This is a genomic window from Erythrobacter sp. JB3-1 (assembly GCF_057364995.1).
In genome coordinates this window covers 1,669,222-1,783,343 of sequence record NZ_CP200289.1, presented here as the reverse complement: position 1 = coordinate 1,783,343, position 114,122 = coordinate 1,669,222, and the positions used below count along the sequence as shown (strand labels likewise).

The 114,122-nt window shown below is 58.4% G+C and carries 108 protein-coding genes, 1 tRNA gene and 1 riboswitch (2 of these 110 only partly in view); of the genes, 51 read left to right on the top strand and 58 right to left on the bottom strand.

Annotation, left to right across the window (positions count from 1 at the left end):
• The 14 genes from AC0V6M_RS08500 to AC0V6M_RS08435 form a co-directional block, all read left to right on the top strand.
• Positions 1-158: the 3' portion of a hypothetical protein gene (locus AC0V6M_RS08500; protein WP_486138385.1), read on the top strand. The gene continues 1,378 nt to the left of window position 1, outside the view; 158 of the gene's 1,536 nt are visible here — the last part of the coding sequence; its start codon lies beyond the left edge, outside the window; its stop codon occupies positions 156-158.
• Complete coding sequence (locus AC0V6M_RS08495; protein WP_486138384.1) at positions 158-580, top strand: GPW/gp25 family protein; 423 nt, start codon at positions 158-160, stop codon at positions 578-580. The genes AC0V6M_RS08500 and AC0V6M_RS08495 overlap by 1 nt, the downstream gene beginning before the upstream one ends.
• The gene (locus AC0V6M_RS08490) at positions 580-2,538 is read left to right on the top strand and encodes a baseplate J/gp47 family protein (protein WP_486138383.1); all 1,959 of its coding nucleotides are present in this window, start codon (positions 580-582) and stop codon (positions 2,536-2,538) included. The genes AC0V6M_RS08495 and AC0V6M_RS08490 overlap by 1 nt, the downstream gene beginning before the upstream one ends.
• On the top strand, positions 2,538-2,795 hold the full coding sequence (locus AC0V6M_RS08485; RefSeq protein WP_486138382.1) for a hypothetical protein: 258 nt from the start codon (positions 2,538-2,540) through the stop codon (positions 2,793-2,795). Before AC0V6M_RS08490 ends, AC0V6M_RS08485 begins: the two co-directional genes overlap by 1 nt.
• On the top strand, positions 2,795-5,518 hold the full coding sequence (locus tag AC0V6M_RS08480) for a phage tail protein (protein WP_486138381.1): 2,724 nt from the start codon (positions 2,795-2,797) through the stop codon (positions 5,516-5,518). The genes AC0V6M_RS08485 and AC0V6M_RS08480 overlap by 1 nt, the downstream gene beginning before the upstream one ends.
• 14 nt (positions 5,519-5,532) lie before the next feature.
• A complete protein-coding gene (locus AC0V6M_RS08475; RefSeq protein WP_486138380.1) occupies positions 5,533-5,871 on the top strand; it encodes a hypothetical protein in 339 nt (112 codons plus the stop codon).
• 269 nt (positions 5,872-6,140) lie between these two features.
• Entirely contained in the window at positions 6,141-7,016 is an 876-nt protein-coding gene (locus tag AC0V6M_RS08470) for a hypothetical protein (RefSeq protein WP_486138379.1), read from the top strand.
• Positions 7,017-7,027: 11 nt separating this feature from the next.
• A complete protein-coding gene (locus tag AC0V6M_RS08465; RefSeq protein ID WP_486138378.1) occupies positions 7,028-9,172 on the top strand; it encodes a hypothetical protein in 2,145 nt (714 codons plus the stop codon).
• Between the two features lies 1 nt (position 9,173).
• On the top strand, positions 9,174-10,793 hold the full coding sequence (locus tag AC0V6M_RS08460; RefSeq protein WP_486138377.1) for a hypothetical protein: 1,620 nt from the start codon (positions 9,174-9,176) through the stop codon (positions 10,791-10,793).
• Positions 10,751-13,732, top strand: a complete 2,982-nt coding sequence (locus tag AC0V6M_RS08455; protein ID WP_486138376.1) for a hypothetical protein — start codon at positions 10,751-10,753, stop codon at positions 13,730-13,732. The genes AC0V6M_RS08460 and AC0V6M_RS08455 overlap by 43 nt, the downstream gene beginning before the upstream one ends.
• Positions 13,733-13,941: 209 nt before the next feature.
• Positions 13,942-15,294, top strand: a complete 1,353-nt coding sequence (locus AC0V6M_RS08450; protein ID WP_486138375.1) for a hypothetical protein — start codon at positions 13,942-13,944, stop codon at positions 15,292-15,294.
• 50 nt (positions 15,295-15,344) lie between these two features.
• On the top strand, positions 15,345-17,156 hold the full coding sequence (locus AC0V6M_RS08445; RefSeq protein ID WP_486138374.1) for an ATP-binding protein: 1,812 nt from the start codon (positions 15,345-15,347) through the stop codon (positions 17,154-17,156).
• A 470-nt stretch (positions 17,157-17,626) separates the two neighbouring features.
• Positions 17,627-25,993 carry a deaminase domain-containing protein gene (locus tag AC0V6M_RS08440; protein ID WP_486138373.1) on the top strand — a complete coding sequence of 2,789 codons (8,367 nt, stop codon included), beginning with the start codon at positions 17,627-17,629 and terminating at the stop codon, positions 25,991-25,993.
• A gap of 19 nt (positions 25,994-26,012) precedes the next feature.
• The gene (locus tag AC0V6M_RS08435) at positions 26,013-27,005 is read left to right on the top strand and encodes an N-acetylmuramidase domain-containing protein (protein WP_486138372.1); all 993 of its coding nucleotides are present in this window, start codon (positions 26,013-26,015) and stop codon (positions 27,003-27,005) included.
• Between the two features lie 770 nt (positions 27,006-27,775).
• On the opposite strand, the gene AC0V6M_RS08430 is transcribed toward AC0V6M_RS08435, so the two are convergent.
• On the bottom strand, positions 27,776-28,414 hold the full coding sequence (locus AC0V6M_RS08430) for a TetR/AcrR family transcriptional regulator (protein ID WP_486138371.1): 639 nt from the start codon (positions 28,412-28,414) through the stop codon (positions 27,776-27,778).
• Positions 28,415-28,481: 67 nt separating this feature from the next.
• Here AC0V6M_RS08430 and AC0V6M_RS08425 point away from each other — a divergent pair, with 67 nt between their 5' ends.
• The 5 genes from AC0V6M_RS08425 (at position 28,482) to AC0V6M_RS08405 (ending at position 32,615) form a co-directional block, all read left to right on the top strand.
• On the top strand, positions 28,482-28,805 hold the full coding sequence (locus tag AC0V6M_RS08425) for a hypothetical protein (protein ID WP_486138370.1): 324 nt from the start codon (positions 28,482-28,484) through the stop codon (positions 28,803-28,805).
• On the top strand, positions 28,805-29,422 hold the full coding sequence (locus tag AC0V6M_RS08420; protein WP_486138369.1) for a phosphotransferase family protein: 618 nt from the start codon (positions 28,805-28,807) through the stop codon (positions 29,420-29,422). The genes AC0V6M_RS08425 and AC0V6M_RS08420 overlap by 1 nt, the downstream gene beginning before the upstream one ends.
• An 86-nt stretch (positions 29,423-29,508) precedes the next feature.
• The gene (locus AC0V6M_RS08415; protein WP_486139595.1) at positions 29,509-30,246 is read left to right on the top strand and encodes an SDR family NAD(P)-dependent oxidoreductase; all 738 of its coding nucleotides are present in this window, start codon (positions 29,509-29,511) and stop codon (positions 30,244-30,246) included.
• 49 nt (positions 30,247-30,295) lie between these two features.
• Positions 30,296-31,543 (top strand): acyl-CoA dehydrogenase family protein, encoded by a 1,248-nt coding sequence (locus tag AC0V6M_RS08410; protein ID WP_486138368.1) that lies wholly within the window; start codon positions 30,296-30,298, stop codon positions 31,541-31,543.
• Between the two features lie 52 nt (positions 31,544-31,595).
• Complete coding sequence (locus tag AC0V6M_RS08405; protein WP_486138367.1) at positions 31,596-32,615, top strand: NADPH:quinone oxidoreductase family protein; 1,020 nt, start codon at positions 31,596-31,598, stop codon at positions 32,613-32,615.
• Positions 32,616-32,736: 121 nt separating this feature from the next.
• Here the strand turns inward: AC0V6M_RS08405 and AC0V6M_RS08400 are convergent, their stop codons facing one another.
• The 11 genes from AC0V6M_RS08400 to AC0V6M_RS08350 form a co-directional block, all read right to left on the bottom strand.
• Complete coding sequence (locus tag AC0V6M_RS08400) at positions 32,737-34,017, bottom strand: DUF3526 domain-containing protein (protein ID WP_486138366.1); 1,281 nt, start codon at positions 34,015-34,017, stop codon at positions 32,737-32,739.
• Positions 34,017-35,453 (bottom strand): DUF3526 domain-containing protein, encoded by a 1,437-nt coding sequence (locus tag AC0V6M_RS08395; protein WP_486138365.1) that lies wholly within the window; start codon positions 35,451-35,453, stop codon positions 34,017-34,019. Before AC0V6M_RS08395 ends, AC0V6M_RS08400 begins: the two co-directional genes overlap by 1 nt.
• Positions 35,450-36,169: an ABC transporter ATP-binding protein gene (locus tag AC0V6M_RS08390; RefSeq protein ID WP_486138364.1), complete on the bottom strand. Its 720-nt coding sequence runs from the start codon at positions 36,167-36,169 to the stop codon at positions 35,450-35,452. The genes AC0V6M_RS08395 and AC0V6M_RS08390 overlap by 4 nt, the downstream gene beginning before the upstream one ends.
• An 18-nt stretch (positions 36,170-36,187) precedes the next feature.
• Positions 36,188-38,359, bottom strand: coding sequence for a TonB-dependent siderophore receptor (locus AC0V6M_RS08385; protein ID WP_486138363.1), 2,172 nt, complete (start codon positions 38,357-38,359; stop codon positions 36,188-36,190).
• An 18-nt stretch (positions 38,360-38,377) separates the two neighbouring features.
• A complete protein-coding gene (locus AC0V6M_RS08380; protein ID WP_486138362.1) occupies positions 38,378-38,734 on the bottom strand; it encodes a MerC domain-containing protein in 357 nt (118 codons plus the stop codon).
• A 1-nt stretch (position 38,735) separates the two neighbouring features.
• Positions 38,736-39,338, bottom strand: coding sequence for a DUF1826 domain-containing protein (locus AC0V6M_RS08375; RefSeq protein WP_486138361.1), 603 nt, complete (start codon positions 39,336-39,338; stop codon positions 38,736-38,738).
• 475 nt (positions 39,339-39,813) lie between these two features.
• The gene (locus AC0V6M_RS08370) at positions 39,814-40,035 is read right to left on the bottom strand and encodes a hypothetical protein (protein ID WP_486138360.1); all 222 of its coding nucleotides are present in this window, start codon (positions 40,033-40,035) and stop codon (positions 39,814-39,816) included.
• A gap of 98 nt (positions 40,036-40,133) precedes the next feature.
• Entirely contained in the window at positions 40,134-40,355 is a 222-nt protein-coding gene (locus AC0V6M_RS08365) for a hypothetical protein (protein WP_486138359.1), read from the bottom strand.
• Positions 40,356-40,363: 8 nt separating this feature from the next.
• Positions 40,364-40,711, bottom strand: a complete 348-nt coding sequence (locus AC0V6M_RS08360; RefSeq protein WP_486138358.1) for a DUF5681 domain-containing protein — start codon at positions 40,709-40,711, stop codon at positions 40,364-40,366.
• Positions 40,708-41,241: a DUF5681 domain-containing protein gene (locus AC0V6M_RS08355; protein ID WP_486138357.1), complete on the bottom strand. Its 534-nt coding sequence runs from the start codon at positions 41,239-41,241 to the stop codon at positions 40,708-40,710. Before AC0V6M_RS08355 ends, AC0V6M_RS08360 begins: the two co-directional genes overlap by 4 nt.
• Positions 41,238-42,053, bottom strand: a complete 816-nt coding sequence (locus tag AC0V6M_RS08350; protein ID WP_486138356.1) for a DNA-methyltransferase — start codon at positions 42,051-42,053, stop codon at positions 41,238-41,240. Before AC0V6M_RS08350 ends, AC0V6M_RS08355 begins: the two co-directional genes overlap by 4 nt.
• Between AC0V6M_RS08350 and AC0V6M_RS08345 the strand changes: the two genes are divergently transcribed.
• From AC0V6M_RS08345 to AC0V6M_RS08335, 3 genes are all read left to right on the top strand, one after another.
• Complete coding sequence (locus tag AC0V6M_RS08345) at positions 42,019-42,792, top strand: recombinase family protein (protein ID WP_486138355.1); 774 nt, start codon at positions 42,019-42,021, stop codon at positions 42,790-42,792. The genes AC0V6M_RS08350 and AC0V6M_RS08345 overlap by 35 nt on opposite strands.
• Positions 42,793-42,975 carry a hypothetical protein gene (locus tag AC0V6M_RS08340; RefSeq protein WP_486138354.1) on the top strand — a complete coding sequence of 61 codons (183 nt, stop codon included), beginning with the start codon at positions 42,793-42,795 and terminating at the stop codon, positions 42,973-42,975.
• Between the two features lie 195 nt (positions 42,976-43,170).
• Positions 43,171-43,626 carry a hypothetical protein gene (locus AC0V6M_RS08335; RefSeq protein WP_486138353.1) on the top strand — a complete coding sequence of 152 codons (456 nt, stop codon included), beginning with the start codon at positions 43,171-43,173 and terminating at the stop codon, positions 43,624-43,626.
• A 363-nt stretch (positions 43,627-43,989) separates the two neighbouring features.
• Here the strand turns inward: AC0V6M_RS08335 and AC0V6M_RS08330 are convergent.
• Positions 43,990-44,079 (bottom strand) — tRNA-Ser (locus AC0V6M_RS08330).
• An 82-nt stretch (positions 44,080-44,161) separates the two neighbouring features.
• Between AC0V6M_RS08330 and AC0V6M_RS08325 the strand changes: the two genes are divergently transcribed.
• Positions 44,162-45,220: a peptidylprolyl isomerase gene (locus tag AC0V6M_RS08325; protein ID WP_486138352.1), complete on the top strand. Its 1,059-nt coding sequence runs from the start codon at positions 44,162-44,164 to the stop codon at positions 45,218-45,220.
• Positions 45,217-45,564: a DUF1905 domain-containing protein gene (locus AC0V6M_RS08320; RefSeq protein ID WP_486138351.1), complete on the top strand. Its 348-nt coding sequence runs from the start codon at positions 45,217-45,219 to the stop codon at positions 45,562-45,564. The genes AC0V6M_RS08325 and AC0V6M_RS08320 overlap by 4 nt, the downstream gene beginning before the upstream one ends.
• A 39-nt stretch (positions 45,565-45,603) precedes the next feature.
• Here AC0V6M_RS08320 and AC0V6M_RS08315 read toward each other — a convergent pair whose 3' ends face one another.
• The 3 genes from AC0V6M_RS08315 to AC0V6M_RS08305 all read right to left on the bottom strand — a co-directional run bounded on the left by AC0V6M_RS08315 (position 45,604) and on the right by AC0V6M_RS08305 (position 51,582).
• Positions 45,604-47,403, bottom strand: a complete 1,800-nt coding sequence (locus AC0V6M_RS08315; protein ID WP_486138350.1) for a methyl-accepting chemotaxis protein — start codon at positions 47,401-47,403, stop codon at positions 45,604-45,606.
• Positions 47,404-47,510: 107 nt separating this feature from the next.
• Positions 47,511-49,364: a methyl-accepting chemotaxis protein gene (locus tag AC0V6M_RS08310; protein ID WP_486138349.1), complete on the bottom strand. Its 1,854-nt coding sequence runs from the start codon at positions 49,362-49,364 to the stop codon at positions 47,511-47,513.
• A 127-nt stretch (positions 49,365-49,491) separates the two neighbouring features.
• Positions 49,492-51,582, bottom strand: a complete 2,091-nt coding sequence (locus tag AC0V6M_RS08305; RefSeq protein ID WP_486138347.1) for a RelA/SpoT family protein — start codon at positions 51,580-51,582, stop codon at positions 49,492-49,494.
• Between the two features lie 317 nt (positions 51,583-51,899).
• Here AC0V6M_RS08305 and AC0V6M_RS08300 point away from each other — a divergent pair, with 317 nt between their 5' ends.
• Positions 51,900-53,306 (top strand): patatin-like phospholipase family protein, encoded by a 1,407-nt coding sequence (locus tag AC0V6M_RS08300; protein ID WP_486138346.1) that lies wholly within the window; start codon positions 51,900-51,902, stop codon positions 53,304-53,306.
• A gap of 15 nt (positions 53,307-53,321) precedes the next feature.
• Here AC0V6M_RS08300 and hemF read toward each other — a convergent pair whose 3' ends face one another.
• The gene (gene hemF, locus AC0V6M_RS08295) at positions 53,322-54,176 is read right to left on the bottom strand and encodes an oxygen-dependent coproporphyrinogen oxidase (RefSeq protein WP_486138345.1); all 855 of its coding nucleotides are present in this window, start codon (positions 54,174-54,176) and stop codon (positions 53,322-53,324) included.
• Positions 54,177-54,343: 167 nt separating this feature from the next.
• Between hemF and pdeM the strand changes: the two genes are divergently transcribed.
• From pdeM to AC0V6M_RS08280, 3 genes are all read left to right on the top strand, one after another.
• Positions 54,344-55,066, top strand: a complete 723-nt coding sequence (gene pdeM / locus AC0V6M_RS08290) for a ligase-associated DNA damage response endonuclease PdeM (RefSeq protein ID WP_486138344.1) — start codon at positions 54,344-54,346, stop codon at positions 55,064-55,066.
• Positions 55,067-55,164: 98 nt separating this feature from the next.
• Entirely contained in the window at positions 55,165-55,683 is a 519-nt protein-coding gene (gene infC, locus AC0V6M_RS08285) for a translation initiation factor IF-3 (protein ID WP_472643072.1), read from the top strand.
• Positions 55,684-55,880: 197 nt separating this feature from the next.
• Positions 55,881-57,404: an SLC13 family permease gene (locus tag AC0V6M_RS08280; RefSeq protein WP_486138343.1), complete on the top strand. Its 1,524-nt coding sequence runs from the start codon at positions 55,881-55,883 to the stop codon at positions 57,402-57,404.
• Positions 57,405-57,413: 9 nt separating this feature from the next.
• Here the strand turns inward: AC0V6M_RS08280 and AC0V6M_RS08275 are convergent, their stop codons facing one another.
• Positions 57,414-58,160 carry an imm11 family protein gene (locus AC0V6M_RS08275; RefSeq protein ID WP_486138342.1) on the bottom strand — a complete coding sequence of 249 codons (747 nt, stop codon included), beginning with the start codon at positions 58,158-58,160 and terminating at the stop codon, positions 57,414-57,416.
• 520 nt (positions 58,161-58,680) lie between these two features.
• Between AC0V6M_RS08275 and AC0V6M_RS08270 the strand changes: the two genes are divergently transcribed.
• Together AC0V6M_RS08270 and AC0V6M_RS08265 are read left to right on the top strand one after the other, a co-directional pair.
• Positions 58,681-60,030 carry a cystathionine gamma-synthase family protein gene (locus AC0V6M_RS08270; protein ID WP_486138341.1) on the top strand — a complete coding sequence of 450 codons (1,350 nt, stop codon included), beginning with the start codon at positions 58,681-58,683 and terminating at the stop codon, positions 60,028-60,030.
• A 13-nt stretch (positions 60,031-60,043) separates the two neighbouring features.
• Entirely contained in the window at positions 60,044-60,865 is an 822-nt protein-coding gene (locus AC0V6M_RS08265; RefSeq protein WP_486138340.1) for an SDR family NAD(P)-dependent oxidoreductase, read from the top strand.
• An 8-nt stretch (positions 60,866-60,873) separates the two neighbouring features.
• Here AC0V6M_RS08265 and AC0V6M_RS08260 read toward each other — a convergent pair whose 3' ends face one another.
• Both AC0V6M_RS08260 and AC0V6M_RS08255 read right to left on the bottom strand, forming a co-directional pair.
• On the bottom strand, positions 60,874-61,428 hold the full coding sequence (locus AC0V6M_RS08260) for a hypothetical protein (RefSeq protein ID WP_486138339.1): 555 nt from the start codon (positions 61,426-61,428) through the stop codon (positions 60,874-60,876).
• A 56-nt stretch (positions 61,429-61,484) separates the two neighbouring features.
• Positions 61,485-62,018: a J domain-containing protein gene (locus tag AC0V6M_RS08255; RefSeq protein ID WP_486138338.1), complete on the bottom strand. Its 534-nt coding sequence runs from the start codon at positions 62,016-62,018 to the stop codon at positions 61,485-61,487.
• 218 nt (positions 62,019-62,236) lie between these two features.
• Between AC0V6M_RS08255 and AC0V6M_RS08250 the strand changes: the two genes are divergently transcribed.
• Complete coding sequence (locus tag AC0V6M_RS08250) at positions 62,237-62,407, top strand: hypothetical protein (RefSeq protein WP_486138337.1); 171 nt, start codon at positions 62,237-62,239, stop codon at positions 62,405-62,407.
• Between the two features lie 52 nt (positions 62,408-62,459).
• On the opposite strand, the gene pal is transcribed toward AC0V6M_RS08250, so the two are convergent.
• From pal to hisB, 13 genes are all read right to left on the bottom strand, one after another.
• Positions 62,460-62,987: a peptidoglycan-associated lipoprotein Pal gene (pal, locus tag AC0V6M_RS08245; protein WP_486138336.1), complete on the bottom strand. Its 528-nt coding sequence runs from the start codon at positions 62,985-62,987 to the stop codon at positions 62,460-62,462.
• 60 nt (positions 62,988-63,047) lie between these two features.
• A complete protein-coding gene (tolB, locus tag AC0V6M_RS08240) occupies positions 63,048-64,454 on the bottom strand; it encodes a Tol-Pal system beta propeller repeat protein TolB (protein ID WP_486138335.1) in 1,407 nt (468 codons plus the stop codon).
• Positions 64,454-65,260 carry an energy transducer TonB gene (locus AC0V6M_RS08235; protein WP_486138334.1) on the bottom strand — a complete coding sequence of 269 codons (807 nt, stop codon included), beginning with the start codon at positions 65,258-65,260 and terminating at the stop codon, positions 64,454-64,456. The genes tolB and AC0V6M_RS08235 overlap by 1 nt, the downstream gene beginning before the upstream one ends.
• Positions 65,261-65,272: 12 nt before the next feature.
• Positions 65,273-65,716, bottom strand: a complete 444-nt coding sequence (locus AC0V6M_RS08230) for an ExbD/TolR family protein (protein WP_486138333.1) — start codon at positions 65,714-65,716, stop codon at positions 65,273-65,275.
• Between the two features lie 146 nt (positions 65,717-65,862).
• Positions 65,863-66,573 (bottom strand): protein TolQ, encoded by a 711-nt coding sequence (gene tolQ / locus AC0V6M_RS08225; protein ID WP_472643085.1) that lies wholly within the window; start codon positions 66,571-66,573, stop codon positions 65,863-65,865.
• The gene (locus AC0V6M_RS08220; protein ID WP_486138332.1) at positions 66,570-67,037 is read right to left on the bottom strand and encodes a YbgC/FadM family acyl-CoA thioesterase; all 468 of its coding nucleotides are present in this window, start codon (positions 67,035-67,037) and stop codon (positions 66,570-66,572) included. The genes tolQ and AC0V6M_RS08220 overlap by 4 nt, the downstream gene beginning before the upstream one ends.
• Positions 67,038-67,137: 100 nt before the next feature.
• A complete protein-coding gene (locus AC0V6M_RS08215) occupies positions 67,138-67,515 on the bottom strand; it encodes a histidine triad nucleotide-binding protein (protein WP_486139594.1) in 378 nt (125 codons plus the stop codon).
• Between the two features lie 4 nt (positions 67,516-67,519).
• The gene (locus AC0V6M_RS08210; RefSeq protein ID WP_486138331.1) at positions 67,520-67,840 is read right to left on the bottom strand and encodes a phosphoribosyl-ATP diphosphatase; all 321 of its coding nucleotides are present in this window, start codon (positions 67,838-67,840) and stop codon (positions 67,520-67,522) included.
• Positions 67,841-67,856: 16 nt separating this feature from the next.
• Entirely contained in the window at positions 67,857-68,639 is a 783-nt protein-coding gene (gene hisF, locus AC0V6M_RS08205) for an imidazole glycerol phosphate synthase subunit HisF (RefSeq protein ID WP_486138330.1), read from the bottom strand.
• On the bottom strand, positions 68,636-68,935 hold the full coding sequence (locus AC0V6M_RS08200; RefSeq protein ID WP_486138329.1) for a hypothetical protein: 300 nt from the start codon (positions 68,933-68,935) through the stop codon (positions 68,636-68,638). The genes hisF and AC0V6M_RS08200 overlap by 4 nt, the downstream gene beginning before the upstream one ends.
• Before the next feature lie 3 nt (positions 68,936-68,938).
• Entirely contained in the window at positions 68,939-69,667 is a 729-nt protein-coding gene (hisA, locus tag AC0V6M_RS08195; protein WP_486138328.1) for a 1-(5-phosphoribosyl)-5-[(5-phosphoribosylamino)methylideneamino]imidazole-4-carboxamide isomerase, read from the bottom strand.
• Positions 69,664-70,296, bottom strand: coding sequence for an imidazole glycerol phosphate synthase subunit HisH (gene hisH, locus AC0V6M_RS08190; RefSeq protein ID WP_486138327.1), 633 nt, complete (start codon positions 70,294-70,296; stop codon positions 69,664-69,666). Before hisH ends, hisA begins: the two co-directional genes overlap by 4 nt.
• 123 nt (positions 70,297-70,419) lie before the next feature.
• Positions 70,420-71,025 carry an imidazoleglycerol-phosphate dehydratase HisB gene (gene hisB, locus AC0V6M_RS08185; protein WP_486138326.1) on the bottom strand — a complete coding sequence of 202 codons (606 nt, stop codon included), beginning with the start codon at positions 71,023-71,025 and terminating at the stop codon, positions 70,420-70,422.
• A gap of 122 nt (positions 71,026-71,147) precedes the next feature.
• Between hisB and AC0V6M_RS08180 the strand changes: the two genes are divergently transcribed.
• The 3 genes from AC0V6M_RS08180 to gmk are packed head-to-tail and all read left to right on the top strand — an operon-like array spanning position 71,148 to position 72,837.
• Positions 71,148-71,651 carry an SspB family protein gene (locus AC0V6M_RS08180; protein WP_486138325.1) on the top strand — a complete coding sequence of 168 codons (504 nt, stop codon included), beginning with the start codon at positions 71,148-71,150 and terminating at the stop codon, positions 71,649-71,651.
• A 56-nt stretch (positions 71,652-71,707) separates the two neighbouring features.
• Complete coding sequence (locus tag AC0V6M_RS08175) at positions 71,708-72,151, top strand: hypothetical protein (RefSeq protein WP_486138324.1); 444 nt, start codon at positions 71,708-71,710, stop codon at positions 72,149-72,151.
• 26 nt (positions 72,152-72,177) lie between these two features.
• On the top strand, positions 72,178-72,837 hold the full coding sequence (gene gmk, locus AC0V6M_RS08170) for a guanylate kinase (RefSeq protein ID WP_486138323.1): 660 nt from the start codon (positions 72,178-72,180) through the stop codon (positions 72,835-72,837).
• Positions 72,838-72,870: 33 nt separating this feature from the next.
• Here gmk and AC0V6M_RS08165 read toward each other — a convergent pair whose 3' ends face one another.
• The 4 genes from AC0V6M_RS08165 to AC0V6M_RS08150 all read right to left on the bottom strand — a co-directional run bounded on the left by AC0V6M_RS08165 (position 72,871) and on the right by AC0V6M_RS08150 (position 76,836).
• Complete coding sequence (locus AC0V6M_RS08165; protein WP_486138322.1) at positions 72,871-73,515, bottom strand: hypothetical protein; 645 nt, start codon at positions 73,513-73,515, stop codon at positions 72,871-72,873.
• Positions 73,516-73,605: 90 nt separating this feature from the next.
• Positions 73,606-74,409, bottom strand: a complete 804-nt coding sequence (locus tag AC0V6M_RS08160) for an SDR family oxidoreductase (protein ID WP_486139593.1) — start codon at positions 74,407-74,409, stop codon at positions 73,606-73,608.
• Positions 74,410-74,435: 26 nt separating this feature from the next.
• Positions 74,436-75,575, bottom strand: coding sequence for an acyl-CoA dehydrogenase family protein (locus AC0V6M_RS08155; protein WP_486138321.1), 1,140 nt, complete (start codon positions 75,573-75,575; stop codon positions 74,436-74,438).
• Between the two features lie 82 nt (positions 75,576-75,657).
• On the bottom strand, positions 75,658-76,836 hold the full coding sequence (locus tag AC0V6M_RS08150; protein ID WP_486138320.1) for an acyl-CoA dehydrogenase family protein: 1,179 nt from the start codon (positions 76,834-76,836) through the stop codon (positions 75,658-75,660).
• Positions 76,837-77,051: 215 nt separating this feature from the next.
• Here AC0V6M_RS08150 and AC0V6M_RS08145 point away from each other — a divergent pair, with 215 nt between their 5' ends.
• The 4 genes from AC0V6M_RS08145 to AC0V6M_RS08130 all read left to right on the top strand — a co-directional run bounded on the left by AC0V6M_RS08145 (position 77,052) and on the right by AC0V6M_RS08130 (position 82,143).
• Positions 77,052-78,515: an MFS transporter gene (locus AC0V6M_RS08145; RefSeq protein ID WP_486138319.1), complete on the top strand. Its 1,464-nt coding sequence runs from the start codon at positions 77,052-77,054 to the stop codon at positions 78,513-78,515.
• 89 nt (positions 78,516-78,604) lie between these two features.
• Positions 78,605-79,939, top strand: coding sequence for an acyl-CoA dehydrogenase family protein (locus AC0V6M_RS08140; RefSeq protein WP_486138318.1), 1,335 nt, complete (start codon positions 78,605-78,607; stop codon positions 79,937-79,939).
• A gap of 27 nt (positions 79,940-79,966) precedes the next feature.
• Entirely contained in the window at positions 79,967-81,055 is a 1,089-nt protein-coding gene (locus tag AC0V6M_RS08135) for a Zn-dependent alcohol dehydrogenase (protein ID WP_486138317.1), read from the top strand.
• The gene (locus tag AC0V6M_RS08130) at positions 81,055-82,143 is read left to right on the top strand and encodes a phosphotransferase family protein (protein ID WP_486138316.1); all 1,089 of its coding nucleotides are present in this window, start codon (positions 81,055-81,057) and stop codon (positions 82,141-82,143) included. Before AC0V6M_RS08135 ends, AC0V6M_RS08130 begins: the two co-directional genes overlap by 1 nt.
• Positions 82,144-82,161: 18 nt before the next feature.
• Here the strand turns inward: AC0V6M_RS08130 and AC0V6M_RS08125 are convergent, their stop codons facing one another.
• Positions 82,162-84,552, bottom strand: a complete 2,391-nt coding sequence (locus tag AC0V6M_RS08125) for a S8 family peptidase (protein ID WP_486138315.1) — start codon at positions 84,550-84,552, stop codon at positions 82,162-82,164.
• 228 nt (positions 84,553-84,780) lie between these two features.
• On the opposite strand from AC0V6M_RS08125, the gene dapD reads away from it, so the two are divergent.
• Entirely contained in the window at positions 84,781-85,617 is an 837-nt protein-coding gene (gene dapD, locus AC0V6M_RS08120; protein WP_486138314.1) for a 2,3,4,5-tetrahydropyridine-2,6-dicarboxylate N-succinyltransferase, read from the top strand.
• Positions 85,618-85,704: 87 nt separating this feature from the next.
• Entirely contained in the window at positions 85,705-85,857 is a 153-nt protein-coding gene (locus AC0V6M_RS08115) for a hypothetical protein (RefSeq protein ID WP_486138313.1), read from the top strand.
• Positions 85,858-85,900: 43 nt separating this feature from the next.
• On the opposite strand, the gene AC0V6M_RS08110 is transcribed toward AC0V6M_RS08115, so the two are convergent.
• The gene (locus AC0V6M_RS08110; protein ID WP_486138312.1) at positions 85,901-87,190 is read right to left on the bottom strand and encodes a dipeptidase; all 1,290 of its coding nucleotides are present in this window, start codon (positions 87,188-87,190) and stop codon (positions 85,901-85,903) included.
• 166 nt (positions 87,191-87,356) lie between these two features.
• Between AC0V6M_RS08110 and AC0V6M_RS08105 the strand changes: the two genes are divergently transcribed.
• Positions 87,357-87,758: a DoxX family protein gene (locus AC0V6M_RS08105; protein ID WP_486138311.1), complete on the top strand. Its 402-nt coding sequence runs from the start codon at positions 87,357-87,359 to the stop codon at positions 87,756-87,758.
• Between the two features lie 29 nt (positions 87,759-87,787).
• On the opposite strand, the gene AC0V6M_RS08100 is transcribed toward AC0V6M_RS08105, so the two are convergent.
• Both AC0V6M_RS08100 and AC0V6M_RS08095 read right to left on the bottom strand, forming a co-directional pair.
• On the bottom strand, positions 87,788-88,039 hold the full coding sequence (locus AC0V6M_RS08100; protein ID WP_486138310.1) for an SWIB/MDM2 domain-containing protein: 252 nt from the start codon (positions 88,037-88,039) through the stop codon (positions 87,788-87,790).
• A 57-nt stretch (positions 88,040-88,096) separates the two neighbouring features.
• On the bottom strand, positions 88,097-88,687 hold the full coding sequence (locus AC0V6M_RS08095; RefSeq protein ID WP_486138309.1) for a YbhB/YbcL family Raf kinase inhibitor-like protein: 591 nt from the start codon (positions 88,685-88,687) through the stop codon (positions 88,097-88,099).
• 289 nt (positions 88,688-88,976) lie between these two features.
• On the opposite strand from AC0V6M_RS08095, the gene AC0V6M_RS08090 reads away from it, so the two are divergent.
• Positions 88,977-90,419, top strand: coding sequence for a S41 family peptidase (locus AC0V6M_RS08090; RefSeq protein ID WP_486138308.1), 1,443 nt, complete (start codon positions 88,977-88,979; stop codon positions 90,417-90,419).
• A 27-nt stretch (positions 90,420-90,446) separates the two neighbouring features.
• On the opposite strand, the gene AC0V6M_RS08085 is transcribed toward AC0V6M_RS08090, so the two are convergent.
• The 5 genes from AC0V6M_RS08085 to AC0V6M_RS08065 all read right to left on the bottom strand — a co-directional run bounded on the left by AC0V6M_RS08085 (position 90,447) and on the right by AC0V6M_RS08065 (position 93,817).
• A complete protein-coding gene (locus tag AC0V6M_RS08085) occupies positions 90,447-90,845 on the bottom strand; it encodes a response regulator (protein ID WP_486138306.1) in 399 nt (132 codons plus the stop codon).
• Positions 90,845-91,927, bottom strand: coding sequence for a PAS domain-containing protein (locus tag AC0V6M_RS08080; RefSeq protein WP_486138304.1), 1,083 nt, complete (start codon positions 91,925-91,927; stop codon positions 90,845-90,847). Before AC0V6M_RS08080 ends, AC0V6M_RS08085 begins: the two co-directional genes overlap by 1 nt.
• 275 nt (positions 91,928-92,202) lie before the next feature.
• Positions 92,203-92,637, bottom strand: coding sequence for a hypothetical protein (locus tag AC0V6M_RS08075; protein ID WP_486138303.1), 435 nt, complete (start codon positions 92,635-92,637; stop codon positions 92,203-92,205).
• A complete protein-coding gene (locus AC0V6M_RS08070; RefSeq protein WP_486138302.1) occupies positions 92,634-93,023 on the bottom strand; it encodes a COG3650 family protein in 390 nt (129 codons plus the stop codon). The genes AC0V6M_RS08075 and AC0V6M_RS08070 overlap by 4 nt, the downstream gene beginning before the upstream one ends.
• Positions 93,024-93,250: 227 nt before the next feature.
• Positions 93,251-93,817, bottom strand: a complete 567-nt coding sequence (locus AC0V6M_RS08065) for a fasciclin domain-containing protein (protein ID WP_486138301.1) — start codon at positions 93,815-93,817, stop codon at positions 93,251-93,253.
• Between the two features lie 211 nt (positions 93,818-94,028).
• Between AC0V6M_RS08065 and AC0V6M_RS08060 the strand changes: the two genes are divergently transcribed.
• Together AC0V6M_RS08060 and AC0V6M_RS08055 are read left to right on the top strand one after the other, a co-directional pair.
• Positions 94,029-95,249 carry an FAD-binding domain-containing protein gene (locus tag AC0V6M_RS08060; protein WP_486138300.1) on the top strand — a complete coding sequence of 407 codons (1,221 nt, stop codon included), beginning with the start codon at positions 94,029-94,031 and terminating at the stop codon, positions 95,247-95,249.
• Positions 95,250-95,371: 122 nt separating this feature from the next.
• Positions 95,372-96,574, top strand: a complete 1,203-nt coding sequence (locus AC0V6M_RS08055; protein ID WP_486138299.1) for a hypothetical protein — start codon at positions 95,372-95,374, stop codon at positions 96,572-96,574.
• A 65-nt stretch (positions 96,575-96,639) separates the two neighbouring features.
• Here AC0V6M_RS08055 and AC0V6M_RS08050 read toward each other — a convergent pair whose 3' ends face one another.
• The 3 genes from AC0V6M_RS08050 to AC0V6M_RS08040 all read right to left on the bottom strand — a co-directional run bounded on the left by AC0V6M_RS08050 (position 96,640) and on the right by AC0V6M_RS08040 (position 98,495).
• Entirely contained in the window at positions 96,640-96,858 is a 219-nt protein-coding gene (locus AC0V6M_RS08050; RefSeq protein ID WP_486138298.1) for a hypothetical protein, read from the bottom strand.
• A gap of 214 nt (positions 96,859-97,072) precedes the next feature.
• Entirely contained in the window at positions 97,073-97,999 is a 927-nt protein-coding gene (locus AC0V6M_RS08045) for a hypothetical protein (protein WP_486138297.1), read from the bottom strand.
• A 283-nt stretch (positions 98,000-98,282) separates the two neighbouring features.
• Entirely contained in the window at positions 98,283-98,495 is a 213-nt protein-coding gene (locus AC0V6M_RS08040) for a cold-shock protein (protein WP_472640701.1), read from the bottom strand.
• 534 nt (positions 98,496-99,029) lie between these two features.
• Between AC0V6M_RS08040 and AC0V6M_RS08035 the strand changes: the two genes are divergently transcribed.
• Positions 99,030-99,500, top strand: a complete 471-nt coding sequence (locus AC0V6M_RS08035) for a lipocalin family protein (RefSeq protein WP_486138295.1) — start codon at positions 99,030-99,032, stop codon at positions 99,498-99,500.
• 411 nt (positions 99,501-99,911) lie between these two features.
• Here the strand turns inward: AC0V6M_RS08035 and AC0V6M_RS08030 are convergent, their stop codons facing one another.
• Positions 99,912-100,274 (bottom strand): HPF/RaiA family ribosome-associated protein, encoded by a 363-nt coding sequence (locus AC0V6M_RS08030; protein ID WP_486138294.1) that lies wholly within the window; start codon positions 100,272-100,274, stop codon positions 99,912-99,914.
• A gap of 465 nt (positions 100,275-100,739) precedes the next feature.
• On the opposite strand from AC0V6M_RS08030, the gene AC0V6M_RS08025 reads away from it, so the two are divergent.
• The gene (locus AC0V6M_RS08025) at positions 100,740-101,312 is read left to right on the top strand and encodes a YaiI/YqxD family protein (protein ID WP_486138293.1); all 573 of its coding nucleotides are present in this window, start codon (positions 100,740-100,742) and stop codon (positions 101,310-101,312) included.
• A 114-nt stretch (positions 101,313-101,426) separates the two neighbouring features.
• On the top strand, positions 101,427-102,020 hold the full coding sequence (locus tag AC0V6M_RS08020) for a hypothetical protein (RefSeq protein WP_486138292.1): 594 nt from the start codon (positions 101,427-101,429) through the stop codon (positions 102,018-102,020).
• Between the two features lie 105 nt (positions 102,021-102,125).
• On the opposite strand, the gene AC0V6M_RS08015 is transcribed toward AC0V6M_RS08020, so the two are convergent.
• The 4 genes from AC0V6M_RS08015 to AC0V6M_RS08000 all read right to left on the bottom strand — a co-directional run bounded on the left by AC0V6M_RS08015 (position 102,126) and on the right by AC0V6M_RS08000 (position 106,290).
• Positions 102,126-102,980: a hypothetical protein gene (locus tag AC0V6M_RS08015; protein ID WP_486138291.1), complete on the bottom strand. Its 855-nt coding sequence runs from the start codon at positions 102,978-102,980 to the stop codon at positions 102,126-102,128.
• A 93-nt stretch (positions 102,981-103,073) separates the two neighbouring features.
• Complete coding sequence (locus AC0V6M_RS08010) at positions 103,074-103,562, bottom strand: RidA family protein (RefSeq protein WP_486138290.1); 489 nt, start codon at positions 103,560-103,562, stop codon at positions 103,074-103,076.
• A complete protein-coding gene (thiC, locus tag AC0V6M_RS08005) occupies positions 103,559-105,454 on the bottom strand; it encodes a phosphomethylpyrimidine synthase ThiC (RefSeq protein ID WP_486138289.1) in 1,896 nt (631 codons plus the stop codon). Before thiC ends, AC0V6M_RS08010 begins: the two co-directional genes overlap by 4 nt.
• 48 nt (positions 105,455-105,502) lie before the next feature.
• Positions 105,503-105,612: riboswitch (TPP riboswitch) on the bottom strand.
• A 78-nt stretch (positions 105,613-105,690) separates the two neighbouring features.
• Complete coding sequence (locus AC0V6M_RS08000; RefSeq protein WP_486138288.1) at positions 105,691-106,290, bottom strand: thiamine biosynthesis protein ThiC; 600 nt, start codon at positions 106,288-106,290, stop codon at positions 105,691-105,693.
• Positions 106,291-106,377: 87 nt separating this feature from the next.
• On the opposite strand from AC0V6M_RS08000, the gene AC0V6M_RS07995 reads away from it, so the two are divergent.
• The 3 genes from AC0V6M_RS07995 (at position 106,378) to AC0V6M_RS07985 (ending at position 109,785) form a co-directional block, all read left to right on the top strand.
• On the top strand, positions 106,378-107,076 hold the full coding sequence (locus tag AC0V6M_RS07995; RefSeq protein ID WP_486139592.1) for an SOS response-associated peptidase family protein: 699 nt from the start codon (positions 106,378-106,380) through the stop codon (positions 107,074-107,076).
• 152 nt (positions 107,077-107,228) lie between these two features.
• Positions 107,229-108,551, top strand: coding sequence for a DUF1036 domain-containing protein (locus AC0V6M_RS07990; protein ID WP_486138287.1), 1,323 nt, complete (start codon positions 107,229-107,231; stop codon positions 108,549-108,551).
• Between the two features lie 19 nt (positions 108,552-108,570).
• A complete protein-coding gene (locus AC0V6M_RS07985; RefSeq protein WP_486138286.1) occupies positions 108,571-109,785 on the top strand; it encodes an MliC family protein in 1,215 nt (404 codons plus the stop codon).
• Positions 109,786-109,930: 145 nt separating this feature from the next.
• Here AC0V6M_RS07985 and AC0V6M_RS07980 read toward each other — a convergent pair whose 3' ends face one another.
• Both AC0V6M_RS07980 and AC0V6M_RS07975 read right to left on the bottom strand, forming a co-directional pair.
• The gene (locus AC0V6M_RS07980) at positions 109,931-110,122 is read right to left on the bottom strand and encodes a hypothetical protein (protein WP_486138285.1); all 192 of its coding nucleotides are present in this window, start codon (positions 110,120-110,122) and stop codon (positions 109,931-109,933) included.
• Positions 110,122-110,811, bottom strand: a complete 690-nt coding sequence (locus AC0V6M_RS07975; protein ID WP_486138284.1) for an MBL fold metallo-hydrolase — start codon at positions 110,809-110,811, stop codon at positions 110,122-110,124. The genes AC0V6M_RS07980 and AC0V6M_RS07975 overlap by 1 nt, the downstream gene beginning before the upstream one ends.
• A 159-nt stretch (positions 110,812-110,970) precedes the next feature.
• On the opposite strand from AC0V6M_RS07975, the gene AC0V6M_RS07970 reads away from it, so the two are divergent.
• A complete protein-coding gene (locus AC0V6M_RS07970) occupies positions 110,971-112,089 on the top strand; it encodes an NAD(P)H-dependent flavin oxidoreductase (protein ID WP_486138283.1) in 1,119 nt (372 codons plus the stop codon).
• A 26-nt stretch (positions 112,090-112,115) separates the two neighbouring features.
• On the opposite strand, the gene AC0V6M_RS07965 is transcribed toward AC0V6M_RS07970, so the two are convergent.
• Both AC0V6M_RS07965 and AC0V6M_RS07960 read right to left on the bottom strand, forming a co-directional pair.
• Entirely contained in the window at positions 112,116-113,939 is a 1,824-nt protein-coding gene (locus AC0V6M_RS07965; protein WP_486138282.1) for a DUF885 domain-containing protein, read from the bottom strand.
• 115 nt (positions 113,940-114,054) lie between these two features.
• A protein-coding gene (locus AC0V6M_RS07960) for a metal-dependent hydrolase family protein (protein WP_486139591.1) crosses the window boundary here: on the bottom strand, positions 114,055-114,122 show its 3' end. Its footprint extends 1,213 nt past the window's final position; 68 of the gene's 1,281 nt are visible here — the last part of the coding sequence; its start codon lies off the right edge, out of view; its stop codon occupies positions 114,055-114,057.

Below are 114,122 nucleotides of genomic sequence, written 5' to 3'. Positions count from 1 at the left end.
AAACAGGCATTGGCTGGCTGTGCAGTTTCAGCCTGCCAATAATTACAATTTGCGCCTTCATCACGCTCAACATCTTTCTGCAATTGTTCAACTTTTTCTTCCGCTGGATGCTCTGGATCAAGGTCTGCATCCCGATCCCCAAAAAGGAGGGCGGATAATGTCAGGCCCCTTATTCACATCGCCATCCAACCGCCGGACAACGCCTCAGGTGGGCTGGCCGTTATTGCCAATGCCAAGTGCAGATGGGGCTCTCAAATGGCCGGGAGAGGCAGAATCCGTACGCCAATCGGTCGAGGTAATCCTGCGCACCGGGCCCGGCGAACTCTTAATGCGCGAGCGTTTCGGGGCTGGATTGCCGGCCATGCTCAATGCGCCCAACAACGTGGCAACGCGCAGCGCCATCGCACGCGCAATTTCAAATGCGCTCGCTGCGCATGAGCCGCGCCTGCGCATCGTGCAACTAGCAGTCGAGGAAACATCAGACCCTCGCCGTGTCGACATCGTACTTGCCTATCGCATCATATCGAGCGGAGCGCCTGCTCTGATCCGAGCATCAGTTGAACTGGGAGGGGATAGCTGATGCCGATAAAACCCCCAGCACTGGACGATCTCAATTTCGAGACACTGCAGGCAGACCTGCTCGCCCGGATCCCGGCTCACACGCCCGAATGGACTGCCCCGCGCGATGGCGATCCAGGTGTCACTTTACTTCAACTCTTTGCATGGCTTGGCGACAATCTCCTCTACCGGGCAAACCTCGTTCCCGAGCGTCAGCGGCTGGCCTTCCTCCGCCTGCTTGGCATGCAATTAAGGCCCGCTTTGCCTGCACGCGGGCTCATTCAACTTGCGTTCGAAAACCCTGCCCAGTTGGAGGCCGCTGCGCTGCCCATGCTGTCGCGGATCGACCAGCCGATTCCGTTCGAAACGCTAACTGAAACGCATGTCATGCCAGTTGAGGGACGCTGCTTCGTAAAGCGCCCTCCCTCGCCCGATGAACAAGGCCAATTGGCCGCGATAATGCCTGATTTACAAGATCTGTTCGCCACCGAAGGAAGCGTCGCAGGTTATGTCACCGCGCCAGTTTGCGATCCGTTGGACCCGAGTGGTACCGGCGCAGTCGATTTGGCCAGCGGGACGGTTGATGGCTGCCTTTGGATGGCGCTGTTAGCACCAGACCCCACTGAAGCGACAAGAGCCGCCGTGCAAGACGCCTTAGGCGGCGGCGCAGACAATACCGCAGCAGCCCTCAATCTTGGTATCGCACCGCAAATCGCCGTCCCGCAGTTTGGCGATGCTATTGGTGTGCGCGAGCCGCTGCCATTTCACTGGGAAATTTGTACGGGACGTGGAGCAGGTGATGAATATTTGCCGCTCGAAACCTTGGCCGACAGCAGCGCCGGCCTTACTCGAACCGGAGTCACTCGAATACTGCTTCCTGGCAAGGATGATATCGGCGCGCCGAGCGGCGATGTAGCAGACGATTATCGTTCCGGCGTTGGCGCACGCCCTCCTCGCGTTGAGGATCCAATGCTGGCCTCTCGCATTGTCACTTGGCTACGCCTTGTTCCGGAAACTCTGCGCGATGGCGGACGTCTTGCACTCGAATGGGCCGGTCCAAACGCGGTTGAGATTGAGCAGCGCCGTACATTCGGACGCCAATCCATTGGCCGTGGAACCGGTGCAAGCGGGCAGGCATTTGCGCTCGGCACAACGGCGATTGAACCGGCCACATTGCGTGTCGCAGTCGAAGAAAGCGGCGGCCTCGTCGAATATCGTCAGGTTTCAGACATTGCCACCGCACAGCCAGACCAGCGTGTCTACAGTCTCGACAGTGAGACCGGAACCATTGCTTTCGGCGATGGTGTGCACGGACGCGCGCCCAAAGCTGGCCATCAGATACAGGTTCTGGCGATGCGCGCAGGCGGCGGGACCAAGGGCAATTTGCCGCCAGGCTCCATCACCAAGATCGCCGCGCACACTGGAATGCCTCCTCTGAATGCGGTGCAGCCGCTTGCGCTGACTGGCGGGGCTGACGCCGAAACACTCGAACAAGCGGAAATGCGTATTCCAGCCTCTATCCGCCACCGTGAACGCGCGGTCACACGCAGCGATTTCCACGAGTTGGCAGCGACCGTGCCTGGCGTTCCGGTTGGCCGTGTCGAGGTGTTGGAGAAATTCCGTCCGCAAACCCGCGAGGAGAATATGCCTGGAGCGGTCTCTGTCATGCTGCTGCCCGCCAGTTCTGGGATGCGCGCGCCCTGCCCGCGCCCCGATCGCCCGATGCTGGAAACCCTTCACCGCTGGCTCGACGAACGCCGCCCGCTGGCCACGGAGCTCTATTCAATCGCGCCTGAATACATCGCAATTGGCGCAACTCTAGCGGTTGAGCTGTCCGATAACGATCGGCGCGAGGAGGTCCTCAAGGCTGTGACCGACACCTTGCATGCGGTTTTTGGCCGCTCGCGCCCGGCGGCCTCGACGGTGCTGGCTGGCGCGCCGGAGAAAGTGTTGAAACGCGCATTATTGAAGCCGCAATAATGCGCGTACCTGGGGTCCGCGCGGTCGCACCGCTGCGCCTGTTCCGCCGATCTGCGGAAGGCGCTTGGAGCGAAGTCACGCCCGATGCAGATGGCCGCGTGCGTATCGCTTTGCAACGCTGGCAATTGCCCGAGCTGGTCAGCGCCGGTGTCTCCGCAGGCACCATAGCCGCCGATAGTGTTCCCGCCATGAATGGCAACGACGCAGGCGTCGGCGGCGACCGAGTGCCCGTACCGTTTGTGCCGGAGAATTGCTGATGGACGTAAACAATGTCCCGTTCTGGCAATTCCGCACGGCCCGAGATTTCGGGTTGGAGGATACTGGCCATAATCCGCAGCACCTCGAATGGTGCGCCGGGCGTGAAGCCTTGGTTCTGGCAGATCTCGACGCAATTCCAGCACTTGACGAGGACGAAACCCGCGCACGCCAATTGGCCGCGGCCCCGTCATGCCTCGCAGATGCACATGGCGGCTTTGCCTGGTGGAACGAGGCCGAGAGACGAGTCTCTGCCAGTGGATTTGCACCAGGCATAGTTACCCTCAACCTCGGCAGTGCTGAACCTCCTGCCGCCATCCCTCCCGATGACCTGGCGCTGGGAGACGACGTCGTGCTTGTGCTGCGAGGCGGCCAAATCGCCATGCTCGACCTGCGCGATCGTTGGCCGGTGGAGACCATTGGCGCCGGCGACTTTGACGCCGGGCTCGCAGCCGCCGCAGACGGACATGCGCCTTGGTTGCTCGACATCAACACGCACCAATTGGCCCGTTTAGAAGGAACACCGTTGCCTTCAATAGCGCGCAGTCTGCGCAGGCCCGGGAGCTTTTCCGAGGATCGCACTCACGAAGACCCGCGGATCTTGATCCAGCCCAAATTGCTCGTGCCAGAAGCCCTTCGTCCGGTCGCGATGCGAATGAGCGCCGGCGGACAGCTCGCGATCCTTTGCTGGAACCCAGGCCAGGAGGCCGAATTTCTGCTACTAGAGCAAGGTCGCTTAGAACGCTCCCGACCGCTCGCAGGGATCCGCTTTCCCACCAGCTTCGCATGGGATGGAGAAGAGCAGCTTTGCCTGCTCGCAACGGACGGCACTCGAATGGCGGACCGGGCCTTCGCTTATGACCGTGCGCAATTGTTGGCCGGGGGCGAAGCGGCGCGCCCCAATGGCCGCTTCATTCCATTATTGGACGATGCAGGCCATGGTCTTGCCAACCATTCGGCACGCGGCGCTGTGCATATTGCAACCCACACCGACCCTGTGCCGCATCGCACCGCTCGCCGACTTGTAGCCTTGTCCCGCGCTTCGCGCAGCGCCGATGGTTCGGTGATGCTTGGCCCGATTGATGGACAGGTTTTCGACTGCTGTTGGCATCGCTTCTACGCGGAGGTCCGCATGCCAGAGGGATGCGGCATGCGTGTTTCGCTGCATGGCTCGAATAGAATTGACGCACCTACTGCGCCGATCAATGCCGAAAGCCGCAAGGAATGGGCGCTACACCTTGTCGGCTCAGCAAAGGCTTGGCCAGAGGATGCGTTATCCGAAAATGCGCCCCAATGGCCGCGAGCCGCCTGGTGTCATTCTGCGTCAGAAGTTCCAGGCCATAGCGGTTTTTTTCCTGACGAACGCGAGCCAGACCGCAGCGGAATGTTCGCATGCCTCGCACAAGACGGCCGCCGGGCCGTCCGCCGGGTGACTGGGCGCTATCTCTACATCCACCTCGAACTGACATCGAACGGGCGCGCCACGCCAGAACTCTACGCGCTGCGCGTTTATGGCAATCGCTTTAGCTATCCTGATCGATATCTGCCCGAACTGTATGGCGAGACATTGGTCGGCGAAGAAGCACGCGCCCTATCCCCTGCCACACCACCCGATTTTCTCGAGCGCTTTGTCCATCTGATGGAAGGACCGATGAGCGAGATCGAGGCGCGTGTGGCGAGCAGTTGGATTCATACCGATGCGGCCAGTGTGCCTAATGATGGGCTTGACTGGCTGGCATCTTGGACCGGCCATGATCTTTCAGGTGAGACAGACGTTCAGCGCAAACGGCAAAAACTGCTGGCCGCGCCACATTTGGCGCGGATGAACGGAACGGCTGCAGGGCTTGCCGCCACGCTTGAACTCGAAACAGGCGGGCAGCTCATAAATGGCGGGCTGGCAGACCCTGACCTGCCTGTTCCCCGCCCTGGCCAACTGGCCCATATCGCGATCGAGGGCGTCACTCAGCGTGCGCTCGTCCTCAAGGTTAGCGATCCGCGCAGCGGTGGGCAATGCACCGTCCTGACCGGTGGCGACGTCAGCGCAGGACGGATCGTTGCTGTGGAGGGTTTCCGTCTGCGCCGAACAATGGGTACAATTCTGGGCCGAACATTGGCCGCTCCGGACGATCCGCTCCTACCAGGCGATCCACCTTCCGGAAATTCGGTGGTCGGAGATAGTTTGATACTTGGCGAAAAAGACCGCGCAGCACTATTGGCGCACTTTGGGCCCGAAATCGCTACCAGCGAAGAAGACCGCGCCGACCTATCCGCCTTCTACGAGACTTTGGCTCATACCGTTTTGGTGATGGTGCGCAGAGAAGATGCGGGCGCAGTCCTACCGGATGACCGTATTCAGCAAGCCGCCAATGCCGCCGCTCCTGCTCATGTTCGAGTCGATATATTGCCAATGAGCGCGCCTTTTATCGCTGGCGTCGCCTCACTGGTAGGAATTGATAGCTTCCTTGGCGAAGCGTTTGAAACAGCGGCGATGACACTAGGCGATGATGGCAGCGCGGTAAGAGGCAGCGCGCTTGGTAGAACAGATCGCTTGATCGGCTCTGGGTCTCTCGACCGCCGAGGCGATATCCCATCTGGACCACCGCCCGTCGCCCGCGCCGATGGACCATCCACTGCCCATGCTGCCGGTGGCTTCGTCCTGGACGCTAGCCGTTCGCACAGCGGCCCTGGCCGCACACTCAATCGATTTATCTGGACCTGGAACTAAAAAGGAGAAGCACAATGGCACGATTTGCAAAGAACCAACCGGTCGAACAAGCCGGACCGGAGGTGAAAGTCGACTTCGCCCCAAATCAGAAGCTTCAAGTGGGCGCAAACCGTTTCGACCTGGTCGTAATCGACGATGCTGGTCAAGAAAGCGATCCGGCATCAATTGAGATCATCGTTCTGCACGATGAAAAGCCGACTGCGATGCTTGATGTGCTCGACCAACAAGGTGAGCGCATGCGGAAGCTAAGCATAAAAGAGGGGCAGAAATTCGCCCTGTCTGGCGAGCGAAGTTTCGACAAAGAACCCGGCAAGATCGTCAAGTACCGGTTTACCTGGGTCGATCAGGGCTAAACTAGTCGATGCCTCGCCTCGTCCGCAACAAACCAGTTGAACAAAGCTCTCCGCAACTCGCGGTGAGCAACAAGCTACCCGTCGGGAAGTACCGTTTCCAGCTGGTGGTAGTCGACAATGCCGGACAGGCAAGCATGCCGCAGGAGGTAACTGTGGTGGTTTTAAAGGCCCCCGATCCGGCGGTTGTCAGGAGGCTCGACCCTACTCGACTGCGCGACCCAATTATTCCGCCGATCCGGCGCTGACCTGCATTTTTGAAGGATGATGCCATGACCCAAGCCTGGCCCGACATTGCCGACCCGCTGGAAGCAACAGGTCAAGCCGAGCGCGTGCATTACGCCACTGGCTTAATGCTTGATGCAGAGGATTTTCGTGCTGAGCAAACCTATCACCGCTCGCGCCTTGCGCGTTTGGTGCAGGCATTGGTCGGTCACGGCACGCTAGCAGGCCTGGCCGTCAATTCGCCAGCAGCGGACGATGCCACACTCGAACTGAGCGTTGAACCTGGCGTTGCTGCAGACCGGCTTGGGCGGCTTGTCGAAATATCGCATTCTCAGTGTATCCGCCTCGCCCGCTGGTATGAACAGCAAGAGGACGCGCCGTTGCTCGCCGCAATGTCGATCGACCCGGACGATGCTAGTGCTCGCATCGTGACATGCGACGTATTCCTCGCTGCTCATGGCTGCGCGCGCGGTCACTCGCCTGCATTTTCTAGCGGAGCGCGAGATTCGATCGACGCGACTGTGCCATCACGGCTTGAAGAGCGCGGCGTACTGGATCTCGTGCTGCGACCGGAAGGCGGCGGCGATCCAATCCCGGCACCTGAAAACAGCTGGCCTGCCAACAATGCGACCCGGATGCGCAAACTCTCTGCCGTCCTTGGCAGTTGGCCCGATGCCGAGAGCACGGTGAGTGTCGATGGAAGCCTTCCTGCACTGAGAGAGCATGTCGGCGGGCAAGATACGAGCGCAGTCTTTCTCGCCCGCGTCGCCATTCCGGTCACTGCGCCCGGCAGCGGGGGAATCCGTCCTCGCTTGCGGCTGGACGCGCGTGTCCAAGTCGACAACTCGCTTCGTCCCTTTGTGTTTCTGCCGGGCAAATGGCTCGGTCATGAATTCCGGCCCGTTGCACCGATCCAACCCTAAGGAGAGCCACTATGGCTAGCCCCCACACTCGCTCCGCACTACCCGCTTCCGCCCGCGCTACGATCACCTTTGAGGAGCTGGCGAGCAAATATGAATTGCCCGATCGCGCGCAAGGTTGGGGCAGCTTGCCTTTTGACGAAACAGGCACATTGCAACTCGATGGAATGCGCAAACGCCCCCGCTATTTCGATGGCAAGTTTCTGACCGCAGCGGACCTGACCCGCGACCAAGACTATATCCGCCAGCGGCAGGATGACTTGGCCCGCGCTACGGGAACGGGCGTAGTTCATGGCCTTCACGTGCACGCAGATGGATCAGGCAGCGGCGACACTGTAGCGATCGAAGCAGGACATGGTGTGACGCCATCGGGCGCGATCGTATCGGTCATGGAAGAGCGTACAATCTCGCTCCTGGACATTGCGGGAAGTCGGCAATTGGACCAGGTTTTCGGCCTATCTGCCAGCCCCGCCACACCGGTAAGTGCACGGACTGGCCTATTCATGCTTGCCCTGCGCCCGGTGGAATTCACTGCCAATCCCACCGGGTCCTATCCCGACGTCGTATCTGGCGAACGCGGGAGCCAGCCGGGCGATATTATCGAAGCAACCGCGATCACGCTCATTGCATATGAAGGTGCAGGCAGCGCCGTTGATCTTACGAGCGCCCGCGCGCTTGCTGCCAGCGAAATCTTCGGCAAAGAACCAGGCGCAGTGCCTCAAGACGCGCTTTTGCTGGCGATGGTCGCGCTCGATCGCGGCAGCATTGTTTGGTGCGATCCAATGCTGGTGCGGCGCGAAACCGGGGCCGACAGTCCGCTCGCGCTTGGTCTTGGCGGGCGGCAACGCGCCGTGTCTGAGGCCTTTCTGCTGCAGTATCAGCAGCATCTCTCAGATATCATGTCGACCCGCGGGGAGCGCGGCGATAAGACATCGTTCGCCGCTGAGGACCATTTCAACCTTATCCCGCCTGCTGGGCCAATGCCGCTCGGCTCTATCCTGATTGGGACGGATTCCCTGGAGCAATCGTGGTTGCCGTCCGGTGTGCAAATGCAGGTCAGTTTTGTTCCTGAAGACGAGATCGGCGCAGTTATTGAGGATTCCCTCGGACTCGAGCCAATCGATTTGGCGCGCGGAAATCTAGAAGGGGTCGCTATCAGCGCGCTTGTGCCCCTGCCGCGCTACAAGCTTCACAGCCTTGCTCATTCACTGCGCAGCCTCAACATGCCCGTCATCTCTCCTGCGATATTCGGAGCCAGCAACAGCGCACTGACAATTCTCGGCAACCCTAGCAGGCTTAGCACTATCCGCCCCGGCTCGGTTCTGAGCAGCGGAGAAGCGGCTCAACTCAGCCTGTGGGAAGCTGCCCTGCAAGATGCAGCAACTTCTGTACCACGCGATCTCGCGGGGAATCCGGTGCTGTTCTACGCACGTCAGCGCACTGCGCCGCACGCCGCCACGCTTACCGGTCACTCGGTGCAATTGGTAACCGGCGAAACCGATCCAATTGTAGTGGATCCCACAGATGAAGAAAACGGACCGGCAACGCCCACCCCATCTCCAAATCCAACCCCGGCCCCGCAACCGATCCCACAGGGCGAGGAAGCTCGCGAGAAGATAGTTGATGAGAAGGCTGGCGAGTTCCAACTCAAAACGCGCCTTACTACCCTGCGCAAGGCAATGGTCTCTGGAGCCAATGCCGCTCTTACCGACCTCCTCGCACAAGAGGCGATACGCGATGTTCTGTTTACTAACCTCATCAAAGACCTCGAGGTCGTGAGCCCAATGATCGAAACCGAAGACGTGTACCTAAAAATCCTAAGCGCCCGCAGCAAACTTCTTGCAAACCAACTTAACGGCCGCCGAACGGAAAAGATGCTCACCAAATCAGATGTCGCTGTGGTGGGAGGCGACTACCGCCGCGAAAATCTTGGCGAGGGGCTAAGGTTGCTGGCCAAAACGTCAGACGAAAAACTGGTGACCGGCAAAGCAGGCGGATGGTTGGGAGACACGGCACTTGCCATCGAGGCCGATCGCATACTCGGCACTGGTAGCGACCAGCGCACGATTAACATCGCGAAGAAACTGGCAGAGATTATCGCCGCTCAAGACGCCGATGAGTTGCACGCAGCCATTGCCGAACTGGCTAAGGAGCGCTGACATGGGAGCACCCCGGAAATTTCCGACACCTTTGCTGCCCGGCGAGCATGCGCTTGCAACAGATCCCCCATTGGCCCGCGAAACCGGTGAGGACTGGAGGCGGCGGCCGCGAGCCTTCACAGGGCGCTCGTTAACGCATCATGCGCTTGAAACAGGACAAGTCTCGCAGGCAGGGATGCAGCGCCTGCGCGGGCAGGCAGTAAGTGCGGGCACATTGCAAGGGCTTGGCGTATCCCGTGTCCCTGGTACTGGCGGCCCAGATCCTTTGCGTCTCACAATCGCTACGGGAAGCGGGTTGGCGCGGTCAGGGGAGGATGTGAGGATCAGCGGCGGGACCGTGGATCTTGCGGCCATGCGCGTCATGGCTCCGCCCGAAGCCTTCGACACTGAGGAAAGCGATGAGGCTGAAAGTGAAAGCGATCCAGCCGAGGTTGAGGTAGCCTCAACTGGCCATATCCTCTCTCCGCCGCGCCCACGAGTGCTCGGCCCAGCCTTTAGCGAACTCGATTCTGAGAGCGGGCGTCCGACCCTCGCTGTACTCATTGCCCAGCCGGTAACAGTCGAAATGCCCGACCCGGGCGATCCGCATTGCCCAACAGACCTGCGCGATATTGGCTGGCTTGATCCGGCACATATCGATGGCACCCGCCTGGTACTTTACGCGTGGCCCGATGATGTCCGCGCGCTTGGCAGCGGTCCCGACTACCGCATTGAGCTCGACGGATCACGAGCCCGCAGCCGCATCGCGCAGAGGATATTTGCGCTCGAAGCGATGCAAGACCGCGAAGCTATGCACCCCTGGGAAGAAGCAGGTCTGCCACTCGCACTCGTGGCCTTCGATACAGAGGGGCACATCGCGTGGATTGATGCCGCTGCTGTTCAAAGGCGTGGCGGTCAACCTCCGCTTCGTTCTCACGTTCCAGGCACTCGGGAAAATCCAGTTCTAGCCGAGGCTCGCCTGGCACAATTTAGCGCGCATCTCGCGGAGCTTGGCGCTGAGGGTCTTGATGCAATCAGACGCGAGATCGCCGCGCTTCCGCCTGCTGGCGTCCTACCCGGTGAGTTCGTGGACGTGCTTGGGCGCAGCCAAACCTTGCTGCCCGATGGCTTCGATATCTCGCTGACGCCAGCGATGGCAGAAGAGATCGACAGGCTGGTTGCGGAAAGCGCAGGGCTCGCCCCAATAGCGCTTGACCAGCCCGAAAAGCTCGAGCTGCTCTTACCTGTCCCTGCACGCGAATATGACTCTCAATTGCTGGAAGTAGAAACGCTTGACCCACGTTTTTCTGCGACCCGCGCGCGCTTACTCTCGCAACGCGGCGATGCGCTCATCGCGCGCGAAGCGATGCGGCGCAGATTTGATGTACTGGGCCTTGCCGCGCGAGGCCTCCGCGGAAGCTGGCCCGGCGATGGAGCGACCGAGAGCGAGCTTGCGCCAGAAGAAAGCGCACATCTGCCGCATGACACAGCGCGCACCTTTCTCCTAACTGCTGATGGAACGGCCCCTGCATCGATCACTATTGCCGATGCCAGTCTGCCAGAGGTCAGCCAAGACTGCGCAATCTTTGTTTGGGTACAGTGGGACGGCGGCGAGCCCCCTCTCAGGCCGCGGTCACGCTGAAGGGCAAAGAGCAGGTATTCGCCGCCCACTGGGGCAAGGACGCAGGTTCACTTGGGGAGCAGCGCGGTGATGGCTTGAACTATCTGGGAGAGCTGCCTGAATTGAGTGAATGGCAGCGTCTCGAGTTTCCGATTGGTTCAATGCGCGATGACGATGGCGAGCTTTGGTTAGGCGAATATCTGGAAGAACTCACCGTAGCAATTGCTGGTGGGCAAGCTCGGCTGGGCGCAATCGGTGTACTCGATGCTTCTGGTAGTCTGACATATCTTTCAAATGGACTGCTAACATCCGGGATTTACAAGACGGATGGTAAGGCCGAACCGGCGAAAGCCAAACTGGCTACACACCCTGAATTCGGCACAGCAATTCGCGGGGACTTGCTTCAAAGCAGCGCGCTTTCGAGCTGGACGCATCGCTGGGGTCAAGACGCCATGCAAGCGACACGGGCGCTCGCCGCGGCGCAGGGGCTTGAGGCGACGGAGGCGGATCTCGATGCGCGGCTCAAGCGGACGAACGATTCCATTGATGTCGGGTTCGTACGCGCACGCGCCGATATTTACCGATTGCGCCAGTACATTCTAGGCCGCGATGATGCCTCGCGACTAGTCACCTCGCCTGCGCTCGCAGATCTAGCGGTTCGCGATGAAAGCGCCCGGGCGAGCGCAGATGATCTGGCCGATTTCCTGTCGCGCATGAAGGATGCCGAAGCCACGCAAGAAAAAGCGGTGACCCTCGCCGCTGCCTCAGGTGATCGCGGCGGCAGCAGCACTTCCTCGTCCGCACCAACAAGCTCAACGCGCACAGACTTCATCCACGTCATGCCCTTCGTTTCCGTGACGATGCCGCCTCTGATGATTTCCCAGCCAGCTAGCGAGGCAGCAAGATCGTCTACTATGGTCGTTAGCGAGACGAACATACCAGCGCGAGCGATCGAAAGTACGAATCCCGCCACGCCTTTCTTCGGAGCGATGGCCACCCACTTTGCGAGTGAAGCGTTGCTTAGTGGGAGCGCCATCACAAGCAGCCGTTCGCTGAACAGCAAGACGATAGGATCCACAAGATCCGTCCCACTTGGGAGCGCTGCAACATCCACCGCTAAGAAAGTCACAGTGAGCACCGCGACCGGCAGCGCGCGAGCCTTTGGTTCGAACATCGCTGCCACAAAACTGGGGCTGTTCAATCCAGGGATCAGCGCCGCAGATATTGTCGGACAAAAAGCCTTGCCTGGGATTGTCGAACGGACAGTCACCGTGGCGGAACGGATCAAGCAAAGCGCAGCCGCCAAGACCCATGAATATGCGCTCGCCGGAAAGCTGGCTGTAATCAACACGCTGACCCGGTTGATCGGCGGTGAAGATGCAAGCGACAACATCGGCCTAGGCATCGTCCTGGCCGATTTGCCCGCACCAGGCTTCGCATTGCGCGAGGCGGGCAGCAACGATCTCAGTGACCTCCAGCCTGCTACGCTCGCCGATATTGTCGAGGCACCTGCCGGAATGGAATGGATCGATGTCCACAATATCGAAATGTTGCAGGCCAATGGAGACGGGGACAGTGCCGGCGAGCAAGTCCACGAGATCGCCTACTTCAGTGCTGCCGTAGCCGCCATCGACGATGCCATCGCGCTGATGCGATTGGTCGAAGGACGCGTGGATCTGTTCGAGAAAGTTCTAGCCGATGTGCGCCGCACATTGACGCTCATCAGAGCGGATGGAGATAGGTTGGAAGCCGCGCTAGAGACGCAAGATGCCGATCTCGCCGAAATCCGCCATGACCTATCTGTAGCAGAAGCACTGGAAGCAGAAGAGCGCGCGCATGTCGCAGAAACGAATGCTCGCCGCGCTGCTACCATTGCCCGTCACTCCAACCAAATCGTATTCCGCCGCCCTCGGCTCGCACCGGTAGTCAATGCAGCCGCCAGCGCTGCAGCCTATCCAGCAAACCCACCCGACCCGGTCGTGACTTGCCTCGCGGACCATGCCGACCAGCCAGAGGAATTGCGCGAATATTGCGGGCTTTTCCACGATGCCCCTGTCGGATGGTTTCCCGAAGTGTCTCGCGAATTGGCCAGGCTCGACCGCATCACAGCGGCGCAAAAGGTGCTGACCCTTGCTGTGGCCCGCGCCGCGGCCCTCCCCATGCTAGCCCAAACGCAAAGGAGCCGTGGGAACAGAGCGCTGGCCGGAGTGCACGCAAGGCTAGCGGTCCAGCGCACCGCAATAGAGCGTATGCGCGCAAACACTGCTCAGCTTGATTTATCCCAGTTGGCCCGGTTCGATCTCGGCGGACTGCATCAGACGATCAGGCGATCCATCTCAATGGCAGACTTGCTAGACGGAGCGCGCGAACGCCCGGCCCTCGCCCGCCTGGTCAGCAGACAGCTAGAAAACATCAGCAACGTGGCCGCCTGCCTCCATGCCGCCTTTGCGGAAGTAGAACCGTCGCTACGCATGCGCTGGGCGCAGATATTCTCCGTGCATGACGAAGTCGTCCCTAATCTTGCGGCGCTAGGTGCACTGCCCGGCTGGCGCAGCGTACCTCTAGCGCTTCGACGTAAATTACAGGACCTTACTGACTGGCTATTCGCGCGCGTTGACACGGCAGACGACGAGGCAACGGAAGCTATCGACGGACTGGTCCGCATCGCTCTCTTATTGGCAGCCCATGCACCGGTTGATGAGCTTGTCCCGGCAAGTTTGGTCGAACCTGTTCCATTGCGTCCTGGTGGGCTTGTTCCGCTCCGCATCCCACCAGAGCAAGTATGGCTTGGCCAGACCGGTATGATCCGCGATTCCAGAGGCCAAGCTCTCGCGACGATCCGTGCCGAGACCATCACCTCCACGCATGTAGAAGCCCGCATAATACGTGATTTCGGCCTCGCCCGTGAAGTAACGCAGGCCATGCCTATCGCACTTGGCGGAATGCGAGTTGGCCGTTGAGCTCGCTTACAATCCGAAGGCTTCATCTTGCCACCAGGCGAGACCACCAATGGAGCGCAAGGGTCGCCTTAGAGAGAGCCCTTGAAAATCCGTCACTAACTGATGGACGTTTGGTGTTGGTTCGCCGCGGTCCTTCGCTTTCGCTAGCGTCTCAGCGCTCTGGACCGTTTAAAGCGACTGCTCATGAAACAGCACTCCGCGGCCAATTCATGAGCGAAATAGAGCCAGTCATCGCCCGCGCTATTCATGGCGGGCTTAAATCTGCGCACGATGCCGGCGCGGTCTGGTTCCGTGACCGCCGGGAAGCGCTGGCGTGCTACCTCGCACTGATCGCGTCTGGTAGGCGCGCGCGGGGTTGGTTCTGGGACGCGGCATTGCCCACTGGGTTCGACGCCGCACGCCCTTCTGCCGTGACACAGAAAATCGCGGAAGAAATACTACAGAGCGGCGAGGATGGCGTGCGTGCTGCTCGTGTTGTGCGCGAAGCCGCTCGCCGCGCACCGCTCACGAGGGTGCTCACTTTGCTGGGCGATAATATAGGCGGCTCAGTGCACCACATCCTAAACGCTATGCAGGGTGAAGATGCGCAGATTGCAGTTACTCGTCTGAGCGCCCCCGCACTCTCTCAAGGATCGACCAAGCCCGCTTCTAATGACCCGCTGCCGCTGACACAAGCCCTCGCCCGGCACCCTGAATTTGCTACGGTTCTCCAAGACATAAACCCTGTTAGAGAACCGGCTCGGCAAGCGCTCGCGCTAGCTGCTTTGCTGGCGCTGTATCGGCCCGACTTGGCAGTCTCCAAACCCGCACGCCAACGGGTTTGGGAGGCATGGCTAAACGAACACTCGGCGAGACAGAGTTCCTTACGCTCTCAAGAACCAGAAGATGAAGCAGGTGCGCGAGGCGTTCCATCGCTGGCACAGCAAGACCCAAATCAACGCAGCCATGCCTTAGAAGCAAAACAGACCACGAAAGCCGCCGCGCCCGTGACACCGCGAGAACTACAAACACCAACAACACGCGAGGACCAGTCAACTGATCGCATTACCCCTCAGCCAGATCATAGTGGAATAGGGATCTCCTTCGCTGGTGCGGGTCTTATGCTCGCGATACCGGCGCTCGTCCGGCTCGGCTTTCCCGAATGGCTGGCAAAGCACCCCGATCTTTTCCAGCAAGATACTGCTCGCCGCGTTATCCTTGATCTGTTCGAACGATACGCGCCGCTCGGCCTCACTAGCGCCACAGTTCTGCTCACAGGCGAGGAATCTCTTCCCTACGGCCCTCCTACCCATGCCGTCTACAGTGCTTGTCAGCTCTGGCGAAAAGGCCTTGATGGCTGGTTACGGCGCACTGCGACTTGCCGGTTGCACGATCTGGCGGCCCGCCATGGCTGGCTTCATTTGGGTGTCGAGCGTAACCGGGTCGCCTTCCCACTCGAGGCCATACACTTGGGCCAGCGCCGCAGAGCGCTCGACGCTGATCCCGGCTGGACGCCGTGGCTCGGTATCTCACTGCGATATGTTTTTAGCGCTCATCCCGAAAGCCTCGAAGGGCTAGCATGAACCGGCCACTTCCACCTTCCCCGCGAGGGCTCGGTGCGTTAGGAGAACGCTTGCTACGCAATGCTTTCGACCAGACAGCCGAGCATGATTTTAGCAAAGCCGGCGTGTGGCGCGCTATGGTCGCGCGCGCGCGGCTAGACCCTGCACCTGAGGACGCTGGGCTATTCGAGGCACAAAATGCGCTGGGGCTGAGCGATGCCGAGATCGTCGCGGCCGCGCTCGCTTGCCGGGTTGAGAGCGAGCCGCCCTTTGCGGGCACCGTCGCCTCACTCCAAGCGGCAGGGGCTCCGGGACGACTGACCTTCGGCATGATAGCCCATGCATTCGGGTTAGACCCAAAAGATCTGATCGACCTTGCCGGAGGACGCGCTGTACGTTCTGGCCTGCTTACATGCGGCATGGAAGACGTACCGCTTCCTGGCTGTAGTCTCTACATGTCGCCCCCAATAGCTGCGATCCTTCTGGGCCAAGCGGAAATGGCGGGCTCGCCAATGCCTTTGCGAGCACGAGAAATTGGCTTCCCCAACAGCGTGATAGCGGAGTTAAAGAGGCTCGCCGATTGGGCAATCAAAGGGGAAAGGCGCACTGTCCTGCTGCGCAGCGCGGATGAGAGCGAACTGCGTGCTGCCGCGTCTCAAATTGCTCATATGACCGGGCGCGAGCCCGTTTCCTGCACTCTAGAAGACCCACTGCCTGCTGCTTGGCTCGTGCTGGCCTCGGCTTTGCCCGTTTTCACGCTACCCACAAACGAAGATAAACACACCGTGCCCGCTAGGCAGCAATATGCAGGTCCAATTGTCCTCATTGCAGGGCCAGACACGCCTTATTCTGAGGCCAGTGAGGCAATCCGGGAATGGCAAGCGAGCACACCGGATGCAAGTGAGCGTGAAGAGCTTTGGCGCGCGCGCGGGCTCGCCAAAGATACTGCCCACCGCGCCGCGCATCGCTATCGTCAGGGTGCAGGCGCTATCGCCCTGATCGCTGACCGTATTGGGAACGACAGCGCGAGCGCGGACCTATCCGCCATTGCAGCGCAAGTTACCAATGGCAGTGATGCGCTCGATAGCCTCGCGCGTCGCAGCCCGGTGCGCCACATCGCAGAAGATGCGCTGGTTCTTCCTAAGGGCCTATCCGAGCAAATAGAGCGTCTGCGCCAGCGTATCCTTCGACGTGAAGAGCTGGCAACTGGTCTTGGACCTGCAATTTGCGCCCGTTATCGCCCCGGAGTGCGCGCTCTGATGACCGGGGAGTCGGGCACGGGCAAGACGCTCGCTGCGCACTGGCTCGCAGGCCGAATGGGCCTGCCGCTCTACCGCGCAGATATGGCCGCCCTAACCAGCAAGTGGATTGGAGAGACTGAAAAGAACCTGTCGCAATTGCTTGCGCTTGCTGAGACAACCGACTGCATCCTCTTTTTCGATGAGGCCGACGCCCTGTTTGGCGCGCGCACCGATGTCTCGGATGCCAATGATCGGCACGCGAATGCGCAGACCAATTTCCTGCTCCAGCGCATCGAAGACTTCGACGGCATAGCGATACTATCCACCAATAGCCGCGACCGATTTGATACTGCCTTCGTAAGACGCCTCGATGCAATCCTCGAGTTTCCACTGCCCGATGCTGCCGCGCGGGCTAAGCTGTGGCATGCCCATCTTGGGCCCGGCAATGCACTATCTGATGGGGCGATTGAGCGATTGGCCCAGTCGGTTGAGCTCGCTGGCGGGCATGTTCGAAATGCGGTGCTTGGCGCAGCGCTCCGATCCAGAGTAGCAGGTGAGCCGCTCGGGTTAGATCACATTGCTGCTGCACTGACCGAGGAATGCAACAAGCTGGGCCTGCCGCACCCAGCGGATATAGTCTGATGTCGCCGCCTCGCGGACGGGCATCGCGGCGCTCGCGTGGGTCCTCTTCCAGCCGGGCTGGATCAAACACATCTGCGCCAGCCTCGGGAGCCACAGGCACAATTGCGACCACTTCCCGTGCTGGGGCAACGACGCTCGATCCGGTGGACAACACGGCCGTGGCAATGGGTTTCCTATACGACCCGCTTGCTGACCCACGGGCCTCTGGGCAACCGGCATCGCCCGCTCCTGTATTGCCCAGAGGGCAAAGGTCGCAGCCTAGGCAAACGCGGCGGACGGACCAAGAAGCGCGCCTCGCTCCAATCCCGCTTCCAGAAACCGGGCCAAAGAGGCTGGATCGGGAACGCCTTCGCCTCTTCTTGTCCACGTCCAATCTTGCCGATCCCGCAGCTTTGCGACTGCCAAAGCGTCAGCAGCCCGCCGCCGACAGCGCATCAAGCCAAATCGCCCGTCAGGCATTTGATGACGCCATGGCACAATCATCTAGCGGGATGCGGTTTCTAGAAACACTTGAGTCTCAGACACTGCAGAGCAGGAGGCAAGAGGTCCGTTATGGTCAGGTCCTGCTCGATTCTACTTTGCGGCGCACCTTGTCAGAAATGGACAGCGACCTTGCGGCATCGCAGGTTCGGCTAAGCGATACAGCGACGCACCTGACGGGCGAAATCCATTCGATGGGTGCCTCCCTGCGAGCGGCCTTTTCGACACAAGCATCAATTGCCCGAGGGCGGATCGCGGCACGCGCCGCGGTCTATGCTGAAAGCGTCGATCCGGTCGTGCGCCGCCGTTCCGAACTGCTGGGAGATATGGGAAAAGCGCAGGAAGACCTATTCTTTGCGACTGAGGCGGCTCAGCAAAAGCTCGCGACCATCGACACTAACGCAGAGTTGGAAGCGAACCGAGAAAGTATCACGATCGGCGAACTCTCTACGTCAGTCGCCCAAATGGATGGCCCCGTCCGTAACGAAGCCCTCGGCGATGCGATGTCAGCCGCAGTTACCGAAACAATCCATGCGTTCATCCCAGCAAGGGCAGCCTACATTCAGGAGTTGCTGGCAGGCAATTTCAACATCACCAACCAAAAACTTGCGTCCGCATTTTCATGCATACCCTGCACGATTGACCGAGGGCTTTTGGGCGTCGCTTCCTATGTCCAACAGGTCAACACACTCGGCCCTGCTTCCATCGCTCGACTGCAAACGCAGGCAGAAAAAGCAGTTGAGCAAATGGTGGAGGGTTTGAGCGAGGCGGTGGCGGCCAACGCCCATGTCACCGAGAAGCGTATGGTCGACGATCACACGCCCCAACGTGAAGCCGTCATTGACCAAGCAGAAGCGAGTGAAAATGCGCTCGCCTCCCGAGGTGAGATGGCGCTGGAGGCCATGCTTGAACGGATCGGGCTGAAACGCGATGCATTGGCTCTTGCTGCGCAAGGTTTGCGCGACAGATTGGACGAAGCAGGGGCTGACCCGAACACAAGCGCAGACAGTTTCGAAGCGCAAGTGATATCGGCGGCGCAGGGCCTAACAGAACAGGTCGATAGCGTACTAGCCTCTGAGGAAGAGGCTGCCGCAGCAGGGCTTGACGCAGCGGGTGAACTTGCACGCGAAAGTGCGGCAGAAGCGCGGGAAGCCCTTTCCGATCGGGTGCTCGGCTTGCTAACTGCCCGCCGCAAAATCGCCGACAGCATGACACGTACGATGCGCGACAAGTTTCGCGAAACAGAGGCAAATTTGCATCCGATGGGAGATGGCTTCGGCAGGGTTGCTCAAGGCTGCCTGCCCGCGATGGAGGACGGCTTCAACCAAGCGCGTGATGAGATGCTGGCCTCAGCAAGCCAAGCCGAAATGAGTTTCACGCAGGCGATGCATAGCGTCGGATCGGGCGGAGGAGGAGCCGCTGGAGCAAACCCCGTGCAGGCGGGGGGTACAAGTGGCGGTTCAAGTGCGCCAATGATGAGCACCCCAGATGCGCCAATGTCGACAATGGCGGAGGTCGGATATGGCATGTCGCTGCCTGATGGCACGTCAGTCTATCTGACGGCCGATCAAATCGAAGTGCCTTCAGGTGACGGCGGGGGGCGCACCATGCCTGAGCCTGACACGTGCGTGAATTGTGATCGTTCTGGCTCTGGCGGTGACACCGAACAATCGACCGGGTCGGCAGAACCACTAACCAGCAGCCTTGATGCCCCCGATCCGGCCACATTATCCGAAGAACAGTTAACGCCGAGCCAGTTCATTGATCGCGCGAATGACATTGCTGAAGATCCGATGCAGCACAGCATAATGAAAGCGCTGGTTCGCAGCGCCAGCACCAATGTGCCGACTGGCATTAAGACAAAGGCGAGCGATCTGAAGAGCGCCTTCGACACATATGGTAGGACAGACCACAAACGCGCACTCGCGACAGTACGAGGATTAACCGCGCTGCAAGGGAATGCCTTCGTCGGTGAATATTATGACCTGGGTTACGGAAGCGGCAACATCTACCAGGACTTTGTCAATGCAACTAAGAGCTCGATTACATTTGGAGAAAGTCTAGCAGCAGGCTGGGACGTCATTACCGGCGACGCGGACAGAGTCCGCGAGATCGCTCGCGCTCCATTAAGGGAATTTCGCAATTCCATCGCCGGACGCAGCGGAGAAGCCGCTATTCAGCGCCTCCGCCGAGCAATGCTGGGAATTAACGATACAGCCGAGATCGAAGCTGTATTCACTGACCTCACAGCCTCCCAAATCGAAGACATCGCCAACAGCTCCCCGGCGATCATCGCTTCGCTGAAATCAGAGATGAGTTCAGAGCAGGCCACGCGCTTTCAAGAAATGCTGGATGGCCGCCAGCCTGAACGCATCGCGCGCGACATGCATACAAAGCTCGCCGAGCTGCATATGGCCTACAACTATGACGAGGAGCATGGCGAGCAGGTCCGCGATACAGTGCGAGACGCGCTGCGCCAATCCGAGCGGGGCGAGACAATTGCTGCTGGAGATATGCGCTACCGAGACGTGTTCGATCTGGAACTGCCAGAGATCGAGGCACGACGTCGGCAAGCAGCAAGCAACGAGATGGTGCAAGCGTTTGCTAACCGCCGCGGCGTGCGTTCCTCTTCACGCGAAATGCTGGGTGCCGATCTAGAAGACGCGCCCAGCGATGCCCATTCGGTGTTGTTCCGTTACGCCACCGCCGATGCCGAACGGTATCGCGGAGTGGCGCGAGGAAATATCGACCCCACGCGCCTGACATTCGACCGGAACCACAGGCGAACCATCGAACAGATGTTGGTTCACGGCGTGGATAGCAATCAGGCCAAAGCAGCCGAACTTTATTCAGAAACCATTCGCCCCGGCGACGAACCGCGCCTTCCCGTTCTCCAACGCATCTTACCACCCCCGGGTGGAGCCGCGATCGAAGGCAGCAATTATAACGAGCAGGCTCGCAGTGACGCAGCAGCAGCAGCCGAACGTGATCGAAGAGAAATCCTGCTGCTCTACGAGACCTACCGGGCAGACAGCGAGAGTGACACGCCGCTAACAAATGTTGAGACGATCGCAAACCGTCTTGGCACAGTGTTGCATGGGCGCTTTGACGGCAATGAACATGCTCAAAGTATGGTCTTGGAATGGGCACAACCGACTGAGGACCATGCTCTCACCACCATAGAATACGCCATCGAAGAAGGCGATATCGAGATCGCCCGCACTCAGCCGCAGCGGATGGACCGGGTAGAGATCGACCGCTTGCGTGCAGATTATGAAGAAAAGCACGGCGGCGGAGCAGAGGCGCTTGATCGCGCGCTTGGCGTCGGCCGGCATCGTTTTAACATGCTGGATTTCATTGGACCGCCGGTTCCCGGTACCAGCGGTTTCGACCCGGAAGCGGGTATGTTCGGACCGAACCCTTTCGCCGCCTTTACCGGTGACGAGGCAAACGAAATCGAGATGGCGCTTCACGGCGTTCCGCAAAACGAGTTCGAGCGCGGATATATCGCTCTACGCCACATGGAACAAACGTCTGATGAGGCGACGCCGCTTGGCATCATGTTCGCCCCGGTCGAGTATCTCCAGCTGCGCAGGGAGGCGAAGAACCTGCGCCGGATGATGGGGACTGGCGACCTAAAGCTAGACCATATGGGCCGCATTTTGGCGACCGATCCCGCCAGCGGCCAGCCCATAATTGCTGGCAATTTCAATGAGCAAGGCAATTTCGTTGCCGAGCATGGCGCAGATGTTGGTGGCTTCGCATCGACACTCAATATGGCGCGCACATATGCCCAAGACTACAAGGATGCGACAGACCGCGCTGCGACGTTCATTGCCACTGCAATCGTACTGACCGCCGCGATTGTCACCACGGCGCTGACTGGCGGAGCTGGCGCGTCATTTTGGATACCTGTGCTCGTAACGCTGGGTGCAGGCGTGCTGGCGATGGGGGCGACCGCAGCGATTAAAGGCAGCCGCTACAGCCGCGATCAAGTGCTTACCGATCTGGCAACGCATATCGTTTCTGCAGCGACCGCCGGCCTCGCATCAGCGGCCACAGCCGGAATGCGCGGTGTTATGGCGGGCGGCATGGCAGGCGGGAAGTCGGCTGTCGGGGCGCTCGCCACCAACATGCGAATTTCCGAGGAAGCGCTCGGCCTGGTCGCGCGCGGAATGCTGGCTGTCGACGATGTGCCTGCCTTTATGGCTCTGGGCGCATCTTTGGGCGACGACGCCGCGCGGGTTGGCCTTTCTAGCGCCGACAAGCTCGCCCGCCTCGCCTCAAGCGGCGCAGGCGGAGCCGACGACGTGATCGCGCTGGCATCGCGCGGTAGCGGCGTGGTGGATGATGTAGCGGGCGTGGCTGCGCGGGGAACGGGGGTCGCCGACGATGTCGCAAACATCGCCGCGCGAGGTGGCGGCCTGGCCGACGAAGCCGCCGCGGCCAGCGCGCACCTCGCAAATGCATCTGACGAAGCGATTTCAATCGCAGCGCGAGCCGCCGGGGTCAGCGACGATGCGATGCGCGAGATCATGCTCAAGCAGCCGCACTGGTTCCTTAATGCAATGGTCGGCGGAGTATCCTCTGCCGCAGGAAGTGCAACTGGTGCCGCCGTGGATCTTAAAAATCGTCGGAGAGAGGATTACTGGGAAAAGGTCGGTCTCGCCGCCTTGCGCGGCTTCATCGGCGGCTTTGTCGGCGGCGCAATTGGCGAAGGCGCGCAACGAGGCGTAGGGGGAATCCTCGGGAACTTAGGCCGAGGCGGCGACATTCTTGGCCGCACGCTTGGCGGCGGCTTAGGCGGTTCTGCGAGCAAAAGTGCAGAGATGCTGTTTGAAATGCACGCAGAGGATAAAAAGTACACCTCAGGCGCGTTTGCTCAAGAGGTCCTGCTAGCAGGATTGCAAGGCGCGCTTCAAAGTGCCGGCGAAGGTGTGGCAGATCACACGAGGCGGCGTCACTCTCGCAGCGATGCGGCTGAACACGCCTGGAATGAAGCGGGCGGCGTTCTTGGCGAACGCACAGAGCGGATGATTCCGCCCAGCCCCGCGAACGACAACGGGATGACTGCAAGCAGCTTAGGAGCTGGCGATGGTGAACTGGCCAGCGCTGCCAACCCGCTTCTCACAACAACTGGCGCAGACTTAGATGTCCATCTTGACCACGCGCTGTTCCGGCGCAGCCGCATTGATCCAGACCAACTAAGCCCTGCCGAACGTCAGCAAATCATGCGCTCACCGCCAGAAGTGCGCGAGGCGATACTCGCAGTTCCATTGCACCATTATGATCCGCGTCAGCGTCAACGCATCATACAGGCGGGAACCGACGCAGGCTGGGTCGCTCAATGGCATTACTTTGGGCATGACAGAGCGCCTGCCCAGCTTGGTGAAGCCTCTGCGCGTTCATGGCGAAGAGCTGTTCTGATTGAACGCGCTCGCGCGGCTATAGGCCTCCGCCCGCGCCAGATCGAAGCACAGATCGACCTCGACTTCGCAAAACTTCAAGAAATGGGCGAAATTCCTCCGGGCTCACGCTTTTTTGCCGCTGACCGCACCGATGAAACCGCGGCGAGACAAAATTACGAAGAGCTCCGCGCACAAGACTATGGCCGCGAAGTCATGCTGTTGGTCAACGAGTTTGCGTCTCCACCTGAATACATGGTCATGCAAGGCGCAGCGACCTTCGCCTGGAACCCGCCGCGTCCTTGGGCGACCAAACGCCACTCGCACCCCTTCCTGCATGGCGAAAGTGAGCGCGCTGGTTTCTTTCGTACAATAGCCAGCGGCACGACTGGCGACATTGCTGTCCTCAATGGAGCGATCAGATATCTGGAGGGGCATGGCAGAAGAGGAGTGTTCGAGGGATACATTGATATCGTCGTTGACGGTCGCACGACCGAGACACAAATTGGACGCCGCGACATCGACGGTCAGCTCCGTTACTACATGGAATTTACGCCACCGGGCGAGACCCATCCACGAAGTTTCACGTTCGACGATCCGGCACAATATGACGCTTGGATGAGAACAGCCGCAATAGGTGATGCTGGCAATTTAGACACGTTGAACATACTGCACGACCAATTGCGAGCTGAGCGGGCATCCGCGTCTCCGAACAGGATCAGGGAAGCGGCCATTGTCTCTACGCTGCATGGGCATGCTCGCGATATGCGGCTCCTTGATCAACCCGATGGCTTCCGCCGTTTGCAGCGTATCCTTAACGATGAAACTCTTGACCCCAACCACCGAGGGGTTCTGGCCGATACCGTATTAGGCGCATACCGCGCCGATCTCATTCGCGCTGGTGATCTGCGTCCCAACGAGCCGATTTTCCTGATGTTCGAGCACTCGACCTCGGCAACTGACAGAGTCGCGCTTGAAACAGGTAATCCAGCAACGCGCCAGCCTGGCCAAGCCCCCAAGGATGGTGCTCTAACATTTGCGCGCGACTTTGCATCCGCCCAAGCGCTGAGCCAAGGCACGGGCGATGTCATGGTTCCTCGCATGGTGCGCGGGCGCGATATTGCCCGACTGGTTGATCCATTCAGCTCCCCTCTGTCGCGCAATCAACAACAACTCTTACGCTATCGTTGGCGCCGTTTTCTGCGGGATCGCGAGACCTCGCTGCGTATGGTCGGGCGCACGGTACATGAACTTGAAGGAATGGACATGTTGGGGATGATCGCAAGCGGTGACCCGCTAGGCATTCCCGGATTTCGCGACGACGCAAATGCAATGTTAGCGCACTTTATTGGGGACATAATCGACGGAGATCCTGCAACCGTTGGATCAAGGCCGCGCGCTGATTTGGTCTTTGCTATGCTCGATGGACAGCAAACGGCTCAAGCGCACCTCTTGCCCTCGCTGGCCACGGCAAGCCCTACATCACATGGGATCACCCCAACCAATGGGTACGACCAGAACCATCTCAGTCAAATCATATCACCCGATGACAATAGCGACGGGGCGCGCGGCAATATCCATGCGGCCGAAGAACTCACTGCCAGTGAAACCATACCCACCTCAGCTTCAGCCGACTTAGGCCCTGATCAACTGCAGGAAACGGCGACAGCTCAGCGCGTGCTCAGGCAATTGCTATCTGGCCGCGATCAATTGGCACCGTCCGTTGAGCAGGTCGTTTCAGCCAAGAGCCAAAGTGAAAGAGCAGCCGCAATCATTGATCTCGAAGCCGCCTTACCTGCTCACATCTATGCAGCCGATGACCGCCAATCCTTTATGGATAGGTTTGATGAAATCGCCGCGCGATTGCCGGGCAGCCTTGAGAACACTAATGAAGACGGCGGCGGAAGGCCCGAACCTGATGTGCCTGTGCCTGATGCGGTATCTGAAACACACCGCGCAGCCCTAGCCGAAGCGACCCGAACAGCAGTTAAGCGCATGCGCGAGCACGATCCTCTGATCGGTGCCAGCCCCAGAGACAGGCGAGATCCGGCATTTCTTGCAGCAGCTCGGGACTCGATCGGTAGCTACGCGCAAGGCAAGGCACGCGAGTTTCTCTATCGACAACTCGAGAGAGCCGCAGGCCTTTTGGAAGAGGGTGGCTCGCTCGATCAGGCTCGCGACTTGCTCGACGGCGCGCATCGGTACTTTGGGGTGTCTGATGAAGTTGATGCACTCGTACGCCTCCCTCGCGATGCAACAGATGATCAAATTAGCGAGGCGATGCAGGCGCTCCACAACAAGCTGGCACTGCTTGAGGAAGCCGATGCCTTGCCGCAGCCCCAACGCCTACAAGATGAAAACGGCGGATTTACCTCAGATCAAGCTATATCGGACGCGCGTTTGCGTGTGGAGGCGCAACAAGCCGGCCACAATCGTTTCGGTGATAACGACGCAATTCCGATTTACAGCAAATTTGAAGGCATCGGCATGCCTCCGTCCATGCGTGATGGCATCGATGCGGCCTCAGGACAGTCGATTTGTGATTTCCTACGGACAGAACATGGTCTTGGGCTCGGGCGCAATATTGCCATCGCCTATTTCGAAGATGCCACTGGCAGCCAATTCCTGATGTCAAAAAGCGGGAAAAATGGAGTGCCTGAGAACATGGTCAGGAAGGACGGCAACGCCCTATTCCATGTGCATCCGAACCCAGCCATGCCAAACGATCACCATACAGAGCCCGTGATACTTGAGCGGCTGGCGGAAGGCATGGATCCGCAACAATCCGGTAGGCTGGCGCTCTATACCGAAAGACCTGCATGCGATTCCTGCCGGCACGTCTTCCTGCAATTCCACCAGATGTTTCCCAATGTCGAACTGATCGTGACTTACCGTGATGGGGCAGACCTTTCTTACACAAGCCACCCTCTCAACAGACTTCGCAACCGCTAGCAAAACAAGGATAGTAGCAATGGAATTTCAAGGAGATGCGACACCCTTTAGTGATGAGGCGATTGAGCAAGCAGCAAAAAACCTGCGCTGTCAGGTGGCGGCTGTACGAGCGGTTATCGATGTTGAAAGCCGCGGCGGTTTCCAACGCGACCGCCGGCCAAAGATCCTGTTCGAACGCCATTACTTCCACCGCCTGACCGGAGGCCGGTTCAGCGGTACCCACCCCGACATCAGTCATCCGAAATGGGGAGGCTATGGCAGATCCTCGGCCCAATACGAACGGCTGCACCGTGCCATCAACTTGGACCGTGATGCCGCCCTGCGTTCTGCCAGTTGGGGCGCGTTTCAAATCATGGGAGATAATTACAAGGTTTGCGGATTCTCCAATGTCGAGGATTTTGTCGCCGCTATGGTTGAAAGTGAGGACAGGCATCTCGATGCCTTCGTCAATTTCGTAAAGAAGAACCGGATCGATGATGAGCTGCGGAGGCTCGACTGGGCTGGGTTCGCACGGCGCTATAATGGACCAGCATATCGTAAGAACAAGTACGACACGAAGCTCGCCGCTGCCTTTGCCTTGCACTCCGCTGGTGGTCCCCGCATCGATGCGCCCCAACCAATCTTGCGCATGGGCGATAGGAATGATGCAGTTCGTGAGGTTCAGGCAATGCTAGGCCTAACCGTAGATGGCGACTTCGGACCGAATACTAAGGACGCCGTGATGAAGTTCCAACGCAAGCATGGCATGTATCGTGACGGCATAGTCGGGCCAAAGACCTGGGCCCAACTCTACGCGGATTTTGGGGCAGACGTCCGTCTTGACTTGAAGCGCGGTGACCAAGGCGCAGATGTTCTAGCGCTGCAGGAGCTTTTGGACATTGCTCAGGACGGAAAATTTGGACCCGGAACTGAACAAGCGGTCAAGGAATACCAAGCGGCAAAGAACCTTGAACCAAACGGTCTTGTAGATGATCCTGTCTGGGACGCGCTGTACGCCGATGCGCTGACATAAAGCGTCAAGCGATAAGGCTGCACGGGCCGGTTCCACTCAAGAACGCGCAACAGGGTTGAGCGGAAAGTGAGAGATCGAATGGCGGAGACGATGGTGGCAAGCACAACAACGTAAATGCTTGTAGAACCGAAGATACTCTAACCTCATGACAAGCTGCTCCCACGAATGCTTGGGTCTTGCAGGCGGTGTTCTCGGCCTCGGCAGCCTTTTACGTATTCGCACAGATCAGACTACATGCACGGACTCAGTATATCCCAATCTTGGGACGCAAAGCCCATATAGCGGTGACGCTTTTGTCCGGTGATTAGGCTTGCCGGGTCATTCGGCAGCTTTTTCTACCTGACGGGCTAAACTCTCGTTCCGAAAAAGCAGGAAAAAGCAGGAAAAGTTCAATCGTAAACAGTTCGCAGCCAATTGATATTTTATGCTTATATTACAACGCATTAAGGCATGATGAGTGGCGCACGGATCAGCGCAAACCCGCTCTACTCGTAGACGGGCTGATTCCGCCCAAAGAAGTTTTTCTAATAAAATCAGCATGATAAACCCATAATTTGCGAGGTAGGGCGGACTCATGTTTCCAACTGCGGTGGACGGCCAAGAAAGTGAGGAAAGACGGTGATGGGACAACTCCTTTTCGTGCAGATGGATCTTGAGCCAAGCTGGCAATTGAAGACGGTTAGAGCGAAGATTGCGAAACGTCCGGTTTGCTCATTGGAACTTATTACCAGCCATTCCACTGCCGACCCAATTTCAGCCGTTGACCCGGTTTACTCCATTTCCAACATACAGGTAATCGTGGCTGCGAAATGCGCTAGCGTTGATTTGTCGTTCCAAGTTGAGTGAGCACGACTTGTGTCATCCAGCCTTGTTTCACGCGCGCTAAGCACCCCGCCAAGATAGGATTCCAAGAAGATAAAGCGCTGGTTCTGCAAAGTGCGGCTCTTTAGCGGCATCAGCTTGCGTAGATGTTTCAGACAGCGCTGATACCCAGAGTTCCAGCGGCCCTCCAGAGCATCGTCAAACAGGTCGCGGTGCGACATAGTGAGCATGCGCAGAAAGCGATTGTATGTGTCGGTTTCGCCGGCTGCGGCCAAATTGACGGACGGATAGATCAGAATATCGACGATTTGAGAAATGCTTACCCTGCCGCTGCTGTCCGCCAACGCATCAAGTTGATCGTTTCGGCGGTCATCAATGATTTTCGCGCCATCTACGATCAATTCGCGGATCAGCGCTTCTTTCGAACCGAAGTGATACCCAACAGCCGCAGGATTTTTCTGGCCAGCGGCCGCGGCGATGTCGCGTACGGTAACGCCGTCGATGCCTCGATTGGCAAAGAGGCGCTGTGCCTCAACCTTGAGCCTCTCAACCGAAGGGCTGCGCGCTTTCGAAGACAGTTTGCTCATACCAGGGGCATATAAACCACAAGCAATTGTCACTTGCAATAATGCATATGATTAATACAAATGCATTATGCCGAATCAATCTAGCGAAAATGCGATACCGGTCGATCTAGAGGCTTTAACGGCTTGGATGGACGGTATTGGACTGGAAAGCGGACCGCTTGATAACCCGCAGCTTTTAGCGGGAGGGACACAGAACATCCTCCTTCGCTTTGACCGTGGCGGCCAAGAGTTTGTTCTGCGCAGACCGCCGCTCCATCTGCGCAAAAACTCCAATGACACGATGAAACGCGAGGCGCGGGTCTTGGAGGCGCTAGCCGGAACTGGGGTGCCGCATCCTGAATTCATCGCGGCTGCGATGATGAGGAGGCGCTTGGCGCCTGCTTCTATCTGATGGCCCCTGTTGAAGGTTTCAATCCTGCCAATGGGTTGCCGCAGCTACACGCCAGCGACCCAGAGATCCGCGAGCGCATGGGCTATTCCTACATCGAAGGAATGGCAGCGCTGGGGGCGGTTGACCTCAAAGCGGCGGGTTTAGAAGGGTTTCTAGAGCGGCAATCAAGCCGCTGGATGAAGCAGTTGGAAAGCTACGCAGCATTTGATGGATGGACTGGCTTTCAAGAGCTGCCCGATGTCGAGCGAATTGTCTCTTGGCTTGAGGACCATCTGCCGCAAGAATTCACGCCCGGCATTCTCCACGGCGATTGCCATTTGGCAAATACGATGTTTGCCCATGACGGTGCCGAACTTGCCGCCTTTGTCGATTGGGGATTGGCCACCATTGGCGATCCCTTAATCGACCTTGGGTGGGTCATGGCCACCTGGGCCGATGATCACACACCTGTCGTCGGCGAGATCGAACCCTGGGACGGTTTCCCAAACCTTGATGAACTCATCGCGCACTATGGCAAGCATTCGAACCGTAGCTTGGTACGGCGTGCTCGCCTGCTTCAAATTGGGTGCAATCCTAGAAGGCACCCATGCCCGCGCGAGCGCTGGCAAAGCGCCTAGAGAAACCGGCGATCGGCTGCATGCGATGACAATTTCACTGTTCGAGCGCGCGCACCGATTGATCGCGAAGAATTGAGAGAGATACGATTATGAGTGATCTGGACTTTTCGGGAAAACGCGTGCTGGTTGTTGGCGGTTCAAGCGGTATCGGGAATGGCATCGCCCATGGTTTCCGCGCGCGCGGGGCCGAGGTGCATGTTTGGGGCACGCGCGCAGAGGCAAGCGACTACTCGGCTGAGGAAGGCTCTGACTTGGAGGGCCTGCATTACGGACAAGTCAATGTGGCTGACTTCGACGAGTTGGATGCCTACGAACCGCCATTCGACGGTCTGGACGTGCTCGTCCAGTCTCAGGGCTTCGTCCGGTACAAGCAGGCCGAATATGAAAAGCCCGGCTGGGACGATGTGATGGATATCAACATCAACTCGGTCATGCACACAGCGACCAAATTCAAGCCCATGCTGAGCGAGGCCAAAGGCTCGATTGTGATCGTGAGTTCAATCTCTGGTTTGAACGCGAATATTGGCAACCCGGCCTATGCCGCCTCCAAAGCTGCTGCCATCAGCCTTACAAAAACGCTCGGCCAGTCGTGGGCACGTGACGGGATACGGGTGAACGGCCTCGCCCCGGGATTGGTGCCAACAAAGCTTACCGCGGTCACGACCGAAAACGAAAAGCGCAGCGAAGCCGCGCTGCGAACAATCCCTCTTCGGCGCTATGGAACACCAGAAGATATGGCCGGCGTGGCCATTTTCCTTGCATCACCGCTCGCTTCCTATGTCCAAGGGCACACGCTCATCGCGGATGGCGGGCTCACGCTTTAGCGACCAGCGCCCCAATCACAGGCCAACAGATTCAGTTTAGGACCATATTATGATCTTCGAATATAGCGAGAAAACACAAGGCCTGATCGCGAGATTGCAAGCCTTTGTCGATGCCAATATCCTGCCAGTGGATCACGAGATCCATGCATGGGACCACGATCCTGCCAATCTCTGGAAGCCTTGGCCGGGCCTTGAACCGCTCAAGGAAAAGGCCAAAGCTGCTGGCCTATGGAACCTGTTCCTGCCTGAAGAATATGGCGAATACAGCCCCGGCCTCACAAACCTCGAATATGCGCCCTTGGCAGAGATTATGGGCCGCAACCCTTGGTGCAGCGAAGTCTTTAACTGCTCTGCGCCTGACACCGGCAATATGGAAGTCTTCGCCAAATTCGGCACGGACGCGCAAAAACATCAATGGCTGGAGCCGCTGCTCGCTGGTGAAATTCGTTCGGTCTATATGATGACTGAACCCGATCACGCTTGCTCAGATGCGACCAATGTCCGCACGGAAATTCGCAGCGACGGCGATGACTATGTCATCAATGGCAAGAAATGGTGGATCTCAGGCATCATGGACCCGCGCTGCAAAGTCCTTTTGTTGATGGGGCAGACCAATCCGGAAAACCCGCGCCATTCACAGCAGTCAACGGTCATCATTCCGCGTGATACGCCTGGCGTTGAAGTGGTTCGCGCGCAAACGGTGTTCGGCGATGTCCATTCTCCTGGCGGGCATTGCGAAGTGCATTTGAAAGATGTTCGCATTCCCAAAGAGAACATCATCCTTGGCGAAGGGCGCGGCTTTGAAATCGCGCAAGGGCGCCTTGGTCCGGGCCGCATTCACCATTGCATGCGCTCTATCGGGTCGGCGCAGCTCGCGCTCGAATTGATGTGTCAGCGCGCAACGGAACGCAAAACCTTTGGCCGCATGCTTTCGGATCGTTCCAGCATTCGGATGGAGATTGCAAAGAGTTATTGCGACATCGAACAGGCCCGACTGCTCACTCTGAAGGCGGCTGATGCGATTGACCGTGTAGGCGCAAAGAACGCAAAGGATTTGATCGGAGCGATCAAAGTGGTTGCCCCGCAAATGGCGCAAACCGTGGCGGATCGCGCGATCCAAATCTTCGGTGGCATGGGTGTCAGTGATGATGTGCCCTTGGCGGGCATTCTTGCGACGCAGCGCTTTATCCGCCTCGCCGATGGCCCAGACGAGGTTCACGCATCCCAGCTTGGTAAGTTCAAGATCGGGCAATACGCGAAACCGGGCGCCGGTTGGAACGACGTTCCCACCGATTGAGGCTAAGACGAAGCCGTAGCGCGTGAGACACAAGCGAGAAGAGAGAGTGCAAATGCGTAGATGGGTAGTTGAGTCGTTTGGTGAACCCAAAGATGTTTGGAAGCTTGAGGACGTTGATAGCCTTCAGCCTGGTGCCGGCCAGGTCAAAATCAAAGTCGAAGCCTGCGGCTTGGGCTTGCCTGATATCTTCATGAGCCCAGACAACTACCCGCTCACGCCGTCACTTCCCTTTACGCCCTCGCAAGAGGCAGCGGGCGAGGTGATTGCTATCGGTGAAGGCATCGATGAGGCGCTGATGGGCACTCGCGTCGTTGGTCCAACTTTGTTTCAAGCGCAAGCCGGCGGATTGGCCAATGAATGCTTAATGCGGGCAAGTGGCACTGATGATGGCGTATTGTCTGGCTTATTGCCGATCCCCGATGACATGACAGGGGCTGAGGCTGCGGGTCTTTACATACCCTATCAAACCGCATGGACCGCACTCGTCCGGCGCGCGAAAATCACAGATGACGATGTGGTGCTGGTGCTGGGTGCATCGGGCAGCTCGGGCAATGCAGCGGTTCAATTGGCAAAGGCAAAGGGCGCGCGCGTTATCGCCGTTGCTGGTGGGCCGCAAAAAGCCGCGTTCTGCAAAAGCATCGGGGCGGATGAAGTGATCGACAGACGGGAGCAAGACATTACCAAGACGGCGCTGGAACTGACCGGCGGCAAAGGCGTCTCGGTCGTCTTCGATCCTGTCGGCGGCAAAGCTGCACGCGCTGCCTTCAATGCGATCGCTTTCGAAGGGCGGTTTGTTGTGATCGGTTATGCGAGCGGTGAATGGGCGCGCATCGCTCTGCCGGAAACGGTAATGAAAAACATCTCGTTGCTGGGAGCAATGCCCGTTGGATGGACCGCAGATCAGGTGCTTGAGGCCCATCAGGATTTGATTCGGCACTGGCAGGAAGGCGCAATAGATCTTTCAAGCAGTCAGGTATTCGACTTCGATGATGCGGTAACAGCGGCAACGCATATCGCGGACGGAAAAGTCGAAGGCAAAGTCATAGTCCAAGTTTGTGGCTCGCAAGGGTAGGTCACCTATGCCCTTAGTTCTCTTTCACACACCAAAATCTCACTCGGTGCGACCTCTCTGGTGCTGTCAGTCTAACGCGAACTCGTCTCCGCTAGGCATGGAGTGCCCTACCCTCGCCGCCTCAATCCGCAACAGGTACAGTTAGTCTGACAAGACCTGGCGGAGCAAAGGCGGGCAAGTCATCCAAGAGTGCTTTGTCGTATGGCTCTTCGGGGAACATCACCGGATAGTAGAACGCGCGCAGCCGGCCATGATAGTCCCGCACGCGGTCTTCATAGGCGATCATCGCAGCCGCATCGGTTCCAGCCAGTTTCTCAAACGAACGCTCAACCAGCGACGTAGGGGACAGCAGCGAGGCTGTTCCTGCCAACCGATCTCTCGCAAGCCGCGCATCGCGATATTGCTGAACGAGCGGCTCTGCCACTTGGTCGCCGACCTGCTGGAACGCGTAATACCACTTCCATTCGAAGCCTTCTTCGATCTCTGTGTGGTCAACGAGTTCTGGATGCCGCTCCACAAATGGCTCCATCGTCGCTTCTTTGGGTAAATCCCATGCGTCGTTTACTGTCTCTCGTTGCAAGAGGAGGATTTCACCGCCGTCGGGCAAAGGATTGCCTGCTTCGATGGCTGCCTTTGAAACGGCAGGTACGACGATGGCGAGCGCAAGCCATAGGCCGACCAGCGATGTCAGTAGAATCGATGGCGAGGCGTCTATGCGGCTGACCAGTTCGACGATAAGCCACCAGATCAGCAGCGAGCCGACGACAATAATACTCGCCTGTAGCGTCAGCGACAGCCCAGCGCCTTCGACCGCACTCCCTATCCAGAGGGGAATAAGCAGCAGCAAGGCCAACGCAGATACTCGCACCAGCGCACGCGGCAACCACAGCGATCGCGGCAAACCGGCGGTCGCCACCAGCAAGTCATGGCGGCGCATGGTCCGCTCCGATGCTCGCAGATCGTACAGCAACAATATCAGCAGCAGCGGCGCGACGGAGGCCGCCAAGAAGGCGAAATCGAACCGTCCAACAAGACCGAAGTCCGCATTGCGCGTATCGGCCTCATGGATTTGCCCCTCCAGTGCGAGCATGCGCACACGGTGTTTCCAAGGGCTACTATCGCGCTGCCCCATGGCGGCGAAGGCAAAGTCGGATGGCGGCGCGTAGGTGAGGTGGAAGGCGTAATAGGCGGCGCTGCCCCAATCCTCCTGTCCCTCGAGCGCATTTGCGCGGTCCGCAGCGTCTTCTTCGAGCAAAGTCGCGATGGTTTCGCGTTGTTCGCGAACCTCCGCGATGCCGAAAGACACCGCCACGACGGAAAGCAGGAACGCCAAGAACAGCCAGAACAGAGCCCCGCGATCTTTTGCGAGGAAACGCGCTTCGCGGACTAGATTTCCGAGCATCAGAGCCTCACCCGCCGCGCTGCGCCGTAAACAAGCCCACCAGCAGCGGTGAGCCAAACCAATAGAATGACAAATGCGAGCAATGCGCGCTCCAGTCGCGTGTCTGCGTCATCTGGCTCAAAGCGGAACTCGTCGAGCACCTCCCATGCGCCGGCGTTGATCCGCGCGCGGCGGGAAGCCTCAGCATCGGCATTGCGGTTCATGTCGATTGCATAATCGAGGTCGTTGACGTGCTTTTCATTGAGTGCCTGGACGAAGCCAAATCGCAATGCCTCGCTTTCGCGTAAGAACCGGTGGTGGGTTGCAAGGTCAGTTCCCGCCAATGTTCGCGAAGCTGAGCTGATCGCAATGGTCGGCGAAGCCAGTCCGAACCACCCGAAGATGCGCGATTGGCTCGCCTCCAGCCCCATACGCTCTTCTGCGTAAGAATTGAGTAGTTCGGTCAGCTCGGCCTCCGAATAAGATGCGACCACGCCGCGCCAATTTATGGGTAGCTCCTCGATGGTCTCAACCTCATATTGCTCCAGCACTTCTGCCTGAAGCTGCATGAAAGCGGGGTCTGCCGCATTGTGCCCGTCGCCCAGTTTGCGTTGCTCGGCGAGCATCACAAGATCGCTCTCGATTTTGCCGGGTGCGTCTATCGCCGCGCTGCTGGCATTAATGGCAAAGCGCGGGACGATGAGGGCTGCACACAGCCAGACAAAAATCAGTGCGCCAAGCGAGACAGAGCGCTGTTTGAGCAGGATAGAGGCGGCGAGGACAATCGCGCCCCAGATGCAGAGGTAGACGAAATATCCGGCGACCATTGAACCGGCAGCAAGGGCGCTTTCGCCGAGGCTGACCGAATAGGCAGCCACGAGCACCAGCGGGACCATGAAGATAGCGATCACGGCAAGCAAAGCGGTTGCCTTGCCCAGCGCAAGCGTCGTGCCCGATTGTCCTTGCGCGAGCATCACCGCGAGCGTTCCGCTTTCGCGCTCGCGCAAGAACATGGCGTGGCCCAAGACGATAAGCAGCAATGGCAGGAGCAATTGATACAGGCTCGCCGGGGTCAGTGCGGCAAAACCGCCCAGATCCGCCGCCGCCTTGGTATCGGCGAACATAGCAGTGTTCTGGCGGTGCCCTTCGAGAAAGATGGATTGACCTGTCACCGCATCCACGCCCGGCTCAAACACTGCAAGCGGAGGCGGCGGACGGAAGGCATAGTGGCCGTAATGGATCATCCTGTGCGGATGGCGGTCAGGCTGCGCGAAGAAGGTCTGCTCCGCTGCGATCTGCTGATCGGTGCGCTGAGATTGCTCGTCGGCAATGCGGCTTGCCGTGAGCAGACTTGTGGCAGCAATCAGCACCGCAACGATCACGGCAGCCGCGATCACAACCCGCGAGCGCAGCCAGAGGCGCCATTCCTCGCGCGCTATGCGGGTGATCGTGCTCATGCAGCTTGCCTTTCAGCGAATGCCGCATGCACCGTTTCTGTATCGATCCGCTGGCCGTTCTCTGCGGCGAAGCTGCCGACCAATTTGCCGTGGCGGAGCAGACCGACCCGGTCTGCAATTTGGCAAGCGCCGTAAACATCGTGGGTAACCATAAGGACGGTCTGTCCGCCCTCGGCCAAGGCCTTCACGAGATCGTGAAACTCATCAATGGCAACAGGGTCGAGGCCTGATGTTGGCTCATCAAGCAGCAATATTGGGGTTTCGCGGAGCAAGGCGAGCGCGATGGCGGTCTTTTGCCGCATCCCCTTGGAATAGGATTGCAAGCGGCGGGTTCTAGCCTCTTGCGGCAAGGCAACGCGGTCAAGCGCCGCGTCAATCTCGCCCGTAGTTGCTGATTTTCCGGCTAGGTGTAGGAAATAGTCAAGATTTTCGTAGGCTGTCATGTGCCCATAAAGCGATGCCGCCTCAGGCAAATATGCGATCGCACCGCGAGCAGCAGCCACATCACTGGTCACACTTGTGCCGTTCACCAAAACTTCGCCGCCGGACGGATCGAGAAAGCCGAGGAAGGTGAGCAATGTACTGGATTTGCCGGCACCATTGCCGCCGAGCAGCGCGAAAATCTCGCCCTGCTGCACGGCAAAGGAAACGCCGTCCAACACGGCGTTTCCCTCGCGAACCAGAGAAAGCGAGCGAGCCTCCAAAGGCGATGTCATGTCGTTTTCCTCGTTCAATCAGAAGCTGTAGCGCGCTGAGATAAACGCCGAGCGTGGAGCGCCTGGTTGGACCCAGACGGATGCGAAGGAGTCGGTGTAATAGGTCTCGTCGAACAAGTTCTCGAAATCGACCCGGAACGACAGGTTCTCGATAAACTCAAATTCGGCGAACAGACGGACCGTTGTGTAATCGGGCAGGTCGAAGTCGCCGCCGACTTCCCCGTTACGCTCTCCAACATGAAGCACCCCGCCTCCCAATTGCACGCCAATATCATCGACCACCCAGCGTTGAGACACTTGCAGGCTCAGCTGATGGTCAGGCGAGTTAATAAGCGGCTCGCCAGGATTGAAGGTAGTGAACGTTGCCGAATCCGTTCCGCTATTGGTGTATTCGGCATCGGTGTAAGCATAGGACAGCCAGATATTTAGTCCGCTATCGAAGCTCGCATTGGCATCAAACTCCAGCCCGCGGCTGCGCGCTTCGCCAGCCGGGATCAGTTCGCCCGCTGCCTCAGGACGTGGGTCGAAGATGAGAATATTGCTTTGATCAACATCGAACACCGTCGCAGAAGCAGAACCCTGAACACCTGAGAACACAGAGGCGAGGTCAAGCTTCAAGCCCGCTTCAAACGACGTGGACTTATTCGGATCGAATGAATTGCCTTCAAAGTCCGCACCAGAAAGCTGGCGAATGCCCTCTCCATATGACGCATATAGGCTGATGCCATCGGTCGCGCGGTACACAAGGCCTGCTTGCGGAGAAAAGGCGCTGTTGGATGACTCGCTTACGACTGCGGGAGTAGAGCGACGGTTGACCAACCTTTGATCAAAATCATCAAAGCGCCCGCCTATACGAACCTGCAATTTGTCGGTCAGGTCAATCTGGTCTTGGATGTAAAAACCAAATCCACCTGTTTCTTCCAAGCGATCAATTTGTGCAGCCGCGTCAGGGCGGGCATATTGACCGTAAAGCGGGTTGTTCACGAAGATTAGCAGGTAAGTCTCTGGATCAAGCGTGCTGCTTGCAGCTCCGCCAATTCCTGCCTGGCGAAAACGGTTGGCGACCTGATCATTATCAAACTCGTCATAGTCGACGCCGAAGATCAAGCGGTGACGCAATGCGCCAGTGTTGAACTCGCCATTCACCTCTGCACGCAATGCGAGATACTCCGCTTCGTAATCCCGAAAACGGAAAAAACGGGAAATCGCTTGGCCGTCGACGAGATAGGGCTGGCGGCTGCCAAAGTTGTTTTCATAAGCATCGCCAACTAGCGATGTCTCTCGATAACCTGCGCCTACGAGAAGGCCCCAATTGTCGCTGAACTCGGTCTGAAATTCGAGCTGGTGCCCAAGCACCTCTGTATCGATCAGCGCATCAGGTTCGCCCGTGAACAAGCTGCGAGGCGAAAAGCCGAATTGGTCGGAGAAGATTACACCGCGGTCCTGAGGCAATTCTTGCGAGGTGTATTCAAGCTCGTATGTGATCGTTGAGCTTTCCCCGACATCGAAACGGACGGACGGATAGATGCCAAACTTCTGCGTTTCTTTACCCACGCGGAAACTACCGGCATCTTCGAAAAAGCCTGCAACGCGGATACCGCCATTGTCACCCAGCGTCGTTTGAAGGTCGATATCCCCGCGGTAAAAATCAAATGAGCCGCCTTGAAGCTGGACATAGCCGGAGGTCTCATATTGAGGACGCTTGGTGACGAGATTGATCGTGCCGCCCGGTTCGCCCCGTCCATAAAGCGCAGAGCGCGGCCCCTTCAAAACTTCAACCGCTTCAATTCCAGAAATATCGCGCGGGCCGCCAAAGCCGCGCCCGGCGTTAAAACCATTAACGAGAAAACCGCTGGGCAGGTTGATGTCGCCTGAAAAGCCGCGAATGGAGAAGCTGTTCCAAAGGCCGCCAAAGTTGTTTTGGCGTGACACAGAAGCCGACAGATCCAATGCTGCATTCAAATCCAGTGCATTGGTATCGCGCAGAATTTCTGCGCTGATCGTCTGGTCGATTTGTGGGATCTCAAGATCCTCAAAATCGCCTCGATACGCGCGGCGATCGGTGACAATGATCTCACCACTTGCCGTCTCGGCACCCTCAGACGCTTCAAAGTCCTGAGCGATGGCCGGAGCACTGACAGCGCCAAGGATGATGAAGGAAGAGGAGGCAAGAAGCCGATTAAGGTGCATTAGAATATCCGTTCAGAACTAATGATTTCGGGAAAGTCGGTAGAGATGCGCCCCTGCCAAGAGCATCGCGCCGGCAACTGTTGGGGCGGTTTCGCCAAAGCCTAGGGGCTCAGCGATAAGCGCAAGTAGCAGCAAGCCAACCCCGGCGATTGCCGGAACCAGAAAAGAGGGCGTGCGCGCATCGTGGGCGATTAAGACGGTCGTGACACCCGCCAGGATTGCGAGCGCTACGAACAACCAGTGGACCCATTCGGCATCCGCCAGCAAACCAAGCACCGGCAGGCTGATCGCGGCGACTGGAAGAAGCGCGCAGTGCACCACACAGAGCAGGCTGAAGCCTATCGCTGCCCGGTCGATTTTTGCTGTGTTCTCCATATCAATCTCCCTCTGTGGGATTGAGGACCAGAAGCAGCCGTTTCTCACCCGTTCCTGCAATCGGCGGCGAGCGGTGAATAGCTGGGTTATTGGTGGCGAGCTTACCTTTAAAGATGCCGATGTCGCCCGCCGACATCGAGTTGATATGGAGCGGCTCAGCTCCATTTTTGACGCGGGCGGCATCGTCGTCCGTCAGCCATTGAGTGCCGGACCCCGCATAGGTCGTGATTAGGCGCGCTTTGACATAGTCAGCATGCCACTTGCGGCAGGAATTGGTGGTAACGATCTCAATTCTGACTTCGAGTTCAGTGAGATCAAGAACGCTACAATAGCGTTCCGCCAACATGACAATGTCGGCGGTCAGTTCGTCTCGCTCAACTTGATCTGCGAAGCCCGCATCATCCAAACATTCCTCAAGGCGTTCGCGCAGGTTCGGCAAGGGCGTGTCGAAGCGAACGTCTGTAGGATCACTTGAAAGTAGGCGGGCATAGTTGCACGCAAGGTCGCGCTCCCAGATCGCGAGATTGCACTCTGGATCACGCACCGTGCGAATAACGTCGCAGGAGGCAGAAACCGCCGCGGAGGTTTGCAATATATCGGACAATTTTGAGATCGACTCATTAAAACGTTACAACGTAACATGCGGGCTAGCCGAGGGATCTGTTCCTTGCAAATGGTTTGTTGATGGAACGGCTGCTTTCACCCCCAATGATGGTCATTCTATAACTGACACGAAACACCTCAAAGCCGACGCTCGAGTAAAGTTGGTTAGCCTCAGCACTAAACATCTCTCGTCACCCTGAACTTGGTTGACCGTCTGCCAGCTGCGCTTCCAGGGTCCATCCCCCGCGCGGCCAGCTAGGCTTGGAGCTAAGGATGGATGCTGAACTGAATTCAGCATGACGAGTGTTTCTTCGTTTGCGTCACTCCAGCGCCAGCTGGGGCCTAGGGCCATGCAGTGTAGCGCTTGCCCGCTTGAGAGCCCAGCCCTTAGGCAGGCTCAGGAGAATGCCTTTTGCCGGGATGACGATACGCGGGAGCATGAGGGCGCGCGGATTTTCCTACTTGGCGTGAGCTCGCTAGGACTGCAGCATGCTTTTGCCCCGTGCTCTCCAGCCTCGCAGCTTGCTATCAATCGCCAGATCGAACAGCGCTCGATCGCGAATGCGCTCTTCGCGATCTAAGAAGAAGCGGATCGCCCAGATCTGTTTCTGATTGAAGAGGCGCTTGGGACCGATATTCGCGCCAAAGTTCCACGGCACTCGGATTTGGGCAGCAGGGTCAAAGTGTGAGTAAGTCATTGTCATTCTCCTTGGCCGGAATGGCCTCGGAGCATGTCCGCTTTCAGTAACTAAGACCTTGGGTCGCTACGTCTTGGATTAGGGCGCAAAGCTGCCGTTCACTCGGTGACCGTCCACCACCCTAGCCAGTTCACTTTGTGCCGCATGCGGGTGTAGCTCCACACTTCGCGCTGCTCGGCCTCGGTAAGTTGCCGGTCGCCAAGCCCCGCAAGTGCGGCATCAATCGCCCAAGGATTGTTTTCCCAACGCACACGCTCTTTGTCAGTCGGGTACTTCTTGATCGCAATGCCAAGCGTCCGCAGAACGCACTCGATCTGCATTGGGACAATCACGACCTTCGATACCCTGTTATTCTGCCCCTGCTCGTTCTTAGCGCGGGCAGTTTCAAGGGCTGCGAGGGATGAGCGAGTTGCTGCGCTATCTCCGGCTGACCCTTTCCGCGCGAGCTGAAGGATAAAAGCCTCGGCTGCTGTAATGCGGCGCTCGCGTCCATCTCACGTACCGTGACCATTTGCCCTAGAACATAATCATAGGGGATCTGCGAGTTGCGCTTACCCTTGGGCCGTCCTTTCGGATTGCCGGATTGGCCTTTCTTGAACCGATTAGCGCTCGGCGGTTTGCCGTATCCGATTGGCGCAGACGGGTCACCTTGGGCTTCATTCTTGAGCCGGCTCATATCCCGCTTCCTCGCGGCCAGCGCAGCTTGTCAGAGTCTTTAGTAAAGAACTTTATGTCGCTCACATCTTTCGCAGCGAGTTTGCGTTTGCCCGGGCGGCTCAATCCAGCCTGAGCAGCCCAGGTTGCCACCTTCATACGAGGTTCGGCGTCTTCGCTCAGACTTGGTTCTGGTTCGAGGATGCCCAGAATAGTGAGAGCCTCGCGCGCATTGTCAGAGCTTTGTTCATGCACCATGCTGACTCGTCCAGCGGCCGGTTTGTTGCGTTTAACAAGCGCCACCTCGCGTTTCTCGATCATCTTTAGAACTTGGCGGATAACCATTTTACTGCCGCCCAGCGCTGCCTGATAGATTTGTAGCTGCAGTGCTCCATCGACGGTCAGCTCGCGTTCCTTGCCATTTTGATTGACGGTCAGAACCTTGTCGAACACGAGATCGAATGCAGAAACATTGGGGCGACGCTTCTTCGGCCTGCCTGCGGGGTTGCCCGACTGACCCTTCTTGAAACGGGTATCAACTCCCCCGCTCATTCAGCAGCCTCTTGCGCGCTGGACTCATCTCCCGAACGGTGGACCGGCTGCGGCTCTTTGCCCGTGATCTGTGACCAGCGCGTCATCGCCACATCAACATAGGATGGATCGATATCGAGCCCGCGGAACGCGCGTCCAACCCGCTCAGATGCGGTCAAGCTAGCGCCGGAACCAAGGAAGGTATCTAGCACCAGTTCGCCTTGGCGGGTGACGTCACAGATCGCGTCGGCAACCATGACTACCGGCTTTACCGTGGGATGCAGCTCCAGGTCCTCACGCCGCGATCCGCGCATCGAATTGACCGAAGCGTAATCCCAGACATTGGTGCGGTTGCGGCCGTGTTTGCCGAGTTCCACCGCGTTAGTGTGCGGCGCATCGCCCACCAGGTAGACAAACACCATCTCGTGTTTGGAGCGGTAGAGCGATCCCATCCCGGCATTGCTTTTGATCCATACGCAGATGTTGAGCAGCTTGTTGTAAACCTCGGCAACCGACGCGGTGACATCATCCATATGGCGCCAATCCATGCAGACAAAATGCACCGCTCGATGACGCGATACTTTGGCGCAGACCCCCAGAGTGTCGGTGAGAAAGGTTTGGAACTCATCTTCGCTCATTTCGCCAGACGCCATCGCAAACTCACGGTGGCGGCCTGCCGCATTGACATGGCCATTGACCTTTACATTGTAAGCCAGGTCTAGGAACGCGCAGTCGAACTGCGCGCCCTCGCCGACCAGCTGGGACAGGAACTCTGTGTCGCGGCCATCGCCGCAGCCAATGCGGTGTTCGCCCAGCCGCCAGATATCGCCCATCTATACCCGCAAGAGCTCAGATGAAGGCCTCGAGCAGACGTTCAATAGTCTGGATGCGCAGCGCGCCGCTGGCGAGGCCTATATCACCAGCCAAGCCAGCGAAGGTTGGACGATACTTCCAGCTCTCTATGATGACGGCGACTACTCTGGTGGCACGTTGGAGCGGCCCGGTCTGCAGGCTCTGCTGAGTGACATTGAAGCGGGGCGGATTGACGTGGTGGTGGTCTACAAGATCGACCGGCTGACCCGCTCACTCACAGACTTCTCTCGCATCATTAAAACCTTCGATAAGGCTGGAACCAGCTTTGTGTCGGTTACTCAATCGTTCAATACCAAGGACTCGATGGGTCGGCTCATGCTCAACGTGCTACTCTCATTTGCGCAGTTCGAGCGCGAGGTGACCAGAGAGCGTATCCGCGACAAGATCGCTGCTTCCAAAGCTAAGGGCATGTGGATGGGCGGCAATCCGCCGCTGGGTTATGACCGGCCCAAAGAGGGAACGCACAAATTGCTGGTGAACGAGACTGAAGCTGCAAGGGTGCGAGGTATATTCAGCCGTTATCTGGAGATCGGCGCGGTCCATGCTCTCAAGCGCGAACTCACAGCGCGGGGCATTGTCTCCAAGCATCGCACCTACTCCACCGGGCGAACATCGGGCGCCCTCCCCTTTAGCCGCGGGGCACTATTCCATCTGCTGCGCAACCGCATCTACCTTGGGCAGATCGTCCATAAGGACTAGGTGTTTGAGGGCGAGCATGGCGGGATCGTCGATCCGGACCTGTTTGAGCGAGTGCAACGCAAGCTAGATGCCAATGCTCGCCGCTACCGCACCGCTGCTGACACCCGCGTCACCAAAGCACCGCTTATTGGCAAGTTGTTTGACGCAAACGGCGAGATCATGAGCCCATCATTCTCGCGTTGACGATCAAATCGGGTCTACCGCTATTATGTAGCCGCTTCGCTTCAACAAGGAGGCAGCCAGAGCCAGAACCAGATTGTTCAAAGACTGCCAGCGCTTGCAATTGAAAAACTCGTCGCCGACATAACATCGCGTTGGCTGCCGCGTGAGGAGCATCTCCTCGATCATGCAATAACCGTTAGGATCGCCGATGACGGATTGGTCTTCGAGTGCCCCGCTAAGCTAGCTGACGACATTGCTCAGCATCTGGCGGGCGGTGAGCGGATGATCCATTCCTCTGCCAAGCTCTGCCGGATCCACGTACCGGTCGCTCTTCCGCTGCGCGGCGGCAAGCGCCTCATCATCCGATCCGGCAAGCCCGATATCCGCCCAGACCCGACCCTAACTGCTGCGCTTCGCCGCGCGCATTCTCTGCTCGAGTGCAACAGCAAGGGAATGCCCATGCTCGAAGTGTCGCCTCCCTCTGCCTACAATCGCAATCTGGCTCGGCTTGCTTTCCTCGCGCCAGATATTCAGCGCGGCATCATGGAAGGGCGCCAGCCAGCATCGCTCAATCTTCAGCAGCTTATCAAAATGCACATCCCGATCAGCTGGCATGAGCAGAGAAAAGCGTTGGATTGGCCGAGCGCGCACCGAGCTTGTTCTGCGCAGTAACAGGCTTGTTATTGCGAGTTCGCGCCCTGTTTTTGGACGAATAAGTACCCTGTTATGGCGAAGAGCAGGGAAACTTCCCTTTCCAATAACTAAGCGGCGGTAATTGCGAGAATTTACTAGCGTTTCTCTGCCTAGATCTAAGTGAAACGCCCTGTTTTGGCCTCGAAATATACGTTTTTCCCTGTTTAACAAGGAAACCGCACTGATTACGATTGGCGCAGAGACTGGCTGCGTAAACTTCGCCTGATACCTGCAGAGACTGATGCTAAATATCCCGCGAACGGCGCTTTAGCCTGTTCAAACGCCCGCACCCCGCGGCTTTGCGCGCGCGCAATGCAATCTGAGACTAGTGCTGGGGGTTGGTGGCGGAGACGGTGGGATTCGAACCCACGAAAGAGTTGCCCCTTTACACACTTTCCAGGCGTGCGCCTTCGACCACTCGGCCACGTCTCCGCATTCCCGTATCCGGGAAAGGGCGCGGATAGACGCAAGCTTGCTCTTTCGCAAGCGGCTTCACGGTGGCAGACTATAGTCCATGAAAAAACAGCTCCTGACTGCCGCCTGCGCCTTTGCGCTCACCCTGCACGCCCATGCTCAGGATGAGGGCGAGCCCCAAGGTGCGCCCTCACCCAATGAAATCGTCGATAGCGCCGCTGGTGATGAATGGATCGCGATTGCAGGGGAGGATTTGCTGGTCATGACGCTCGCCCCAGATGCGCAAGGGGCCGCGCGCAAAGTGGTGATTCAATTGATGCCCGCGCCCTTCTCCCAAGGCTGGGTCGGCAATATCCGCAAGCTCGCCCGCGCGAAGTGGTATGACGACATCACCGTCAACCGCGTCCAGGACAATTATGTCGTACAATGGGGCGATCCCAATTTCGACAATCCCGAAGGCGAAGGCGAGGCAAAGCCGCTGCCCGAGGGCCTGAGCGTGATGGATGAGAGCGAGTATGGACAACCCACCTCAAGTGTTTTGCTTGAGTTGCTCGAAGCAGAAACAACCGATGATTTGGATCAGCAAGTCAAAGAAGCATACACGGATACTGGTGTCGCGCCCAATCGGGATCTTGTCCATATGCTCATGAGAGATTCCTATGCTGCCCGCACTTCATTTCTTGGGGGTTTCCCTTTTGGCTTTGCGGGATCAGAATGGGCTTCACTTATGTGGCCTGTCCATTGTTACGGCATGGTCGGCGTGGGCCGGGGGTATTCGCCGGACACTGGCTCGGGCGCAGAGCTTTACACGGTAATCGGCCATGCGCCGCGCCACCTGGATCGCAACATCGCGCTTGTGGGCCGGATCATTTCCGGCATGGAGCATCTCTCCTCGCTGCCGCGCGGCAGCGGCGCTCTGGGCTTCTATACCGCCGAGGAAGCAGACAAGCGCACGCCGATCCTCTCGGTTCGCGTCGCGTCGGACCTGCCGGACGGTGAGCGCCCCAAATTCGAGTATCTCTCCACCGAAAGCGAGACCTTTGCGCGCTATGCAGAGGCGCGCGCGAACCGCCGCGATCCGTTCTTTATCGTGCCTGCTGGCGGCGCAGACATCTGCAACATCCCGGTTCCGGTGCGCGCCATTTCCGCAGACGAATGAACGAGGCACAGCTCACACAAACGGGCCCGCTGTGGCTGTGGACCACCTCCAATGGGGTCAGCCGGCACTTTGTCACGATCAAGGGGGAGGCGGGTGAGAGCATCTCAGCCAATGAGGCGATGCGGCGGCTGGAGCTGGGCCGCAAACGCGGCTTTCGCTCGCAAAAGGTCGAGGCCAGGATTGGCGAGACCGCATGGCAAACCTCTTGCTTTCCAAACACCAGCAATGACAGCTCACCCATCAGCGATGAGGGCGGCTGGCTGCTCCCGATAAAGGCGCAAGTTCGCAAAGCAGAGGGACTGACAGAAGGCGACGAAGTTCAGGTCACGCTGACATTGATTTGACCGTAGCCGGGCAGACTACGCCCAGCCCAGTGTGCCCTGCTATACGCCCTTCGAATTCAGATCGCTGGCGCTGCTGCGGACCGTTTTGAGGAACTCGTCCGCCTTTTGACGCATGGCAGCAGCGTGCTCTCCCAATTGCTGAGCAGATGCCTGAACTTGATTGGAAGCCGATCCGGTCATCAACGACGCGTCGTGCAATTGTTGCAGCTGGCCCTCAACGGTCGCCGTGCTTGCCGCAACGCTATCGATATTACGGGCAAGTTCGCTGGCGGCGTGAGACTGCTGCCCAACGGCCTCAGCAATCATCGTAGAGGACTGCTCTAGCTCGTTGATTTGATTTACAATTGATGTGAGGTCGCTGACGCTCGACCCAGTCGAACTCTGCATTGCGCTGATTTTCGCCGCCACACTACTGGTTGCATTGCTGGTTTGGCTCGCAAGCTCTTTCACTTCAGAGGCAACGACGGCAAAGCCGCGCCCAGCCTCTCCGCCCCGCGCCGCCTCGATCGACGCATTGAGCGCGAGCAGATTGGTCCGCTGAGCGATCGTCTGGATCAACTCGGCAATTTCACCGATCTCTTCAGCGGCACTGGACAGCTCGGTCATCTTGCTGTTGGCCGCGACAACCAGCTCGCTGGCGTCATGCGCCAGGGACGCAGACGCTTTCGCTTGATTGCTCACCTCAGCAATCGACAAAGCAAATTGATCCGTTGCAGCCGCAGCAGCGCTCACATTCCTGGTCGCCTCTACCATCGCGTTGGAGGCTTCGGATGACTGCAGCGTTGAGCTTTCTGCTAGGGCCACCATGCTTTGCGATGTCGCCTTAAGCTGCTCCGACGCCCCGCCGATCTCATCAACAACCGCCCCGTTGGAAATTTCGAAACTGTCCGCCAACCCTTGCAAAAGCTGGGCCTTGTCAGCTCGCATTTGGGCCGATTGCTCGGTCGGCTGCTGCTGCTGGAGAAGCTCTTTTTCAGCAGTTTGCGCTCTTTGATCATTGAGCTGTTGCAGCTCTTGAGACCTGTCGCGAAAAACCACCAGCGCGCGCGCCATTTCGCCCAATTCATCACCGCGTTGCTGGCCCGGTATCCGGGTCTCGGAATAGCCATCGGCAATCCGTTTCATCGCGCCGGTTACCGATCCTATCATACCGATGATATTGCTCGTAACTTGCCGCCCGCCCCATATCGCCCCGGTCAACAGGACAATTCCTGAGATCGCGACGAGCCAGGCCATGATTGTGATTTTCCCAATCAGATCGGCAAATTCAACGGCGACAACTTCGACAACTGTATCAAATTCAACACGTGATGATTGCAGAACCATAGCGGTGCGCGACTGTAACGCAGCCACTGCGGTAGCATTCGCCGCTGGCTCTTCGAGGTTGGACAGCGAATTTCGAATTGCGCCGATTTCCTCAAGCCGTGCAGTGTTTCCTGATTGGATGTCCTGCGAGAATGGGTGGTCATCCTGCTTCAACAAACCATAATTGGTAAATGCTCGGTCGAGCTCAGTCTGCGCGCTTCTAATGTCCGCCAGATCGCGGCTCTCATCAAACTCGTTGAGATGAAAACGTGCTTGGCTAAGGGCTGTGTTCGCATCTGACATCAGTTCGCTGGTCGACGCCCTATCGCCTTGCGCAACACCTTCGCTGCCCAGGTAAGTAACAGCGCCGAACACAATCGCAAGCAAGGCAACGATGGCCAGAATATTGCCAAAAATCGCAGCGCGGACCTTGGCGACAACCGTATATTTGTCGAGCCAGCTATCGGCTGCATCTAAGAACTGTGCATCAACATGCGTACCAGCATCTGCTGGTTCAAAATTGTTGTTCGCCATGTCCATTTGATGCGTACTCCACGCGGAACGTTCACAAGTTGGGGGTTTACGAGACCGCGATTAAAGAGCGGTAAATTGCCCCTTAACCAAACTCACTATCCGCCGCTTTACGCGGCTTTTGCTTTCGCTAGCAATTCGCTGTCTGCCGAATCCAGTTCGCTTGCGCTGCGGCGCACATCGGCGAGGAAACTCGTCGCTTTCTCGCGCAGGGAATCGGCGTGAAGATCGAGCTCGCTGGCAGAAGCCAGAACTTGCGAAGAGGCAGAACCGGTTGCGAGCGAAGCCTCACGCAATTTTCCCGGCTGCGCGTCCACTTGCGAGGTGCCACTGGCGACAGTGTCGATATTGCGCGCCAGATCTTCGCCAGAAATTGATTGCTGATCAACGGCGGTCGCAATCACGACTGAGGCGCGTTCAAGCTCATCAATCTGCGTCACCATGGAATTGAGGTCCGCCACGCTCGATTGGGTCGAGCTTTGCATCGCGCTGATCTTCTCAGTCACGCTGCTCGTTGCATTGCTGGTCTGGGTTGCCAGTTCTTTTACTTCAGAGGCAACGACGGCAAAGCCGCGTCCCGCCTCACCGCCGCGCGCCGCCTCGATCGACGCATTGAGCGCGAGCAGATTGGTGCGCTGAGCGATCGTCTGGATCATCTCGACAATGCTGCCGATCTCATCAGCCGCGCTGGAGAGATCGGTCATTTTGCTGTTTGCTGCGGTCACCAGCTCGCTCGCTTCGCGTGCTAGAGCCGCCGAGGCGCTGGCTTGCTTGCTGATCTCCGTGATCGACAGGGCAAATTCATCCGTAGCCGCGGCTGCTGCTGTTACATTGCGAGTGGTTGCCTGCATCGAGGTGGAGGCCTCTTGCGATTGCTGGGCTGAGCCTTCCGCGAGTGTCACCATGCTCTCAGAGGTTTCTTTGAGCTGCGCGGAGGCTGCGCCAACGGCGTCAATCACTTCTCCGATTGAAACTTCAAAACCGCCAGCAAGTCGCTCTAACAGCTCGCCTTTATCGGTGCGCAGACGGTTCGATTCCTGTGCGAGTGCTTGCTGTTGAGCCAGCTCATGCTCCGCCGCGCTCGCGCGTTCAGCGGTCAGCTGACTAAGGTCCAGAGCGTCCTGGCGGAACACCGCGAGCGCGCGGGCCATATCGCCGATTTCGTCTTCGCGCTCTGCATGGAGAATATCAGTCTGATCGTCACCATTTGCGATCCGCTCCATCGCATCGGTGATGCTGCGGATCATGCGCACGACATTGCGAATGATCGCGCGGCCACCAAAGAAGGAAGCGATAACCGTGAAAGCCAATAGGGCCATGAAGGCGAGAATTATCTTGCCAACAATATCGAGCAAGTCGCCGGCTTTGCCGCTTACAAAGACATGAAGATCATCAACATAGACGCGCATCTCGGAATAAAGCGTGCCCACCTCTTGTTCGACTTCGCGCGCAGCAGGCGCATCAGCGCCAGCACCGGGCTCAATCGCGTTAAGGCGGGCATCGGCATTTTCAATCCGCCCGAGGTATTCCTCCAGCGAAGTGCGAATGTCACTCGGCATCATTTCGCCGCCATAATTTAGCGCTGTTCTGATGTCTTCCGCTGCGTCCTCAAGCTTGTCAGAGGCGCGCTCCAGACCTGCCTGTTCGCCGCGTTCCGTCACATCACGCAGCGAGACATAGGCATCGCCCAGCGCCAGCGCGGCATGGCCGCCGCGAACCTCGGCAGAGGCCAGCACAGTTTGGCGTTCACCTTCATTGCCAATGTAGGCAAGGCCGCCAAGAATGATGAAGGCAACCACCAGCACCATGGCCGCATTGCTAAAAATCGCGATGCGCAGGTTTCCGACCAGTGAAATGCGTTCGAGCCAGCGCTTGCGGGGTTCCTCGCCAGCGCTCAGATCCGCGTCATAGGTGTCCAACTCCTCGGTAGAGGCCGGCACAAATTCATGCGCTGAATAGCTCACAGTATTATCCTCATGACGCCGCTTGCGGACGTTTGGTTTCTTACATGAGGGGCAATACGAGGACGGGTTTAAGGAGTGGTAAACGCCTATTTAACCATCATTTGGGGCGGGTAGCCGATGAAACGGACTAAATCCGCTCTGCCTGAGCCACCGCGTCGCTGGCGCGCAGGGCGCTCAATATCCGCGTGAGGTGCGCAAGATCCTGCACCTCTGAATCGATTTCATAGGTGGTGAAAGGGTGGTCGAGCTGGACCTGATTGAGGCTGGTCACATTCGTTTTGTTCTGCGCGAAAATTCCGGCCATTTCCGCCAGCGTGCCTGGACGGTCGTAGAGCGTCACCCTAAGGCGGCCGACCGCGCCAACGGAACGCTTGCCCCAGGACAGATCGAGCCAATCAGCATCGATCCCGCTGGCAAGCTCAAGACAATCAATCGTATGCACTTCGACCCTTTTGTCCTTGCGGCGCAGGCCCACTATTCGGTCCCCCGGCACCGGGTGACAGCAGGTTGCCAGCGTGTAGCCGACCTCTGGCGTCAGCCCGCGAATAGAGATCACCCGCTGACGCTTGGACCAGTCTGCATCATCGTCGAAATCGGCGGTTGATCCGGGGACCAGCGCCTCCATCACTTCGCGGTCGGTCAGCTTAGCCGCCCCAATTGCGAACATCAGGTCTTCCGGCTCTTCCATCTCAAGGCGCTTGACCGCCTCGCGTATGGCCTTCTTGCCGATCCGCGCGGGCACTTTTCCGGCGATCTCATCGAACAATTTGCTGCCAATCGCCGCGATCTCTGCGCGTTCCTTGAGGCGTACAGAGCGGCGGATCGAAGCGCGCGCCTTGCCCGTTACCACAAAGCCTAGCCAGGATAGCTGAGGCTCTGCATTCTTGCCTTTGATGATTTCCACCACGTCGCCATTGTTCAACGGCGTGCGCAGCGGCATGTGCCGGCCATTGATCTTCGCGCCTACCGTTTGCGCGCCCAAATCCGTATGCACGGCAAAGGCGAAGTCGACCGAACTTGCGCCCTTGGGCAATTGGAACAAAGCTCCCTTAGGCGTGAAGGCGAAAATCCGATCCTGATAGATCGCCATGCGAGTGTGCTCGAGCAGCTCCTCAGCATCGTGGCTGGCATCGACAATCTCGATCAGATCGCGCAGCCAAGCGACCTGGCCATCGGCGGAATCGCTCTGTTTGTATGCCCAATGCGCCGCCAGCCCGAATTCATTGCGGCTGTGCATTTCGCGGGTGCGGATTTGCACCTCCACCCGCATGGAATTCTCATACATCAGTGAGGTGTGTAAGCTGCGATAGCCGTTCGACTTGGGCGTCGAGATGTAATCCTTGAACCGGCCCGGCAGGAATTGCCACGTTCTGTGCAGCACCCCCATCGCGGCATAGCAATCCGTCTCACCCTCGCAGATGACGCGAAATGCCATAATATCAGTGACCTGCTCAAAGCTGACGTGGCGTTCCGCCATCTTTTTCCAGATTGAATAGGGATGCTTCTCGCGCCCCATCACCTCAACCTGAAGCCCCGCCTCAGCCAGCACCTGCTTTACCTTCAGCGCGATCGCATCAACCTGCCCGCCATCCTGGCTGCGCAATTGCTCCAGCCGATTGGTGATGGTCGCAAAGGCCTCTGGCTCCAATTGCTCAAACGCCAGCGCCTGCATCTCGCGCATATATTCATACATGCCGATCCGCTCCGCCAGCGGGGCATAGATATCCATCGTCTCGCGCGCGATCCGCTGGCGCTTTTCGGGCTTTTTGATGAAGTGCAGCGTGCGCATATTGTGCAGCCGGTCCGCTAGTTTCACCAGCAGGACACGAATATCCTCACTCATCGCGAGCAAGAATTTGCGCAGGTTCTCCGCCGCCCGCTCGTTCTCGGGCATAGCCTCGATCTTGGACAGCTTGGTCACGCCATCAACCAGCCGCGCCACGTCCGGCCCGAAGTGCTCTTCGATGTCCTCAATCGTGGCCAGCGTGTCTTCGACCGTATCGTGCAGCAGCGCGGTGATGATCGTTTCCTGATCAAGCTGCAGGTCGGTCATCAACCCCGCAACTTCGACCGGATGCGAGAAATAGGGATCGCCGCTGGCGCGCTTTTGCGTGCCATGTTTCTGGACGGTGTAGACATAGGCACGGTTGAGCGCTGCCTCATCCGCACCAGGGTCATATTCTTTGACCCGTTCCACCAGTTCATATTGCCTTAGCATACCGTCCTATGATGCGGTAAAAACGCCCAATATTGCAAAGCAATTCGGCATTTAGGGTCAGAACCCAATAATCGCGTGAGCCGTGGTGATGGTTTGCTGTGTGAAATGCAAGGAAGGAACTGAAACAGCGAGCCATTCTCGCTGTGAGGTTCCTGACGCGGCAGTTCGCCTGCAAACCATCACCCAAAGGGCTTGAGTCGGAGTTCCAACTCAAGCCACGGCCATGTGCTTATTGGGTTCTGACCCTAGGCAATCAAATATCAAACTCTTGAGACCATAAGGCCCCAGATACGGGGTGGACCAAGGGAATTTGCGGGATGAGCATTACGGTAAAACTGAGCGCGGCGGCGCTGACATTGGGCGCATTGGCGGCCGCTGGCTGTCAAAAGCCGCCGATCACACCAGAAAACCAGATGTGCGATTTCAAGACGATCCGCATGAATGTGGGCGTGCCCGTCTCTCGTCCAGCCGACCTGGGTGAGCGCACGCCGTCCGCGCTTGCAGCAGAGATTGAGACCAGCCTGCGCGCGCATGACCGGCTGCAGAACGGCGAGAAGGCCAGCCTGCTCTCTCTATCCGGCGGCAGCGAACACGGCGCGTTCGGCGCTGGCATTCTTGCCGGATGGGGCGGCACCGGCGATCTGCCAGACTTTCAGGTCGTCACCGGGATCAGCACTGGCTCCATCCTCGCCACCTTCGCCTTTGTGAACGATGCAGCAGGCGCGGTCGAAGGCTATACGATCAATTCTGAAAGCGATCTGATCAATGTCTATGCCAAGCCGAAGGACGGAAAGCCGGACTTTGCCAATTACCTGACGCTGATCGAGCATGGCTCCTTCGGCAATCTCGAGCCGCTGCGGGCAAGGCTGCACACATATATCACCGACGACGTCATGCAGACAGTGGCAAATCGCTATGCCGCTGGCGCGCGGCTGTATGTCGGCGCAACCGACGCCGATAGCGGCGATGCGGTGGCGTTTGATCTGGGCGATATGGCCACCCGCTATGTGAACACCGCGCCCGATGATGAGGGCAAAGAGAACCTCAAGGATTGCTATATCAGCGCGATCATCGCCAGCTCATCCTCACCGATTGCCGCCCCGCCCGCGTTTATCGACAATACGATGTATGTTGATGGGGGCCTGCGCTTTGGTCTGTTCTCAGACAGCGTGCTTGAGGCATTTTTCCGCCGGCAGAACGGAATGACGGATGCCTATGAGCTAGCCGAATTGATCGAGCCGGGGAGCGAAGAGCCCGCCCCGCTGCCGGTCCAATCGCTCGCCCCGGTAGTCTATGCCGTGATTGACGGCACGCTGGAACTGCCACAGCGCCCCTGCCCCAAGGCGGACAAATCTCTGTGCACCGAAGAACAGCCGATGGGCGGCAAGCAAGGCGCGCATAAGGATTGGAACATCCTGGAACTCGCGCTCGATGCCGAACACATTCTCGTGAACGAGGTCTACCGTTTCTCTGCCCTCGCGGTCGAAGCCGATGCCTGCGAAGAAGCGGGCTGTTTCAACTTCCTGCGCATTGAGCCGGACGTGATTGATTTCATGAGCGGCCTGCCAGCGAAAGACGGCGGGATCGAAATCCTCACCTGCCCTGAGTGGCAACAGGTCGATATCGAAATCGATGACCCGATCGAGTTTCATAAACGCTACATGCGCTGCCTCATCTCTTATGGTGAGGAGAAGGTGGGCGCCGCTGGCTGGGGCAAAAGCTGACCCTAAGCGCGCGCTCTAACTCCAGGTCGCTCGCGGGGGCAGGCTCATCAGGATTGCGTCGATATTCCCGCCGGTCTTTAGGCCAAATAGTGTCCCGCGATCATAGACGAGGTTAAACTCGGCATAGAGCCCGCGATATTCGAGCTGCTGGGCGACGTCCTCGTCGCTAAACTCGCTGTCCATCCGGGTGCGCACCAGCTTGGGATAGATGTCTAGGAAGGCTTTGCCGACGTCCTGCGTGAAGGCGAAATTGCGATCAAACGCCGCTTCGTCTTCGCATTCCAAATGGTCGTAGAAAATCCCGCCAACGCCGCGATGTTTCTCGCGGTGGGGAATGTAGAAATAGTCGTCCGCCCATTTCTTGTAACGATCATAATAGGTCGGATTGTGAGCCATGCAGGCCGCGCGCAGGCTGGCGTGGAAAGCCTCGGTGTCTTCTGCGTAAGGGATCGGCGGATTGAGATCCGCCCCGCCGCCGAACCAGGCCTTGCCCGTGGTGAGGAAGCGCGTGTTCATATGAACGGCGGGCACGCGCGGATTGGTCATATGCGCCACGAGCGAAATGCCGGTCGCGGAAAACCCTGGGTTCTCTGCGCTCGCGCCGTTCACTTGGCCGGCAAACTCCTTGCTGAAGCTGCCGCGCACGGTGGAGACATTGACGCCGACCTTCTCAAACACCTTGCCCTTCATCAGGCCCTGGGTGCCGCCGCCGGGATCAGAATTGCCTTCCTCTTCCCGCTCCCAAGGGGTGTATTGAAAGCTCGCATCGGACCCAGCCTCACGCTCGATCGCCTCGAACTCAGCGCAGATTTGGTCGCGCAGACTTTCAAACCAGGCTTTTGCCCGCGCAGTGCTATTCGTCCGATCCATTCCAATCCCCGTTCATCCTGAGCCTGTCGAAGGATTGTCCTCCACTATGCGCGAGGCTCTAGAAGAAAGTACAGCGCTTCGACAAGGCTCTCCTAAGCCTGTCGAAGAACTCATCGCAGACGGAGATTTGAGTTGCCTCGAAAACAAGGATCGTTCATCGACACCCCATGGTTCACCTTTCGTTCGCGCCGTCTGATTTCGCCGCAATGCAATTTGCGGGCAAGGAAATGGTGCTGCTGAAAAACAACGCGCTGTATTGGCCGACGGAGCGCGCCTTGCTGGTCGCGGATCTGCATCTGGAAAAGGGCAGCTTCTATGCGCAGCACGGGCAGATGCTGCCGCCCTATGACAGCCGCGAAACGCTAGAACGGCTGGCGGATAGCGTGAAGGCAACCGGCGCGCGCCGCGTGATCACTCTGGGTGACAATTTCCACGATGATAACGGTACCCACCGGCTCGATCCCTATGCCGCAGGCATGCTGAAATCGCTGACCCGTGCGCTCGATTGGGTGTGGATCACCGGCAATCACGACGAGAATATGCAGCGCTCTTTCGGTGCGGAGCTGACCGAGGAACTGGAGATTGGCGGAATTGTGCTGAGGCATGAGGCAAAGGCGGGCGAGACACAGCCGGAGCTGTCCGGGCATTATCACCCCAAGATGCGCCTAAGGGTGCGCGGCCGCCATATCGCCCGCCCTTGCGGCGTGGTGAGCCGCGGAGAAGCGCGCGCGGACCGGATGATCCTGCCCGCCTTTGGCGCCTATACCGGAGGCATGGACGCAGACGATCCGGTAATTTTGGACGCGCTGAAACCCGCAAGCCGGATCGACGCAGTGCTACCGGCGAAGGGGAAATTGGCACACTTCCCATTATATCGCGCTGCGGCGTAAGACTCATCTGGTATTCGACTGTATTTGCCCTTACATAGCGCGCTGCACACTTTGGCTATTACAGGAGAACACACATAGCCCGTCCACCTCGGCGTTCGATGGCCCCGCCAATCAAAAGCGGCCCTCGCTACGATAATTTCATTCAAGTTCCCAAGGTCCGCGTGATCGACGAAAACGGCGAGAATCTCGGCGTTATGATCACGGCTGAAGCCACCGAGCAGGCCAATGAAGTTGGTCTCAACCTGGTTGAGGTTTCTCCCAATGCAGACCCGCCCGTGTGCAAATTCCTGGATGTCGGCAAGTATCGGTATGAGGCCCAGAAAAAGGCTAATGCCGCGCGTAAGACCCAGAAAACGCAGGACATTAAAGAAGTCAAAATGCGTCCCAACATCGACACGCATGATTATGACGTGAAGATGCGCAATGTGAACAAATTCATCGAGAACGGTGACAAGGTGAAGGTCACCTTGCGTTTTCGCGGGCGTGAAATGGCGCACCAGCATCTGGGCATGGACTTGCTCAAAAAGGTGCAGGCTGACGTCGACGAAATCGCCAAGGTCGAAGCATTCCCGCGCCTCGAAGGCCGGCAAATGCTGATGGTGCTCGCCCCGAAATAGGCGCGAACACTCAAGACAAGACACACAAAGGCGGGCCCTCGAAAGAGCGCTCGCCTTTTGCTTATCCAGCGTGCCCGCCCCTACCGCGCACCGCATTTCTCTGATCCCGCTTGCACTTGCAGGCGATGCGCGCGAGTAATGCGCGACCGCCGCGAGCATTCCAGCGCGCGGCCACTGCACGGGGACCGATAGCCAGTATGAGCGCGCGCATAATTGGCCTGATCCTTGGCCCGCTGGTCTTTGCCATCACCGCGATCACCGCCCCGCCCGCTGGAATGCCGGGCGAAGCGTGGCTGGTCGCGGGCCTGGTCGTATGGATGGCGGCCTGGTGGATGACAGAGGCCGTGCCGCTGACGGTGACGGCGCTGCTGCCGTTCGTGATCCTGCCCTTTAGCGGGGTGTCGACCGCGCGCGAGACGGCCAGCACGTATTATTCACCGATCCTGTTTCTGATCCTGGGCGGCGCGTTTCTGGCGCTGGCGATTGAGCGCACTGGCCTGCACAAGCGCCTGAGCCTGGCGATCCTACGCGTGGTCGGCAAAGGCGGCGGGCAAACGCAATTGCTGCTCGCATTTATGATCTCCGCTGCGCTGCTCTCAATGCTGATTTCCAACACATCGACCAGTCTGATTATGATGCCGATGGCGCTGGCTGTTCTGGCGGGTGGTGAGTTGGGCGCGCGGGATTCCTCTATGGATGCCGGAGCCACCCGCGCCCTCCACCCTTCCACCCGGATCGTATCCGAAAATATTCCGGGTGGAAGGGTGGAGGGCGCGGGTGGCTTGGAAACCTCGCTAGAGAAAAACGGCCTCTCCGGCGCGCTCCCGATGGGTATTGCCTTTGCCGCCAGCATTGGCGGGCTTGGCACCATCGTCGGATCACCCACCAATGCGATTGCCGTCGGCTTGCTCGACACGATGATCGGAGTGGAGATCACGTTTGCGCAGTGGACCCTGTTTGGCCTGCCGATTGTGATCGTCGGCGTGCCGCTCGCCGCGCTGATCATCGCCAAGTTTCAAAAGGTGTCGCAGCACCCGTTTGACGTCGCCGCCGCGCGCGACGCGATTGAGACGGGCACGGCCTGGACCACGCCTGAAAAACGGCTGATCCCGGTCGCCGTCCTAACCTTCCTCGCGTGGATGACATTGCCACTGGTCAAACCGTATTTGCCGGAAGGATCATGGACCAATGGCACCATCGCGATTCTGGCCAGTTTTGCGCTGTTCCTGCTGCCAGATGGCACGGGCCGCGCGCTGCTGAATTGGAAAGAGGCCGACCGCGCGCCTTGGGGCGTGATCATGATGTTTGGCGGCGGATTGGCGCTGGCCGGCGGGATGCAGGCCTCAGGGCTAGCCACATGGCTGGGCGAGGCATTGTTGCCGCTGGAGAACCTGCCGTTGATCGTGGTCGCGCTGTGCGTGGTGGCGATGATCGTGGTGATCACCGAATTCGCCAGCAATGTCGCAACCGCAACCGGCATCATCCCGGTGATCGCGGCGCTGGTGGTGGCGCTGGGCGCGGACCCGCTGCTGCTCGCGATGCCAGCCGCACTGGCGGCCGGCTGGGGCTTTATGCTGCCCGCCGGGACCGGGCCAAACGCGATTGCGTGGTCCACCGGACGGATCAAGATCGAACGGATGGTCGGCGCAGGCCTGATGCTCGATATCGCCGGGATATTCCTGATTGTGGGAATGGTGTGGGGAATTGCGGCGGTGACGTAATTGCCCTTGCTACACCTCCATCATTTGGTGGTGTTTTGGTATTTCAAGGCCAGCGTTATCAATCGCTTCTTTCAACTCTTCCGAAATGCAGAACATGTTATTTATGAAGCGGAGCTCTGACCACAGATGCACTCCCCTCATCCGTTCAGCCGACATTGCAAGGCCACTAAAACTCTTTTTCGTCGGAGGGGAGTTATAGAGTTCAAGCTGATTAGACTTTTCGAAGCAATCTGGATCGCTCGCGCTCGAATCGAAAGCATCAACATACTGACCAACAATCATCAGGAAGAATTCCCGATCTTCACCATCCTTGTCGAACGGATTGGTGACTTCGATTGGGAAGAACTTGTGAATGCCAGGCTCCAGGGAGAGAATTACATCTCGCAAAGCCTTGCTGACGAAGGCCTCGATGCCACCGAAAAAGTCACCCAGCCGGAAATATCTATTGTATGGCTGCGTTACCAACAAGGAACGAGGAACTTGCCACTCTTCTATTTCCAAAACGGGATTATGGTGGGCACCATCAACTGAGTATCTATGAGACGGCCTCGACCATAGGAGAGAGTCAACAAACCGGCTGTAGGAACTGCTACTGCCCATTTGCCCACGGATCTTGTCTTTTTCCTCGTCAGTCAGGCCATGGAAATAGCTATTCAGGCGTAGCTCATACTTGCTCCTTCCATCCTCGTCGGCTTCAAATTCCGCACCTGGCGTAAACCTTCCCGTCGCCGAAGGAGGATAAAAACCCCAAACCATCAAACCATCTCCTGCGCATGCTTGCGCGCGCCGCCCTTACTCGCCAAAACCAACATGACCTTGCTATTCGCCCTTAGTCCGCATCTTCTCCAGCGCTTTTGCATCGACGCTCCGCGCCACAATCAGGTGAATCGCAGGCGTCCTATTGTAGCCATAGAACAATAGCCTTTTCAATTTCCTACACTGGGCCAGTGGTCTAAATTGCCCGCATGCCTTCACCCTCCCCTTTTATCGGAAAAATCGATCGTACGGCGCATTTTGATCGAACGGATTTTTCGCCCAAGACTGTGTTCCAGCCGTTCCAAGCGTGCTTCAGCAGCGGTGAGTTGAGTGAAGAAGGAGATCGCGGATACTGGCACCTCAACCGGTTGCAAGTGCAACCAGTGCGCGATAGGCAGGGCGCATTGCATGGGCCGAGTGGAGAGGCGTTCCTGCGGAGGTTAGGAACGGGGGCTGCTCGGACTGATCAGACCAGCTCCTGCCTTCCTGGGAGCGTGATCAAGGAAGGATGCCGGCCATTATGACCGACGTTATCGACCCCACCAACACTCCGACCCCGCGGCGCAAGCCCAAGCAGCCTAAGACCATGATCGGCGGGCGCGAGATGAAGCCTGCGACCCAGATGATGGGCTATGGCTTTGACCCCGCCCTGTCGGAAGGGTCGCTGAAGGCGCCGATCTTCCTCACCTCCACCTTCGCGTTTGAGAACGCGGCGGCGGGCAAGCGGCATTTCGAAGGGATCACGGGCCAGCGCCCCGGCGGCACGGAGGGCCTGGTCTACTCACGCTTCAACGGGCCCAATCAGGAGATCCTGGAAGACCGGCTGGCGATCTGGGACGGCGCGGAGGATGCGCTCACCTTCTCCAGCGGGATGACCGCGATCTGCATCCTGATGCTGGCGAGCGTGAGCCAAGGCGATGTGATCGTGCATTCCGGCCCGCTCTATGCCGCATCAGAGGGCTTCGTCGCCAAAGTGCTGGCGAAGTTCGGCGTGACTTACGTGGACTTCCCCGCCGGTGCGAGCCGCGAGGAGCTGGACGAGGTGCTCAAACGCGCCAAAGCCCAAGCCAATGCAGGCGGCGGCAAGGTGGCGATGATCTACCTCGAAAGCCCGGCCAACCCGACCAATGCTCTGGTCGATATCGAGGCGGTTCGGGACGCGCGTGATGCGAACCTCGGCGGCGCTCAAGCAGCGGGCGGTAGCGCGCAAGAAAGCGATTGTCCGATTGCGATCGACAACACGTTCCTAGGGCCGCTGTGGCAACGCCCGCTCGATCACGGCGCGGACATCGTGGTCTACTCGCTGACCAAGTATGTCGGTGGCCATTCAGACCTTGTCGCGGGCTCGCTTGCTGGCGCGAAGAAGTGGATGGATCCGGTGCGCGCGCTGCGCAACACGATGGGCGGGATTGTCGATCCGAACACCGCATGGATGCTGCTGCGGTCACTGGAAACGGTTGAGCTGCGGATGCAGCGCGCAGGCGAGAACGCGGCGAAGGTCTGCGCCTTCCTGAAAGCGCATCCCAAGGTGGAGGGCCTCGGCTATCTCGGCTTCATCGACGACCCGCGCCAGCAGGACATCTATGATCGCCATTGCAAGGGCGCGGGCAGCACATTCAGCGTCTTCATCAAAGGCGGCGAGGCAGAGAGCTTCCGCTTCCTCGACAATCTGACAATCGCGAAACTCGCGGTCAGCCTTGGCGGCACAGAGACGCTGGCGAGCCATCCGGCGGCGATGACGCACCTGTCCGTCCCGCCGGAACGCAAGGCGGCGCTGGGCATCACCGACAACCTTGTGCGGATCAGCATCGGGATCGAGGATGCGGACGATCTGATCGCAGACTTCGAGCAGGCCTTGGAGCACGTATGAGGGGAAACCGCCAATGACTGACGCACGCAAGCCCGTATGCCTTGTGATCGGCGCTGGCGCTGGGATCGGCGGGCATACGGCGATGCGCTTTGCCGCCGGTGGCTATCACACCGTGTTGGCGCGGCGCAGCGATGAGGAGGGCCTTGCAAAGCTGGTCAGCCAGATCGAGAACGCGGGTGGTTCAGCCAGCGGCGCCTTGCTCAACGCCACTGAGGATGGATCGATTGAGGAGCTGGTAGAGCGGACCGAGCGCGACATCGGCCCGATCGACACCGCGCTCTACAATCTGGGCGCGCAAATCGGCAATCGCTCTCTAGCCGATACACCGCACCGCGCCTTTGAGCTGGGTTGGAGGCTCGGCACTTACGGCCTGTTCCGGCTCGCTCATGCAGTGCTGCCCGCGATGGCTGAGCGCGGCAAAGGCACGCTGCTCGTCACCTCCGCCACCGCCGCTGTACGCGGCAATGCGGGACAGCACAGTCACGCTGCGGCGATGGGCGGGCGGCGGATGCTGTGCCAAACGCTCAATGCAGAGTTCGGCCCGCAAGGCGTGCATGTGGCGCACATCGTAGTCGATGGTTCGGTCGATGCGCCCGACACTCTGGGCAAGCTGCTGGGCGACAAGTTTGAGGCCTATAAGGCGTCAAAGGGCGAAGACGGCGTGATCGATCCGGCCGCGCTGACGGAGACCTATTGGCACTTGGCGCAGCAGCCCAAGAACTGTTGGACGCATGAGATTGACGCGCGCCCCTGGACCGACACCGCGTGGTGGAATGACAATCCGATTGCGGCGATCAATGCTGTTAAAAAGGAGCTGCCAGGGCCAACGGAGTAGCGCCAATATCACTGCTCAGCGCATGGTGCCTCACCGTCAGGCTCGCCCTTTTGCTTGAAGTACTCACGTACCAATACGCAGGGTATATAGGGTCCTGGTAACAAGGCCGCTTTATAGGTGCCATCGGGACCGCGCTTGTAAATCTCAGATGCCACAGGCGAATAATCAGAGTGGGGTCTTTCGACCAGGATCATCGCGTAGTCACCGGCCTCCGTGATCGAGCGAATGTCACGCTCCGCCAGTGCCTGCCGCCAACGTTCCTTCGTCTGATCGAGACCATAGGTATTAATTTCGCGGCCAAACTGCCTCAGCATGTATTCCGGATTATCGGTCATCTCCGCCGCTGCTGCGAATTCGCCTGCGGCTCCGAGCTTCATTAGCTCTCGCGCGGCCTGTTCGGCTTCATGCTCTGCGATCGGAGTTGCTCGTTCTTCAACAGCGTCATTTGCACCGAGCCCCGTGGGGTTCGTCTGCCCAGTGACCCCGCTCTCTGAACAAGCCGAGAGAAGGCTGGCCAAGAAAAACGTGTTCTTGAATCCGAATATGCTTTGAAAGAAAGCCATTGAGCAAGGTCCATTTAGTGGTTGTCTAAATTGTAGGGACGAGGTTAGATGCAGGCTCAACCCTTCCACTCTCGGCGTTCTTCCGCTTGGCGCAGCACTTCGTAGGACACCTGAATCGCTTGAAATTGCTGCGCTGCTTCTTCGTCGCCTGGCATCACATCGGGATGGACCAGTTTCGCTTTGGCCCGGTACGCTTTCTTGATCGCCGCGAAATCTGCATCCGCCTCTAGCCCAAGCACTTCCAGCGCGCGCATTTCATCATCGCTGCGGCTGCCATCGCCAGAGCCGGTCCAGCCATAATGGCTCGCCTCAGCGTAGCCGGAGTTTTCGCGCTGCTCATCCTTGGCGCGCTTGGCCTTTTCCTCTTTGTCGAGACCTTCAAAATAGTCCCAACCCTTATTGTATTCCGCCGCGTGCTTTTGGCAAAAGTGCCAGCGGTCAGGGCTGTTAGGTGATTTGGGTGCAGGGCAAAGGCCCGGCTCGCCGCAGCCGTGGCGATCGCATTCACGCTGAGTCACCGCCTCGCGCGAGGAATCGTAAGACCTCCAGCGCGGAAAACCCCAGTCGTTTGATCGTCCTTTGCCACTCATGCCGGCTGCCCCGCAGCGGCGCGATCAATGTTGTTTGTCAATGCCATTATTCGCTTAACCTAGGCGCGCTGGCGCACAAAGCAAAGCCAGTAGATTGCTTATGAAGGAAAATTCTGGAACCAGTTGCGTATTGCAATGTTGCATTGCAATAGATCGTTCATATCTGAGCGCTAGAGCGCAGCCGACCATCAATCATAAGTGAGAGACCAAAGACCACCATGAGCCCACAACTCGCCATCTCAAGCGCCTTTGCCACTTTCGCAATGGCTGCGCTGTGCGTCTTGTCGGCGGGCGGCAACATAAACAACGCGTCCGATGCGGCCTTTATGCCGGTGCAGGCCGAGCTTCCTTCGCTCGATCTACCCGCTTCGGATTACTTGCTGCCATAAAGGTGCTGACCCGGCGCGAAGCCGGGCCAGTCCTCTCTATGCACTTTTCAGTTTAGTTGATGACGACGCTGGCCGCGCGGCGGTTCTGCGCCCATGCCTCTGCGTTGGAGCCCAGCGCAACCGGGCGCTCCTTGCCATAGCTGACCGTGCTGATCCGATTGGCGGCAATGCCCAGGCTAACTAGATAATTCTTGGCTGAATTGGCCCGGCGTTCGCCCAGAGCAACGTTGTATTCACGCGTACCGCGCTCATCCGCATGGCCTTCAATTGTGATGGTCACTTGCGAGTACTGGCCGAGATATTGTGCCTGCGTTTGCAACGCGGCGGCATCAGTGCTGTCGATGTTAAATCGGTCCGTGTCGAAATAGACCACGGCATTGCTGCCCACGGCCTGTTCGAAATGCGCCTGTGTTCCAACGCCCGGGACAGACGCCGTGTTCGAGGTGCCGCCGGTTGTCGGCGCAGCCGTTGCTTGCGGGGTCGGTGGCAGTTCCTCTGGGGCCTTTTTAGCGCAGGCGCCGAGCAATGCGGTCGATGAAAGCACGGCGATCGCGATGATACGAGTATTAGGGATAGTCATGGCAAATCCTCTCTGGTTGCCGGCGGGTCGGGGAACCCGGCGGATGGTAAATAACGTATCTTAGGGACGAATGGGTCCCCAAGCAGGGTCTGAGGCATCAACCGGGGTTGGCAGGCGGCGTTCATTACGCCCGGTCAGATCAACCTGATGAAGTCCCGACCGGCCCGAATTGCGCGCCGTGCGGAAGAATTGGATGATGCGGCCATTGGGTGCCCAAGTTGGTGCCTCATCTTGCCATCCGTTTGTCAGCACCCGAAGGTTACGCCCCGCAGGCGTCATGACGGCAATATTAAAGTCGCCTGCGATGCGGGTGAAGGCGATCTGATCACCGCGCGGGCTCCATTCCGGCGTGGCGCAGCGCCCGCCAAAGAAGGTGATCCGCCGCTGGCCCGAACCATCAGCATTCATCACATAGCATTGCTGAGAACCGGAACGATCGCTCTCAAACACGATCTTTTGCCCGTCGGGAGAATAGGAACCGCCCACATCAATTCCGGGCGTATTAGTGAGCCGCACGCTCTGCCCGCCATTGGCCGAAACGCGGTAGATATCCGTGTTGCCATTCACTGCCATCGAATAGAGGATCGATCGGCCATCCGGCGACCAGCGCGGCGCAAGCGTTGGATTGCCCGTGTCCGCCACCAGCTTCTGCTTACCGGTACCGATGTCATAGACATAGATGCGCGGATTTCCGTCGACATAGGACAGATAGAGCGGCTGAGAATAGTCCGGCGAATAGCGCGGCGTCAGCGCGGTCGCGCTGCCTAGGGTCAGGAAACGGTGGTTTGCGCCGTCGCTGTCCATAATCGCGAGCCGCTTGACCCGCTTATCCTTGGGGCCCGTCTCTGCAATGTAAGCGATGCGGCTGTCAAAGAACGGGCTTTCGCCGGTCAGCCGGGCATAGATAAGGTCAGAGCACTTATGCGCGGCGCGGCGCCAATCCGCCGGACGCACGACCCAACCTTCACGGATCAGTTCGTCCTGCAGGGCAACGTCATAAAGATAACAGCCGACGACCAAGCGGCCATCATCACGTGCTCTCACATAGCCCTTCACCAGCATCTCTGCGCCGCGCCCGCTCCAACTGCTCCATGATGGCGCAGTGATCTGAGCAAAGCTCGGTTTGGGCAAAGCGTCAGGTCCGGTCGGCTTGAAGATACCATTATTGCGCAGATTAGAGGTGATCACGCGGGCAATCTCTCCGCCCAGCGCGCCCGTGCCGCTGGCATTGGCCGGGGTCGACCGCTCCCGATCGGTGGCAAAGGCTGGAATGGCGATGCCGAGATCCTGCCAATCGCTCTCGTCAGTGACCGAACCTGTCAGCCCTCCCTCATCAGAGGCGCTCTCTTCAAAGGCGGTTTCAACATTGCCACCTTCGCCCACCGACTCGCCCAAATCCTCGTTTTGGGCGGCAAGCGGGGCTGCGAAAAGAGCCAGCGAAAGTGCGAGATACGATCTCATAGTCATTAAAGCCTTCTGTCGAAACGCCATGAAGAAATGGTCTTCCACCCGTTGTAGAACTGATCGGGCAGATCGAAAGGAGCCGCAAGCTGAATTGCTCGAATCACGCGTTCGCAATGCAAATTCGCTTGGGGCCGATTGGATGGGGTGATGCTGCTACCAACAGTGGTGCATTTGGGGCGGCCACTCAAAGAACCGTCCGGGTTGAGCCGCCAAGAAGCGACCGACACCAATTTTTCGGCATCAACACCCTGCGGCGCGTTCCAATGGGGCCGCAATTGCCGGGTGATCGCAGACCGCAAAGACGCCTGCGCACTCGCGCCAATCTGAGAAGCCGGAATGCGGGTGTCATCCGTGGTCGTTGAGCTGCCAGAACCGGGCAAGAAATCGCTGCCGATCCGGCTGCCGCCGCGCGGGGTCGGGGAGGCTGACGGCGGCGTGCGCGGTGTTTGCGTAGCGCGGGTCGTTGGACGCGTGGTCGGACGCGTCGTTGGCTGGACCGACGGCTGCGTTGGCTCAGGATCGCGTTGCACCTCGCTGGGTAGCTCTTCTGCTGTCGTCGGCGCGGGATCATCGGCCAATGTCGGCGCAATCGCAGCCCGACTATCTACAACGGGATCAGGCGCAGTGGATTCTAGGCTCACCTCGCTGGCCAGGCTCACCGTCATCCGCTCCGGGATAGGCATCGCATCATCACGCACTGGCTGCAGCACCATCACCGCGACAACGCCCACGTGCAGCGCCAGAGCGACCAAAAGGCCGATCCGTTCCTCGCTGCTAAATTGCGCTGGCTGCATGGTCTGCTCGCTCATCACTGCACCGGGCTATGGCGGCGAAACTGAACCGCTGGTGACCAGCGAGATCGAAGAAAAGCCCGCGCGGTTCAATTCACCCATCACAGCCATCACTCTGCCGTAATCAAGCGTGCGGTCGCCGCGCAGCACAATTGCGGGCTGCTGGCCGTCACCGCCGCGATCAATCCGCGCCAAAGCCTCAGGGAAGCCGCCCGGCTCCACCGCTGCATCGTCGATATAGATCACGCCTGCGCCATCGACGGAAATCGTCACCTGCTCCGGCGTCTGATCAATCGGATTGGCGCGGCTTTCCGGCAGCTCAATCGGCACGCCAGAGGCAAGCAGCGGCGCTGTGACCATAAAGATGATCAGCAGCACCAGCATAACGTCGACGAATGGCGTGACATTGATTTCCGCCATTGGCGCACGGCGCGAACGGCGTGATTTGCCTGACGTGGATAGGGAAGCGCCCAAAGTTCAGAACCTTCTCAAACGGGGAAGTGCCAATCGGCTGCGCAGCAGCCGCAAGGGCGCATACCCGCCCGCAGCGACGCGACCTTCAGGTCGCATGAGCGAGGAAATCGCACACCCGGATGGGTGTGCATGAGACAAAAATTGGGTCATGCCTTGTCCAGTTCCCTACTGAGGCCAGCGTGGAAACGGTCTGCAAAACGCTGCAACCGCGCCTCAAACCGGTTCACCCGGTTGCTGAAGCGGTTGTACGCGATGACCGCCGGGATCGCCGCGAACAGGCCGATTGCAGTTGCGAACAGCGCCTCGGAAATGCCTGGTGCAACCACCGCCAGCGACGAGCTTTCCTGAGCGCCGATTTGGAAGAAACTGTTCATGATGCCCCAGACCGTGCCGAACAGGCCAACAAACGGGGCGACTGATCCGGTCGTGGCGAGAAAGTTCAGCCGCGCCGCAAGTTCATCCGCTTCAAAAGCAACCTGGCTCTCCATCGCCGCGCCGATCCGTTGGCGCGCAGCGTCCCGGTCAACGCTGGATGACTGGGTCGACATTTTCCATTCGCGCAGGCCCTTGGCCGCGACGCGGGCAGAGGCGACCTCTTTCTGCGTGCGCTTGCCCAGCACCGCCTCGTGATCGCTCGTCTCAAAGAAATCCTCTTCGTAGCCGCGCGCCTTACGCTCCATCCCGCCGATCCGCAGGCTGAAGGAGACAATGATCATCCACACCCAGATGCTGGCGAGGATCAGCCCCGCCATCACCAATTGCACAACAATGTCGGCATCCAAAAACAGCTCTACCGGGTCGAGCCGGGTTGGCGCAGCAGCAGCGGCGCTCGCCGCAAGCGATGAAAAAATCGTCATTTAGCCTCTTGGTCCATGAAGTTCTGAAAGGCCGCTCGCCAAGCACCAGGCTGGCGCTTTGGGCGACCTTCGAGAGAGATAAAGCCGACACGCAAATGCGCCTCGCACAGGGTTTCTTCGCCGCGTTTTGCGATTTGATGCATGCGGCAACTCGCCGCGCCGAGCTCTGTGCATGTGGTGACAATCACCACATCATCATCAAGTTTGGCCGGGCGCAGATATTTCAGGTTGATCTCAGACACCGCATAGGCGCCCTCATCCGCTTCAATCGCGGCGCGCTGATCAATCTTGAGCATACGCAGCAGGTCAGAGCGCGCACGCTCAAACCAACGCAGATAATTTGCGTGATAGGTAATCCCCGACAGGTCCGTGTCTTCGTAATAGACGCGCACCGCATAAAAGTGGCGCGGCCCATCAAAGGCACCGCCCGGAAAATTCAAAGACTGCGGATTGGGGTTAACCATGGTGCAAACCGTCTAACGCAGCGGAGATTCGCTGGGAAGTGGGCTTTTCACGCTCGGTGATGAATGGCGGTGAAACGAGTCTTATCTGCGATAAGATTGATTACGCGCTGATCATCCGGCCCAGCGGCTGGCCGCCAAAAATGTGCACATGCAGATGCGGCACCTCTTGCCCGCCATGCGCACCGATATTGGCGAGCAGGCGGTACCCCGGCTCGACCAGCCCCTTGGCCCGGGCAACCGCGCCAACCGCGCGGACAAATCCGCCAATCTCCGCGTCCGAAGCCGAAGCCGAAAAATCATCCCAGCCGACATAGCGGCCCTTGGGGATCACCAGCGTGTGGACCTCTGCCTGCGGATTGATGTCTTCAAAGGCGAAGGCCCACTCATCCTCATAGACCTTGGTCGAGGGAATTTCGCCGCGCAGGATCTTGGCGAAGATGTTCGCATCATCATAGGGCAAGGTGGCATCAATCGGCATATTGCTACTCCCGAGAGGCTTTTTCATCGAGGCCAGAGACACCTTCGCGCCGGTCGAGTTCGGCCATCACATCGCCAATCGCCACGCCCTTATGACCCAGCAGCACCATGAGGTGAAATAGCAGATCGGCGGCCTCACCAACCAGCGCATCATCGCCTTCGCTGAGCGCAGCAATAATGGTCTCGGTTGCCTCTTCGCCTAGCTTTTGCGCGATTTTGCCCAGCCCCTTGGCATTGAGACTGGCGACATAGCTCGCATCCGGCGCAGCGTCTGCGCGCGCGGCGATCGTCTGCTCTAGGCGGTCAAGAGTGCTCGGCGTATCCATAGCGCTATCCTTTTGCCTAAACGCCGCGTGCGGGCAAGCCAGCGGCTCTGAGCGCCTCATGCGCTTCAGAGACGGTGTGCTCGCCAAAGTGGAAAATTGAGGCGGCCAAAACCGCGCTCGCATGACCTTTCGTGACGCCTTCAACCAGATGACCGAGAGTGCCCACCCCGCCGCTCGCGATTACGGGCACGCTGACTTTGTCCGCAATTGTGCGGATCAATTCCAGATCATATCCGGCCTTGGTCCCATCGCCGTCCATGCTGGTGACCAACAGCTCACCAGCGCCGAGATCGGCGACTTTCTGGGCATATTCGACGGCATCGATGCCTGTCGGTTTGCGCCCGCCATGGGTGAAAATCTCCCACTGTGGAACCGCCTCACCAATCGGCAGGACAACTCGCCGCGCATCCACACTGGCGACGACGCATTGGCTGCCAAACCGCGCAGCGATCTCGCTTACCAGCTCTGGCCGGGCAACCGCGGCAGAATTTATCGCAACCTTGTCGGCACCTGCGAGCAGCAATTCGCGCGCATCCTCAACGCTGCGGACCCCGCCGCCCACGGTCAGCGGCATAAAGCAAACCTCCGCCGTGCGGCGCACCATATCGAGCAGCGTGCCGCGCCCTTCGTGGCTGGCGGAGATGTCGAGAAAACACAGCTCATCCGCGCCCGCCGCGTCATAGGCGCGCGCTTGCTCAACGGGATCGCCAGCGTCCTTGAGGTCGACAAAATTGACGCCTTTGACAACGCGGCCATCAGCCACGTCGAGACAGGGAATTACGCGGATACGGACGGTCATTGATCAATCTCCTGTGGCGTCGCAAGGTAAACACCCGCTTCAAGGCACTCATCGCCGACACAATCCTCGCCAGATTTGAAGGCGATCAAGCCATAGGGCCACAGAAAGCTTGCGAAAAACGCGCCCGCCATGCCGTAAACCAAGCCGTTCTGTCCAAAGCGCGGCTCGATGAACTTGGTCACCGCTAGAGCAAGCGCGAGAAACACAACGACATTGATCAACGCATACTCAATTGTGCCAACGGTGATCCCCGCAAGGAATGTGAGGCACAAGAAGAGGACGCCCACAAACCGCATGGGTCAGGCCCGCTCCGCCATCGCAATGGCTGCTGCCAGATCAAGCTTGCCTTCGTACAAAGCGCGGCCAGTAATCACGCCTTCGATGCCCTCTTTTGCGTGCAGTGAGAGGACGTGAATGTCGTCCAAGCCCTTTACCCCACCGCTAGCGATCACCGGAATGTCGACCTGCCGCGCCAGCTCCAGCGTCGCATCAATGTTCGCGCCTTTCAGCAAGCCGTCGCGTCCAATATCGGTGAACAGCAGGCTGGCGACGCCCGCGTCTTCGAACCGGCGGGCGAGATCAACCACCGGCACATCAGAGACATCTGACCAGCCCTCGGTCGCAACCATGCCGTCTTTGGCGTCGACTGCGACGACGATGCCGCCTTCCCACTCTCCAGCCATCTCTTTGACAAACTCAGGGTTCTTTAGCGCAGCTGAACCCATTACCACGCGCGAAACGCCGAGCTTAAACCAACCCTCCACGCCGGCTGCATCGCGGATCCCGCCGCCCAATTGCACGTGACCAGGGAAGGCCGCGATGATGGCTTCCACAGCCTCGCGGTTCTCGGTCTGGCCTGCAAAGCTGCCGTCGAGATCGACCACATGCAGGTGCTGCGCGCCTGCCTCGGCAAACAATTGCGCCTGCGCGGCAGGGTTGTCGCCATAGACCGTCGCGCGGTCCATATCGCCCTCGGCCAGGCGCACGACTTCGCCGTTCTTGAGGTCAATGGCAGGAAAAACAATCATGCGGGGTCCCAATTTAGGAAGCGTTCGAGCATTTCCAGCCCATAGGACTGGCTCTTTTCGGGGTGGAATTGCACACCGAGCAAATTATCCTTGGCAACCGCCGCGACAATCCCCTCACCGTGATCGGTCAATGCGGCAATGTGCTGCGGATCTTTGGCGACGAAGTGGTAAGAATGGAGGAAATAGGCCTCGCCCTCCTCAACCACATGATGGCCGCGTGCATGCGGCAACAGAGCGACATCGTTCCAGCCCATATGCGGCACTTTGATCGCCGGGTCTGTCGGTTCGATCAGCCGCACCTCGCCCGGAATCCAGCCAAGTCCGGCGGTTACCCCGTGCTCCAGTCCGCGTGTGCAGAGCAATTGCATGCCCACACAAATGCCTAGGAACGGAGCGCCGCCCACCTGCACGCGCTCCGTCATGGCCTCAACCATGCCGGGAATTGCGCGAAGACCCTCAGCGCAAGCTTTGAACGAGCCAACACCGGGCAGAACGATCCGGTCAGCGGCGCGAACGGTGTTTGTGTCCGCTGTAACATCAACGACCGCGCCAACCGCCTTCAAAGCATTGTGAACGGAATGAAGATTGCCCGCGCCATAATCTATCAGCGCGACTTTTTCGGTCGGCATCACGATGCCTCCCTATTTCCGCACGCCATCCGGCGCGCAATATCCTCGCTCATACGATTGAAAATCGCGTCGCTGCGGGCGGGCGGGCGCCCTTGCGGTTGCTTCGCAGCCGAAACCCCGTCGTTACCCACCGAGCTGTCCCTTGGTGCTGGGGATTGCGCCGGCTTTGCGCGGGTCTTGCTCCACCGCAATGCGCATTGCGCGGGCAAAGCCCTTGTAGATCGCCTCGCAAATGTGGTGGTTGTTCTCACCATACAGAAGCTCAATATGCAGTGTGATCCCTGCAGATTGTGCAATTGATTCAAACCAATGGCGGATCAACTCAGTGTCCCATTCGCCCAACTTCTTTTGCGAGAATTGCGCATTCCATACGCAATAGGGGCGACCAGAGATGTCCAATGCCACCCGCGCCAATGTCTCATCCATCGGGGAGTAAGCACTGCCATAGCGCCCAATCCCAGCCTTATCGCCCAGCGCATCAGACAGTGCCTGGCCCAGCGCAATCGCGCTGTCTTCGGTCGTGTGGTGCTGATCCACATGCAGATCGCCCGCTACCTTCATCGAAACATCGATCAGGGAATGCTTGGAAAATTGCTCGACCATGTGGTCAAGAAATCCAATCCCAGTGGAGATGTCATAAGCGCCGGTGCCATCGAGATTGACCGTAATGGCAATCTCGGTTTCCGCCGTTTTGCGCTCTATCGTGCCTGTGCGAGCTGTTTTTTTCATAAAACGCGCTATAGGCGCACCGCAAATTGACGCAAGCACTCGCACGCCGCCGGGCGTAAGTGCGAACATAAGTTACCAATTTGCTTGACCAGCGCGGCGCGGCTCGCCACCCTTTAAGCATAATGACCGAAGACACCCCCGATAGCCTGATCCCTTATGATGAGATCGTCCAAGAGGCACTGCGCGCCGTGGTTGGCCGCGTGCTTGGCGAAATCGTCGCTGGCGGCAGCGAGCTGCCTGGCACGCATCATTTCTACATCACCTTCAAAACCGAGGCGCCCGGCGTTTCGATCCCGCCGCATCTGCGTGAGCGGTTCCCTGATGAAATGACCATCGTGCTGCAAAATAAGTTCTGGGAGTTGGAAGTCACCGACGAAGGCTTCTCCGTGGGTCTGTCGTTCAATCAGATCCCTGCGAAACTGTCCGTGCCGTTTGCCGCGATCACCGCATTTGTTGATCCAGCGGTCGACTTCGGCCTGCAGTTTCAGGCGACCGTCGCCGATATGGCTCCCGAAGAGCATGAGGACGCAGAAAACGACCTTATCGAAAGCGGCGGCGAGGAAGCGGCCGAGGGCGCTGATGATGGCTCGAACGTGGTCACAGTGGATTTCGGGCGCAAGAAATAGCCGCCCTGCCCTATGGCAATGCGGATCAATGGCGCCCGCCGTGCATTGAGTGGATAATGAGCAGCTTGAAAAAACCATCGCAGGACTTGGTCCCAGTCTCGGCATCTGATGACGAGTGCGGCGAGGTACGCGTGCTCGGCCCCAGCACCAATCCGGCGACGAACCTGCTGATCGCGGACATTGTGCTGCGCGGGGCCTCCAGTCTTTTTCGCAAGCAGGCCGAAAAAGGCATCGTCAGCACCAGCGAAGACGAGCAAGGCGCGCGCGATATGCTGGATGGGCGCGGAATCTTGACCACTCTGGCGCTATATGGCGCAAGCAAACTTGCGACGCGCTCTGTGCCCGGCCTCGCGATTGTGGCGGGCGGGTTGCTGGCCAAGACGCTGTATGATCGCGGAAAATCGATCGAGCTTGGGCGCAGCGCGCGCTCAAAAAAGGCGCAAGCGAACCCCTGGACTAAGACCAATCTCGTCCGAGCGCAGTCACAAGACTTGATTTAACCGCCCAGTTTGCGGCATCGGGCCGCATGGGCGAAACACCACAGCATACCAATGATGATCCCGGCCACCTCAACCGCCGCGGTTTAATGTTCATTCTTTCCTCGCCATCGGGCGCGGGCAAGACGACTTTGTCGCGCATGCTGCTCGAGGCGGATCCCGAAATCGCTTTGTCCGTCTCGGCCACCACGCGCCCGCCGCGCAAGGGCGAGATTGACGGCGTGCATTATCATTTCGTCTCGGACGCAAAGTTTGATCAAATGGTCGAAGAGGACGACTTTTACGAATGGGCCCCGGTGTTCGATCACCGCTATGGAACGCCCAAAGGTTTGATCCGCAACGCCTTGAAAGAGGGGCAGGATTTCCTGTTCGACATTGATTGGCAGGGCACTCAGCAGCTCTATCAAAAGGACCAGCAGGACGTCGTCAGCGTGTTTATCTTGCCGCCAAGTCTAGAAGAGCTGCGCCGCCGCCTGGAAGAACGCGCCACCGATAGCGGCGATGTAATCGACGGCCGGATGGAGCGCGCGCGCGGCGAGATCAGCCACTGGGCCGAATATGACTATGTCGTAGTCAATGATGATGTCGATGCGTGCTTTGCCAAGGTCCGCGAAATTCTGGACGCAGAACGCATGCGCCGCACGCGGCAGACGGGTCTCATCCCGTTTGTGCGCGAACTGATGGGGTGAGGCGGTCCCGCTTGGCCGCAAACGACGACAGCCCTAAATCGTATTGCGGTCTTCCAATTGCTCCAGCAGTTCCTTGAGCTGCTCGCCGAGAATAGCACCGCTGTCGCCGCCACCGTAATTCAGCGCGCCGCTTGAGAAGGTCGTGCCAAACGTTTCGGCAAGAGCATGGGTCTGTAGCACGCCTGAAGCGAAATCGCGCGTGGTCAGCGTGTCGAGGGGATGGATATAGGCGCCCCACACTAGGTTCTGCGCCACTGCATACCGTGCATCGAGAGCGGTATCGAAATTCGCCTGCATCAGGCGCTCCATCGCACCCTCTGGCAAATCGGAAACGGCGGCAATCGGAGTAATCACTCGCATACGGCCTTGGCTGATATCAGTGACCACCAGAATGCTGCGCTCCTCGAGCGTAAACTGCCAAGAATTGCCGGTGCGCTGCGCGTCGCCATCGAGCGCGCCGATTACCTCATCCATCTGATCGAGCACAGCTTTGAGCTCTTCGCTGATTTCTGGCGCCGCCTCAGGGGTCTCGCCATTTTCAGGCGCGGGCTCGCTAAAATCAGGGGCCGGTTCTGCGTCCTGCGCATCGGCATAGGGTGCCGCCGCAATGCCTAGCCCTAGAAAGATCGCGAGCGATGCCGCCTGAATAAGCTGATAGCGGCGTTTGTATTTGGGCATGGTGTAATCCTCCGGCAGACGCTTCTCTTACATGTCAGTTCGAGGGGCGTGTGCCGAAGGTTACAAGTCTTGAAGCCGTAAAGGCTGTGATTAGCCAGCAGGATCGTTGAACATGCTCGGCAGCGCGGCGTTCACAACCCCGCCATCAACCGTCACTGTATCGCCAACCACATAATCGCCAGCGCGGCTGCAAAGGTAGATGGCAGCCGCCGCCATATCTTCCTTCGTGCCGACGCGTTTCGACGGAATCATCGCAGCCGATGCATCAGGCGCATTCTTGGCCGCCTTGTTCATCTCGCTTGGGAAGGCTCCAGGCGCGATCGAGGTGACGATGATATTGTCTTGGATCAGACGCGCGGCCATCCGCTTGGTCAGCTGGATGACGGCGGCTTTCGATGCCTGATACGGATATGTTTCCCACGGATTGATGCGCTGTCCATCAATGGACGAGACGTGGATCACCTTTGCCGGGTGATCGCCCTTGCCGCCTGCAACCAGCAGATCATGCAGCTTTTGCGTGAGGAAAAACGGCGTTTTGACATTCAGATCCATCGTGCGGTGCCAGCCCGCTTCGCTGAATTCCAGATAAGGTTGGCCCCAGGCAGCGCCAGCATTGTTGATCAGAATATCAAGCTTGTCCTCGCGCTTCGCCATTTCATCGGCGAGGCTCTGGATGCCATCCATCTGGCTGAGGTCAGCGGGAATGCCGATCACTTTGTCTTCGCCAAACTCGGCGATGGTTTCCTGCATCTGCTCAACCTTGCGCGCGGAGATGTAAACCCGCGCGCAGCCCGCGGACAGCAGGCCCTCAACAAACATCTTGCCAATGCCGCGACTGCCACCGGTCACCAGAGCAACGCGGCCGTTAAGGCCAAACAGGGCGTTCATATCCATCATAATTCTTGCTCCAATTGGAAGGCTTAGTAGCCGCTCATCTCAGCCACACGGCCAGCATGGTAATAGGCATCACCAAGGAATTCGCTGAGCGCGCGGTCGCGCTTCATATAGAGGCCGATGTCATATTCGTCGGTCATGCCAATGCCGCCGTGCATTTGCACACCTTCGCGCACGGCCAGTCCTGCTGTTTGTGAGACTTTCGCCTTGGCAACCGATGCCATCAGGTCAGCATTTTCGCTGTCGCCATCGAGCAATTGCTGCGCCTTGATCACGGAAGCCCGCGCAATTTCGACCTCGGAATAGAGGTGACTTGCGCGGTGCTGCAGCGCTTGAAACTCTCCAATCAGCTTGCCGAATTGCTTGCGCTGCTTGAGGTATTCGACGGTCATATCCATCGCGCCGCTGGCCACGCCAACCCCCTCTGCAGCTGCGCCGACGCGCCCTGCCTTCAGCATGGCGTTGAGCACTTCGCGTCCGCCATCAACTTCGCCAATAACTGCGTCACCATCCAGCTCTACGCCATTAAAGGTGGTGTGGGTCGCAACGGAACTGTCGACTAGGCGAACCGCATCGTGGCTCATATTTGCCGCGTCCTTGGGCACAGCAAACAGAGTAATGCCGTCTTCGTCATCATCGCTGCCGCTGGTGCGAGCCGCGACAACGATCATATCGGAGCTTGCGCCGTGGATGACGAAATCTTTCTGGCCGGAAAGCTTGAAGCCATTACCTGACTTTTCAGCGCGCATTTTAATCCGCTCGGGGCGGTGCTTTGCGCCTTCATCAATCGCCACGGCAAACACGCTCTTGCCTTCGATCAGGCCGGGCAAATAGCGTCCGCGCAGATCGCTGGAACCGTGGTTCAGCGCGGTGGCAGCCAAGACTGAGCTGGTCAGAAACGGCGAAGGCGACAGATTGCGTCCGATCTCTTCGAGAACAATACCTGCCTCAACATGGCCCATGCCAAGCCCGCCATCTTCTTCGCCAACAAGAATGCGGGTGAAGCCCATTTCGCCAAACTGCTCCCACAGCGCATGGCCAAATCCATCCGGGCAATCACGGTCTCTCCAATGGCGCAATTGCTTGGCAATATTGCCTTCGTCGGCCATAAATTGGCGAGCGCTGTCGGCCAGCATGGCCTGGTCGTCATTCTGGTAAAGGGGCATAGTCCCTTGATCCTCTCATACATTCATTCGTGCGGGCCGCCCGCGCAAATTGCGGAGCGGCCATGTGTGCTTGAGCTTTCGGTTAAGAACCGGGCAGGTCGAGAATGCGCTTGGAAATCACATTAAGCATGACTTCCGATGTACCGCCCTCAATCGAGTTCGCCTTGGTCCGCAACCAGTTGCGAGATGGCTTGCCGCCGCTCGTTTCCTCGCTTTCCCATTCGAGACTGCGCGAGCCGCCAGCCGACATCATCAGCTCGTGGCGGCGCTTGTTGAGTTCAGTTCCCACGTATTTCATCATGTTCGGCTGGGCAGGATGCGCCTTGCCAACCTTGATTTCGTCGAGGAATTTCTCGCCCATCGCGCCGTAAGCCAATGCATCAACGTCGAACATCGCCAGCTCTGCGCGCAGTACCGGGTCTAGCTCGCCAGCGTGGCGCTTCATGGCCGCGCCAATCGTGCCGGTGTTGCCGCCGTCGGCCCCGGAAATCATTTCGCGCTCATGGCCGAGCAGATATTTCGCCACGTCCCAGCCGCGATTAACCTCGCCCACTTGTGCAGGCAGACCTTCGCCATAGCTCTTGGGCACCTTCACATTGTCCATGAAGGTTTCGCAGAACGGCGAGTTGCCGCTGATCAGCTTGATCGGCTTGGTCGAACAGCCTTCGCTTTCCATGTCGAACAGCATGAAGGTGATGCCTTGATACTTGTTCTCTTTGTCAGTTCGCACCAGGCAGAAAATCCAGTCGGCTTGGTCAGCATAGCTGGTCCAAACCTTCTGACCGTTCACAACCCAGTGATCGCCTTTGTCTTCGCCAAAGGTTTGCAGGCTGACCAAATCGCTGCCTGAACCTGGCTCTGAATAGCCCTGGCACCAGCGGATTTCGCCGCGTGCGATCTCACCCAGAAAATGCTTCTTTTGCTCTTCCGTACCGAAGTGCAGCAGCGCTGGGCCAAGCATCCAAATGCCAAAGCTAGAAAGCGGCGGGCGCGCATTTATGCGGCTCATTTCCTGACGCAGGACCTTGGCCTCTTCGGGCGCGAGGCCTGCGCCGCCATATTCTTTCGGCCAAGCTGGAACCGTGTAGCCTTTCGCAAGGCACGCATCGAACCACGCCTTTTGCGCGTCATTCTTGAAGGTTGCCCGGCGGCCGCCCCAATAAATGTCGCCTTCATCGCGGACAGGTTCGCGCATCTCAGCCGGGCAGTTCGCCTCCAGCCATGCGCGGGTTTCTTGGCGGAATTGTTCTAGATCGGACATGTCGCCGATTCTCCTCTCAACTAAGCTCCCACTTGACGCTTACGTTATGGTCATTTGCCCCACGGCTGCAAGCATAGAAATTCGATTGATCGGATGCCGTAACGTCAAGCGGTTTCGATTGACGCGCACAGCGCTTAGCTTACGCTTGCGTCAGGAGTTTGGGAGAACTTTGTGATCAGATTCGCAGCGAAGACGGCGCACGGCAAGGTGCATGCATGAGCTTCGTTAAAGGCAAATTGCCCTTAAAATTAAAGATCATCCATGGCTTTGGCGCGGTCGCGTTTGGGGTCAAGGATGGCGGATTTCTGTTCTTCCTGCTGTTCTATTACAGCCAAGTGCTGGGAATGGATGCTGGCCTTGTTGGTCTGGTGTTGCTCGGGGCATTGCTGATCGATGCGTTTATCGATCCGATTATCGGCTATCTGTCCGACCGTACCTACACCCGCTGGGGCAGAAGATTGCCGTGGCTCTATGCAGCGCCAATACCACTGGCCTTCGCCTGGGTGCTGTTGTGGTCACCGCCAGGCGGCGAGGCCCCGACTGCGCTCGGTTTGCTTGGCATTATGGTGGCGGTGCGTTTGCTGCTGTCAGCGTGCGAAGTCCCCTCAACCAGCCTCATTCCGGAACTGACATCAGATTATAATGAGCGGACCACCTTGTTCCGCTATCGATATTTGTCGGGCTGGATGGGAGGTATCATGATGATGGTGCTGGCCTACACCGTATTTATGCCGGGCGAGAACGGATTGCTGGTACAGGACGGCTACCCCGCCTTCGGCACATTCGGCGCGGTCGTTATGGCTGTGGCGGTGCTCGGCTCAGCCTATGGCCAGCATTCCATTGTTGCCAAATTGCCAGATACCAAGCCTCCGCCTTTCAGCCTCAAAGAAGCATTTTCTGAGATCAAGGAAGCGTTTAGCGAAAAGGCATTCCTGATTTTCGCCGCAGGTGGCCTCGCCGCTTACATCAGTCAGGGAATGACTTTTTCGATCTCTAACTACTTAAACCTGTTCGTCTGGCAGCTTGACCGGGTGACGTTCGATTGGGCTCCGGCGTGGCTTAATGGCCTGACTGCCTATCCGTTCGTCCTCGCTATTTCAGTCATCGGCATGTTTATGATCGTCGGCCCTATGCATGCCCGCTTAGGCAAGCCAAAAAGTGCAGCGATCAGCGCCTTCATCGCGCTTGCGTTCGGCCTTGCTCCCTATGGACTTTTTCTGATTGGATGGTGGCCAGAGGTCGCCTCATATTCATCGACTTTCCTTTATTACGCCTTCGTGATCTTCGCGAATATGTTTGGCGTGGTGATCATGATCTCCGCTTCATCTATGATCGCAGAAATTGTCGAAGCCTTTGAAGAGCGTACCGGACGCCGTGCAGAGGGATCTTTTTATTCAGGCAATTGGCTGGTCCAGAAATGCGCAACTGGCTTTGGCGCGGCTTTGACCGGACAGATCATCGCCATTTCGCAGTTGGAACAAGGGGCCGACCCGACATCTGTTCCAGCAAGCGTGCTTTCAACAATGATCATCAGCTTTGCTGTTGCAACCATCGTGCTGGCGCTTTTCGCGGCCTATTGGCTCGGCAGATTTCCAATTACGAAGGAAGAACATGAAGCACGCGTGGAAGCGCGCGATGCCGCATTGGCCGCGCAAGGACATTCACCCGGGCTTAGCTAGCAGTTCCGCAAAAGAGAGCTTGGCGGGTCAGTTGCACTCTGCCACGGTTCTCTCAACAGATTCGAAGATAGACAGAGAGGAAACCCCCAATGGATTTTCAGCCAACCGAACGTCAGGTTTTTTGGCGCGACCGCGTGCGCGATTTTATCGAGGCGCATGTTCGCCCCAACATGGACACCTATAAAGCGCAAGATGCCGAAGGCGATCGCTGGAAAGTAATCCAGATCATCGAAGACAAGAAGAAGCTGGCGAAGGAAGCTGGCATCTGGAACCTCTTCATGCCGCCGCGCAATGATGGCCACCATCACGTCGAAGAGACGTTCGAATTCGAAGGCCCCGGCCTGACGAATCTCGAATACGCGCTGTGCGCGGAAGAAATGGGCCGCATCGGCTGGGCCAGTGAAGTCTTCAATTGCTCCGCGCCTGACACAGGAAATATGGAAGTGTTCCACCGTTACGGTGCGATCGAGCAAAAGGAAAAGTGGCTGCGCCCAATCATGAACGGCGAAATTCGTTCCGCCTTTCTTATGACAGAGCCATTCACCGCCAGTTCCGACGCGACCAATATCGAAACCCGGATTGAGCGCGACGGCGATGAATATGTGATCAATGGCCGCAAGTGGTGGTCGTCGGGTCTGGGCGACCCGCGCTGCAAGGTTTCCATCGTGATGGGCAAGACCGATCCGACTGCGGGCCGCCACGCACAGCAATCGATGCTCTTGATGCCTAACGACGCACCGGGCGTGAACATCATCCGCCACCTGCCGGTGTTCGGTTATGACGATGCGCCCCACGGCCATATGGAAGTGGAAATGAAGGACGTCCGTGTCCCGGTCACCAACATGCTGCTGGGCGAAGGCCGCGGTTTCGAGATCGCTCAAGGGCGCCTCGGCCCAGGCCGGATCCACCACTGCATGCGCACCATTGGCGTTGCTGAAGAGGCGCTCGCCAAGATGTGCAAGCGTTTGCAAGAGCGCGAAGCATTCGGCAAACCGATCTACAAGCACTCGGTCTGGGAAGAGCGCGTCGCGCGTGCCCGGATCGATATCGACATGACCCGTCTGCTGTGCCTCAAGGCTGCCGACATGATGGACAAGGTCGGCAACAAATCGGCCAAGCAGGAAATCGCGATGATCAAGGTTCAGGCGCCGAACATGGCTCTGAAAATCATTGACGATGCGATTCAAGCCCATGGCGGCGGCGGTGTGTCGAACGATTACGGCCTCGCCAACGCTTATGCGCATCAGCGCACTTTGCGTCTCGCCGATGGTCCCGATGAAGTGCACGCACGCTCCATCGCCCGGATGGAATTTGGCAAGCACGTTCCAGAAGCAGGGCCAACCGCTAACGCTCTGCGCGGCAGCGGCAATGCCGCCAATGATGCTGGCAGCATGAGCTCAGGCGACATGGGCGCCACCCGCTAAGCGGGGCCGAAAGGGGAGAGGCCAGCTATGGCAAAGGCAGCAATTCTGGAGACGCCAGGTGAAGGCCTCGTCATTGGCGAGGTCGAACTGGCTGATCCAGCGCCGCACGAAGTGCTGATTGACACTAAGGCCTGCGGCCTGTGCCATTCAGATCTCCACTTTATCGATGGGGCCTATCCGCATCCTCTCCCCGCGATTCCGGGGCACGAGGCAGCGGGCATTGTCCGCGCCGTGGGCAGCGAAGTGCGCTCCGTCAAACCCGGCGATCACGTCGTATCCTGCCTCAGTGCCTTCTGCGGGACCTGCGAATTCTGCGTAACCGGGCGCATGGCCCTCTGCCTTGGCGGGAACACTCGCCGTGGCAAGGGTGATACGTTGCGCATTACCCGCAACGGCGACGAACCCGTCAATCAGATGCTCAACCTGTCGGCATTCTCTGAGCAGATGCTGATCCATGAGAACGCCTGCGTGTCGATCGACAAAGACATGCCACTCGATCGGGCGGCGATCATTGGCTGCGCGGTCACAACCGGCGCGGGCACGATCTTCAATGCTTGCAAACTGACGCCGGGACAGACTGTCGCGGTGATCGGTTGCGGCGGGGTTGGCCTTGCGGTTGTTAATGCGGCCAAGATTGCCGGCGCTGGTCAGATCATCGCCGTCGATCCTCTCCCGGAAAAGCGCGCTCTGGCGGAAACGTTGGGCGCGACGCATACGATTGACGCCACAGCAGATGATGCCGCCAAGCAGATCACAGCGATCTCGAACGGCGGTGTCGATTTCGGTATCGAAGCGGTTGGGCGTCAGGCCTCCGCCGATCTTGCGGTTGCGTGCTTGCGGCGCGGCGGTACGGCTGTGATCCTCGGCATGATGCCACTTGATTGCAAAGTCGGGCTTGGCGCTATGGACCTGCTCGGCGGTAAAAAGCTGATGGGCGCGATCATGGGAATGAACCATTTCCCGGTCGATCTTCCGCGCCTCGTGGATTTCTACCTTCGCGGTCTGCTCGATCTCGATACGATTATCGCTGAGCGGATCGCACTCGATGATATTAATGCTGGTTTTGACAAAATGCGCGCCGGCAATTCTGCGCGCAGTGTGGTGGTGTTTGACTGATGACTGACAATTCTGCTCCGCAAATCGATTTCGACCAGGAAATGGTCGGCACGGTCGAGGTGGCGGATGCTGACAAGCTCGACATGGATAAGCTGACGGCGTGGTTTGAAGCCAATGTCGAAGGCTTTGCTGGGCCGATCAGCTACACCAAATTCAAAGGCGGGCAATCCAACCCAACCTATAAAATCGAAACACCTAGCGCGAATTACGTTCTGCGCCGTCAGCCCTTCGGAAAACTGCTGCCCAGCGCACACGCGGTCGACCGCGAATATGCGGCGATGACGGGGCTTTACCCAACCGGTTTTCCGGTGCCGCGCACCTATGGCCTGTGCGAAGACCCAGAGGTTCTGGGCTCAAAATTCTTCGCTATGAGCATGGCTGATGGACGCAGCCTGTGGAATGGTGCCTTGCCCGGATGCTCCAAGGACGAACGCCGCGAGCTCTACAATGCGCTCATCGATACGATCGCGGACATGCACCTTAAGACACCGTCAGAAATCGGACTTGGGAATTATGGCAAGCCCAATGATTATTGTGCGCGCCAGATCAGCCGCTGGTCAAAGCAATATAAGCTATCTGAAACAGAGCATATGCCGCAAATGGAGCGGCTGATTGAATGGCTGCCTGAGACAATCCCGCCGCAGCATGAAAGCTCTGTGGTGCATGGCGATTACCGGCTCGACAATGTGATCTTTCACAAGACCGAAAACCGAGTGATTGCGGTGCTCGATTGGGAACTCTCAACGCTCGGTGATCCGATTGCTGATTTCAGCTATTTGATGCTCAACTGGTTCCAGCCTGCCGATGGCCGCGCCGGATTGCTCGGGCTCGATTTGGGTGAGCTGGGCATTCCGACGGTTAAGGAAGCGGTTGAACGCTATGTCGCGCGCACCGGCTATCCGGTGCCGCCAATGGAATGGTATTTTGCTTATAATCTGTTCCGGCTCGCCGGGATCATGCAGGGTATTAAGAAGCGCGTGATTGATGGCACAGCCTCGTCCGCTCATGCGAAAGCGATGAGCGACCGGGTCGCCCCGCTGGTCGCACGCGCTTATCAATTTGCCATCGAAGCGGGAATGCCAGAGTAAGCTTTCAACTGAGCGCGCTCAGAACTCCGCGCTAAAGCTCACCACTGCGCCCGCATCATCGCGCGACGCGGCGAAGTGCCCCGGATCGCGGCGATAGAACAGGCTCGCCGAGGCATAACCGAACGAAAGCGGCCCTTGCCAGGCAAGTTCGCCCATCACTTCGCGCCCTTCCGGAGAAAGCGAAAGCCGCTGCGTTCCAAAGACCGCGCTCTCGGTCGCATAGTCATAGGCCACCGGCAGATCGAGGTTCAGCCCGCCGCCGCTCACTCGCAAGGGTTGGCTAAAGCGAAGGCCCAGACTGTCGCCGTTGGTGAGCACGCCGTAGTGCGTCACATCGAATGACCAAGCCTCACTCAGTAATTGCGAGCCGTCACCAAGGAGTGATCCACCACGTGGGCGAGTGATGCCTTGACGGTAAGCCCCGCCAACTCGCCAACCGCGAGCAAATTCATGGCTCAGTTCGGCGTCGAAAAACATCGTGTCCGCCCCGCCAATGCCAAGCGCATCGTGGAAATGCGCACCCAACAACGTGTCCGTTTCCTGCATCCAGGTGAGCGAGACAATCGCGTCCACGCCGGCGATTTTGCGATCCGCAGCAAGGCCAAAGCTTTGCGTGGATCGCTCTTCACGCACGCCAGTAAGCACATCTTCGGCCTGTCTGCCCGCGCCCAGCAGCACATTGCCCCCGTCAGCCGACACCGTCAGCCCCCAAGGGCCAAGCTGGTGGCGCGCAGCCAGCGAAAATTCGCTGCTTTGGAAAAACCCATCATCGCCGCTTGCTTGCGGTGCGATGCGAAATGCTGGCCGGTCCGTGCCTTGCATCTGAGCGACTAGACCGCCTGCGCCTTGCGACAATGCAAAGCCTAGCTGAAGATCAGGCGCGATCTTGGCCGCAACGCGCGCCGCCAGAACCCGCGCGCCTTGCGCCTCCTCTGGAGTCAGTTGCAATTGCTGCGCCCAAGCGCGCTCGCCAGTGCGCGTCGTGTCTCCTATAGTGAAAGCCATCGACACAGCGCCGGTCGTTCCGCCGCGGCTGATACCGCTGCGCTCAACCACACCGCGAAGGCGCTGAACCTGCGCAGAATTGCGTGTCTGTGTGCCTAGGTCATAGGTGTAAGCCCGGCCATAACTATCGGTCACAACTGCTGTTAAGCTGGTTCTGTTCAAGGCATCGCCCATAGCGGCTGAACCAATCACGACGTCATCGGCCAGCGCCAGTCTCGACTGGGTTCCACCTAGGGTGGTAGTGCCCGCTGGCGCAAACGCAGCTTCGATATCAAGAATGCCCGAGCCGAAGACCGCATCAACACCGGTCGCGCCCGCATCCCGCGCGCTGTCGAGCAGTATCTGCACAATCTCTTGGCCGGTTAGATTTGGGAAAGCCTGCGCCAGCAAGGCAACCGCGCCAGACACCTGAGGAGCGGCAAAGCTGGTGCCAGAAAACAATGTGACGAATTCGCCCCCATTGATGTTTTCAACGAACAGCTCGCCATTGTCATAGACGCAGCAAATGGTTTCGCCGCGCGCATTGATATAAGAGCTGGCAAAGTCCCCGGCACGATTTGAGAAATCCGAAATCGCGCCGTTTTCATCGACCGAGCCGACGATGATTACATTGCCATTGCCGGCCTGCTGAATGCTAGATGCGAAAGCGTCTGGCTGGTCAGGGTCAATGTTTGGATCCGAACCATCGCCAGAATTGCCGGCCGACACGACAATAGCCAATCCTGCGTTAGCCGCCCGTTCCACCGCATCAAGCAGACTTCGCGATGCGAAACCGCCGCCCAAGCTTATGTTGACCACGCTCGCACCAGAACTGATAGCAAGATCAATGCCATCGGCGATGTTCCCGTCGCTGAACAAGCATCCGAGCGATGGGTCAGACGGCGTGTCTATACCGCAGGAGCCGATGTTGTCGGCCCGAACCGCAAGGATGTCAGCTTCAAACGCAATTCCCAGCACACCGATGCCATCGCGCCCTCCGGCGGCAACCAATGCCACGTTTGTGCCGTGATCATCTTCTGGATCGACGCCGCGATTGCCGACGACATCCGCAGAATTGGCATTCACTCGGCCAACGAATTCAGGACTGTCCGTATCCAGACCCGTATCGATGATCGCAATGATCTCTCCAGCCCCAGTGAACCCCTGCTCCCATGCCGAGACAGCGCCGTGAAAATCAGGCCCGTCAGAACGGCGGAATTCCGCGGTGTCAAAATTGGTTGCGGGTGGAGGAGGCGGTGGTGGAGGTGGTGGGGGCGGCGGCGGCACTGGGGCAGGTACCGGCGTCGATATTGGCCCGGCTCCGCCAGCGCCGCCTGCGCTTCCACCGCAAGCACCGAGCGCTGCGCACGCTGTCGCCGCGACGACAATTTTCAAGTTGACCGGGCAATTTGGCTTCTTATTCATCAAGATCGTCCTTCGTGTGCCCCTCTAAGGACAAAGCTTAAGTCCAAGGTTAATAACAAGGCAAGCCGATTGCTTCGGTAAACGTGGAATTGCGCCAGCAATGTTGCGGGCTCTTGTGACTATGATCTCAGCGGGCTAGCAGCACAACAACCTTGTAAATAACGAGAAGGCATTGCGGCGAATTTTCCGACTGAAGGCAAATTCAAGAGCAGTCATTTTGGAGAAAACATGTCTGAAGAGTTGATCACCCAAATCGAAGCGGCATGGGAAGCGCGCGCCGACATCACTCCGGGTAGCGACGTACGCCATGCGGTAAACGATGCTCTGGCTTTGCTCGACAGCGGTCAGGCCCGGGTGGCAGAACCCGATGGAAATGGCGGGTGGCGCGTGAACCAATGGCTGAAAAAGGCGGTGCTGCTTTCTTTCCGTCTCAGCGATAATCACGTGATGGAAGGGGCCTCTGCTGGCGAGGCAGCTTATGACAAGGTCCCCACCAAGTTTGCTGGTTGGGGCGAAAGCCGGTTCAACGACGCCGGTTTTCGCGTTGTTCCGGGCGCAATCGTGCGGCGCGGCAGCCATATTGGCAAAGGCGTTGTCCTAATGCCCAGCTTTGTGAACATCGGCGCATTTGTTGATGAAGGCACCATGATCGACACTTGGGCAACGGTTGGTTCATGCGCGCAAATTGGCAAGAATGTGCACATTTCCGGCGGCGCTGGCATTGGCGGCGTGCTGGAGCCGTTGCAGGCGGAACCCGTGATCATTGGCGACGGTGCATTCATTGGCGCGCGCAGCGAAGTGGCAGAGGGCGTGCGCGTTGGCGACGGCGCTGTACTCTCAATGGGCGTTTACCTCGGGGCATCTACCAAGATCGTCGACCGCGCGACGGGCGAGGTGCACCGCGGCGAAGTTCCGCCCTACGCAGTGGTGGTCCCAGGCGCACTGCCGGGCAAACCTTTGGCTGATGGCAGCCCCGGTCCGTCGCTCTATTGCGCGGTCATCGTGAAGACTGTGGACGCGCAAACTCGTTCCAAAACAGGCATTAACGAGTTGCTGCGCGATTGATTGAAATACTGAGCCGGCCAGCAACCTTGGAACGATTGCTGGCGCTCTCCGTTAAATTACTTATCACCCCAGCTAGCGGAGGGCTTTATGCATAAAGAAGGCGACGAAATTCACATCGAAGATGATGACGCACGCGGCGCGCATACCACGGGTGCAATGCGCTGGGTTCTCGGCATCAGCCTGGCCGCAGCGGTCATTGCGATGACACTCGTGTGGGTTATTCCTGCGCTTTACGGCTAAACACTAACCTTCGAATTCCGGCCTAGTGAAGACTCCATCAGAGTCACTCACTAGGTTCAATCAGCGTTTCGATTGGCGGCATTGCTGAAACACTGCTCGAATAGCGTTCGGCTGCCCGCAAAACACGAATCGCATTTAGACTTGAGATCAGCTCTAACTCTGTTTGCGAATAGCCACGCCGGGCAAGCTCGGTGAAAAGCGCTGGATAGCCTGCGCTGTCTTCCATGCCGATCGGCCCGGTTGGCATCCCGTCAAAATCAGCCCCGATCCCAATATATTCAACGCCTGCGACCGAGCGGATATGATCGATATGGTCGGCCATCTGGCTCACTGGTGTCTGAGGCTCTGGATTGGCCGCATCCCAGTCTGCCATGGCCGCTTCAACAATGCTCGGCTGGCCCTGGTATAGCGATTCTTGCCGCGCCAACTCTGCCTCGCGCTGGCTATACCACTGGCGGCGTTCTTCATTGAGAAAGCCGGGCAAGCCAACGACCATCACAATACCGCCATTTTGAGGCAATCTTTCGAGAACTGAGTCTGGAACATTGCGCGCATGGCCATTGATTGCGCGCGCGCCGGAATGGCTAAAGATCACCGGAGCGCGAGTCGTATCAAGCGCGTCCATCATTGTTTCTTCGCTGACATGGCTAAGGTCGACCAGCATCCCAATGCGGTTCATCTCGCGGATCAAGTCTTTGCCGAAATCGGTCAAGCCGCCATGCTCGGGCGTGTCAGTCGCGCTGTCAGCCCAAGGCGTGTTGCGAGAGTGGGTGATCGTCATATAGCGCGCGCCTAGCGCATACATTTGCCGCAGGACCGCGAGGCTGGAGCCGATTGAGTGGCCGCCCTCCATTCCCAGAAACGAGGCGATCCGCCCCTCAGCCATCGCACTTTCGGCCTGGTCAGCGGTCATCGTCGGCTGCAATTGATCGGGGTAGCGCGCGATCAGACGTTTCATCACATCGATCTGCTCCATCGTCATCTGCGCGGCCTCTGGCTCGCTGATATTGGTTGGCACGTAGACCGACCAATATTGCGCGCCGACTTTACCCTCCGCTAGGCGGGTCAGGTCAGAGTGCATCGCCCGGCCCTCAGGATGGGTCACGCCAGTGCCCGTTGTATCAACAAAGTCAAAATCATTGATCTGGTTGTCGAACCGGGAGCGCAACTGGATCGGCACATCATTATGCCCATCAAATACCGGCGCGGCCTCAAGCGCGGCCGCAGCAAGCGCCTCTGCGGGATCTGGCGCGGCTGCTTCACCCCCTGCGTCTTGCGCAGCAAGCGGTGAGGTCAGCAGGGAAGCGGCGAGCAAGGCGGCGGCATATTTCATGGCAAAAGCAGCTCCTAAGCATGGTCCAGATCGGCTATACCTCGTCTTAGCAAGCAGCAGGGCGAAGGGAAGCGGCTTTCTGCAAAGTGGCGGGGAATGACCAATCGACAATTCAATTGAGCAGCATCAAGGCGAAACCATAGCCGCAGATCAGCAGGAAAGCAGCGTGAAGCGCTGGAGCCGTGCGGTAGTGCGGGTGATCTTGGCCGTGTTTTACGGCTATGCTGGCTATGCACATGTCGCCACGCCAGGGCCATTTCTGGCGATCATGCCAGGCTTCGTGCCAGCACCAGAGGCGGTCGTCTATTGGACAGGGATTGCCGAGATCGCCGGGGCAATCGCCTTGCTTCAGCCCATTTCCAAGCCGCTAAGGCAGGCGGGCGGCATCGGCCTTGCTCTTTATGCGCTGTGTGTATGGCCCGCCAATATCAATCACTTTGCCATGGACATGGCGAGCTCCGATGGCGGTCTCGGGCTTGGCTATCATATTCCGCGAATGATTGCGCAACCGATATTGATCTGGCTGGCGCTGTTCGCTGGAGAAGTGGGCTGGCGACGCCGCACGTAATATGCGCGCAACGCCGCCAGCGATCACTCTTAGGTGAGGTGCTTAGACACCGCAGCCGTCATTTTGAACATTGAGATCTGATCTTTACCGATCACAGCGCCGAGCTTGCCATCAGGATTGATCTGACGCTTGTCTTTGCTGTCTTGCAGGCTGTTGCCCTTAATGTACTCCCAAATCTTCGACGTCACTTGCGCGCGCGTCATCGGACCTTTGCCGATGACAGCTTCAAGTTCAGACGAAAGCTGCACCGGTTTCTGCAGTGCGTTAGTCTTTCCAGCCATAATCCTCTCCTTCTCAGTGGTGGCAGGTTTCAAAAAATCAAAGTCACATATTCAACTTCAAATATCGTCTTCGGCCCAGTCGCCTTCATCCTCAGCGGCAGAACCAGTAAATGGGGCGACCAACAATGCGCTGGCGACTATCGACCCTTCTAATGTCGCCAACAAATCCGCGCGGGTCGCCCCGGGCATCAGCGTCAGCGGCAATTCCGTTGCAAACAATTGGAACACATATTGCCGCGCCTCGCCTTCTGGCGGATTGGGCAGCAGCCATTCCGAATTGCCTTTTGAATTCTTTCCAACACGCGGAGGCGTCTCACCTTCCAGCAGCATGCCCTTTTGGCCCTTGAGTCCCCAGACCAACCAATGGCAATCTGGCTCATCCCCGGCGCTGGTCGCATCTTCCACAATCAGGACCAATTCTTGTGCACCAGGAGGCGGCGCATTCCACTCAAGTGGCGGCGCGACAGCGTCCTCTTCCTCAGCGCTGAAGCAAGGGTCAAGTTCTTCGCCAGGACCAAATGCCGGGCTGGTCAGTTTGAAACCGCCGCGGGCAAAATTGCGTTCGCTGCCCAATTGCGCAACCGCCAAGCCCGCATGCTGCGCGGACGCAGGCAGTGCAGCTTTGAGCCAATCAGGCAAACCCGTCATCGAAGCAATTCCCTCCTAAATCTCTTTGCAAACTAGGCGCATCGGATCGCCAAGACGAGAGTTTTAGCTGAGCTTTGCCCCGGTTTCTGAGGAAAACTCATCCAAAATTGTGAAAAGTTGTATCCAAATGGCAGAATTCCCGCCTTTCGTTGATGTCCATTGCGAGCAGGTGTGCCTGACATTCGCCCATTAACAGGAGAGTAATCTTGCTCACTAGGGGTTCATCAGCCATGCTGGTTGTATAAAAAACATCCATCAAAGACGCTTTCGTAATTCGGAGTCGCGCCGCATGACCATTGGTCGCATTACCCTATCTACCCTCCTCGCAATCTCATTGGCCGCTTGTGGAGGCGGTGGAGGATCCGGCCAAACCGCTGGCGGTGGCACCGCGGGCGGCGGCACTGGTGGAGGAACGAGTGGAGGCACGGCAGGATGCACGCTCGCCGAGCAACAACAATTCGCCAAAGACGTAATTGACGAATGGTATCTGTTCCCGAATTTGATCGACAACACTGTTGTGGCCAGCAATTTCACCGACCTTCAAGGTTATCTGGACGCATTAGTCGCCCCCGCCCGCGCTCAGCAGCGCGACCGCGGCTTTACCTTCGCGACATCCATCGCCGAAGAAAACGCGCTGATTAACTCCGGTTCTAATGCGGGGTTTGGCATCAGGCTTGCCTATGACACAGTCAACGACCGCGTGTTCGTGCTTGAGGCTTTTGAGAATGCACCTGGGTTTGGCGCAGGCATTGATCGCGGCACGGAATTGCTGGCGATTGGTACAAGCAGTGGTAACTTGCAGAACGTGTCTTCCCTGATGTCGACAGGCGGACCGCAAGCGGTGATCGATGCGCTTGGCCCATCCACAGCCGGTACGACCCGAGTGATCCAGTTCCGCACAGCGGCCAACACGACCAGCGAATCCAGTATTACAAAGACTGATTTCTCACTTGATCCGGTATCTGACCGATACGGGGCGCTGATCCTGGATGATGCGGGCAAAAAGGTTGGCTACCTCAACCTTCGCACCTTTATTGTCGCCAGCGCCTCTGACGAGCTGCGCGAGGCCTTTGCGCTGTTCCAAAGCGAAGGGGTGACCGAACTGATCATCGACTTCCGCTATAATGGCGGCGGTTTGGTCGATGTCGCGGATCTGCTCGGCGACCTTCTGGGGCAAGGACGCACCGGTCAGGTGTTCAGCGAGACGGTCCTGCGGGCCTCGAAATCCGCGGAAAATTCAACCGAACTGTTTCAAACAGAGGCCAACGCAATCCAGCCAACCAAAATCGCATTCATTGGCCGCATAGGCACGGCTTCTGCCAGCGAGCTCGTGATCAATTCGATGATCCCTTATTTAGGCAACAGTCTGGCGCTGGTCGGGGATGACACCTCGGGTAAGCCAGTCGGTCAATTTGGCTTTGACCTTGCGGCCTGCGATCTCAGGGTTCGCGCCGTGACGTTTCAAACCAACAATGCCGACGGGAACGGTGAATATTTCAACGGGCTCGCAAGCGAAGTGCCCAACACCTGCCGAGCGGACGACGACATCTTCACACCATTTGGCGATCCGACCGAGGCCTCTATCGCAGCGGCTCTGGATTTTCTGGGCGGGCGCACCTGCACCGCCATTGGCGCTGCCGGAGTGCAGCAAGCACTGGGTTCTGGGCGTCAGACGATGCTGCAACCAGATCGACCGAATGCCGCGCAGTACGAGATCCCAGGGCTGTTCTAAGGCAAGCGGCCCGCAGCCCCCAGAGACTTACTCTGCAGTGATGTGAACGGCTCTAGCGTCAGCACCTTGTGAATGGGCGATTGCAGCAGCGATGACCTTGTCAGCGGAGGCTGGTTTGGCAATCAGCTGTGCGTCCAGCTCGCGGATGCGCTCATTATGACGGTCGAGATCGCCCGAGTGCAGGATGTATGGGATTTCGAGACGCTCGAGCTCGTGCGCCACGGGGAAGCATGTCAGCCCATTGCCCAGCGACACGTCCAATATCGCCAGATCAATATCGCGCCCGTGGGTTTGAATATGCTGATGAGCTATATCGCAATTCGTCGCGGTCAGCACGTCGCATCCGCGATCCTCAGCGGCAAACTCCATATCCATCAAGATCAAGGGTTCGTCTTCGAGCAGCAATATCGTGTAGCTCTTGGCCATCACACGCTCCTTACCGGCAGTGTGATAACGACCCTGAGGCCAGTTTCGTTCCAGTTGCGCTCTATCGTTCCGTCAGTCGTAGCGAGCAACCGGTCGACAATTGCTGTGCCCGTCCCCGCTTCAATTTGATCCGGGTCAACAAGAGGGCCGCCTTCTTCCGCCCAGGTGATGACGAGGCCTTCTGTGTCCTGCGCTGGCATCCAGCTCACTGTGACCTTGCCCTCTTCAGTGGCCCAGGCCCCGTGCTTCGTCGCATTTGCGGCAAGTTCGTGGAGGATGAGACCGACAATGGAGATGACCGTGAACGGCATGCGCACCCCATTTCCCAGCAAGATCATGCGCTCTTCGTCACGGTCATAGGGCAGCAGGACGGCTTTGATCGCTTGGCCAATATCAATGCTGCCAGACGAAGCATCATCTAGGGTCGTCTCATACGCGCGGCCTAGTGCCTGAATGCGCGAGTTAATTTCATCAGCCTCGGCGCGAATGCCGCGCACCCGCCCGGTGACATTCACGATGCCAGAGATCACTGCGAACATGTTCTTCATGCGATGCGACAGCTCGCGCGCCATTTCTTTTGCGTGGCGCCCTTCAGACCGCGCAGCGCGCACGTCGGACACGTCCCATTGGCTGCCGAAGAAATAGACGAGTTCGCCCTCGCTGTTGTAGATTGGGCCTAGGTGCAGAGCGTTCCAGAAAGTAGTGCCGTTCTTGCGGTAGTTGAGCAGTTCAACCACGACCACGTCTTCATTCGCCAGCGCCTCGCGAATGCGAGCGACAGGCTCTGGATCGGTCTCAGGTCCCTGCAGGAACCGGCATGACCGGCCTAATATCTCATCCTCGCCATACCCAGTCAGGCGGCGAAATGCCCGGTTGGCAAATACAATCGGTAGATCTGGCTTGTGCGGATCGCACAAGCAAATCGCCATGCGGGTTTGCGCCATGGCTTGTTCGAACAAGACGCCAGATGCGCCAGAAAACTGGTCGCCTTTGTGACCGGCCCGAAACCTGTCGGGCGCGTCATCAAAACTCAAGGTTGCTTGCTCGGATCGCTTAGGCTCGCGTTCTTCGTCGGTGCTCACTGTAGTCCGCTTTCCCGCCACAATAATCGCTGCAACGGTAATGTCTGTTCGTTGCCAACCTAACGACAATCAGACGCGTGCGTTCCGAGAAATTCAGCCAGCCAAGACCGGCAGAATGGTAAACCATTGCACTATAGGGGTTTTAGGTGAGAGCACGCGGCAATTATTCGCTGCAACGCCGCGGCAAGCTGACATTCCGGGATTTAAAGGATCTAGATTGCGGATGCTCAACAGCCTGTTGATCGGACTTTAAGGGGCCGTTCGAACTCCCAAGATCAAATTTCGTAATCGTCGATCACGCTCATCAAAAACACCAGGAATCCGACCGCAAAGATCCCGTCTGCGACCAAGCCACCCGCCACCATTGGATCGACCGTCTGCGCACCGAAAACCTGAGGCGCGAGCAGCGCCAAAATACCAATCTTGCTTAAAATACCAGCCCACAAAATTGGGCCAAAGCGCATCGGCTCGCGCGCGACGTGGAAATACACGATACCAAAGCTGAAAATGAACAGACCGATGATCCGCGCATCGATCGTCGCCTCTGGACTGAGCATGCCAGCCAGACCTATGATCAAATTGAAGACTGCCGCCGCCCAGAAGAACATCCGCCAATAGCGAGAAACGGAATAGGCGCTTGCCATCCCAGCGCCTGCGCTCTCAGTAATGGCTTGATCCTCGTCCACCTGGACATCATGCGCATCGCTCATTCGGATTCTTCTCCAATGATTGGATTGCTGTCGGTGTAGCCGCATCCAAGCAGCGTCGCATCACCCAAATTGACAGTAGCCGTGAAAGGGTATTCAAAATCGCTCATGCCGTCGCTGCATTCGCCTGGGGTTACGGCGATCTGCAAGCTCTCACCAGCAAGCTCGCCAGAGAACCCCAGACCGTTATTGCCAGAAAATCGGCGCACTTCTGTGACTTCGCCTTCGAGGTTTTCCGGACTCGAGTACGTCAGCTTGGTGCCATCAATCGCCATGCTCCAGAACGGCTCAGTCCCGCTCAAGGTGATCGATTCATCATCGGAAATGCCGGCAAAATTCTGCGGCGTGTCAGCGCGGTTATCGCCGCTTGCTGCGCAAGCGGAACACATTAACGCTCCCAGCGCTAGCCAGGAAATTCGCCCTATACCAATCATCTAACGCCCAACTCTAAGTACTTGATCAAGCATGGTAGAGCACCTTACCCATGGCGTCACTACCTTGTTGCAGGCAGTCGACAAATTCCCGATCGTGGCGGTCCATTGACATCACCAAACAGCAAAAAGGCGGATCCCTCGCAGGACCCGCCTTTTCTCAACTTTGTTCAAAGATGCGTAAATTACTGCGGCATCAGAACCGAATCGATCACGTGGATCATACCGTTTGATGCTTCCACGTCGGTCGCGGTCACGGTCGCAGTGCCGCCGGCCGCATCGGTCAATACCACTGCGCCATCGACGACATTTGCTGTCAGCGTTCCACCGTTTACCGTTGGAATTTCATATCCGCCTTCGCCGGCACCTTCGATTGCACCGATTAGCGAGGCCGCATCAACCGCCTGTGCAACAACGTGGTAGGTCAGGATCGTACCAAGTGTTTCGGTGTCTTCGGTAGTCAGCGTTTCGACTGTGCCTTCTGGCAATTTCGCGAACGCATCGTTGGTTGGCGCGAACACGGTGAACGGACCTTCACCCGACAGGGTTTCACCAAGCTCAGCGGCGTTCACTGCAGCTACCAAGGTGGAGAAGTTGTCATCGCCAACGGCAACGTCAACGATCGTGCCCGGCGCCACTTCTTCGGCTGCCATTGCATCTTCGGTTGCAACATCATCGGTCGCCGCTTCTGGTGAACAGGCGGCAATGGACAGAGCGATGGTTGAGGCCAAGGCCACTTTAAGGGTGTTCATAGGGATCATCCTTGTAATACTTACAAAATTTGGTGCCATTCGCGAGAGAATGGGAACAAGCCGTTTTGCCTGCTCGCTCACAGATACGAACGAGCTTCTCGAATAGATGTTCCGAAATTTATTGTGCGTTTGAGCACGAAAATTACACAGTTCAGGGTTGGCGATACGCAATTTATTGGAACCCGCGCGCGCGCCTCTCGTTGTCCTATCTATGAAATGGACCCCCACTCGCGCCGCTGGCATTGAACAATTTGCGGACTTCTTGCCCAAGGCCGGGCGTCGCTATGCTGATGCGCGCAATTTTGACGACGGAACGGGCCGCAGCAATGTCTCGCTGCTGTCGCCATGGCTGCATGCAGGACTGCTAAATGAGACTGAAATCTGCACCTCTGTGCTGGCCCAGCACAGCCCGCAGAAGGCAGAGAAATTCATCGCTGAGGTTTTCTGGCGGGTCTATTTCAAAGGCTATCTCGAACAGCGCCCCAGCGTCTGGTCGCAGTTTTGCGAGGATCGTGAGGCGGCCTTCGCCCGGCTAGCAAGCAACACCGGCCTGCAGAAAGCTTACACCGAGGCCATCGACGGACGCACCGGGATAGAGGCATTCGATGTGTGGGCACGCGAGCTCGTGGAGACTGGCTATTTGCACAATCACGCCCGCATGTGGTTTGCCAGCATTTGGATTTTCACGCTTAAGCTCGATTGGCAGCTTGGCGCGGACTTCTTCTTGAGAAACCTGATAGACGGTGATGCGGCCTCGAACACTCTCGGCTGGCGCTGGGTCGCAGGCCTCCACACCAAGGGCAAAACCTACCTCGCTCGCCCAGACAATATCGCCACCTACACAGTCAATCATCCAGATGGTCCAATGCCGGCTGAAGGTCTGGCAACCGAAGCGCCTGCGCTCGAAGAGCCCTACGACCACCCGAAGCGAACATTGTCGCTGCCCGATGTTCCCAACGAAGATGCATTTGCTGAGCCGTTTGCTCTGCTGCTGCACGATGAAGCGGCAAGCCACGCGCCGCTGACGCTGCCTCAGGTGCCGAGCTTGGTCATTGGGGCCGCTCGTCCCGCCGCGCGGTCTCCGCGCGAGGTGATTGATAAGGCGCTGAGTTTTGCTGAAGAAGCCGTCGCGGACTCGCTCAGCAAGGCCTCCGATGCGTTTGGCTGCAAATCCACCGTTTGGGACAGCGAGCAAAGCCTTGCTGAATTGCTTTCAGATGCCGGGATCACCCGGGTCGTGACGCCGTATTTGCCGATTGGCTGGACGCGCGATGCGCTGTGGCCAGAGCTGTCCGAATTAGAGGCAGCGGACAAACTCATCACCCTGCTGCCAGAACTTGATCGGGCCACTTGGCCGCATGCCAAGGCTGGCTTCTTTGGCGTCAAAAAGCAGATTGAGAGTATCCTAGGTGAGCTTGGCATCGGCGGCTGATACGTGCCCTCGGAAATGCGCGCGCAATCCTGTCACAACCGCATGAGGCGCGGTGCATAGTTAACCGGAAACTTACGCCTGCTGCCTTACAGGCCCGGTGTTGGAAACCGGGATCCAAAACGATGAAATATCCGAACCGTTTGCAAACCGCCTTGCTGTTCGACCAGCCGCACGACATTCTGGAAGCGGCGGTGCGCGATTTCGCTCGTATCGAAGAGATGAAATCGGGCGCGATTTTCAACGTTCCTGAGGCCAATCCGGGCAAATTCTACCGGCTGTTCAACGGTTCAGAAGAGCTAATGCTGACCTTTGAATATATCGATGGTCCGGCCAATCCTGAGGTGTTCGCCGCCACTTTGTCATCGACCGTCACTGGCCTTTTGTGCCCTGACGTCCGCGACCGCATCGCTCGCTCGCGCAGCCACATCCTGCTGGAGGTGTCGCATGGCGTGATGGGAGGTGTCGAAAACGATCCCAAGATCGCCGAAATGTTTCAGCAGGTCGGCGTCAAACAAGCGGGCGCGACGCGGGAGCAATTTGACCGGCGCCTTCAAGTTTTGGCCTTGATGAGCCGGATTGTCACCGACCATGCCAGCCCATCCGCTGTGCATTGGACGCAGTCAGATCAACTGATCTCTGGCGAGATGTTTGATAGTTTTGCCGCTATGGATGCGCCAAGCCCGCTTCACATACACCCGTATTTGTTCGGACCGCAGGCAGGCCCCAACGAAGATCAACAGCTCGGCATTCGCACCTATGGCGCGCGTCATTGGCTGGGCCGAGAAATCGTGATCAAGCCCAATGTGCTGCCTTGGGCTGCCAATTTCGAAACCATCCTTAGTTTCATGAATGTGAGCCTGGTGGAGAACGGCTATGTCATCCCGGATGGCGATACCTTTGGCCCGGAAGACCGCAGCCTTTCATACAAGGTGAACTGGCGCGATGCCGACCCAGAAGATGGCGAAGCTGGCTTGGCGTTTTATGAACTCACTCCACTTAAGCATGTCGAGCATGCCTTTCTCGCGGAGGATCACGTGCCTGAGGAGAACGCCATCAATGATCGGGCCTTCCCAGCCGACCTAATGCCAGGGGAACAGGACGCCAAGGTCGAGCTCGCCAATGAATGGGCCGAGAAACGCGCCATGGCCGAAGGTATTGGCGGGAAGTTTGAGGTGCGCGCGATTGGAGACGGCGGTGCACCGCCCCCTGATCCAGACACGCCAAAGCCAGTCCAAGTCAGCCAACCGACGCCGAGCAATCCGGGCATGCCTAGCCTGAGCGGCAAGGGATTGCGCGCCAAAGTGTTTGGCCGAAAAAGCGTTTAGCGCGCAGCATTTGTCCCCTCAGCGAAAGGCTGAGAGGCCGCACTACAATGCGCTAAACATGTGGTTTAGGCGCTGGCTGCTTCGGCTTCTGCCGCACGGCGTGCAGCGCGTTCTTCATCGGCGCGGGCGCGATCTTGTACGGTCTTGCGAGCCTGCTCAGCCAAACCACGCCAAGTTTTCTCAGCCCGCAGATGCCGTTCACGTACGTTGGCGAGGTCAGACTTTTCCGCCTGCGCCGCAGCTTCGTCGGCGCGTTCGCTGTAGAATTCGTATGTTTGGGCCATGCAATGGTCTCTCTTTATGCTCCGGCTCAGCAGGGGTCAGAGTGCATGCAAGCACTTGGCCTGTTGTGCCGCTTTCAAAGCGCAGCGGCGCCAGATTCTTTGGATAGACCGATAGGTTAGCAGATTTATGCACAAACACCTAATTTGCGCGGCTTTCTTGGTAAACGCGCGTGCAAGCACTCACGCCCAGCGGCAACAATGCTTACCCGTTTGGCTAAGCAGCCTTGTCGACCGAGCGCCCGCGTCCAAACAAGCGGCTGAAGAAACCACGCTTCTTTTTTGGTTCCGGCTCTGGTGCCTCCTCCATGATCTCATCGACCTTGCGGCGCAGATCTGCACCGGAGAACTCCTTCTCTTCTTCAACCACTTTACGCTGGATGAAGGTCTCCGCTTCGATCGATGCAAGCTCGGCCGCCGGACGGCGTTCCGCCACCTGCTCTGTCGCAGGCCGCGCCAGCACGCTGATCAGCTCTGGGCGCATGTCCTCAACCGCGACAACCGCGCCGATCCCGATGGGGTGCAGGTGCTTTTCCACGCGCGCTGCAATAGCCTGCTGGCACCTAAGCGCGCGCCACCAACAGCCAACAACGTACTCAACGTAACGCAAAGGCGCTTGCGGCGGATTGTCATCGCGGAAGAAGTGGCGCTGTTTGTGGAACAGCAGCGCGGTATTGAGCGGGCCAAACCCCTCAATCTCAAGATAGAGCTCAATGTCCTCTTCTTTGCCAGCCCACGCCGGGCCCTCTTCATTGCCGCATTCTGCGATAATCTGTTCAGCGGGCGTATTGGAGAAGGCATAGCCTTCGTCCGTGTAAAGCATAGCGGCGAGGAAGGGCTCATGCGTCTTGCCCTTTTCAAAGGCGAGATCTGGCGGGTTCGCCGCAACGATGATCACCGTGCTGACAGGTTCGCCTTCCAGTCCATCGACGCAATCGAACACGTCTTCGAGGCCGTTGATCTCAATCGCATCATGACCCAGCTGACGGCAAAACTCAGCCACAGGGGTATCCATCGCCGCAATGTGCTTTGAAAGGATTGCCTCAGCAGCATCGAAATCCGAGGCGGCAAACAGCGCATGCAAGTGCGCCTCAAAAGCCTTTTCCCCTTCGGCAGTCGCAAAGACTTCCTGCAGCTGATGCATTTTCAAAACCCCTTAGTAACGATCCGCACTGACGCAAACGGCCAGCCTCGCTGGTATGCAGCGAAAGTCTTCCAGCGCGTTAACCGCGCATGGCTACCATAGGGTTAATACGGAGGTTACTGTGGTGCATTTGCTCGCTTCTAACCACAGTCAGTGCGAGTAGGAAAGCGCTGCGGCGGCCATTAGCCTGCGTCATCAGCGCGTCATTTCTTGGCCCGGTGCGCCTGAGCACAGGGATTGCAACGGGGCAGAGCCATCACAGCCCCGCCCCGCTACGGATCGCTTAGTCAGCAGCTGACAAGTTCACAGCGCTTTCTTTGCCATTGCGGCCTTCTTCGAGGTCGAAGTTGACGCGCTGGTCCTTATCAAGCGATTGCATGCCGGCGGCTTGCACTGCGCTGATGTGGACGAAGCTGTCATTCGAGCCATCGTCAGGCTGAATGAAGCCATAGCCCTTGTCAGTGTTGAAGAACTTTACGGTTCCAGTCTTAGACATAGTCGTTTCCTTTCAAGCGAAACGGTAATTGCCATGCCCCAATGCGAGGCATGGTTGTGCGTCAAATCGTCAAATGAAAGGAAGTCGTCGTCTGGTTTACGCCGGGGGCCACAGGGGCCAAACGGCGGAAGGCAAATCTCGAAGTCCGTCGCAAATCTCGACGTCAGCAAATGCCAACTAGCAGACATTTGGGCAATCACCTAATTTGAAGGAGTTAGCCGCAATTTCTGCGCCCCCACCTGAGGTCCCTTTTCGCCGCCCCGTAAGCTCCATTCCTCCACTCGCCGCACGCACAGGGCGCTTGGAACAGACTGAAACACAGTCTAAGGCCAAAAACCATCCGATCACAGACACGCCTATTGATCGAAAAAATCGATTGAAGACAGCGCGCGGCATCGCGGCAATAAGCAGGGAATTTGGCCATCCGCATGGTCTAAACGCCGCGCCCATCAGTAGGAAAGCCTCAGCGCCGCAGCAGACCGTCCCGCCGCCGCAAAATGGCATTCCCGCCCGCCCTGTGGCACAGCCATGCGCATGACATTCAAACACGCCCCGCGCGCACTTTTCGCCCTGTTCGCCGCAACCACCCTCGCCGCATGCACCGGCTCCCCAGGCCCTGTCGGCAACACCGCCGTGCCAGAGCCTGCAAAGCCGGTCGCGCTCGCATCCTACCTTGGCACCTGGCACGAATATGCCCGCTATGAGGCGCCGTTTCAAAAGGGCTGCGAAGGTGTCACCGCGACCTATTCGGAGCGCGATGATGGCAAGATTGCCGTGCTCAATTCCTGCCGCAAAGGCGGGCTTGATGGCGAACTCAGCGAAGCAAAGGGCCGCGCCAAAGTGGTCGAGGGATCAGACGGCGCCAAGCTGAAAGTCAGCTTCTTCGGTCCGTTCTACGGCGATTATTGGGTGCTGGACCGCGGCGAGCCGAATGCCGAGGGACAATATCCGTGGTCGATCGTCGGCGAGCCATCAGGGCGCTACTTATGGATGCTCACCCGCTAGGCACAGCCCAGCGCAGAACTGCGCGCCGCGCTGGAGGCCCGCGTGCGTGAGCTGGGGTATGACTGGAGCCTGGTGAGGATTACAGAGCAGGATTGAGTTTTTTGTTTGCGCCCTCAAACGCCGGGCGCTCACATCCGTTCGCTTGGCTTTCGGCCTAACCGGCCGGCGCGCAGTCGCGCTTGCGGCTCGCTGTCGCTCGCCGGGCCATTCCAGGTCATGGATGTTGCTCCAAGATACTTGGTGCGCTTCCGCTGGCTTGGTCGCGGAGCACGGTCGCTTCAGCGACCGCAAGGGCGCACGCCCGCCCGCAGCGACGCGATCTATGATCGCATGAGCGAGGATATCGCGCACCCGGATGGGTGTGCGGAATTCAAAGACTCCGGCGTTTGAGGGCGCAAACAAAAAGCTCCCTCACATCTCCTTATCAGGCCGCGGGTCGTGTTTGTGCTTTTCTTGCTTGCCCAGCACGCGTTCCAGCCGCTGGGCCATGGTGTTGGCCGCCTTGCGAGCCGCCGTGTCCACATCGCCTGCATGTTCGGTGACGCCGATTGGCTTGTCCCCGCGCGGACGCGCTTCGATCATACAGGCCTTGTCATCATCGCCGCCCTTGCGCGCATTGTCATCGCGCACGTGCACCTCCAGCCGGGTGAGGCGATTTTCGAACCGGGCAAGCTTATGACGCACGGCATTTTCAATCCGCTCCGCGACGTTTGCTGTGCCCATAACGCTGCTGTCAGAATTGAACTGGAACTGCATGGTTTCGGTGTTTGGCATCGGGGGCGACGCTCCTCTCTTAGGGGGTTTGTTGTATCATTCGATATGGGAAGCCGCGCGGGAATTTCGAGGAATTTCGGAGTGGGAGTTTCGCGGCTTGGTCGCGGAGCACGGTCGCTTGAGCGACCGCAAGGGCGCCCGCCCGCCCGCAGCGATGCGATCTATGATCGCGTGAGCGAGGATATCGCATCGCGGATGCGATGCGGAACAAAAAGACTCCCGACCGCGCTCCGCAACCAAGCCAGACTGCCTTGCGCCTAGTATCCTGGCGCAATCTTGATGGCCTGGAATGGTCCGGCGAGCGAAGCGAGCCGCAAGCGCGACTGCGCGCCGGCCGGTTAGGCCGAAAGCCAAGCGAACGGATGTGAGCGCCCGGCGCTTGAGGGCGTAAACAAAAAACTGAGCGAGGAAACCGCACGCCCGGATGGGTGTGCGAAAAACAAAAACACCGCTAGAACCTCGGCGATGTCCCAAGCACAAACCCCCATCACAATCCTGGTCGACGCCGATGCCTGCCCGGTGAAGGACGAGGTCTACCGCGTCGCAGAGCGGTTTAAGGCTGAGGTGCGCATCGTCAGCAATTCGCCATTCCGCATCCCCGATCACCCGCGTATCAAGCGGATTGTCGTCGATGGATATTCGGACGGCGACCAGCCGTCCGCAAGCGCGACCGCGCGCCGGCCGGTTAGGCCGCAGCCAAGGTGGGCGGATGCCCGCCGCCCGGCGCATGAGGGCCCAAAATATGACGCGGCGGATGATTGGATTGCGGAGAATGCGAACGCGCGAAGCGTGGTGATCACCGCCGATATTCTGCTGGCGGAGCGGTGCCTAAAGGCAGGCGCGGCGGTGCTGTCTCACAATGGCAAACCGTTCGATGCCGCCAGTATCGGCAGCGCAATCGCGACCCGCGCGATTATGGAAGACCTACGCGCCGGGATGGACGGCATCGGCGGCGGCCCTCCGCCATTCTCAAAGGCCGACCGCTCGCGTTTCTTACAGGAGCTGGACCGGGTGCTGGTGAAATTGGGGTGGGGTTAGAAAAGCTCTTCCTTGGACCAGTCCACGTCGATTTTTTGGGAAATGATAATTGCCCACTCGAAGTTATTCACTAAAGTCATACCCTCCAATATCAATAGGCGAACATATTCAAAGATGAGTCAAAAAATATTCGAAAAGGATCCAAAATGGTATCTGAAATTTGAAAGATTAATATATGAAAACAGTATTAAAATTGGTTTCGCAATTCTCATTATTGGCCTAATTGTAGACGCGCTGTATATTCCAACATTTTTTCAGAGAGTTGGAGCCATTATTGTAGGGTATGCAGTACTTCATAATATTTTAGTTGAAGAACTAAAAAAGAGAACTGAGGCTCAGAAGCAAGCGATAGAGATGATGAAGAGCAAAAAGTTCCTCAAAGATCTTCCAGAAAATCTAAAATTGAACGAGATGGACAAGGAAGAAAAGCAACGCGAGATGGCTCGAATAGTTGAAGCCGCTGAATATATTACAAGTTTGAAAGGGAATGAAAAACTGCCCTTCGACGACGCATTAAAGCACTCCGTCGGCCTTATTAATTCTAGCATTGAGGTCAGGAAGGCTCACGTTACGGATTCTGAAAGCCTGACGAAAGCTTCAAAGAACGAAATTGTACTCGCGGTTCTTGGCACCATGGTCTGGGCCTTTGGCGACTGGTTCACCAATGCACTCTGGCATTGCGATTTCCAGATTACCTGCATAACCTAGGCTCCTTTTCACCACAACCCAGCAACCGAATTACAAATCCGCCGTTTTCCGGAAACGAGTTCGAGGTGACGGGTCACGAAATGGAAAGTGGAAAGCCCTTCCTCATCAACAACTCGCGTTATAGAACTCAACCGCCTCGACGATCTTCTTATATTTGCGAAAGCCCTTGAGCGATTTCGCATCCGCTGCCGCGCATCCGGCGAACAATGTCGCCAAAGAGGAGGCATAATTCGCTTTGGTGATTGGCGTCAGCCGGTCGGTGCTCTCGTCATAGAGCAGATATTCCTTCTCCGTGATTTCGATAGAGCTGAGCGCTTGGCCCAATGCGCGGCCCGCGGAGGTCCCTTCTGTCAGGCTCTCCTCAACAGTGCTGCCGTTTTTCAGCGCATCGATTACCCCTTGCCGCCCGACCGCACCAGACAGGCTGGCGATCGTGCCTGCCGGCAGAAATTCCGACAATGGCCGGGACGTGCCCGCCGCCGGATTATAGGACAGGCGCATTTTGCCAGACACCAGCCGCTGCAGATAGGCGCCATCATAGCGGTCATAAGTGCGCGGCCCCTTCTTATGCTGTTGGGTGATCAGCAGGGCATCTGTGGAGCTGAGGTAGATCGCATCTGCCTCACCTTCCGGGACGACCAGCACGATACGCTTGATAAAGTTCCAATCATTCGCCTTGCCCAGCACCGCTATCCGTCCAGGCAGCACGGTGCCATCCATTAAAGTGACCTCGCCATCGCGAAATTTGGCCATGCCCCAGACGCCTGGATCATAGGTGTAGGCCCCGCGTTTCTTGCTGAAGCACACTCCGGCAAAGACACATTTTGTGCCTTCAATCTGCTCCAACTCGGCAGGCACGCCGATGACATTGACCTTTTCCTTGGTCGCATGGGCCGGCGCCGAGAGGGCTAACCCGCCCAATGCCAGGGCGAATGCGAAGCGCGCAATCAAATGTCTCATGCGTCTTCCTCCGGCAAGTACAGCTTCTGTCCCATATCCTTATATTTCTCGCTCATTTCTTCCATGCCTTTGGGCGCCGCCTGCTTGCTGGCCTCACTCCTTAGGCGTGACCCGCGCGGTGATCTTGATCTCGATCACGCCGCCTGGCGAGAACAGCCGGTCCACGTCAATCGCGGTCCATGCTGGAAAGGGCGCTTTGATATAGCGGTTTTTGACCGCGCTAAATGCGGGCATCGAGGCTTCGATATCGGTGTGGTAGGTGGTGAGATCGATCACATCGTCCCAGCTTGAGCCTGCGCGCTCCAGCACGCTGCCGAGATATTCAAACGTGCCCTCAAGCCCCTCTTCGCTCAATGTGCCGTCCTGTCCCCCGCCGACGATCACGCCGGACAGATAGACGGTGTCGCCATGGATTACCGCTTCGGAAAAACCGAACTGTTCCATAAAGGCGCGCGGACCTTCCGCTTCAGGCATGAGTGTTTGCTTCTTCGAAGAAGCTTCTGTGTGATCGTCCGCCTGCGCGGCGGTACCAGCGAGGCAAAGTGCGCCCGCGATTGCGGTGGATTTGATCAGGGCCTTCATGCGCCCTCCTCCGGCAAGTACAGCTTCTGCCCCATATCCTTATATTTCTCGCTCATCTCCTCCATGCCTTTGAGCGCCGCTTGCTTGCTGGCCTCGGCGGTGTCTGCGCCCAGTTTTTCTGCGGCTAGGAATGTCTCGGGGCTTTCATTCTGCTTCGCGGCGAAATCGCGCACTTCCTGGCTGATCTGCATCGAGCAGAACTTTGGCCCGCACATGGAGCAGAAATGCGCCGTCTTCGCGCCTTCGGCTGGCAGGGTCTGATCGTGATATTGCTCGGCCGTTTCCGGGTCGAGTGACAGGTTAAACTGGTCCCTCCAGCGGAATTCAAAGCGCGCCTTTGACAGGGCGTCATCGCGCACCTTCGCCGCCGGGTGACCCTTTGCAAGGTCGGCTGCGTGCGCGGCGAGTTTATAGGTCACAACCCCGACCTTCACATCGTCGCGGTCGGGCAGGCCAAGGTGCTCCTTCGGCGTGACGTAGCAAAGCATCGCCGTGCCGTACCAGCCGATCTGCGCCGCGCCGATGCCGCTGGTGATGTGGTCATATCCCGGCGCGATATCGGTGACGAGCGGGCCGAGGGTGTAGAACGGCGCCTCGCCGCAGACCTGCGGCTGCTTTTCCATGTTCTCTTTGATCTTGTGCATAGGCACGTGGCCCGGCCCCTCGATCATTACCTGCACGTCATGCTTCCACGCGCGGTGGGTCAGCTCGCCCAGGGTGTAAAGCTCGGCAAATTGCGCCTCGTCATTGGCATCCGCGATGGAGCCCGGGCGCAGGCCATCGCCCAGCGAATAGGCGATGTCGTAGGCCTTCATGATCTCGGTGATGTCGTCGAAATGCTCGTAGAGGAAGCTTTCCTTGTGATGCGCGAGGCACCATTTCGCCATGATAGAGCCGCCGCGTGAGACGATCCCGGTCACGCGGTTTGCGGCCATCGGCACATAGGCCAGGCGGACGCCGGCGTGGATGGTGAAATAGTCGACGCCTTGCTCTGCCTGCTCGATCAGAGTGTCGCGGAAAATGTCCCAGGTGAGGTCTTCGGCCACCCCGCCGACCTTCTCCAGCGCTTGGTAAATCGGCACGGTGCCAACTGGCACGGCAGAGTTGCGGATGATCCATTCGCGGGTGTCGTGAATGTTGCGGCCCGTGGATAGATCCATGATCGTATCCGCGCCCCAGCGTGTGGCCCACACCATCTTGTCGACTTCATTGGCGACATCCGATGCGACGGCGGAATTGCCGATATTGGCGTTGATCTTGACCAGAAAATTGCGCCCGATTGCCATCGGCTCGGTTTCCGGGTGATTGATGTTGTTCGGGATGATCGCGCGGCCGCGGGCGACCTCATCGCGCACGAATTCCGGCGTGATCACCGTTGGGATTTCCGCGCCCCAGCTCTCACCATCGCGCACCAAATCAGCGGCGACTTCGCGGCCCAGGTTCTCACGTTCGGCGACATATTCCATCTCAGGCGTGATGATGCCTTTGCGGGCATAGTGCATCTGGCTGACGTTCATGCCCGCCTTCGCGCGCAGCGGGCGCTTTACCGCGTTCGGGAATTGCGGGACACCGCCGCTGCGGTCCGGGCCGAGCTGGCCGTTATCCTCTGGCTTCACCTCGCGCGCGTCATATTCCTCAACATCGCCGCGGGCCAGGATCCAGTCACGGCGTTTCGCGGCGAGGCCGGCATTGATATCGATGTTGACGTCCGTGTCGGTGTAGGGGCCGGAGGTGTCATAGACGCGCACTGGCGCCTCGCCGCCCTCCAGATCAATCTCGCGCATGGCGACCTGAATTCCGCTGCCGGTGCGCGCGCCGATATGGACCTTGCGGCTGCCGCGGATGGGCCCGGTGGTTACGCCGATTTCGACCGGTGAGTTGATGTCTGCCATGCGAAGTGTCTCCTAGTGGCGGAGAGCGGACTTCTGGCCTGTCTACAGACGATTATGCCAGCCGCTCCCTCCGCCGATGTTAGTCGGTTCAGGTTCAACGGGTCAGGCGGTGCTTATCCCGCCCCTCTCAGCGCGAGCGCGCTCCCCGGGGATGTCAGGCTTACTAAGCGTATAGCGCCAATGCGTCCAGCCGAATGACGACCGAACGCATGAAGCGCAAAACGATTTTGAGAGCTTCAGTCTTCTTTGACCGCGACCGATAGGCACAGTGCCAGCAGCAGCGTCGCCAAAACGCCTGAACCACCAGCCAGCGGCAGATCGCCTGAGAAGCCGCGGCCCAGCGCCATCGAAAGGGTGTTTGTAATCAGAGCAACCACACCAACTGCTGCTGTGAGGCCGCCCAGCGCTTTGCCGCCAGCGTTCATCTTGGCCATGCCAAATACAATCGCCGCGAGACCGAGCAAGACCTTAGCTGCATTGTAGACCATGAAGGAGAAGGCAACCACTGCACCAGCCGCCGGGGCGAGTGCTTCGGAAGCCTGTGCAGCTTCACGGAACGGGCCGAACATGGTCAAGCCAACGCCAACTTGGACAACGTTGAGAACCGCGCTCATCGCGATCGCTGAAAAGCCAAGGCTGTAGCGTTTGGACTGCACTAGAGCAGACCCAGCAAACGCTGCCATAATCACAAAAATGAACGCTTCCACGCCCCATAGCCATCCGCGATCCACGTCCGGCGCGCCGAGATAGAGTGCTGTGTACACTGGCTGTGAAACTGCCACAGCGAAAATTAAAACGGCCAAAACTTGGACGGTGCGCTTCAGTGTAAATTCCATTGCAATGGACCCCTTAATGGATGCGGTGTATTCGCCTGTCTTCGGAGCGCGCAGGCGAAAGGTTACACCCCCGATGAAGAATTTTCGCTGCCTAAGCAATCACTCCTCGCTGCCTGCTACTTTCAGCACCTTTGGAACAAGCGTCTGACCCAGCTCTACCGCCTCGATGCAAAGGCCGCCGATGTGGCGCGGCGGTTTGGCGCAGCGCCGGGCGAGGACCCGTGGGCGGGCGGCTATGTGGCCCCGCTCAACTTTGCGCCTGTCATCACCGCAGGGCGCGAATTCATCGCCGGTCCGCGGCCCGCTGGCGGACGGCTCAGCCCGCGCATGACGCCGCGCCTGTGGGGTGTGTTGCCGCCTCCGAATTCCAATGATCCGGCCCGGCGCATCGTATCGGTGCGCAATCTCGATAGCCCGTTCTGGATCGGGAACCTGCGCAACAGCGAGTTCCGCTGCCTAGTGCCCGCAACCAGCGTCATGCTGTGGGGCGGCGGCACAGATTACGAGGGGCGACGCCTCAAGCATTGGTTCGCGCCGGAAGGGGGCGGGATATTCGCTATGGCGGGCGTCTGGAAAGACGAGGATGTGCCCGCCTTCGCCCTGCTAACCCGCGACGCGGCGGGCGCACCCAGAGAGGCAGGCTGCAAGAGCATGCCGGTGATCGTGCCTGATAACGAAGCCACGCGGCAAACATGGCTCCATGGCGGCTGGGACACAGCGCGCAGCATCGCAGAGCAAAGCCAGCCTGCGCCGCTCGTGGAGCTGGGCTCAGATCTGCCTGACTAATCGCTCGTGATCGGCCGCACTTTCGCACCCCCTCAAACTTCCTGTACATTTGACAACAATCGCGTTCAGGATCGGCTCAAACCGGCGCATTAGAAAGACTGACCAACAACAAGAGACATGGGTCGCAGACTGTTCACTTAGGGGGAAGTGCCATGCGCTTTTCTAAGTCTGCAATTGTCGTTTCGGTTATCGGCGCTGCGCTGGCGTTTTTCGCTTCGCCTGCGCCAAGCACATCCACAAGCCATATCAGTTTTGCCGCATCGGCTGCTGCGCGAACACCGTGCGGCGGTGTCGGTCAACGCGCCTGCAAAGTATGGGAGCGGCCTGGCCGTCCTTGCAACAAGGGGTTGGTTGAGCGCAGCAGGAACGCACTTGATCCCAATGCCGGATATTGCGTTCGCGCCTCAGGTGGCTCCAAATCGATCCTGTCAAAGGCTGCGGCAAGAGCGGATCAATCCGCCGATCTGATCGGCAGGATTGCAACGACCTGGGCGAGTTGCCGCTTTCCCGCGGACATTTTGGCCAATCCGCACAGCAAAGCCTTCCACGACAATATCCTCGCCTCCAATTGCTACGAAGGGACGATGCAGCTAGCCGACGAAGCCGGTTACCAGACCGTCACCATCGGCTTTGTCAGCGGCGGCGGAATTGGGATTGGCGCAGAATTCGACAAAGGCTTTGCGTTCGATACAGCGGGACAACTTCCTGCCTCGCGCTATCGCACTAAGGCGCTTGAATTCGGAACTCTGGGCGGCGGAAGCGGAATTGTGGTTGGGTTCTTCAAGGGTCGCAACCAACCCGGGTCAGGCGGCATCGCGGGAACCGCGCATGGCGGCAGCGGAGCCTATGGCAAGGATATCGGCATATGGTACGGTTATGATGGCGCGTATCAGGGCCTCACGGTGGCTGTCACAGCGGGTCTGGGCGGTGACTTTGCCTATGTCCACAATGAGACGGAAGTTTGGCGCACCAATCTGACCGGCAGCGTCATTCTGCCCGCGCAAAACAAGGCCCCGCCGCGCAAGGAAAAGCCCGACTACGTTTACAAGCCGGTGCGGACCCAGCCGGGCAGCCTCGCGCAATATGAATATGCCGACCAGCAGACTGAGGTGCAATTCTGCACCCGCGCACGCGAACCACTGCATGTCGCCTTTGGCTATTATGACTGGGGCTATTATTCGCCGCGTTCCAATTGGTCGAGCGTGGGATGGTGGACAATTGACAGGGGCCTCTGCGCGTGGGTCGGCCTGCCCGATCAGGCCGACGGCAGCGCCTATTATGGCGAGATATTCGTCGTTGGAAGAAGCGGCGAGGACCGCTGGCAAGCGCGCGACGGGATGGAGCTATGCGCCCCGTCAGGCCGAGCCTTTCATTTTGCAAAGACAGAGGCGATTAAATGCCACATGCGCGATGTGATGGTGGGCCAACGATATGTGGTCGGCCCTGATACCGACAACGTGATACCGTTTGAATAATGCTGGGAGGAACCAACTGATGAAGACCCTTATTCCTATGGCTCTGGCAGCCGGAACGCTCGCTCTTCTGCCTGCGCCAGCGATAGCATCTCACGGGCCGGGCGCGCCTGATTTTGAGCGCGGAGAAATGCAGCTTTACACCTGCGAGGGCGGCTTCAAAATCACGGTGACACGGCTCCAAGTGCTGGGCGAAAGCGCAGTGCAGGTCGGCTTCCCAACGGGGCGAGGTGACAATTTGTCCGCGATCCAATTGCTGCCCGCAACGCAAACCGGCAGCGGTGCCCGCTACGCATCCGACATCACCAGTTTTCACGAAAAGGGTGACACGGCGATTTTCAGAACTGAGGCATCAGCAAAATCTGAGGCGATACCGCCGGCCACATGCACATTGGAGCGAACGGGGCCCCCTACCCCCGCCTCTGCAAGCAAGTTAGATCCGGTCACTCAGACCGCCAGCAATGGCAGCTATTGGGCCAAGGTCAAGCCGGGCTACGGCGCCGATCCGTCCGCCCCACCAACCTATTTCGAAATCGAAAATGTCTGCATCACCACTGATGGCAAACGCTTCTTTGGCATCCACCCGCCGGTTGGCAACGAACCCGCCTTTGCCATCACCGAAGACGGGCCGCTGGCGATCAATATTGGCGAAGTTGATGCAAGCGCAGGCGGGCGGCACTACAAAATCAGCAACCCTGATAACGTCGGTGAATTCCTGACCATGAACTTTATCGCGCCCGGCATGCGCGAGGCGGATCAGCCCAGCGCCACCGCTGGCCTATCCAGCATCACAGGCGATGATCGCCAGATCGATTGCACCGACAATGACCAAATCGTCTACATGGCGATGATTGAGGGCGGCGGAGTCACGATCTCATTCGAAGCGGGTGAACTGGTCTTGCGTTTTCTGGGCAACAGCCCGGACGCGGGCGAGGAATTTCGCGGCGGCTTGTTCTCGCGCTCAGCAGGAGAGGCAAGGTTCGATTTCTTCGTCGATGAAGACCGGGTGCGCTTTATCGCGAGTGATGCGGGCCAAATGCCGAGCGGATCGATTAACGTCGACACGCCAGCGGAACGCCAGCCCCCGTCTGGCCCGGTGGTCTATTTTCTGGCGAACCCCGATATGCTGGCAGAGCGTTTGCCAAGCCTCGCAGACTGGTGTCTCGCCGATGATCGACAGACTGTCGCGGTGCAATCATTTCGCTGGGGAAGCCAGCGAAGACGCGGAGCGCAATAAGCAGATCATGCAGGCTTGGGAGGAATTGACCTGTGACGGAGTGTCGGCCGAGTACAAGTCAGCTTTGGCGCAGGCCGCAGATGGCAGCCCGCTCAAATTCTACCTTCAGAAAAACAGCCCCGCGTGGGAATAGCTGCGGGAGTGATCACTCGCTCACCTTGGCAATGGGCGTGATGGCGACTTCCTCGCCGATCTTGGTGAAATAGGTCCAATCGCTGCCTTCGAGGAATGCCGGTGTTTGCGCAGGCACATGCACGCCAATGGCCTTTTCTGCGTTGAGCGTGCGGTCGATCAGCAGACCGGCCTCATCCTGTTGGAAGAACCAGAACGGCACCATCACCACATTCGTTCGCGCGCAGCAAAAAACTCTGAATTCATGGCGAAATGCTGCGCGGCGGGATCGGCATCGCCCATATGCATCACGCGGATCGGCGCGCCTGCGGCATTGGTCGCGGAGACCCGAAAGGTGATATTGTGCACTTCGCTGTGCCGCTCTGGCCAGCCTGCATGCGGGGTGCGCAAAGCCTCAACCACTGCGCCCGCGACCTCAATCCGCTCCGCCGCCTCGCCATTGCTGAGCGTGACGCTGGTGATCCGCTCGGCAAAGCCATCCTGCCACAGCTCATGGCCTTGCATCGCCTCTTCAGCCTGAGCGGGCGCGATCAATTGCACAGCGGGCTGCGCAGCCATCATGCGGTTGAGGTATTCGGCGGAGAAATGGTCACCATGCGCGTGGCTGACGAAGACGGCATCGACATTGTCGTAAGGCGCGCTGCCAGTGATAATCGCCTCTATCAGAGGCTCTCCCATTTCGGCAAGCGAGCCAAAATGATTGTCATACAAGGGATCAAACAGGAACTTGGCCCCGCCCATATTCGCGCTGACCCCAGCGTTGAGGATCGAGGTAACGGCATCCACACTGCTGCTCTCACCAGCCGGGGCCTCCGATGCAGGCGCGGCGGAGCATCCCGCAAGCACCAATGCCGCCAAAGCCGCTGCTAACCCTGCGCGGTAAGCCATACGCATTCCTCTTCCATCCATCCGTTTAGGCCAAAGGTTAGGCCGCAATCCGCAGCAGGTCCAGTTCGCGCGACTTCCATGAGCTTAGACCACTAGACCTTGACCACACGCGCCGCGCGCCGCAATCCTTAAGCCCACACCGCCAACCTTACGAAAGACCCGATAATGCCATTTCGCATGACAGATATGGTGGGATGCGAATTCCCGCTCTTTGCCTTCTCGCACTGCCGCGATGTGGTCGCCGCGGTCAGCCGGGCAGGAGGTTTTGGTGTGCTCGGCGCGGTCAGCTTCACCCCGGAACAGCTCGAAACAGAGCTCAAATGGATCGACGACAATGTCGAGGGCAAGCCTTACGGCATCGATGTCCTGATCCCCGAGGTTCAGGCGGTCGATCATTCGGTGAGCGCAGATGATATCGTCGCCGCGATCCCGGCGGAATATCGCGATATGACCGCCAAAATCCTGCGCGAGGCGGGCGTCAGCCTGGATGGCACTGCGCCGCTTGGCGGCAGCCAGGCGCCCAACACCTCGCTGGGCCAGGAATTGCTGGAGGTCAGCTTCAACCACCCGGTCCGCTTGATCGCCAATGCGCTGGGCACGGCCCCGCCCGCGATGATCGAGGCGGGTAAGAAGCACGGCATTCCGGTGGCCGCATTGGTCGGCGCAAAAGAGCACGCGATGAAGCAAATCGAGGCAGGCGTTGATCTGATCATTGCCCAAGGCGGCGAAGGCGGCGGGCATTGCGGCGATGTCAGCACAATCGTGCTGGTGCCCGAGGTGATTGAGGCGATTGAGCGGGCAGGTGCGGACATTCCCGTGCTCGCAGCAGGCGGGATCATGAATGGGCGGCAAATGGCCGGGATGATGGCAATGGGCGCGGCAGGCGCATGGTGCGGCAGCGTGTGGCTCGCCACGCAGGAGGCCGAGACGCATGAGGTTTTCCGCGAGAAGATGATCGCCGCATCCAGCCGCGACACGATCCGCTCCAAACACCGTACAGGCAAGTTCAGCCGCCGGCTGCGATCCGGCTGGCACGCGCGCTGGGAAGAGGCTGGCATGCCCGCCTTGCCGATGCCGCTGATGATGCTGCTGTCTGAGCCAGTGCTGCGCGCGATCGACAAGGCCGCAATAAACGGCAATGAACAAGCGCGCGAGCTATGCTCTTACTTCGTCGGACAAGGCGTTGGCCTCGTCACCGAAGTGCGCAGCGCAGGCGGCGTTGTACAAGACTTCAAACAGGAATTCGCCAGCGGTTATGAGAGTTTGGCTGGCGCGCTCGAATAGGCGGTCCAGCCAACACTCAGCGCCAATCACCCGCCCTTTTGCGCCGCGATCCAGCGGTCGATCTTGGCCTCCAGCACGGCCAGCGGCAAGCCGCCCGTGTTCAGCACCTGAGCGTGGAATTCCTTAATATCAAAGTCATCCGCCGGCTGCTCCTCAGCCCGTGCGCGCAGTTCCTGAATTTTCAGGGCGCCGATTTTGTAGGCCAGGGCCTGCGATGGAATGGCGATATAGCGCTCAACCTCGGAGACCACTTCGGTCCGGGTCATGCCGGAATTTTCGAGCATGAAGTCGATCGCCTTCTCCCGGCTCCAACCTTTCGCGTGCAGGCCGGTGTCGACCACAAGGCGCATCGCGCGCGGCTGCTCGTCCTGCAGCGTGCCATAGCGGTTCCACGGGTCTTCAAAGAAACCCATTTCATAGCCCAAGGTCTCAGCATAAAGCGCCCAGCCCTCAACAAAGGCGGTCGTCCCGCCAAAGCGCATGAAGGCGGGCAGAGCTTCGTTTTCCTGAGCCAGACTGATCTGGAAGTGGTGGCCCGGTGCACCCTCGTGCAGGTAGAGCGTCATATTACCGGTCGTCAGACGGCTCGGCAGGTCGTAGGCGTTGAAAAAGAATGTGCCGGGGCGCGAGCCGTCGGGCGTTCCTGATTGGTACGAACCGCCCGCGCTAAACTGCTCAATCGAAGGATCGTAAGGCTTAATCACCAGCTCCGATTTAGGGAGCAGTGAGAAGTACTCGCCGATCTTCTTATCGACCTCTTTGCCGAGATCGTAATAGCTCTGGGTCAGCGCCTCGCGGCTCTCCGGCTTGAACTGCTCATCGGTGCGGACATAGTCGAAAAACTCGTTGAGCGTGCCTTCAAACCCAACCTCTGCCTGGACCTTTTCAAGGTCCGATTTGACCCGTGCGACTTCTTTCAGCCCAAGCTCATGGATCGTATTCGCATCAAGTGGCAGCGTCGTCGTACTCTCGATCAGCTGAGCATACAGCTCCTCGCCGCCCTCCATCTGGCTGAGTCCAACGCTGTCGCGGGCTACGGCCAGATATTCATCGCGCAGGAAATCACGCATCAGCGTGTGCGCGGCGTAAATTTCCTTGGTTTTCGCTTCGTAGGCTGCGGTCAGGCGCGCTTTGTCTTCCTCAGAGAAATCCTCCGGAAAGTTCTTCACCGGACCCATGAACTGCGATTCCGCAATCGGAATGGCGATCTGGGTGTCGAGTTGAGAAATGACATTGCCAATCGTCAGCTTGGTTTCCACCACGCCGCTTTTCATGCCTTCGCGGAATTTCTCAATCGCGCGGTCATTGATCGCGATGTAATCATCATGGCGCGACAGATTGTCTTCGTAATTGGCGATCGTGCGGAAGGGCGCTGCGCCGGTACCGCTGGCGAAGCTGGGGTAGAAGGTGTGAAAGCCGCTGAAATGGTTGACCGGGCGCACTTCGGTAAGCGCACGAATGCGGTCGGTGCTGGCTTTGAGCGATTGCTCCTGATTGTATTTGAACACATCATAGGCAAGTTGATCAGTGGCCGAGAGCTTTGACCGGTCAATCTGCGCGAGCAGCGCCATGTTCAATTGCGTGTCGGTGCGCCCGGCCAGGAACTGCGCATCGGTGAGGAAATCGCCGAGCTTGTCCGCGTCCTTATCGTCCCCGCGAAACAGGCGCGAGAGCGGGCTGAGCGCGAGCTGGCGCTGGTCAGAATCGGCGAACAAAGCGAACAGCTTCTCGCCTTCCGTCTGCGGCTGCTCAGCGGCGGCCTCTGGCGCGGCACTGTGATGGTCAGCGAGAGCTGGCGCAGCAGGTAGAACGAAGGCTGTCGCGGCGAGAAGTGCGGCACGAATATGCATGATGCGGAAGTCCCCTTAACCAAATTTGATTGTCGGCCCGCGCTACCCCTGCCCCAATGCAAGGGCAAGCGGATGCCCGACCAACGTTCAATCCTGTTCGATCAATTGGCCGCGATCATTCGATCACGCGGCCGCGAACCATGACGAAATCGACATCCTCCAACACGCTGACATCAGCCAGCG

Coding starts and splice junctions, on each gene's coding strand:
- AC0V6M_RS08495 (WP_486138384.1), top strand. CDS start 158: ATGTCAGGCCCCTTATTCACATCGCCATCCAACCGCCGGACAACGCCT.
- AC0V6M_RS08490 (WP_486138383.1), top strand. CDS start 580: ATGCCGATAAAACCCCCAGCACTGGACGATCTCAATTTCGAGACACTG.
- AC0V6M_RS08485 (WP_486138382.1), top strand. CDS start 2,538: ATGCGCGTACCTGGGGTCCGCGCGGTCGCACCGCTGCGCCTGTTCCGC.
- AC0V6M_RS08480 (WP_486138381.1), top strand. CDS start 2,795: ATGGACGTAAACAATGTCCCGTTCTGGCAATTCCGCACGGCCCGAGAT.
- AC0V6M_RS08475 (WP_486138380.1), top strand. CDS start 5,533: ATGGCACGATTTGCAAAGAACCAACCGGTCGAACAAGCCGGACCGGAG.
- AC0V6M_RS08470 (WP_486138379.1), top strand. CDS start 6,141: ATGACCCAAGCCTGGCCCGACATTGCCGACCCGCTGGAAGCAACAGGT.
- AC0V6M_RS08465 (WP_486138378.1), top strand. CDS start 7,028: ATGGCTAGCCCCCACACTCGCTCCGCACTACCCGCTTCCGCCCGCGCT.
- AC0V6M_RS08460 (WP_486138377.1), top strand. CDS start 9,174: ATGGGAGCACCCCGGAAATTTCCGACACCTTTGCTGCCCGGCGAGCAT.
- AC0V6M_RS08450 (WP_486138375.1), top strand. CDS start 13,942: ATGAGCGAAATAGAGCCAGTCATCGCCCGCGCTATTCATGGCGGGCTT.
- AC0V6M_RS08440 (WP_486138373.1), top strand. CDS start 17,627: ATGGCACAATCATCTAGCGGGATGCGGTTTCTAGAAACACTTGAGTCT.
- AC0V6M_RS08435 (WP_486138372.1), top strand. CDS start 26,013: ATGGAATTTCAAGGAGATGCGACACCCTTTAGTGATGAGGCGATTGAG.
- AC0V6M_RS08430 (WP_486138371.1), bottom strand. CDS start 28,414: ATGAGCAAACTGTCTTCGAAAGCGCGCAGCCCTTCGGTTGAGAGGCTC.
- AC0V6M_RS08425 (WP_486138370.1), top strand. CDS start 28,482: ATGCCGAATCAATCTAGCGAAAATGCGATACCGGTCGATCTAGAGGCT.
- AC0V6M_RS08420 (WP_486138369.1), top strand. CDS start 28,805: ATGGCCCCTGTTGAAGGTTTCAATCCTGCCAATGGGTTGCCGCAGCTA.
- AC0V6M_RS08410 (WP_486138368.1), top strand. CDS start 30,296: ATGATCTTCGAATATAGCGAGAAAACACAAGGCCTGATCGCGAGATTG.
- AC0V6M_RS08405 (WP_486138367.1), top strand. CDS start 31,596: ATGCGTAGATGGGTAGTTGAGTCGTTTGGTGAACCCAAAGATGTTTGG.
- AC0V6M_RS08400 (WP_486138366.1), bottom strand. CDS start 34,017: ATGCTCGGAAATCTAGTCCGCGAAGCGCGTTTCCTCGCAAAAGATCGC.
- AC0V6M_RS08395 (WP_486138365.1), bottom strand. CDS start 35,453: ATGAGCACGATCACCCGCATAGCGCGCGAGGAATGGCGCCTCTGGCTG.
- AC0V6M_RS08390 (WP_486138364.1), bottom strand. CDS start 36,169: ATGACATCGCCTTTGGAGGCTCGCTCGCTTTCTCTGGTTCGCGAGGGA.
- AC0V6M_RS08385 (WP_486138363.1), bottom strand. CDS start 38,359: ATGCACCTTAATCGGCTTCTTGCCTCCTCTTCCTTCATCATCCTTGGC.
- AC0V6M_RS08380 (WP_486138362.1), bottom strand. CDS start 38,734: ATGGAGAACACAGCAAAAATCGACCGGGCAGCGATAGGCTTCAGCCTG.
- AC0V6M_RS08370 (WP_486138360.1), bottom strand. CDS start 40,035: ATGACTTACTCACACTTTGACCCTGCTGCCCAAATCCGAGTGCCGTGG.
- AC0V6M_RS08365 (WP_486138359.1), bottom strand. CDS start 40,355: ATGCAGATCGAGTGCGTTCTGCGGACGCTTGGCATTGCGATCAAGAAG.
- AC0V6M_RS08360 (WP_486138358.1), bottom strand. CDS start 40,711: ATGAGCCGGCTCAAGAATGAAGCCCAAGGTGACCCGTCTGCGCCAATC.
- AC0V6M_RS08355 (WP_486138357.1), bottom strand. CDS start 41,241: ATGAGCGGGGGAGTTGATACCCGTTTCAAGAAGGGTCAGTCGGGCAAC.
- AC0V6M_RS08345 (WP_486138355.1), top strand. CDS start 42,019: ATGCGGTGTTCGCCCAGCCGCCAGATATCGCCCATCTATACCCGCAAG.
- AC0V6M_RS08350 (WP_486138356.1), bottom strand. CDS start 42,053: ATGGGCGATATCTGGCGGCTGGGCGAACACCGCATTGGCTGCGGCGAT.
- AC0V6M_RS08325 (WP_486138352.1), top strand. CDS start 44,162: ATGAAAAAACAGCTCCTGACTGCCGCCTGCGCCTTTGCGCTCACCCTG.
- AC0V6M_RS08320 (WP_486138351.1), top strand. CDS start 45,217: ATGAACGAGGCACAGCTCACACAAACGGGCCCGCTGTGGCTGTGGACC.
- AC0V6M_RS08315 (WP_486138350.1), bottom strand. CDS start 47,403: ATGGCGAACAACAATTTTGAACCAGCAGATGCTGGTACGCATGTTGAT.
- AC0V6M_RS08305 (WP_486138347.1), bottom strand. CDS start 51,582: ATGCTAAGGCAATATGAACTGGTGGAACGGGTCAAAGAATATGACCCT.
- AC0V6M_RS08300 (WP_486138346.1), top strand. CDS start 51,900: ATGAGCATTACGGTAAAACTGAGCGCGGCGGCGCTGACATTGGGCGCA.
- hemF (WP_486138345.1), bottom strand. CDS start 54,176: ATGGATCGGACGAATAGCACTGCGCGGGCAAAAGCCTGGTTTGAAAGT.
- pdeM (WP_486138344.1), top strand. CDS start 54,344: ATGGTTCACCTTTCGTTCGCGCCGTCTGATTTCGCCGCAATGCAATTT.
- infC (WP_472643072.1), top strand. CDS start 55,165: ATGGCCCCGCCAATCAAAAGCGGCCCTCGCTACGATAATTTCATTCAA.
- AC0V6M_RS08280 (WP_486138343.1), top strand. CDS start 55,881: ATGAGCGCGCGCATAATTGGCCTGATCCTTGGCCCGCTGGTCTTTGCC.
- AC0V6M_RS08275 (WP_486138342.1), bottom strand. CDS start 58,160: ATGGTTTGGGGTTTTTATCCTCCTTCGGCGACGGGAAGGTTTACGCCA.
- AC0V6M_RS08270 (WP_486138341.1), top strand. CDS start 58,681: ATGACCGACGTTATCGACCCCACCAACACTCCGACCCCGCGGCGCAAG.
- AC0V6M_RS08265 (WP_486138340.1), top strand. CDS start 60,044: ATGACTGACGCACGCAAGCCCGTATGCCTTGTGATCGGCGCTGGCGCT.
- AC0V6M_RS08260 (WP_486138339.1), bottom strand. CDS start 61,428: ATGGCTTTCTTTCAAAGCATATTCGGATTCAAGAACACGTTTTTCTTG.
- AC0V6M_RS08255 (WP_486138338.1), bottom strand. CDS start 62,018: ATGAGTGGCAAAGGACGATCAAACGACTGGGGTTTTCCGCGCTGGAGG.
- AC0V6M_RS08250 (WP_486138337.1), top strand. CDS start 62,237: ATGAGCCCACAACTCGCCATCTCAAGCGCCTTTGCCACTTTCGCAATG.
- pal (WP_486138336.1), bottom strand. CDS start 62,987: ATGACTATCCCTAATACTCGTATCATCGCGATCGCCGTGCTTTCATCG.
- tolB (WP_486138335.1), bottom strand. CDS start 64,454: ATGACTATGAGATCGTATCTCGCACTTTCGCTGGCTCTTTTCGCAGCC.
- AC0V6M_RS08235 (WP_486138334.1), bottom strand. CDS start 65,260: ATGAGCGAGCAGACCATGCAGCCAGCGCAATTTAGCAGCGAGGAACGG.
- tolQ (WP_472643085.1), bottom strand. CDS start 66,573: ATGACGATTTTTTCATCGCTTGCGGCGAGCGCCGCTGCTGCTGCGCCA.
- AC0V6M_RS08220 (WP_486138332.1), bottom strand. CDS start 67,037: ATGGTTAACCCCAATCCGCAGTCTTTGAATTTTCCGGGCGGTGCCTTT.
- AC0V6M_RS08215 (WP_486139594.1), bottom strand. CDS start 67,515: ATGCCGATTGATGCCACCTTGCCCTATGATGATGCGAACATCTTCGCC.
- AC0V6M_RS08210 (WP_486138331.1), bottom strand. CDS start 67,840: ATGGATACGCCGAGCACTCTTGACCGCCTAGAGCAGACGATCGCCGCG.
- hisF (WP_486138330.1), bottom strand. CDS start 68,639: ATGACCGTCCGTATCCGCGTAATTCCCTGTCTCGACGTGGCTGATGGC.
- AC0V6M_RS08200 (WP_486138329.1), bottom strand. CDS start 68,935: ATGCGGTTTGTGGGCGTCCTCTTCTTGTGCCTCACATTCCTTGCGGGG.
- hisA (WP_486138328.1), bottom strand. CDS start 69,667: ATGATTGTTTTTCCTGCCATTGACCTCAAGAACGGCGAAGTCGTGCGC.
- hisH (WP_486138327.1), bottom strand. CDS start 70,296: ATGCCGACCGAAAAAGTCGCGCTGATAGATTATGGCGCGGGCAATCTT.
- hisB (WP_486138326.1), bottom strand. CDS start 71,025: ATGAAAAAAACAGCTCGCACAGGCACGATAGAGCGCAAAACGGCGGAA.
- AC0V6M_RS08180 (WP_486138325.1), top strand. CDS start 71,148: ATGACCGAAGACACCCCCGATAGCCTGATCCCTTATGATGAGATCGTC.
- AC0V6M_RS08175 (WP_486138324.1), top strand. CDS start 71,708: ATGAGCAGCTTGAAAAAACCATCGCAGGACTTGGTCCCAGTCTCGGCA.
- gmk (WP_486138323.1), top strand. CDS start 72,178: ATGGGCGAAACACCACAGCATACCAATGATGATCCCGGCCACCTCAAC.
- AC0V6M_RS08165 (WP_486138322.1), bottom strand. CDS start 73,515: ATGCCCAAATACAAACGCCGCTATCAGCTTATTCAGGCGGCATCGCTC.
- AC0V6M_RS08160 (WP_486139593.1), bottom strand. CDS start 74,409: ATGGATATGAACGCCCTGTTTGGCCTTAACGGCCGCGTTGCTCTGGTG.
- AC0V6M_RS08155 (WP_486138321.1), bottom strand. CDS start 75,575: ATGCCCCTTTACCAGAATGACGACCAGGCCATGCTGGCCGACAGCGCT.
- AC0V6M_RS08150 (WP_486138320.1), bottom strand. CDS start 76,836: ATGTCCGATCTAGAACAATTCCGCCAAGAAACCCGCGCATGGCTGGAG.
- AC0V6M_RS08145 (WP_486138319.1), top strand. CDS start 77,052: ATGAGCTTCGTTAAAGGCAAATTGCCCTTAAAATTAAAGATCATCCAT.
- AC0V6M_RS08140 (WP_486138318.1), top strand. CDS start 78,605: ATGGATTTTCAGCCAACCGAACGTCAGGTTTTTTGGCGCGACCGCGTG.
- AC0V6M_RS08135 (WP_486138317.1), top strand. CDS start 79,967: ATGGCAAAGGCAGCAATTCTGGAGACGCCAGGTGAAGGCCTCGTCATT.
- AC0V6M_RS08130 (WP_486138316.1), top strand. CDS start 81,055: ATGACTGACAATTCTGCTCCGCAAATCGATTTCGACCAGGAAATGGTC.
- AC0V6M_RS08125 (WP_486138315.1), bottom strand. CDS start 84,552: ATGAATAAGAAGCCAAATTGCCCGGTCAACTTGAAAATTGTCGTCGCG.
- dapD (WP_486138314.1), top strand. CDS start 84,781: ATGTCTGAAGAGTTGATCACCCAAATCGAAGCGGCATGGGAAGCGCGC.
- AC0V6M_RS08115 (WP_486138313.1), top strand. CDS start 85,705: ATGCATAAAGAAGGCGACGAAATTCACATCGAAGATGATGACGCACGC.
- AC0V6M_RS08110 (WP_486138312.1), bottom strand. CDS start 87,190: ATGAAATATGCCGCCGCCTTGCTCGCCGCTTCCCTGCTGACCTCACCG.
- AC0V6M_RS08100 (WP_486138310.1), bottom strand. CDS start 88,039: ATGGCTGGAAAGACTAACGCACTGCAGAAACCGGTGCAGCTTTCGTCT.
- AC0V6M_RS08095 (WP_486138309.1), bottom strand. CDS start 88,687: ATGACGGGTTTGCCTGATTGGCTCAAAGCTGCACTGCCTGCGTCCGCG.
- AC0V6M_RS08090 (WP_486138308.1), top strand. CDS start 88,977: ATGACCATTGGTCGCATTACCCTATCTACCCTCCTCGCAATCTCATTG.
- AC0V6M_RS08085 (WP_486138306.1), bottom strand. CDS start 90,845: ATGGCCAAGAGCTACACGATATTGCTGCTCGAAGACGAACCCTTGATC.
- AC0V6M_RS08075 (WP_486138303.1), bottom strand. CDS start 92,637: ATGAGCGATGCGCATGATGTCCAGGTGGACGAGGATCAAGCCATTACT.
- AC0V6M_RS08070 (WP_486138302.1), bottom strand. CDS start 93,023: ATGTGTTCCGCTTGCGCAGCAAGCGGCGATAACCGCGCTGACACGCCG.
- AC0V6M_RS08065 (WP_486138301.1), bottom strand. CDS start 93,817: ATGAACACCCTTAAAGTGGCCTTGGCCTCAACCATCGCTCTGTCCATT.
- AC0V6M_RS08060 (WP_486138300.1), top strand. CDS start 94,029: ATGAAATGGACCCCCACTCGCGCCGCTGGCATTGAACAATTTGCGGAC.
- AC0V6M_RS08055 (WP_486138299.1), top strand. CDS start 95,372: ATGAAATATCCGAACCGTTTGCAAACCGCCTTGCTGTTCGACCAGCCG.
- AC0V6M_RS08050 (WP_486138298.1), bottom strand. CDS start 96,858: ATGGCCCAAACATACGAATTCTACAGCGAACGCGCCGACGAAGCTGCG.
- AC0V6M_RS08045 (WP_486138297.1), bottom strand. CDS start 97,999: ATGCATCAGCTGCAGGAAGTCTTTGCGACTGCCGAAGGGGAAAAGGCT.
- AC0V6M_RS08040 (WP_472640701.1), bottom strand. CDS start 98,495: ATGTCTAAGACTGGAACCGTAAAGTTCTTCAACACTGACAAGGGCTAT.
- AC0V6M_RS08035 (WP_486138295.1), top strand. CDS start 99,030: ATGACATTCAAACACGCCCCGCGCGCACTTTTCGCCCTGTTCGCCGCA.
- AC0V6M_RS08030 (WP_486138294.1), bottom strand. CDS start 100,274: ATGCCAAACACCGAAACCATGCAGTTCCAGTTCAATTCTGACAGCAGC.
- AC0V6M_RS08025 (WP_486138293.1), top strand. CDS start 100,740: ATGTCCCAAGCACAAACCCCCATCACAATCCTGGTCGACGCCGATGCC.
- AC0V6M_RS08020 (WP_486138292.1), top strand. CDS start 101,427: ATGAGTCAAAAAATATTCGAAAAGGATCCAAAATGGTATCTGAAATTT.
- AC0V6M_RS08015 (WP_486138291.1), bottom strand. CDS start 102,980: ATGAGACATTTGATTGCGCGCTTCGCATTCGCCCTGGCATTGGGCGGG.
- AC0V6M_RS08010 (WP_486138290.1), bottom strand. CDS start 103,562: ATGAAGGCCCTGATCAAATCCACCGCAATCGCGGGCGCACTTTGCCTC.
- thiC (WP_486138289.1), bottom strand. CDS start 105,454: ATGGCAGACATCAACTCACCGGTCGAAATCGGCGTAACCACCGGGCCC.
- AC0V6M_RS08000 (WP_486138288.1), bottom strand. CDS start 106,290: ATGGAATTTACACTGAAGCGCACCGTCCAAGTTTTGGCCGTTTTAATT.
- AC0V6M_RS07990 (WP_486138287.1), top strand. CDS start 107,229: ATGCGCTTTTCTAAGTCTGCAATTGTCGTTTCGGTTATCGGCGCTGCG.
- AC0V6M_RS07985 (WP_486138286.1), top strand. CDS start 108,571: ATGAAGACCCTTATTCCTATGGCTCTGGCAGCCGGAACGCTCGCTCTT.
- AC0V6M_RS07980 (WP_486138285.1), bottom strand. CDS start 110,122: ATGGTGCCGTTCTGGTTCTTCCAACAGGATGAGGCCGGTCTGCTGATC.
- AC0V6M_RS07975 (WP_486138284.1), bottom strand. CDS start 110,811: ATGCGTATGGCTTACCGCGCAGGGTTAGCAGCGGCTTTGGCGGCATTG.
- AC0V6M_RS07970 (WP_486138283.1), top strand. CDS start 110,971: ATGCCATTTCGCATGACAGATATGGTGGGATGCGAATTCCCGCTCTTT.
- AC0V6M_RS07965 (WP_486138282.1), bottom strand. CDS start 113,939: ATGCATATTCGTGCCGCACTTCTCGCCGCGACAGCCTTCGTTCTACCT.